Source organism: Cryobacterium algoricola, from assembly GCF_004402485.1.
Taxonomy (GTDB): Bacteria; Actinomycetota; Actinomycetes; order Actinomycetales; family Microbacteriaceae; genus Cryobacterium; species Cryobacterium algoricola.
Genome location: NZ_SOFG01000009.1, coordinates 113,701 through 228,671, shown reverse-complemented (window position 1 = coordinate 228,671; position 114,971 = coordinate 113,701). Strand labels below are relative to the sequence as shown.

At 64.5% G+C, this 114,971-nt stretch carries 106 protein-coding genes, 2 tRNA genes and 2 pseudogenes (1 of these 110 running past the window's edge); 44 read left to right on the top strand and 66 right to left on the bottom strand.

Features of this window, described 5'->3' with window-relative positions; translation table 11 throughout:
- Positions 1–63, bottom strand: partial view of a multicopper oxidase domain-containing protein gene (locus E3O44_RS06325; protein ID WP_134533597.1) — the start only. Its footprint begins 2,613 nt before the window's first position; 63 of the gene's 2,676 nt are visible here — the first part of the coding sequence; it begins with the start codon at positions 61–63; the stop codon falls past the left edge of the window.
- Entirely contained in the window at positions 60–1,244 is a 1,185-nt protein-coding gene (locus E3O44_RS06320) for a hypothetical protein (RefSeq protein ID WP_198415878.1), read from the bottom strand. Before E3O44_RS06320 ends, E3O44_RS06325 begins: the two co-directional genes overlap by 4 nt.
- A gap of 823 nt (positions 1,245–2,067) precedes the next feature.
- Here E3O44_RS06320 and E3O44_RS19165 point away from each other — a divergent pair.
- Together E3O44_RS19165 and E3O44_RS06315 are read left to right on the top strand one after the other, a co-directional pair.
- Positions 2,068–2,229 carry a hypothetical protein gene (locus E3O44_RS19165; RefSeq protein WP_166792565.1) on the top strand — a complete coding sequence of 54 codons (162 nt, stop codon included), beginning with the start codon at positions 2,068–2,070 and terminating at the stop codon, positions 2,227–2,229.
- A gap of 269 nt (positions 2,230–2,498) precedes the next feature.
- Positions 2,499–2,978, top strand: a complete 480-nt coding sequence (locus tag E3O44_RS06315; protein ID WP_134533596.1) for a hypothetical protein — start codon at positions 2,499–2,501, stop codon at positions 2,976–2,978.
- A 167-nt stretch (positions 2,979–3,145) separates the two neighbouring features.
- On the opposite strand, the gene E3O44_RS06310 is transcribed toward E3O44_RS06315, so the two are convergent.
- Positions 3,146–6,529: an NACHT domain-containing protein gene (locus tag E3O44_RS06310; RefSeq protein ID WP_241976103.1), complete on the bottom strand. Its 3,384-nt coding sequence runs from the start codon at positions 6,527–6,529 to the stop codon at positions 3,146–3,148.
- A gap of 322 nt (positions 6,530–6,851) precedes the next feature.
- On the opposite strand from E3O44_RS06310, the gene E3O44_RS06305 reads away from it, so the two are divergent.
- The gene (locus E3O44_RS06305) at positions 6,852–7,511 is read left to right on the top strand and encodes a DUF4145 domain-containing protein (RefSeq protein WP_166792564.1); all 660 of its coding nucleotides are present in this window, start codon (positions 6,852–6,854) and stop codon (positions 7,509–7,511) included.
- A 32-nt stretch (positions 7,512–7,543) separates the two neighbouring features.
- Here the strand turns inward: E3O44_RS06305 and E3O44_RS19545 are convergent.
- Together E3O44_RS19545 and E3O44_RS19160 are read right to left on the bottom strand one after the other, a co-directional pair.
- Positions 7,544–7,756: pseudogene (locus E3O44_RS19545) on the bottom strand (recombinase family protein); the annotation flags it as partial.
- Entirely contained in the window at positions 7,722–7,889 is a 168-nt protein-coding gene (locus tag E3O44_RS19160) for a hypothetical protein (RefSeq protein ID WP_166792563.1), read from the bottom strand. The pseudogene E3O44_RS19545 and the gene E3O44_RS19160, both read right to left, overlap by 35 nt.
- Before the next feature lie 263 nt (positions 7,890–8,152).
- On the opposite strand from E3O44_RS19160, the gene E3O44_RS06295 reads away from it, so the two are divergent.
- Positions 8,153–9,070: a PDDEXK family nuclease gene (locus tag E3O44_RS06295; RefSeq protein ID WP_134533590.1), complete on the top strand. Its 918-nt coding sequence runs from the start codon at positions 8,153–8,155 to the stop codon at positions 9,068–9,070.
- 175 nt (positions 9,071–9,245) lie between these two features.
- Here E3O44_RS06295 and E3O44_RS06290 read toward each other — a convergent pair whose 3' ends face one another.
- The 9 genes from E3O44_RS06290 to E3O44_RS06255 form a co-directional block, all read right to left on the bottom strand.
- Positions 9,246–10,517, bottom strand: a complete 1,272-nt coding sequence (locus tag E3O44_RS06290; protein WP_134533588.1) for a hypothetical protein — start codon at positions 10,515–10,517, stop codon at positions 9,246–9,248.
- Between the two features lie 8 nt (positions 10,518–10,525).
- Positions 10,526–10,792, bottom strand: coding sequence for a hypothetical protein (locus tag E3O44_RS06285; RefSeq protein ID WP_134533586.1), 267 nt, complete (start codon positions 10,790–10,792; stop codon positions 10,526–10,528).
- A 122-nt stretch (positions 10,793–10,914) separates the two neighbouring features.
- On the bottom strand, positions 10,915–11,319 hold the full coding sequence (locus E3O44_RS06280; protein ID WP_174775049.1) for a sulfate permease: 405 nt from the start codon (positions 11,317–11,319) through the stop codon (positions 10,915–10,917).
- A gap of 112 nt (positions 11,320–11,431) precedes the next feature.
- A complete protein-coding gene (gene mobF / locus E3O44_RS06275) occupies positions 11,432–14,980 on the bottom strand; it encodes a MobF family relaxase (protein WP_134533757.1) in 3,549 nt (1,182 codons plus the stop codon).
- A 785-nt stretch (positions 14,981–15,765) separates the two neighbouring features.
- Entirely contained in the window at positions 15,766–16,071 is a 306-nt protein-coding gene (locus E3O44_RS19155) for a DUF302 domain-containing protein (protein ID WP_166792562.1), read from the bottom strand.
- Between the two features lie 11 nt (positions 16,072–16,082).
- Positions 16,083–16,400 carry a hypothetical protein gene (locus E3O44_RS19885; RefSeq protein WP_166792561.1) on the bottom strand — a complete coding sequence of 106 codons (318 nt, stop codon included), beginning with the start codon at positions 16,398–16,400 and terminating at the stop codon, positions 16,083–16,085.
- A 470-nt stretch (positions 16,401–16,870) separates the two neighbouring features.
- Entirely contained in the window at positions 16,871–17,311 is a 441-nt protein-coding gene (locus E3O44_RS06265; protein WP_338144725.1) for an SRPBCC family protein, read from the bottom strand.
- The gene (locus E3O44_RS06260) at positions 17,308–18,867 is read right to left on the bottom strand and encodes a phytoene desaturase family protein (protein ID WP_420897914.1); all 1,560 of its coding nucleotides are present in this window, start codon (positions 18,865–18,867) and stop codon (positions 17,308–17,310) included. Before E3O44_RS06260 ends, E3O44_RS06265 begins: the two co-directional genes overlap by 4 nt.
- 94 nt (positions 18,868–18,961) lie before the next feature.
- Complete coding sequence (locus tag E3O44_RS06255; RefSeq protein WP_134533578.1) at positions 18,962–19,192, bottom strand: hypothetical protein; 231 nt, start codon at positions 19,190–19,192, stop codon at positions 18,962–18,964.
- Positions 19,193–19,405: 213 nt separating this feature from the next.
- Between E3O44_RS06255 and E3O44_RS06250 the strand changes: the two genes are divergently transcribed.
- On the top strand, positions 19,406–20,443 hold the full coding sequence (locus E3O44_RS06250) for a thiamine pyrophosphate-binding protein (RefSeq protein WP_134533755.1): 1,038 nt from the start codon (positions 19,406–19,408) through the stop codon (positions 20,441–20,443).
- A complete protein-coding gene (locus tag E3O44_RS06245; protein ID WP_134533576.1) occupies positions 20,430–20,909 on the top strand; it encodes a hypothetical protein in 480 nt (159 codons plus the stop codon). Before E3O44_RS06250 ends, E3O44_RS06245 begins: the two co-directional genes overlap by 14 nt.
- A gap of 481 nt (positions 20,910–21,390) precedes the next feature.
- Here E3O44_RS06245 and E3O44_RS06240 read toward each other — a convergent pair whose 3' ends face one another.
- Complete coding sequence (locus tag E3O44_RS06240; RefSeq protein WP_134533574.1) at positions 21,391–21,687, bottom strand: glycosyltransferase; 297 nt, start codon at positions 21,685–21,687, stop codon at positions 21,391–21,393.
- A gap of 165 nt (positions 21,688–21,852) precedes the next feature.
- Between E3O44_RS06240 and glgX the strand changes: the two genes are divergently transcribed.
- Positions 21,853–23,895 (top strand): glycogen debranching protein GlgX, encoded by a 2,043-nt coding sequence (gene glgX / locus E3O44_RS06235; protein WP_174775048.1) that lies wholly within the window; start codon positions 21,853–21,855, stop codon positions 23,893–23,895.
- Between the two features lie 219 nt (positions 23,896–24,114).
- Here the strand turns inward: glgX and E3O44_RS06230 are convergent, their stop codons facing one another.
- Complete coding sequence (locus E3O44_RS06230) at positions 24,115–24,741, bottom strand: hypothetical protein (protein ID WP_134533572.1); 627 nt, start codon at positions 24,739–24,741, stop codon at positions 24,115–24,117.
- Positions 24,742–25,770: 1,029 nt separating this feature from the next.
- Here E3O44_RS06230 and E3O44_RS06225 point away from each other — a divergent pair.
- Entirely contained in the window at positions 25,771–26,199 is a 429-nt protein-coding gene (locus E3O44_RS06225) for a DUF6457 domain-containing protein (RefSeq protein WP_241976102.1), read from the top strand.
- A 14-nt stretch (positions 26,200–26,213) separates the two neighbouring features.
- Here the strand turns inward: E3O44_RS06225 and E3O44_RS06220 are convergent.
- Positions 26,214–26,534 (bottom strand): annotated as a pseudogene (locus tag E3O44_RS06220) (hypothetical protein); the annotation flags it as partial.
- A 360-nt stretch (positions 26,535–26,894) separates the two neighbouring features.
- Between E3O44_RS06220 and E3O44_RS06215 the strand changes: the two are divergent.
- The 3 genes from E3O44_RS06215 to E3O44_RS06205 are packed head-to-tail and all read left to right on the top strand — an operon-like array spanning position 26,895 to position 29,751.
- On the top strand, positions 26,895–27,401 hold the full coding sequence (locus E3O44_RS06215) for a hypothetical protein (RefSeq protein WP_134533570.1): 507 nt from the start codon (positions 26,895–26,897) through the stop codon (positions 27,399–27,401).
- A gap of 11 nt (positions 27,402–27,412) precedes the next feature.
- On the top strand, positions 27,413–28,942 hold the full coding sequence (locus E3O44_RS06210; RefSeq protein WP_134533568.1) for a DDE-type integrase/transposase/recombinase: 1,530 nt from the start codon (positions 27,413–27,415) through the stop codon (positions 28,940–28,942).
- Positions 28,939–29,751 (top strand): ExeA family protein, encoded by an 813-nt coding sequence (locus E3O44_RS06205; protein WP_134533566.1) that lies wholly within the window; start codon positions 28,939–28,941, stop codon positions 29,749–29,751. The genes E3O44_RS06210 and E3O44_RS06205 overlap by 4 nt, the downstream gene beginning before the upstream one ends.
- A 969-nt stretch (positions 29,752–30,720) precedes the next feature.
- Here the strand turns inward: E3O44_RS06205 and E3O44_RS06200 are convergent.
- Genes E3O44_RS06200 through E3O44_RS06190 form a run of 3 tightly spaced genes read right to left on the bottom strand, consistent with a single transcriptional unit; the run spans position 30,721 to position 34,186 of the window.
- Positions 30,721–31,257 carry an HPP family protein gene (locus E3O44_RS06200; protein ID WP_134533564.1) on the bottom strand — a complete coding sequence of 179 codons (537 nt, stop codon included), beginning with the start codon at positions 31,255–31,257 and terminating at the stop codon, positions 30,721–30,723.
- A complete protein-coding gene (locus tag E3O44_RS06195; RefSeq protein WP_134533562.1) occupies positions 31,257–31,712 on the bottom strand; it encodes a ferritin family protein in 456 nt (151 codons plus the stop codon). The genes E3O44_RS06200 and E3O44_RS06195 overlap by 1 nt, the downstream gene beginning before the upstream one ends.
- The gene (locus tag E3O44_RS06190) at positions 31,709–34,186 is read right to left on the bottom strand and encodes a molybdopterin oxidoreductase family protein (protein WP_134533560.1); all 2,478 of its coding nucleotides are present in this window, start codon (positions 34,184–34,186) and stop codon (positions 31,709–31,711) included. Before E3O44_RS06190 ends, E3O44_RS06195 begins: the two co-directional genes overlap by 4 nt.
- Positions 34,187–34,554: 368 nt before the next feature.
- Between E3O44_RS06190 and E3O44_RS19945 the strand changes: the two genes are divergently transcribed.
- A complete protein-coding gene (locus E3O44_RS19945; RefSeq protein ID WP_166792560.1) occupies positions 34,555–35,043 on the top strand; it encodes a CinA family protein in 489 nt (162 codons plus the stop codon).
- Positions 35,044–35,656: 613 nt separating this feature from the next.
- On the opposite strand, the gene E3O44_RS06180 is transcribed toward E3O44_RS19945, so the two are convergent.
- Positions 35,657–36,124 (bottom strand): DUF4383 domain-containing protein, encoded by a 468-nt coding sequence (locus tag E3O44_RS06180; RefSeq protein ID WP_174775047.1) that lies wholly within the window; start codon positions 36,122–36,124, stop codon positions 35,657–35,659.
- Positions 36,125–37,316: 1,192 nt separating this feature from the next.
- Here E3O44_RS06180 and E3O44_RS19940 point away from each other — a divergent pair.
- From E3O44_RS19940 to E3O44_RS06155, 5 genes are all read left to right on the top strand, one after another.
- Positions 37,317–37,565, top strand: coding sequence for a zinc-ribbon domain-containing protein (locus E3O44_RS19940; RefSeq protein WP_134533555.1), 249 nt, complete (start codon positions 37,317–37,319; stop codon positions 37,563–37,565).
- Positions 37,566–37,801: 236 nt separating this feature from the next.
- The gene (locus E3O44_RS06170) at positions 37,802–38,470 is read left to right on the top strand and encodes a hypothetical protein (protein WP_134533553.1); all 669 of its coding nucleotides are present in this window, start codon (positions 37,802–37,804) and stop codon (positions 38,468–38,470) included.
- Positions 38,467–38,883 (top strand): phage holin family protein, encoded by a 417-nt coding sequence (locus E3O44_RS06165; protein WP_134533551.1) that lies wholly within the window; start codon positions 38,467–38,469, stop codon positions 38,881–38,883. Before E3O44_RS06170 ends, E3O44_RS06165 begins: the two co-directional genes overlap by 4 nt.
- A 20-nt stretch (positions 38,884–38,903) precedes the next feature.
- The gene (locus E3O44_RS06160) at positions 38,904–39,473 is read left to right on the top strand and encodes a DUF3618 domain-containing protein (RefSeq protein WP_134533549.1); all 570 of its coding nucleotides are present in this window, start codon (positions 38,904–38,906) and stop codon (positions 39,471–39,473) included.
- Between the two features lie 754 nt (positions 39,474–40,227).
- A complete protein-coding gene (locus tag E3O44_RS06155) occupies positions 40,228–41,217 on the top strand; it encodes a sigma-70 family RNA polymerase sigma factor (protein WP_241976098.1) in 990 nt (329 codons plus the stop codon).
- 94 nt (positions 41,218–41,311) lie between these two features.
- Here the strand turns inward: E3O44_RS06155 and E3O44_RS19880 are convergent, their stop codons facing one another.
- Positions 41,312–43,000, bottom strand: a complete 1,689-nt coding sequence (locus E3O44_RS19880; RefSeq protein WP_134533547.1) for a DUF2127 domain-containing protein — start codon at positions 42,998–43,000, stop codon at positions 41,312–41,314.
- Positions 43,001–43,988: 988 nt separating this feature from the next.
- Here E3O44_RS19880 and E3O44_RS06145 point away from each other — a divergent pair.
- Positions 43,989–44,222 carry a hypothetical protein gene (locus E3O44_RS06145; protein WP_134533545.1) on the top strand — a complete coding sequence of 78 codons (234 nt, stop codon included), beginning with the start codon at positions 43,989–43,991 and terminating at the stop codon, positions 44,220–44,222.
- An 8-nt stretch (positions 44,223–44,230) separates the two neighbouring features.
- On the opposite strand, the gene E3O44_RS06140 is transcribed toward E3O44_RS06145, so the two are convergent.
- Positions 44,231–45,223 carry a diacylglycerol/lipid kinase family protein gene (locus E3O44_RS06140; RefSeq protein WP_134533543.1) on the bottom strand — a complete coding sequence of 331 codons (993 nt, stop codon included), beginning with the start codon at positions 45,221–45,223 and terminating at the stop codon, positions 44,231–44,233.
- Positions 45,224–45,227: 4 nt separating this feature from the next.
- Positions 45,228–46,514, bottom strand: a complete 1,287-nt coding sequence (locus E3O44_RS06135; protein WP_198415877.1) for a phosphatidylserine decarboxylase family protein — start codon at positions 46,512–46,514, stop codon at positions 45,228–45,230.
- Between the two features lie 685 nt (positions 46,515–47,199).
- On the opposite strand from E3O44_RS06135, the gene E3O44_RS06130 reads away from it, so the two are divergent.
- A complete protein-coding gene (locus E3O44_RS06130; RefSeq protein ID WP_134533541.1) occupies positions 47,200–47,430 on the top strand; it encodes a DUF6458 family protein in 231 nt (76 codons plus the stop codon).
- 336 nt (positions 47,431–47,766) lie between these two features.
- Here E3O44_RS06130 and E3O44_RS06125 read toward each other — a convergent pair whose 3' ends face one another.
- A complete protein-coding gene (locus E3O44_RS06125) occupies positions 47,767–47,937 on the bottom strand; it encodes a CsbD family protein (RefSeq protein WP_134533540.1) in 171 nt (56 codons plus the stop codon).
- A 192-nt stretch (positions 47,938–48,129) separates the two neighbouring features.
- Here E3O44_RS06125 and E3O44_RS19145 point away from each other — a divergent pair, with 192 nt between their 5' ends.
- Positions 48,130–48,294 (top strand): hypothetical protein, encoded by a 165-nt coding sequence (locus E3O44_RS19145; protein WP_166792559.1) that lies wholly within the window; start codon positions 48,130–48,132, stop codon positions 48,292–48,294.
- A gap of 188 nt (positions 48,295–48,482) precedes the next feature.
- Here E3O44_RS19145 and E3O44_RS06120 read toward each other — a convergent pair whose 3' ends face one another.
- From E3O44_RS06120 to E3O44_RS06090, 7 genes are all read right to left on the bottom strand, one after another.
- Positions 48,483–49,331 carry a serine/threonine-protein kinase gene (locus E3O44_RS06120; protein ID WP_166792558.1) on the bottom strand — a complete coding sequence of 283 codons (849 nt, stop codon included), beginning with the start codon at positions 49,329–49,331 and terminating at the stop codon, positions 48,483–48,485.
- Positions 49,332–50,137: 806 nt separating this feature from the next.
- Positions 50,138–51,847 (bottom strand): DUF4209 domain-containing protein, encoded by a 1,710-nt coding sequence (locus E3O44_RS06115; protein ID WP_134533536.1) that lies wholly within the window; start codon positions 51,845–51,847, stop codon positions 50,138–50,140.
- A 53-nt stretch (positions 51,848–51,900) separates the two neighbouring features.
- Positions 51,901–52,485 carry a recombinase family protein gene (locus E3O44_RS06110; protein WP_134533534.1) on the bottom strand — a complete coding sequence of 195 codons (585 nt, stop codon included), beginning with the start codon at positions 52,483–52,485 and terminating at the stop codon, positions 51,901–51,903.
- 145 nt (positions 52,486–52,630) lie between these two features.
- Positions 52,631–53,794, bottom strand: coding sequence for an alpha/beta hydrolase family protein (locus E3O44_RS06105; protein WP_134533532.1), 1,164 nt, complete (start codon positions 53,792–53,794; stop codon positions 52,631–52,633).
- 11 nt (positions 53,795–53,805) lie between these two features.
- Positions 53,806–54,810, bottom strand: a complete 1,005-nt coding sequence (locus tag E3O44_RS06100; protein WP_134533530.1) for a DUF6545 domain-containing protein — start codon at positions 54,808–54,810, stop codon at positions 53,806–53,808.
- Complete coding sequence (locus tag E3O44_RS06095) at positions 54,807–55,271, bottom strand: ImmA/IrrE family metallo-endopeptidase (RefSeq protein WP_134533528.1); 465 nt, start codon at positions 55,269–55,271, stop codon at positions 54,807–54,809. Before E3O44_RS06095 ends, E3O44_RS06100 begins: the two co-directional genes overlap by 4 nt.
- A 19-nt stretch (positions 55,272–55,290) precedes the next feature.
- Positions 55,291–55,761, bottom strand: a complete 471-nt coding sequence (locus tag E3O44_RS06090; protein WP_134533526.1) for a hypothetical protein — start codon at positions 55,759–55,761, stop codon at positions 55,291–55,293.
- 260 nt (positions 55,762–56,021) lie between these two features.
- On the opposite strand from E3O44_RS06090, the gene E3O44_RS06085 reads away from it, so the two are divergent.
- The 7 genes from E3O44_RS06085 to E3O44_RS06055 all read left to right on the top strand — a co-directional run bounded on the left by E3O44_RS06085 (position 56,022) and on the right by E3O44_RS06055 (position 61,506).
- Positions 56,022–56,939 (top strand): bifunctional DNA primase/polymerase, encoded by a 918-nt coding sequence (locus E3O44_RS06085; RefSeq protein WP_166792557.1) that lies wholly within the window; start codon positions 56,022–56,024, stop codon positions 56,937–56,939.
- A gap of 89 nt (positions 56,940–57,028) precedes the next feature.
- Positions 57,029–57,430, top strand: coding sequence for a hypothetical protein (locus E3O44_RS06080; RefSeq protein WP_134533522.1), 402 nt, complete (start codon positions 57,029–57,031; stop codon positions 57,428–57,430).
- Between the two features lie 186 nt (positions 57,431–57,616).
- The gene (locus E3O44_RS06075) at positions 57,617–58,315 is read left to right on the top strand and encodes a hypothetical protein (RefSeq protein WP_338144724.1); all 699 of its coding nucleotides are present in this window, start codon (positions 57,617–57,619) and stop codon (positions 58,313–58,315) included.
- Positions 58,312–59,358, top strand: a complete 1,047-nt coding sequence (locus E3O44_RS06070; protein WP_134533520.1) for a ParB N-terminal domain-containing protein — start codon at positions 58,312–58,314, stop codon at positions 59,356–59,358. Before E3O44_RS06075 ends, E3O44_RS06070 begins: the two co-directional genes overlap by 4 nt.
- A gap of 44 nt (positions 59,359–59,402) precedes the next feature.
- Entirely contained in the window at positions 59,403–60,062 is a 660-nt protein-coding gene (locus tag E3O44_RS06065; RefSeq protein WP_134533519.1) for a hypothetical protein, read from the top strand.
- Between the two features lie 9 nt (positions 60,063–60,071).
- Positions 60,072–61,220, top strand: coding sequence for a M23 family metallopeptidase (locus E3O44_RS06060; protein ID WP_134533517.1), 1,149 nt, complete (start codon positions 60,072–60,074; stop codon positions 61,218–61,220).
- A gap of 19 nt (positions 61,221–61,239) precedes the next feature.
- Positions 61,240–61,506, top strand: coding sequence for a DUF6112 family protein (locus tag E3O44_RS06055; RefSeq protein ID WP_134533515.1), 267 nt, complete (start codon positions 61,240–61,242; stop codon positions 61,504–61,506).
- A 199-nt stretch (positions 61,507–61,705) separates the two neighbouring features.
- Here the strand turns inward: E3O44_RS06055 and E3O44_RS06050 are convergent, their stop codons facing one another.
- Complete coding sequence (locus tag E3O44_RS06050) at positions 61,706–62,599, bottom strand: hypothetical protein (RefSeq protein ID WP_134533513.1); 894 nt, start codon at positions 62,597–62,599, stop codon at positions 61,706–61,708.
- Between the two features lie 301 nt (positions 62,600–62,900).
- Between E3O44_RS06050 and E3O44_RS06045 the strand changes: the two genes are divergently transcribed.
- From E3O44_RS06045 to E3O44_RS06035, 3 genes are all read left to right on the top strand, one after another.
- Positions 62,901–64,049 carry a hypothetical protein gene (locus E3O44_RS06045; RefSeq protein WP_134533511.1) on the top strand — a complete coding sequence of 383 codons (1,149 nt, stop codon included), beginning with the start codon at positions 62,901–62,903 and terminating at the stop codon, positions 64,047–64,049.
- A complete protein-coding gene (locus E3O44_RS06040; protein WP_134533509.1) occupies positions 64,046–64,456 on the top strand; it encodes a GntR family transcriptional regulator in 411 nt (136 codons plus the stop codon). The genes E3O44_RS06045 and E3O44_RS06040 overlap by 4 nt, the downstream gene beginning before the upstream one ends.
- Positions 64,457–65,014: 558 nt before the next feature.
- Positions 65,015–65,275: a PLDc N-terminal domain-containing protein gene (locus E3O44_RS06035; RefSeq protein WP_174775046.1), complete on the top strand. Its 261-nt coding sequence runs from the start codon at positions 65,015–65,017 to the stop codon at positions 65,273–65,275.
- A 182-nt stretch (positions 65,276–65,457) separates the two neighbouring features.
- On the opposite strand, the gene E3O44_RS06030 is transcribed toward E3O44_RS06035, so the two are convergent.
- On the bottom strand, positions 65,458–66,921 hold the full coding sequence (locus E3O44_RS06030; RefSeq protein ID WP_134533507.1) for a P-loop ATPase, Sll1717 family: 1,464 nt from the start codon (positions 66,919–66,921) through the stop codon (positions 65,458–65,460).
- 367 nt (positions 66,922–67,288) lie between these two features.
- On the opposite strand from E3O44_RS06030, the gene E3O44_RS06025 reads away from it, so the two are divergent.
- Complete coding sequence (locus tag E3O44_RS06025) at positions 67,289–67,999, top strand: AAA family ATPase (protein WP_134533505.1); 711 nt, start codon at positions 67,289–67,291, stop codon at positions 67,997–67,999.
- A 139-nt stretch (positions 68,000–68,138) separates the two neighbouring features.
- Here the strand turns inward: E3O44_RS06025 and E3O44_RS06020 are convergent, their stop codons facing one another.
- Positions 68,139–68,693, bottom strand: a complete 555-nt coding sequence (locus E3O44_RS06020) for an RNA polymerase sigma factor (RefSeq protein ID WP_134533503.1) — start codon at positions 68,691–68,693, stop codon at positions 68,139–68,141.
- Entirely contained in the window at positions 68,690–69,388 is a 699-nt protein-coding gene (locus tag E3O44_RS06015) for a hypothetical protein (protein WP_134533501.1), read from the bottom strand. The genes E3O44_RS06020 and E3O44_RS06015 overlap by 4 nt, the downstream gene beginning before the upstream one ends.
- Positions 69,389–69,988: 600 nt before the next feature.
- Here E3O44_RS06015 and E3O44_RS06010 point away from each other — a divergent pair.
- The 9 genes from E3O44_RS06010 (at position 69,989) to E3O44_RS05970 (ending at position 79,225) form a co-directional block, all read left to right on the top strand.
- Complete coding sequence (locus tag E3O44_RS06010; protein WP_134533739.1) at positions 69,989–70,258, top strand: DUF6112 family protein; 270 nt, start codon at positions 69,989–69,991, stop codon at positions 70,256–70,258.
- A gap of 30 nt (positions 70,259–70,288) precedes the next feature.
- Positions 70,289–71,653: a TrbL/VirB6 family protein gene (locus E3O44_RS06005; protein ID WP_134533499.1), complete on the top strand. Its 1,365-nt coding sequence runs from the start codon at positions 70,289–70,291 to the stop codon at positions 71,651–71,653.
- Positions 71,654–71,655: 2 nt separating this feature from the next.
- The gene (locus tag E3O44_RS06000) at positions 71,656–73,119 is read left to right on the top strand and encodes an SCO6880 family protein (RefSeq protein WP_134533497.1); all 1,464 of its coding nucleotides are present in this window, start codon (positions 71,656–71,658) and stop codon (positions 73,117–73,119) included.
- A gap of 43 nt (positions 73,120–73,162) precedes the next feature.
- Positions 73,163–73,606, top strand: a complete 444-nt coding sequence (locus E3O44_RS05995; protein ID WP_134533495.1) for a hypothetical protein — start codon at positions 73,163–73,165, stop codon at positions 73,604–73,606.
- On the top strand, positions 73,603–75,099 hold the full coding sequence (locus E3O44_RS05990) for an ATP-binding protein (RefSeq protein WP_134533493.1): 1,497 nt from the start codon (positions 73,603–73,605) through the stop codon (positions 75,097–75,099). The genes E3O44_RS05995 and E3O44_RS05990 overlap by 4 nt, the downstream gene beginning before the upstream one ends.
- Positions 75,100–75,161: 62 nt before the next feature.
- On the top strand, positions 75,162–76,154 hold the full coding sequence (gene dprA, locus E3O44_RS05985) for a DNA-processing protein DprA (RefSeq protein ID WP_134533491.1): 993 nt from the start codon (positions 75,162–75,164) through the stop codon (positions 76,152–76,154).
- 29 nt (positions 76,155–76,183) lie between these two features.
- The gene (locus tag E3O44_RS05980; RefSeq protein WP_134533489.1) at positions 76,184–78,010 is read left to right on the top strand and encodes a type IV secretory system conjugative DNA transfer family protein; all 1,827 of its coding nucleotides are present in this window, start codon (positions 76,184–76,186) and stop codon (positions 78,008–78,010) included.
- A gap of 170 nt (positions 78,011–78,180) precedes the next feature.
- Positions 78,181–78,639 carry a single-stranded DNA-binding protein gene (locus E3O44_RS05975; RefSeq protein WP_134533487.1) on the top strand — a complete coding sequence of 153 codons (459 nt, stop codon included), beginning with the start codon at positions 78,181–78,183 and terminating at the stop codon, positions 78,637–78,639.
- A gap of 7 nt (positions 78,640–78,646) precedes the next feature.
- Positions 78,647–79,225: a hypothetical protein gene (locus tag E3O44_RS05970; RefSeq protein ID WP_134533485.1), complete on the top strand. Its 579-nt coding sequence runs from the start codon at positions 78,647–78,649 to the stop codon at positions 79,223–79,225.
- Between the two features lie 450 nt (positions 79,226–79,675).
- On the opposite strand, the gene E3O44_RS05965 is transcribed toward E3O44_RS05970, so the two are convergent.
- A complete protein-coding gene (locus tag E3O44_RS05965) occupies positions 79,676–81,043 on the bottom strand; it encodes a S8/S53 family peptidase (protein WP_134533483.1) in 1,368 nt (455 codons plus the stop codon).
- Positions 81,044–81,353: 310 nt separating this feature from the next.
- Between E3O44_RS05965 and E3O44_RS05960 the strand changes: the two genes are divergently transcribed.
- On the top strand, positions 81,354–81,962 hold the full coding sequence (locus E3O44_RS05960; RefSeq protein WP_134533481.1) for a class I SAM-dependent methyltransferase: 609 nt from the start codon (positions 81,354–81,356) through the stop codon (positions 81,960–81,962).
- Positions 81,963–82,141: 179 nt separating this feature from the next.
- Here the strand turns inward: E3O44_RS05960 and E3O44_RS05955 are convergent, their stop codons facing one another.
- The 7 genes from E3O44_RS05955 to E3O44_RS05925 form a co-directional block, all read right to left on the bottom strand.
- Complete coding sequence (locus E3O44_RS05955) at positions 82,142–83,572, bottom strand: SIR2 family protein (RefSeq protein WP_134533479.1); 1,431 nt, start codon at positions 83,570–83,572, stop codon at positions 82,142–82,144.
- Positions 83,573–84,182: 610 nt separating this feature from the next.
- The gene (locus E3O44_RS05950) at positions 84,183–84,707 is read right to left on the bottom strand and encodes a hypothetical protein (protein ID WP_134533477.1); all 525 of its coding nucleotides are present in this window, start codon (positions 84,705–84,707) and stop codon (positions 84,183–84,185) included.
- A 475-nt stretch (positions 84,708–85,182) separates the two neighbouring features.
- The gene (locus tag E3O44_RS05945; RefSeq protein ID WP_166792556.1) at positions 85,183–86,361 is read right to left on the bottom strand and encodes a tyrosine-type recombinase/integrase; all 1,179 of its coding nucleotides are present in this window, start codon (positions 86,359–86,361) and stop codon (positions 85,183–85,185) included.
- 119 nt (positions 86,362–86,480) lie between these two features.
- Positions 86,481–86,834: a helix-turn-helix transcriptional regulator gene (locus E3O44_RS05940; RefSeq protein ID WP_241976109.1), complete on the bottom strand. Its 354-nt coding sequence runs from the start codon at positions 86,832–86,834 to the stop codon at positions 86,481–86,483.
- 54 nt (positions 86,835–86,888) lie between these two features.
- Positions 86,889–86,962 (bottom strand) — tRNA-Ile (locus tag E3O44_RS05935).
- A gap of 9 nt (positions 86,963–86,971) precedes the next feature.
- On the bottom strand, positions 86,972–88,189 hold the full coding sequence (locus tag E3O44_RS05930; protein WP_241976095.1) for a glycosyltransferase: 1,218 nt from the start codon (positions 88,187–88,189) through the stop codon (positions 86,972–86,974).
- 180 nt (positions 88,190–88,369) lie between these two features.
- Positions 88,370–89,296: a DMT family transporter gene (locus E3O44_RS05925; RefSeq protein WP_134533471.1), complete on the bottom strand. Its 927-nt coding sequence runs from the start codon at positions 89,294–89,296 to the stop codon at positions 88,370–88,372.
- Positions 89,297–89,336: 40 nt separating this feature from the next.
- Here E3O44_RS05925 and def point away from each other — a divergent pair, with 40 nt between their 5' ends.
- Positions 89,337–89,903 carry a peptide deformylase gene (def, locus tag E3O44_RS05920; protein WP_134533469.1) on the top strand — a complete coding sequence of 189 codons (567 nt, stop codon included), beginning with the start codon at positions 89,337–89,339 and terminating at the stop codon, positions 89,901–89,903.
- A gap of 75 nt (positions 89,904–89,978) precedes the next feature.
- On the opposite strand, the gene E3O44_RS05915 is transcribed toward def, so the two are convergent.
- The 17 genes from E3O44_RS05915 to recO form a co-directional block, all read right to left on the bottom strand.
- On the bottom strand, positions 89,979–90,284 hold the full coding sequence (locus tag E3O44_RS05915; RefSeq protein ID WP_134533467.1) for an AzlD domain-containing protein: 306 nt from the start codon (positions 90,282–90,284) through the stop codon (positions 89,979–89,981).
- Positions 90,281–91,114, bottom strand: a complete 834-nt coding sequence (locus E3O44_RS05910; RefSeq protein WP_134533465.1) for an AzlC family ABC transporter permease — start codon at positions 91,112–91,114, stop codon at positions 90,281–90,283. The genes E3O44_RS05915 and E3O44_RS05910 overlap by 4 nt, the downstream gene beginning before the upstream one ends.
- Before the next feature lie 3 nt (positions 91,115–91,117).
- Positions 91,118–91,993, bottom strand: coding sequence for a sensor histidine kinase (locus E3O44_RS05905; protein WP_134533463.1), 876 nt, complete (start codon positions 91,991–91,993; stop codon positions 91,118–91,120).
- A gap of 86 nt (positions 91,994–92,079) precedes the next feature.
- Positions 92,080–92,152, bottom strand: a tRNA-Asn gene (locus E3O44_RS05900).
- A gap of 110 nt (positions 92,153–92,262) precedes the next feature.
- A complete protein-coding gene (locus tag E3O44_RS05895) occupies positions 92,263–93,270 on the bottom strand; it encodes a D-isomer specific 2-hydroxyacid dehydrogenase family protein (protein WP_134533461.1) in 1,008 nt (335 codons plus the stop codon).
- A complete protein-coding gene (locus E3O44_RS05890) occupies positions 93,254–94,096 on the bottom strand; it encodes an ATP-binding cassette domain-containing protein (protein ID WP_198415876.1) in 843 nt (280 codons plus the stop codon). Before E3O44_RS05890 ends, E3O44_RS05895 begins: the two co-directional genes overlap by 17 nt.
- A gap of 5 nt (positions 94,097–94,101) precedes the next feature.
- Positions 94,102–95,850 carry an ABC transporter ATP-binding protein gene (locus E3O44_RS05885; RefSeq protein ID WP_134533460.1) on the bottom strand — a complete coding sequence of 583 codons (1,749 nt, stop codon included), beginning with the start codon at positions 95,848–95,850 and terminating at the stop codon, positions 94,102–94,104.
- On the bottom strand, positions 95,847–96,962 hold the full coding sequence (locus E3O44_RS05880) for an ABC transporter permease (RefSeq protein ID WP_134533459.1): 1,116 nt from the start codon (positions 96,960–96,962) through the stop codon (positions 95,847–95,849). The genes E3O44_RS05885 and E3O44_RS05880 overlap by 4 nt, the downstream gene beginning before the upstream one ends.
- A gap of 2 nt (positions 96,963–96,964) precedes the next feature.
- Positions 96,965–98,050: an ABC transporter permease gene (locus E3O44_RS05875; protein WP_134533458.1), complete on the bottom strand. Its 1,086-nt coding sequence runs from the start codon at positions 98,048–98,050 to the stop codon at positions 96,965–96,967.
- Between the two features lie 85 nt (positions 98,051–98,135).
- Positions 98,136–99,764: an ABC transporter substrate-binding protein gene (locus E3O44_RS05870; protein WP_134533457.1), complete on the bottom strand. Its 1,629-nt coding sequence runs from the start codon at positions 99,762–99,764 to the stop codon at positions 98,136–98,138.
- 156 nt (positions 99,765–99,920) lie between these two features.
- On the bottom strand, positions 99,921–101,789 hold the full coding sequence (gene dnaG, locus E3O44_RS05865) for a DNA primase (protein ID WP_134533456.1): 1,869 nt from the start codon (positions 101,787–101,789) through the stop codon (positions 99,921–99,923).
- Between the two features lie 58 nt (positions 101,790–101,847).
- Positions 101,848–103,095, bottom strand: coding sequence for a deoxyguanosinetriphosphate triphosphohydrolase (locus E3O44_RS05860; RefSeq protein ID WP_134533455.1), 1,248 nt, complete (start codon positions 103,093–103,095; stop codon positions 101,848–101,850).
- A complete protein-coding gene (dusB, locus tag E3O44_RS05855) occupies positions 103,088–104,275 on the bottom strand; it encodes a tRNA dihydrouridine synthase DusB (protein ID WP_134533454.1) in 1,188 nt (395 codons plus the stop codon). The genes E3O44_RS05860 and dusB overlap by 8 nt, the downstream gene beginning before the upstream one ends.
- Positions 104,276–104,341: 66 nt before the next feature.
- On the bottom strand, positions 104,342–104,473 hold the full coding sequence (locus E3O44_RS19740; RefSeq protein ID WP_255454343.1) for a hypothetical protein: 132 nt from the start codon (positions 104,471–104,473) through the stop codon (positions 104,342–104,344).
- Positions 104,473–105,156 (bottom strand): DsbA family oxidoreductase, encoded by a 684-nt coding sequence (locus tag E3O44_RS05850; RefSeq protein ID WP_134533453.1) that lies wholly within the window; start codon positions 105,154–105,156, stop codon positions 104,473–104,475. Before E3O44_RS05850 ends, E3O44_RS19740 begins: the two co-directional genes overlap by 1 nt.
- A gap of 103 nt (positions 105,157–105,259) precedes the next feature.
- A complete protein-coding gene (locus E3O44_RS05845; RefSeq protein ID WP_134533452.1) occupies positions 105,260–106,093 on the bottom strand; it encodes an isoprenyl transferase in 834 nt (277 codons plus the stop codon).
- The gene (gene recO / locus E3O44_RS05840; RefSeq protein ID WP_134533451.1) at positions 106,090–106,812 is read right to left on the bottom strand and encodes a DNA repair protein RecO; all 723 of its coding nucleotides are present in this window, start codon (positions 106,810–106,812) and stop codon (positions 106,090–106,092) included. The genes E3O44_RS05845 and recO overlap by 4 nt, the downstream gene beginning before the upstream one ends.
- 138 nt (positions 106,813–106,950) lie before the next feature.
- Between recO and E3O44_RS05835 the strand changes: the two genes are divergently transcribed.
- Together E3O44_RS05835 and E3O44_RS05830 are read left to right on the top strand one after the other, a co-directional pair.
- On the top strand, positions 106,951–107,649 hold the full coding sequence (locus E3O44_RS05835) for a trimeric intracellular cation channel family protein (protein ID WP_134533450.1): 699 nt from the start codon (positions 106,951–106,953) through the stop codon (positions 107,647–107,649).
- Positions 107,650–107,776: 127 nt separating this feature from the next.
- Positions 107,777–108,526, top strand: coding sequence for a hypothetical protein (locus E3O44_RS05830; RefSeq protein ID WP_134533449.1), 750 nt, complete (start codon positions 107,777–107,779; stop codon positions 108,524–108,526).
- A gap of 197 nt (positions 108,527–108,723) precedes the next feature.
- On the opposite strand, the gene leuA is transcribed toward E3O44_RS05830, so the two are convergent.
- The 5 genes from leuA to E3O44_RS05805 all read right to left on the bottom strand — a co-directional run bounded on the left by leuA (position 108,724) and on the right by E3O44_RS05805 (position 114,943).
- On the bottom strand, positions 108,724–110,496 hold the full coding sequence (gene leuA, locus E3O44_RS05825; protein ID WP_134533447.1) for a 2-isopropylmalate synthase: 1,773 nt from the start codon (positions 110,494–110,496) through the stop codon (positions 108,724–108,726).
- 223 nt (positions 110,497–110,719) lie between these two features.
- Complete coding sequence (locus tag E3O44_RS05820; RefSeq protein ID WP_134533445.1) at positions 110,720–112,129, bottom strand: ABC transporter permease; 1,410 nt, start codon at positions 112,127–112,129, stop codon at positions 110,720–110,722.
- Positions 112,126–112,887, bottom strand: coding sequence for an ABC transporter ATP-binding protein (locus E3O44_RS05815; protein ID WP_134533443.1), 762 nt, complete (start codon positions 112,885–112,887; stop codon positions 112,126–112,128). Before E3O44_RS05815 ends, E3O44_RS05820 begins: the two co-directional genes overlap by 4 nt.
- A 101-nt stretch (positions 112,888–112,988) precedes the next feature.
- Positions 112,989–113,681, bottom strand: coding sequence for a response regulator (locus E3O44_RS05810; RefSeq protein WP_134533441.1), 693 nt, complete (start codon positions 113,679–113,681; stop codon positions 112,989–112,991).
- On the bottom strand, positions 113,678–114,943 hold the full coding sequence (locus E3O44_RS05805; protein WP_134533439.1) for a sensor histidine kinase: 1,266 nt from the start codon (positions 114,941–114,943) through the stop codon (positions 113,678–113,680). Before E3O44_RS05805 ends, E3O44_RS05810 begins: the two co-directional genes overlap by 4 nt.
- Between the last annotated feature and the right edge of the window lie 28 nt (positions 114,944–114,971).

Below are 114,971 nucleotides of genomic sequence, written 5' to 3'. Positions count from 1 at the left end.
GGTGAGGAAAAGCCACGCCGGTACCAGGATTCCGGTGATGATGTGCCACAGCCGGCGGGTCATCGGCGCGTTTCCAGAGAGATCGTTGCGCGTCCGCGCGGAGAGGCCGTGCTCGACTCACGCCTGACGGGTTTCGGAGGCGCGCCCACACAGACGGAGACGACGGAAACACCCACGAAGAGCAGTACGGCGACAATATTCGCGAAACCGCCCCACTGCACCAGAACGTCTAACCCTCTGGCGTCTCCGCCGACGACACGCACAAGCAGTGAAGCGTGCATGAGGACAACCGGACCGTACATCAAGGGACGATAGGGCAGCGGCCGGCGCAGCACGGCAGGCAGGATTGTCGGCGCATGCGCCATGATCATGGAAATCACGAAGCCGAGGAAGACGGAGTGCACCACGGCGTCATAGGCCGGGCCGATGTATCCGGGTCCCCACAGGATCCAGACCAGGCCGACGACACCCAGCCAGCCGTAGCCTGCGAGCAGGCACAGGGCCATGTAACGCGGCAGTCCCTTCGACCTGACAAGCCGCGTCGCGACGTCGTATCGCACGAGCCACGAGACGAGACCGAGCAGCGCGAAGCCAAGCACCGGATATCCAAGGAGAGGCCACAGCAGTGCCAGCACGACGCCAGATGCCAGGACCAGGGCTACCGCGAGCAGCCACCGCTCGGCCCGCTCGTCAACGGTTGGTGAGATCCGGGCGAGTTCTAGACGTTCCCCTGCGATTGTCAGGACAAGGAAGAGTGTCATCGCCGGGATGAGTTGAGGCACCGGGACACCTCCCCACCAAAGAATTGTCGCGGCGAGGCCGAGCAACGCCCCGAGGGCCTGAACGGCACTGGAGGTCGAGGGCTGTCGCGCCCAGATAGCCCGATAGATCGCGAGCAGCACAATCGATCCGGCCACGAGGGCGAGCTGGCCGACAACGAGCGGAATCGGAGAGACAAGCGCAATTCCGCCGGCGCCGAGGAGACCGGGAGACAGGAACGCCCAATTCCGGCGGATGGCAACAGCGCGTTCAAGAACAACGACCGTTCCGACAAAGCCAAAGACCATGAGCGGGCCATGTACATCGGCGAGGCGGGCTGCGATCACCGGTGCCGGCAGGCCAAGCAGAATGAGTGCCCCATCGAGTCCCGCAAGCAAAGCGAAGCCACCGAGGAGGAGAAGTAACGTCCGGCCGCCGCTTCGCCGGCTTGGCCGCGTTGGCAGGTAGTGGGATTTGGGCGACATCGTGGCACTCCTCGAGCGTGGCCGCTCATCAATTAATCCGATTGGGTCGATCCCGCGCGGCGCAATACCGGGACCGCATCTGCCGTTCAGTAGTAAGGTCCTTCGACCAGGCACCTCGCTGCGGACGCTCCAACATTCCCGGAAACGGCATTGAGGCGTGAGAAGCAATCAGATCAAGGCAGAGTCCGGGCTGGATCACTCCGGAGGCGCCGAAGATGGTTGCGTGGCGGATGGCGTACGGGATGAGACGGCTATCAACACGATGCCCTCACTGTCGACGTGGTTGCAGTTACACGTGTGCGCTGGACCCTGCGCCTCGGCGGGATCGACGAGGGCGCCCTGGTCCCTGGGCGGTCAGGGTGATCGGTTCGACGGTCATATGGCTCTCCTGTGGACGGGACTCTGGTGATGATCCTATTTTAGGGCATTTCTGTCCGTTTTATTCGACGCCGATATGTATATGCAATTGTGCGCGTGAATCGTTCCGTGCGAGTCCGCTGAATATTGGCTTCGATGGGCACCACTTGTGGTGCGGGTGAGCCCCACTGTTCAGATACGTCATTCGTATCGTTCAGCCCCATTGCCGGCGTGGTTGAGCCCCACCTGAAAAGCTCCTCCCACCATGTGAGCGCCACGTGGTGGAAGGAGTACCGGTAATGGTACGGAAGATCAAAGCGAAGCAGCTCCTGAAACTGCGCAGTCAGGGTTCGTCACGAAGGGCGATCAACTCCGGCCAAGGGATGTCGAAGGTAACACCTTCCAAACCTGGGACCAGGGTCGGATTGAGGAATTGGCGGCACGGATCTGGAGGGCAACCATCTTGGTGACGGCCAAGATCATCGAGACCGTCTTCATCGACGAGGCCGGTTTCGACGCGGCGCTGGCAGTGTTCCGGCTGTCGAGCCAGTTTATCAATGGCCAATTGGAACTGGGCGTAGGCGGCCAGCAGATCTGCCCGATGGTGGCCACGAGACCTGCTCGGTGATTGCACAGGCGCGAGCACACAGCCCTCGCCACCGCGTAATCGTGACGGAGAGCGCCCGTGGTGCTGAGCCGCACCACCACTGGTGCTCTTGCGCACGATCGATGGGGCTTAAGCGCACGATCGAGTGGGGCTCAGGCGCTCGAATACTCAAGGTCGCCGATCTCCCCTCCTCAGACGCCCTTGCGGAAAGTCCTCGCCTATGACGACCGAGAAAAGAGCCGGCGACAAGAGGACGTAGTCGACCGCTTGACAGCGCAAGGCTTGCGATCATGACAGTACGGCTGACGCTCGGTTTGGCAATTCTTGCCCTCGGTTTCGGCCTAGCTGCCCTTGCCGGGATCCCTGCCATGATTGAGAACCGAAGCGTCGGTGACATTGCGGTTGTCAGCGGTCTGGCGTTGGCCGCCGCCGATTTCGTCGTTGGATTGACGGGCATTCCCGCAGAGATTCGAGCGTGGCGACGCCAGAGGGCTGACCGGGCCGCGGATATTGCGAATCTCAAAGTCAAACGTCGCCGAATTCAGCATACAAAGGCCGATGTACTCATCCGGCTCGAGGAGGCCCGCACGGACCTGGAAAAGTATCGGGCTGATCGGCACGCCCAGGCTCAAGCCCGTGAGCAGCAAAAGTACCTACGCGCCGTTGAGCTGGAGGACTTGATTATCGAGGCCAACCTCGACTTCAACTCCAACGATTTCATTCGACACGGCGTCGACATGGACGCATTCGACCGTGGGCGTGAGACCTAGAGCCAATATCGTGCAACCAGGACTGCTGTCGGACCCGGTGGGCAAAACGGGCAGCAATTAGTCCGTTGGCAACGGCGGTGGCTAGCGCTTCGCCAATGTTTGCGTGCGCTTTGCGGTGGACGGAATCGCCCTTGTTTTCCATCAGTGTCGTCGATCTATGCCAGTCTTCATCGATAGCTTGGGGTCCGGTCGACCTTGAGCCATTTGCTCTTGCGGGCAATCTCAGCGAGTGGCATCGACGACGACGGAGTTCTCTGGGCCGCTGCAGCTACCCCAGCTTCGGCGCTCTGTCTCGCGCGAAGCCGCACGAGGTCTTGGAAGATACCGGTCAGCCCGGTCGGGGCGGGTGAGAGTGGGGCGATCCAGCCCGATTCGGAGAGGCGCCGAGCCGCCGTCTCGAACGCACGCCTCGGGTTCGCAGGTAGGTGGTCGACGACCGTCCCGAGGTCGGCTGAGAGTTCATCAACCACAGGTCTGCTCGCCTTTGCCCATAGGGCCAGCGCCCATTCGGCCCGTGACAGATCGTCTTGGCAATCGGCGAGTCGATCCCGCCACCAGTCAACGTCGTTTGCTTTAGAACGCGTCTCCGTGATCAGGGTGGCAGGATGGCCCGCCGAGCCAAGGCCGGCGGTGCCCGGCGCTTTAGTCACGCCGAGGCCTAACGGCGAAGCGGCGCCAATCACAGCTATTTCCGACACTAGCCAGCATCTATTCTTTTGCTTGAGGAGTGCGGTGGCCGTATTTGCCCATGGGAATGTGCTCCCTTTCTCTCCTCTTCTAAATCGGCGAAGACGGGCGATGGCCGCGTATTCGGGACTCGACCTGCGGAGATGCTGCATTGCCAATGCGCGGCGATCATTCGACGCAGCATCCGGTTGATAGGTCGTAATCTCTGCACCGAACGCGTAGTACTCACTAGGGCTAAGCGCGACGGCAATTTGCGCGGGTCGCGAGCGAGTTGACGTCGTTTCTGAGCACTGGCCGTCGAGCACTGCGCGGATTAGCTGGGCCTCGAGCATCCCTCCGTCTTCGGGGATAAACCCGCAATTCAGGATGAGTTGGGCGCGGAGGCCGTCTTCCGCGGAGAGGCCTGGAATGTTCACTTTAGCGCCACCAAGGACTTCGCATTCTGCGCCGATCGCGAGCCAGGGCAGGTCTTTGCCGATTTCGATTGCTTCAGCAACACGTTCCAGCCACCAGTTCATGAATTCGCTGCGGAGGCCAAGAAGTTCCCGGATCACCCGGACCCTCCAGCAGTTGTGGGGGTCTGCTGGATTGGCGCGTATTTCGGACGTCAGTCGCGTCCATGCTTCCCTGGCATGGCTGCTTTCGGGGAGGGGGGAGATCGCCTTGCTGTCGAGTGCAGCAAGTAGCAGATGGCTTCCGTGTTCGTCTGTGAGCGCGTTGACGACCGACGCTGCTTCGTTCGGTCTGCTGTTGAAGACCCCGTCGGCCAGTAGACTCCAGGACGCGACCCTGACTTGCTTGGATTTGTTCGCTTGAAGTTCGTGTTCGATACCAGCTTTTAGGACGTAAAGATCCGACCCTTTTGCGTTCCCGCTGTAGAAGCGGGCGGTGTTGAGCCAGTAGGGCCGCCGAAGCAGTTCGCGGAAAACTTCGGTCCGGTCGAATGACTGGTTGCCTTCGCCCGCGTTGTAATAGAGAAACCTGGCCGCAAAATACTCGCGGAGGGACAAAACTTCGAACTCGAAGGTGCCCTCTTCCTTGCTTGTCAGCGCCCAAAGCCGATCTGATGCCGCGAGAAAAAGTTCATCAACAACTTCGGTCGGCTTTCCATACGTAGTTTGAAAGTGCTTCATGGCTGCATCGACTTCAGCAAATGCCATCCGCCCGCTGTGTCCCTGTTCTTCACCCCGCGACTGCAGGTACCAACCAAGGAACGGTACGATCTCGGTCAAGTCGTCTCGATATTTCCGGACCGACTCTGGCCGCTTGTTCGCCTCACGGGCGAGCAAGAGTGCCATGTAGGCGTCGTAGAGCTCAGTGCGCTGGTTCGGTGTTGCATCGCCGTGCTGTCGGAGCAAATACAGCAAGATGGTGAGCTGCATCGGGTTTCCAGCCAGCTCGCCAATGTATGGTTCCTTGACCTTCTCCGTGAAGTTGCGGCGCAGTACGCGGCTGTCGTTCCCCCGCACGTTGTGGACGACACACCACTTTTGTAGATATTCATCCCGAAGCGCAGCGTCAAGCGGGCTCAGAGAAATGACTTCGAAGAGCTCGCTACTCGGTTCGGGGAGCCCGGCGGAGTTCGGTCGAGTCGTGACGACAACCTTTGGCTGAACGGCGTATGACTTGCCACGGGCGCAGAACAAGTCGATCTCGCGCACCACGCTCGTGCGGTCGCTCAGGTTGCCGACCTCATCGAGGCCGTCTAGAAAAACAAGGCTTGGAACCCGATCGAAGATCTCCTGGACGTCCGCCGACGTCACCGAGCCTCGCCCGCTAGCATGGCCAATCAGCTCAGCCAAGAACGATTCCACCGATGCTTGAGCAGCTTTGCGCTTCGGCCCCTTGGTCAACCGCGCGTCATCGGATTTGTCGAATACGTCAAATCCCTGCATCCACGCCGCATAGTCCCCGAGGTCGAGCCGCAGGGGGAACCGTGGCTGAGTGATTTCGGGGAGACTCGTAGTGATTAACGACTGGCTCGGGACAAACGCCAGCCGATACGTCTGACAGACGTACTGGCTGAGAGTGGACTTTCCTTGACCGGGCGCACCGCGGATGAGCGTGAAAGGATATGGCGTCCTTGTCGCGACGTAGCTGGCCGCGCCGCCCACTGAGGTGGACTCGCGGCCTATTGTCGCGACACGTTTCGGGAGTCGAATGCGTTCTGCGGGCACGTCAACGAAAAGATCGGTGAGTCGCTCACGGTCAAGCTCCACTTGGCTGAACTTGATGCGCTCATCTTCGTCCCACTGCGCGGACGCGACCTTGCGCAGGATATCCCTAAGCTCGGAGTCCCTAGCAACCACGCCTTGCTCACTTACCAAATAGCGAATGAGGTCCCAGCCTGCGAGCATTTCGGCATACGCCCATTTGGTTTCGATAGGCGCCGAGTCGACGATTGAGTTGATTGCCTCCCGCCAAAGGCACGACATCTCGAGGCCGAACTCTGCCGAATACTGCCGGAGTTTCGCGTCAAGACGGTCAAAGGTGCCCTTGTTCGGCTTTCCTGTACTTTCGACATTAGTCACAAGGACGTATTTGCAAACTCCCTGAGCGGCGAACCTTTTGATTTTCTCGGCTTCACCTCTTACTTCAGCATCGAGCCAAGAAACCGGGTCTCGTTCGCGACCGCGCACAGACCATTTCGTCTGAAAGACGAGCCGGTCGGGGCCTACGACACCATCCCGTCCCCCATCGGATTGTCGAAGGGGTAAGGGTACATAGTCGGGGAACTGAAGGGCCAGCAGAGCCGACGCCAACTGTTGAAAGTCGTGGTCGCCCAACCTTTCGTACAGGTACTTATGTCGGCTCTCAGGCACATCAATCCTCTCGTCCTTGATCAGCGTGCCCGGTATTGCCAAACATGGACCCTCGACACACCCTCCGGCGCTCGAAGTCTCACGGAGATTGCAATCACAGGACTGCCAGGGCGGCGCGGCCACGCGTCCTGGCGTGGTAGCCGTCGATACACCAATCGGGCTCGGCGGAACTTGACATCAACAAGCCAAGGCGGGTCAGAGCTTCTAGCGCTGGCACCGTGCAGCTCTTGGGCCCCGATATGGTCAATAAATGCCAAGAAGCTTGAATGATCTCGACCGCTGGGTGACTGCTGCGACCTGGCCACGAACGACATGCCCGCAGTGCAAAACTGGCACAGTTGGATACGCGACTAGTCAATCGCAAATGGACTCTGTATCCAAAGCTTCGCTCACGGCCGCGCACCGCAACGAAGGGCCGTTCGAAGAGCTTTCTGGCACTTTTACCGGCACCCTGATCTGTGATGACACCAATTGCATGCGCGAACTTGCAATGGCCGGCGATTGGGGATACCACTACGATTTCGACGATTATGACGGTCGCGGTCAGCCACAGCTGGTCGATACCTACCGCTTACGATATGCGAATCCTGCATTGCCCCTCTTGGCGGTCCCGGAACGCACACCGCAGACCGTACAAGATGAGATCGTAGGCGCGTCCAACGTTCTTTTCGTGAGTCCCAGCGCAGCTGGCAATCGTCTCCGACGCGCCGCCGAGGAACTCATGAATGCGCAGCGCGTGAACAAGTCCAGGGTCGACAGAAAAACGGGGAAGCGTGTCCCTGCCACACTGCATGCCAGGATCGAAATGTTTGGTCTTAAACAACCCGACATCGCGCACACACTGCTTGCCGTGAAGTGGATCGGAAACGAGGCAAGTCACAGTCAGGAAATGACAGTGGCCGACGTCGTGCTGTGCGCTCGCGTCCTGAATGCTGCCCTGATAGCACTTTACGACCGGAGCGACGCCGAACTGAAACACCTGGTTAAGCTGATTAACCGGCGAAAAGGCCTCGGACGCCGCTGAAGTCCAGTCACGTCTCTCGGTCGGCTGCCAGTCGACCCCATCGGAGTTGCGGTACTCACGTCCGCTCCTCCGAGGTTTAGTACTCGTAACGCGGCGCCTCGAGCGCGCAAGTCATTTGCGAATGCATGCATGTTCTGCGTCGAGCGGCCCAGTCGGTCACGGGTCGTGATGACGAGGGTGTCGCCGGCATGGAGCGCATCGAGCACTTTGTCAGAGTTCGGTTTGGAGGCTCGAGCTCCCGAGACTTTCCTCCCTGCTCGGCGACACGTTCTGTCGTTTCAGCCATCGACAGGTAGGCATCGCGTACCTGGCCAGATGCTCGTTCCACGCCTCAAGGTGGGCCCGGTACTCGACCTCATCTTCCTCGTCTTCGGTCACGTCGAAAGCGTATCGTTCTTGAGGCGCAGACCGGGGCAGCGCGGCAATCCGGCCGAAATGAGGCTTCCAGATGAGAACCCCCTCGATCAGGCCGGATTCCATGACGCGCCCGACGGAGATTCTCTGCGGTGGCGTCGTCCTTGTCCGAGGAGCTGAACCCACAGCCTGTGACCGGGTTGTACGCGTTCGCCATAGGGCCCGGGCCGGCCTCAGCTTGCGGGTCGTTCCCGCCCTAACCCCGTTGGCGCGGATACTCTCTCATCATGACCACCACGTCCGAAGCGACCGAACAGGAACGGCCTCGCGGGCCTCGCCGCCGTGAGGAACAGATGTATGGTCTCGCGCTCAGTTTGGGCCGAGCGAATGGTGGCCAGTACCCATGGATTTGGGATTCGCCAGACGAGATCGCCGAGAACGTTTATGCCAGGACAAAACCGTCAATCCTTCAGATTGGTGGGGCCGTACCGACGCGTACCGTGTACCGAGTCGTCACTTGGGTTGCGTTTTTTCTACTCGTGGCTTCGATCGGCGGTTTGTGGATGTGGCTGTCCGGGATTCCCATGGACGCACGACCCGGTCATGTCGGCTGGCTGTTACTTCCGCTCGCTCTGGTGATCGTATGGGGTCTCACCTATTTCGTCGGACGAGGGATCTTGGATTCTGCGGTGCGCAACCGAGTCGCGCGGCTCGATTGGCTGGCGGACGTGGCCTGCCTAACTGCGTTCGAAGGCATCAAGGAACGACAGGCGACGGCATACGAGTACAAACCTGGGGCGTCCGGAGAGGCGTTTGAGCCCAAGGGACCGGCTCCGCTCCCCCAGCCATACGGTGCTTCAGACGCCGGAGCTGCAGAACTCGCCGCATCATGGATGCGATTCCTCGGAGCGGGTGACGCTCATAGCATTGACCCGAAGACAGGCACTAACGCTCAATCGACGCACTACGTGACGCGTGTCGACACCGCCGTTGACCTAACAGAGGTCCCCAGCGTTCGTGAGCTGGCGGGAGGGGCTGCAGTTGCGAAGCGCCGAGCCCTCTTCTTTTCTGCCGCCGGTTTCACCGACGAAGCACGGCAGTTCGCCGACCGGGCCGACATCGCCCTGTTTGTTTTTGATGCGACGGCCGGCAATCTGACCGGCGCCAATTTCCTCGGGGAGGCTGTGTTCCGGACGGGTCTGTGAGACCCACGAAGCTGGTGCCAGGCACGCGGAGTGCGCTGGAGTTTAGATGCGGTTCGTTACGGTGGGCCCTAATATCGGGCAGGTCCTTATCGGGTTTCGGATGACTGCACCTCCCTCGACCCGCTGCGGTGGCGCGCTGGTCGGTGGCGTCTGGGGCTGGCAGGCCAGCTGTTAACTAAACGTACGGCCGTCTTTGAATTCGATCCTCGGTGGCTCCCAGATTTGGTTCGAACACCATCTCCACTTGCAGCTTCGCGGCGCGGGCAGCGTTCCTAGCATCCTCGATCGTTAGCCTGTTCGTGGGCACGCGCTCCATGACCTCCTGCGTCGCGAGTCGCACGATAAGTGACTCGATGGGTACACGCGGCCTTCCCCGTTGAGCCCCTGCACGGTTCTCCATCTCCGCAGTAGAACTAAGGCGAGTACTGTTGCGGTGCACATGGGCCACGACCGTCTTCACCAGGCGGTCGAACTGCTGTTGCCGCTCTTCGCGTCGAACCACTGCCTTCGTGCTCCGCACGGCCGCCGCGACGTCGCGGCTGGTCAGGAGGTCGACGCGGCGCATCCGCTCGGTGACGAGTTCGACTGCCCGGGCGGAGACGATATTCTCGACCGGGACCGGCGGAAGCCCCATGCGCGCTCTGGTCTCCAGGTAGGCCTCCGAGAATTCCCGCATGCGGGCACCGTTCTTCAGCATGTGTTCCGTCAGCGATTCGGCGAAAACGGTGAACTGGCGCAGGTGCTCGGGCAACGCGTGATCGTTGAAGTAGGCATCCGCTTCGCGTGCATTGGTGCGGCGCTCGGCGGCGGTTACCGGGTGGATTTGTTTCGGCGGGAGGCCGGCCCGACTGAGCGTGCGTTTGAGACGTCTCGCCGCTGCATTGGCGGCGAGCTCGGCCTGGTAGGTCGCGGGGTCGGCGCGTCGGGTTCGCTGCGAGTCGGCGAGGCGTTCCTTGTTGCGCTCGGCCCACTGTTTGCGTGCCTGCTTGGTGCGCTCGGGGTCGGCATCCCGTCGGGCCGCGGCTCGGGCGTTCACCTCGTCGCGGTGCTTCGCGTAGTAGCGGCTGTAGTACTCCCTGACCTTGTCGCGGTTCTCCTCCACCCACCGGCGTTGGTACTCGTGCACCTGTTCGGGGTGCTGTTCCCGCCAGCGCTTCGCACGCTCTCGCCCGCGAGCACGGACCTCAGCCTCTCGCTTCTTGCGTGCCGCAGCTCGCCGCATCGAGTCGCGGTTGATCTCCCGGGCACGCTCGAGGTGCTCCGCCCGCCAGCGCCGATTCAGGTCGCGAACCCGGTCACGGTTGGCCTCCACCCACCTGCGCCTGTTTTCGGCCTGGCGATCAAGGTGGGTCTGTTGACTCGCCTCGGCCTTAGAGTCTGTGTTGGCACGCGGCTGGTTCGCCGACTTCTTCAGCGGCGAGGCGTTCTCAGCGGGGGGAACGTTCATGATCGCTGCTACTCGATCGGTGGCGGTGCCAACTCAATGACGAGGGCGAGGAGGTCGGAGCGATGCGCGGTCGGGTTCGTGATCACATGCCCGATGGCGGTACGGAGGCGTTCGGCGTCCTCATGCGAGATCGCGGAGACGGGCTCCATGCAATACGCGATGTCCTTCTGGAGGCTGTAGTCGTCGTCATCGACCACGATCTCGGGGTAGTAGAAGAGCGCGGCCAGCGCGGCGCGACTGAGCAGATCGTCGAGCTGTTCCTGCGGAATCATCACAGTGAAGCCTCCTACGGCAGACATGTTTGAGACCATCCTGCCGCGAATAAGAGGTGCGCCGGCGGTGACTGGCCGGACGGTCGTGTCCACGGCCGCCACTCGTGCTGTCGAACAGAGCGGACTCAGCCGCGCCTCGACGACAGCGCCGGTTCCTCGAGTCTCTCGAGCTCAATCCTGGGCTCGACGCTTTCGTCGACTCCGGCCAACATCGCGTGTCGCTGCGCCCGGGCTTCACCGCTGCGAACTCGAAGCAGCCCGATCAGCGTCACCGGTCCGGCGAAAAGGAACTTGAGCGCGTTCCACACGAAGAGCAGCGCGAGCACATTGAGCCAACCCGAGCCGCCGCCTTCGACCACCCCTGCGCAGAACATCGCAGCGAGCGCGTACGGGACCGCGAGCAGCATCGCCGGCACGCCCCACTTGAGACCGTGGCGAGAGTGGATCGCGTCGAGCACGATGTTGGTTGGCATGAAGCGTCGCAGCGCGTAGTGCATGCGGGCGGTGACTGCCCAGATGAGTCCGAACATGCTGCATCCTTTCAGGTGTTCGGCAACAAGAACCTGAGAGGACTGCCCGATAGACGGGAGTCATGCCATCGCGACGAGCGATGACGCGTTATAGGGATCGCCTAGAAAAAGTCTAGAACCGGATGCCGGCGGGCGGAAGCCCCGCAGCGACAGTAGATCTGGAGCCATCGTAGGCGTGGCGTTCTTCTGCGAGACGTTGGGTTTCGTCGAGTGCGGCACGAGCACGGGCGAAGTCGAGTCTCTGTGCCGTCGCTTCGGGTGCCAGACCGAGTGGCCTCCCGCCGACGATGCCGTAGCGGTCCCGATAGGCCGCAACGGTGCATCCGTGCAGTCGCCACGCGGCGGCCTCCGAGCCCCGTGGCGCAACGCCGAGGGCCCGGGTCCAGCTCTCCCCCGCGAGTAGCGCTTCGTCGAGTGCGGCGCTCGCTCGCGCTTCCATCAGGTCGCTGCGCTCGTCGAGGGCGCGGCGCGAAGCAGCATCCATCGGGCCGATCGCCTTGGGAATGAGCCCGGCGGCGAGGTACGGCATCCGGCGCGAGCGACCCGCCCCGGAATCTCGCGCGGTCGCCGATGCGACTCTGGTTCGAAGAACGGCGGCGATGTCCTGTGCGTCCTCGAATCCACGGGCCGCAACCGCACGTGCCAACACGTTCGCGACGTCGAAGTGGTGGGCCTCGGCTCGCCGGAGCTCCGCGGTCAACGGCCCGAACGCATCCGACTCGATGACCTCGTCAACGTGGCCAGGTGAGAGGCCGCTTGCGCGCACCAGCGACACCCACCGATCGTGCTGCGCGGCCGCCGCAAGGGTCTCGTACTCCGCCGCGAGTTGCGCGATCGATCCCCATGCATTCTGCTCTGCCGTGATCGTCTCGTGTGCGGACAGCTCGGCACCGACATGCTGCAAAACGCCGTAGAGGATGCTGCGCGCGCTCGTATCGTCATTGTCACCGGGGCGCGGCCCGACGTGGGCGACATCGGGTCGATCGACGGCGACGTAGGCGGAATTGGCCTCGCGACCTCGCGTCATAGCAACGTAGAGGTTCTCCCGCGTCATGCCGGGCGCGACAACGACGTGCGCCGTGTCGGTCGTGATGCCCTGCGCGCGGTGAGAGGTGATCGCGTAGCCCAATTCGACGTGGCGCGTGACGTACTCGGCTGGAAGCAGAACCGTACTCCCCCACCGTCGGCCGTGCCGTCGCACCTCGATAGAGCCGTTCCGGTCGACTCCGATCACGGCCCACCGGTCGCCGTTGCGTACCCAGGTGCGGCCCGCGCGAAGCGCGCGATCGTTACGGCGGGTGATGACCGTGTCCCCGACAGCCGCGCAGGTTCCGTCATGGAGGGCTACTTCGCGGAGCGCATCGACACGACCCTCGAGGATCAGTTCGGTGCGGGCGCGCACGTTGAGCGCCGCAACCGCCTCGGTCGAGTCGCTGATCAGAACCGTCGCTCGGCCGGCTCGGGCGTCTACGCGCCAGGCCTCATACGCCGCATCCGCCATCGTCTCGGTGTCGCCCTCGCGCACCCGGTCGTGCGCGAGGTACAGGTCGATCGACTCGGGGTTGCCCTGGCGAAGCCCTAGCGATGCCGTCTTCTCCCAGTCGTGGACGAAGCGGTGCACGTCGACGAGCTCGGGCGCATCCTCCCGATCATGAACGAGCAGCGACAACGCGCCGCCCGCGTCGACGGACTGGAGCTGGGCGTAGTCGCCGACCAGAAGAACCTTCGCGCCGGCATCCGCGGCGAGAGCACTGATACGGTCCAAGGACAAGGTGCCTGCCAAGGATGCCTCGTCGATGATCACGAGCTGACCGGCGCCGAACGTTGCTCCGTTGACGAGGTGGTTGTGCCACCACTTCGCCAGATTCTCAGTGGTGATGCCGAGGTCCTCGGACAACACCTGAGCGGCGGCGGCCGAGGGAGCGAGCCCGACGACGGAGCCCGAACCCTGCGCTGTCTCCCACGCCCGACGAAGCGCATTCATCGCGGTCGTCTTGCCAGTGCCGGCCGGACCAACCAGCACATCGAGCACTCGGCCTGAGCCGGTGATCGCGGACAGAGTCGCAAGCTGGTTCTCAGCAATCACTCCCCCACCCGGCAACCGCGTGCGCGCAGCCGATCGCAGCGTTGCCGCCGCGACACGAGGCCCGGTCAGATCGCCGGCGCGCTCGAGCAACCGAGACTCAGCGTCGAGCAGCTCGGTCGAGGTGAACACAGTGGAGTGCTTCGGCCGGAAGACCGACGTGCCGTCATCCCGTTGGAATACGACTGGGCTCGATGCAAGCTCGGATGGCGTGATCCGCAACGACGCGCGCTCGGCGACATCGACGACAAGCCCGATGACAGCCTCGCGATCGGAGGCCGACGCAAAACGGTGTTGCATCGTCTGGCGCGCGGCCTCGGCCGTCAGATTCCAGTGCCGCCAAGTTGCGCGCTTCTCGCTGACCGTCCTCATCACGCTCAGCCCGAGCGCGCCGATCGCCTCGAGCGGCACGTCCTCAGCGCACAGCACCGACACTGATCGGTTCGCGGATGCCGCGCTCACTAGAGTCGTGACGTTTCTCCCGAGGACCCGCGCGGCGCGCTCTCGCCACGATGCGGTGAGTTCTGCAAGCGAGCGCACGTGCTTCGCGGGCCGCGTGGAGAGCGTGGCCTGCGCGCGAAGCTTCACGATCATCACTGGATTCGGACGACGACCGTGCCGGCTTACGTAGGCCTCAATCAACCGGTCGGTCTCGACATCGATGTGCCTCGATCTCGACGAAAATTCCGCGACGAGCGCCTCGGGAACAATGCTGATCGCCCAGGCCGGGTGACGATCTCGCCCCCGCTCCCGCCTCTCCCACTGCACGCCGAGCGATCGCGTGAGCGCGTCGGCGAACAGGGTCTCGTGCAGTTCGGAGAGCGCCACCACGGCCTCGTGCATCGGCCTGCCGTCGAGTGAACGCCACTTTCCGTCAAGCACGGTCTGCACCTTGTTGCTGATCACCACATGCGTGTGGAGATGAGGGTCGCCGGCCCTGCTGTCGAAGTGATCGAACGCCGTCGCGATCAGGCCCGTCACATCCACCTGCGCGACGGCGCCGCCCTGCGCCGTTGACCCGGTCCTCGTCGCCGCAACCTCCCGCTCCATGTAGGCCAGCACCTCGGCAACCGCCGCATGGTGTGCCTCCGCGATGAGCGCTTGCGTGGGTGCGTCTGCAATGCCCCAGAGGATGCTCGCCGACTTCGGAATCGAGAACGTGAAGTCGTAGCCAGCGACGGCACGCCGCTGCCCCGCTCCCGACTGGTCGCCAGCGGACGCCGCCGCGACCGACGCTCGCACGGTGGGGCCGGCCTGGCGACCACTCCCACCTCGAGCGGCCGAAGGTCCGTCTGCGGCAGTCCCATAGACCGGGTAGGCGCGCCCAAGGGCCTCGCCGGTAACCGGGTCGCGGCCCAACCCGATCAGGAGCTGCAGCTGCGTCTCCGTGACAACGTCGCCCTCGACAATGAAACCCGCGCCGAGCCCCCGGAGGCCACCGCCCATCCACCGGCCGGGCGGCGTTCCCTCCGCGGTGTAGTAGCGAGTCAGCGGTGTCGACAGCGAGCGTTTCCCGTCACCAGCGGCGACCGTGCGCAGCAGGTACTTGTACCCATCCCCCGCACTCATCACCCGCATCGACACCGTCACCGCGCCCACCTCCGCCCTCGCAACGAAGGTGCGCCGCCTCGATCTGCAAGAGGCGTGGCAATTCCCAAGTTTGGAATTCGAGGCGGTCACTCGGGCGCGTTTTTTGGTGGAGCTGGCGCCGCCGGTGTGTCTGACTGCTGGCCGAGATCCGGAGAGGTCAAGGATTGATCGAGCCTCGGCCCGTGCCGTTGGGCATCCGCTTGCAGGGGGCACCCACTGAGGATTGCCTTCAAGGCGATTTCTTCAGCGCCTGGCAGCGCCCGCCAAACGTAGGCGTCCTGTTCCCAAGGACGTGGCGCGAGGATTTGGTCAACCTCGAGTTTCGGCAATGACGCCACTTCCCTCCGGGGTGGAATCTGTCCAATCCACGAAGCCCCGGACTTCGCTGTGCCCCTGTAGGGATTCGAACCCTAGTCACAGCCCAGTCTGGGCCTCGCACAGGGCCAACTGCCGCGTAGTTTCAACGTTTTGCGGTCACCCCGTCACCACTGAAGTCAGGGTGACTTCTAGCAAGTGTGGGCAAAATGTGGGCACGGAAGCTCGCAAGTGGACTTTGTGATGTATCAGGACATCGCTGACGTTTTTGCATCAGGACATGGCTGACACTCACAAAGTCCTGGGTGGGCGTCCCCTGCTTTTGCCGCTGCCGACGTACTTGGTGCCTGGCGCGGGCCATGGGCGCTCAATGAGCATCGTGCCCTCGTGATCGAAGACCAACATCGCGGCGTCTTCCTCGAGAGATAGTCGGTCATCTCGCCACTCGAATATGGACACTATTCGCCGCGTAGGTCGGAAATCAGTTGTGCCATGAATCCGCTCAGTTTGGCAGGCACGTCACGGTGGTCGACGAGGTCGAAGACGTCGGAGAGCTTCAGAGGATCACAGTAGCCGGCGTATGTCGTGCCGTTGGCGTCCCAGAGCAGCATTTGAAGCGGCAGATCGAATCCGGCTCTCGGGTCGTCCTGCATCATCCCAGTTCCTACGGCCGGGTTTCCGAAGAACACGACCACTTCATCGGCCAGTTCCAAACCGGCCGCCCGAGCCCCTTCGGCGTGGTCGACGCTCGCGAGCACAGTCACGCAGCGCCGCCTCAACAGCTCTCGGAGTCTGGCTGTCGCCTCAGCGACGCTGCTGGCACCGGGAGCGTTCCCAGTTCGTCGTCCATCGTCGCATTCTCCTCGGATTCCGTGTTGTGGGCACCACTGTCCCGCCGTCGAAGCGACAGCGGGACACTGGGCTGCAAGCTCGCTAGGAAGCGCAGCAGGTTTACATTGACCTCGGCGGCGTGGCTCCAGCCGAAGCCGTGTGGCCCGCCTTCGATCTCGACGTATTCGCTCTCAGGGAACGCGTTGTGGAAGGTGTGCCCGGTCGCGTCAATCGGCAGGATGCGGTCGAGAACGCCTTGCATGATCAGGCTGGGGATTTTGGTCGCGCGGATCTTCTCAATATCGGCGCGGCCTTCACGACCTCGGGGCTCACGGGAGTGCCGAGGTTCTCGTCGAGGTTGTAGAAGTCCGTGTAGAACGCCTACGGGTCGGCTTGTGCGCCCGCAGCGCCGGGACCGCCGTCAGTCATTCCCACGGTCGCCTCCCCGGAATGCTTGCTCATCTGCTAGCCCAGGACGCCCGAATGGACGGTTGTTCCCGCGGCCGCGCCGGTCGCGCCACAATCTGCATGCTGCTCAGCGCGAGTCCGCCAAACCACGCCTCGATTACCCGTGCATCATCGTACTCATCCTCGACGTGAGGAGTCCGGTGTTCTTCCACCACGTAAGGAAACTCTCCCCCTGATCGTGCGTTAGTCACCGGCGCTCGCCTTGGGACGCCTGCACCTGAACGACGGACTCCGGATCACTCGTGTCCGCCGACCAACCAGGCGCTACCGCGTAGTTCCTGCTCCTCCCTCGGCTAGGAAAGCCAGGCGGCGCAGCGTTTCCACATTGCGTATGCTGATCGCCGAGTCGCGCAGGAAGAGAGGGATGAACCGCGCGGGTCCGGCGGTGGCGTCCTCGGTGATGCGAACAACGCATCCGTCGCCTCTGGCCCGGGCGTCCAGGGCCACATTTGCCTCGCCGACCGGCCAGCCTCGGGCCTTGAGCAGCGCATGATGCGGCGGGTGCCACTCGAGAACAGACGTGGAGTCATCGATCAGCGCCGGCCAGACACCCACCGAGTGATGGAGGGCGCTTCCCGCCGTCGGCCACGACGCGTCGACACCGCGCATCCGGGAAGCTCCGACGACCCAGCTCGGGTACAGCCATCCATTGGCCAGGACGGCGAAGACGTTTTCGGGTGGGCAGCTCATGGTGCGGTAGTTCACGGCCACAGTGTCTCCTGTTCCTGGTTCGGTTCGTGCCGGGTGCGCTCATGTCGGTCGGTCCGCTCCTGGTCGGTCTGTCTCGGGGCGACCGGAGAGAGACCGGGGGCCGTGTGCACCCCGAGGTCATGTCGCAGAGCGCTCAGCGCCGCGTGCCAACCGGCCAGGCCGTGCACTCCCGGGCCAGGCGGCGTCGACGACGAGCACAGGTAGACGCCAGCAACGGGGGTGCGCCACGGGTCAGGGGAAAGCACTGGCCGACGCAGTAGTTGGCTCATGCTCACCTCGCCGGCCGAGATGTCCCCGCTGACATAGTTGGGATTGTGCTGTTCCAGCTCCGTCGCCGTGCGACTGGCTTTTGCCAGGATGGTGTCGCGGAAGCCCGGGGCGAAGCGCTCGATCTGACGCACGATCGCTTCGGTCTGGTCGATGTTCGAGCCACACGGTACATGGGTGTATGCCCAGAGCGTGTGCCGGCCGGCCGGGGCGCGGCTGGGGTCGATGCCGCTGGGCTGGGACACAAGAACATACGGTTCTTCGGCGTGCTGGCCGCGCGCGACAGTGTTTTCGGCTCGCCGGATCTGCGCGCGGGTGCCGCCGACGTGCACGGTGCCAGCGGCCCGCAACCCAGCGGCCCGCCAAGGCACCGGATCCGACAGCGCGAAGTCGACCTTGGCGACGCCGTTGCCGTACCGGAAGGCACGCAGCCGTCTCGCATATGCGGCCGGCAGCTCACCTTCGGCGAGCCGAAGCAGGGCCCGCGGCGTCAGGTCGAGCATCACCACTCTGGCGGTCGGCAGGTCGCTCAGGCGTCGAACCTCGGTCGACGTGACGATCTCACCACCGTGGGCCAGCAGGTCATCGACCAGCGCGGTCACGATCGCCCCACTGCCGCCGACCGGGATCGGCCAGCCGCCCGCATGCGCGTACGTGGCGAGGGTGAGGCCGGCCCCGGCGGTGGCGATGCTCGGCAGGGCCCGGATCGTGTGTGCACTGACGCCGGTGAGCAGGGCCGGCGCGGTCTCGCCAGAGAAGCGCAGGTTCCAGAGCGGGCTGCCTTGCTCGAGAGAACGCAGTCCGAACCGCAGTGCCGTTGCCGGATGCCGGGGAAGCCGCAGCAACTGGGCGCCCGTGAATTCCGCCACTCGATCGGCATGAGCGACGAGGGGTGCGAACAGGCGGTTCCAGGCCGGGCCGTCCTTGCCCAGTTCGGCGGCGGTGCGCGTCAGGCTGCGGTACGCGAGACCGGCGGTGCCGCCCGGCAGCGGATGTCCGTAGGACACCTCCGGGACCACCAGGTCGATTCGGTCGGCGAGCCCGAAGCGTTGGAAGAACTCCGACGCCAGCGCCAGCGGATGCACGGCGGAGCAGACATCGTGGTGGAATCCCGGCAACGTCAGTTCTGCGGTGGCGGCACCGCCACCGACACTGGCATTTTTCTCGTAGACGCGCACCGACAGTCCCGCCCTGGCGAGGGTGACCGCTGCGGCCAGGCCGTTGGGGCCCGAACCGACCACAATCGCGTCGACCTCAGGCGCTCCCCGCTGCGCACTCACCACGTCACTCTCCACCCGTCATGGGACCAGTCTGCCCTTCGGCGCTGACATGGTTCACACACACCGGGATGTCGACACATCTCGTGCCGGTGACCCGTCAATCCGCCTCTTCGACGTCGGTATACTCTCCCTCGTCGCCTCCGGGATTCGCGGGACCGTTGCTGTCAGACGCACTGTCCTCGTCGCTGTGACCGCGTGCCGGATCCGACGCAAACGCCGATTCCGCTTCCTCGTCCAAATCGGTGTATTCACCCTTTTCGTCCGGTTCCGACACCGCCTTGATCGTGACTCGTGGCTTTTCGGGCGGGAAATCAGCTGCAGAATTCATCGTGCTCCTCAGTGATACGGAGCCCGACGTCTCCGATAACGAAGCGACTCCGTTCGGCATCATTGTCGCCGGTCCAGCACGCCGCGACAAGCCCCGGCATTGACGAGATATCTGGCATTCCCTGAGCAGGCAAATTATGCTGTCGACCGGCTCGTCGCAGCACGCACCGCTAGGCACCCACCGAAATCACCATCGAGAGGATAATCCGTGGCCATGAATGTCAGCGAGTTCATCATCAAGCGCATGAAGGAGTGGGGCGTCAGTCGGGTTTTCGGGTTCCCCGGCGATGGTATCGGCGAAATGGACGGCATGCTCGGCAAGGCCGACCATGAGGGAACCGGCCTGGAGTACATTCGCCCCACACACGAGGAGATCTGCTCGTTGATGGCGACCGCGCACGCGAAGTTCACGGGCGAGGTCGGCGTCTGCATCGCCACGTCCAGCCCCGGAGCATTCCATATGCTGAACGGGCTGTATGACGCGCAGATGGACAACCAGCCGGTCGTCGCGATTGTCGGGCAGCAGGGACTGGCCGCGTTGGGCACGTTCGTTCAGCAGGAGAACAACGTCGAGCGGGTCTTCGCCGATGTCGCGTGCTACGTGCAGACAATCGTCTCCCCCGACCAGGCGCAAGCAGTCATCGACACCACGTTCCGCACCGCACGGCTGCGGCTGATGCCCGCCGTCGTGATCGTGCCCCACGACGTACAGGCGATGAAATGGAGCGAACCCGCACCCGAGAACTGGGTCTCGCGTTCCAGCGCCGTCGCCGCGTCGACCGCGATCTCACCGCCTCGGTCGGAGATCGTCAAGATGGCCGAGATCATCAACGCTGGATCGAAGGTCAGCTTCCTCGTCGGTCACGGCGCCAACGGTGCCACGGACGAGGTCCTCATGGCAGCAGACCTCGCCGGCGCGGGAATCATCACCTCCCTTCGCGCCAAGCAAGTCGTTCCCTCCGACGTCCCGTGGCATACCCAGCAGCTGGGACTGCTGGGGTCCAAGCCGAGCCTCAATCAGATGAAGGGCTGCGACACTCTCGTTCTCCTCGGCACCAACTATCCGTACAGCCAGTTCCTGCCCGCAACCGGGCAGGCCGGCGCTGTCCAGGTCGACCTCAAGCCCGAACAGCTCGGGATCCGGGGAGGCGTCTCATGCCGGAAATCTTGGGATACTGTTCGCTCCTGTGATACCGGGAGGTGTCTCCGAACGAATCATGGAAAGGAAAGAGTGAGGAATGTTGGAACGTGACAAGCCAGACTCGTCCCACCAGCGTCCAAGCGGGGTATCCGACAAGACGATTGAGGCCCTGGGGAAGTTGTCAGAGGCTTTAGAGGTCGTGGAGCACGCTAGAGGTTTGCTGTATGGCTTTCATCGACTGACCGGTGAGGCTGACTTTGCTTTGGGTGACGCCATCGCCCAATTGAGGGAGGCCGGGCATCCGGCATTGGCGGCGACGCTGCAGGAATCATTCCTCGGGCGAAACGTGATCGATGGGCGTTGGACGTTCCAAATCGTTGAAGAGTACGACGACAATTATTACGCCCCGCTCCGTGACGCCGAGCGAGAGGCGCGGCGCACTCTGGTCGAGGGCAAACGGCATATCTTCGAGGCGGAAATGAAGGAATCGCGACGCACGCGGGGTGCACCCCATCACGAAGCGCGCCCCCCGCGAAGTTGGACAGATGAACCGTCTGAGACAGCGCAAGGAACATAGAGAAAACGACCTGTCGAGTTGCCGTGCCGTCCGAACGGCTAGCTGACGCGATGCATCTGTAAGTAACACTTTTCCCGTCTGGGCGCCCTCGTCTCGCCGTGGTCTGCACCTGACAAACAATCGTTGCTAGTCGTGATCTTGGAAAATTGGGGCGCTTACGGCCCCGGGTTTCGGTCGGCGCGTCACCCGGTTGGGTGTGCGGCACCGCGGCAGTACGTGAGGACGTCGCCGAGTTTTCGGCCTGAGTGCGGAGGTAGTCTGCGAAGGCGTTCGGGGGGGCGCGGCGAGACGACCTGAGGTGAGGACAGGTATTCGTGCAGTCCGCATTTCGGTTACGTTCACCTCACGGAGCGCGCTGACGAGGTGTACGTCTTCGTGTTGACTGCTGGAATTCTCCGGCTGCGAGGTAGCGATCCGCTCGTACGCGCAGGTTTGCCCCGTGAATGTGCGGCTGTCCGACAACGAGTTGGTGGTGGTTATGTCAGTGATCGTGGGTTGGGGGGCTGAGAACGTCGTCGGGGTGAACCGTTCCCAAGACCAGATCGAAGTAGTTGTGGGCGAAGGTGAGGTGGGCGGTGATCCAATTCCGGGGCACAACGGAATCGGCATCCGTCGTGGCGATACACGTTGACGGAGTGACCTGATCGTCCGTGAGGAGCAGGTGTCGTACTCCGGTGCGGCGGGCTGCTCCAACATTGGCGTGCGTCGTGTGAATACGTGAGAACTGATGCCAGCTTTGGGCGACCGTGTCCGTTTTGTCGGTGTACTCGTCGAGCACGACGACGCCCGATCCTCAAGAATGCGCACGAGCGCGGATACCGGATTGTGATCCACTGGTGTAAATTATTTCGAGTTTCGGGGAGTTTGGCCGTGAATAGTAGCGCTCCACTCCTCGTCCCGAGCGCATCGTTGTGAGCGCGTCACTTCCTGCTGAAAGAGGCCCATGAACTCCATCGCAACCCGTTCGCTGCCCTACCCCTTGGGTGCCACCCTGGTTTCCGGGGGCATCAACATGGCGGTGTATTCCGAATCGGCCGACCTAGTCGAATTCTGCTCCTTCGATGACACGGGCGCGGAAACCCGCACCCCGCTTGCCGAGCGCACCGGCCACGTATTCCACGGTCTGATTCCCGGGGCGGGGATCGGTACGCGCTACGGCCTCCGCGTGCACGGACCCTGGGAACCGGCCAACGGGCTACGTCACAACGCCCACAAGCTACTGCTCGACCCCCACGCCCGCGCATTAGAGGGCGCTTACGCGTGGGGACAGGAAGTGTTCGGACACGACCAGGACAACCCCGAAGCCATGGACGAGAGCGACTCGGCCGGGTTCACGCCGCGCTGCGTGGTCACAGACCCGGATTTCGACTGGGCCGACGACAGCGCACCGCTGACACCGCTCAGCAACACCGTGATCTATGAGGTCCACGTGAAAGGCTTCACCCAGACCCACCCTGATGTCCCTGAAAATATTCGCGGCACGTACGCGGGCCTGGCAAGCCCCGCCGCCCTCGCACACTTCACCGAGCTAGGCGCGACGGCCGTGGAACTAATGCCGGTGCAGCAATTCGTGCAGGACAGCCACCTGGTCGAGAAAGGACTTCGCAACTACTGGGGCTACAACACCATCGGTTTCTTCGCCCCACACGGCGAGTACGCCGCCATCGGCGACGGAGGAGGCCAGGTGGCAGAGTTCAAGAAGATGGTCAAGGCACTGCACGCCGCCGGACTGGAGGTGATCCTTGACGTGGTCTACAACCACACCGCTGAAGGCAACCACCTGGGCCCGACATTCTCGTTCAAAGGCATCGACAACGAGGCCTACTACCGGCTCGTGGACGGCGACCGCGGCAACTACTTCGACACCACGGGGACGGGCAATAGTGTGAACGTGAGCCACCCGGCCGCCCTCGGATTGATAATGGACTCGCTGCGGTACTGGGTCACCGAGATGCACGTGGACGGCTTCCGCTTCGACCTGGCCACCACCCTCACCCGGCAAGGCGGCGATGCGGAACTGCACAGCGCGTTCCTCACCCTCATCCAGCAGGACCCCGTCCTCGCCCCGGTGAAGATGATCGCGGAGCCATGGGACACAGCTGGTTACCAAGTCGGCGGATTCCCGGCGGACTGGTCCGAATGGAACGGTAAGTTCCGAGACGATGTGCGCGGTTTCTGGCACGGAAACGAATCCTTGCTCAGCACTCTCTCCCAGCGCGTGCTGGGCAGCCCCGACGTGTACGAAGCAGACCGGCGCTCTCCTTTGTCCAGTGTGAACTTCGTGACCGCCCACGACGGGTTCACCCTGGACGACCTCACCTCCTTCGACGAGAAACACAACGACGCCAACGGCGAGGACAATGCCGATGGAGAAAGCGACAACCAATCCACGAACAACGGTGTGGAAGGACCTACCGACGACCCGGCAGTCAACGAACGTCGCACCCGGATGCGCCACAACCTGATGGCGACCGTGCTGCTCTCAGCGGGCGTGCCGATGATCCTCGGCGGCGATGAACTCGGGCGCAGCCAGCGCGGCAACAACAACGCTTATTGCCAGGACAACGAGATCTCTTGGTTCGACTGGGCGAACACCGACACCAGCATGCTCGGGTTCACTCGCACCCTGCTCCAGCTACGCCGAGACAACCCCGCCCTGCGCCCCACCTGGTTCCGCCAGGCACCCGAAACCGGCCACAGCGACACCGTGCGTGTTCTGCGAGCGGATGCGAAAGAGTTCACCGACGAAGACTGGGACGACGAGGACGCCCACGCGATCACGTTCATCCTCGAGCACGCCGGCGCGGACGCCTTCGCGCTCCTGCTGAACGCCGCCAGCAATGGGGTCGAATTTAGTCTCCCCTCCGCCCCGAACCAGGAATGGGAGCTCGCCGCGGGCAGCGACCCGGACCAGCACGTCTCTGCCCCAGTCACCACACTGATCGTGCGTGATGGGTCGTTCACCTTGCTGCGCTCCCGGATCTGACTACCCCCATAAAGTTCGCGGGAATGAACCCTTGGGTGATCAGGACGCCCGACCTTGATAAAAGTCTGGAACCGGTAATCTCAACAGCGCGAGACTCGTGCCGAATCCTGCAAACCAGCCATCGCCGTTTGCGACTTCGTCGTTTGTGAGGTCATGTTCACAGCACTTTCCGTGTCATGGCAGCCCCTCTGCCGCGCCTGGTCAATTTAGACAGGGCGTCTAGAAACCGGCCGATCGCCGCTGCCGTATCGGGAGGTCGTCGAGAAAATCCGGCGGATGCCGTACAAACTCCAGTGCTTCGTCGAGGGTGACGTTATTCGGGAAATTGTAGCGAGCGAATTTCCCCAAAGGGTCATGAATGGACACTGGTATCGCTATTTTTGAGAATCGGATCATCTCTTCCGCGAGCACAGCGACCTCGGGATCGAGCGTGCACCGTCGCGCATCCCGGATGAGAACGAGGGCGCGCAGACCGGTGTCAGTTTTCAGAAGCAGATTCAGCACGCGGCGTGTCTTCGAAACGCTCACGAGCAGCTGCGCAGACGTGATATTTGAGTACTGCGCGCTCCGCCGTCGGGCGCGGATCGTCGAACTCGCGGGGTTCAGAAATGAATACGGATAGACAAGCCAAATAATCGCCAACGGAAGAACAGAGACACCAACAGCGGCGCAGATCATGATCGCGATGGACCAGACCAGAGGAAGGCCGAGCCGGGGAGCAAGAGCAATCAAATTCAGCCCGTAGACCACCATGAGCGCCCGGAGGAACGGACTCATGACCACAAATGGCACCCACCTGTTTGGACCACGCAGACTCACCCATCGGTCGTCGGAATTGCGTGTCATGGCAAGATTTTGCCACCCGGAGGGCCGCACGAATATGCTGGTGAGCAGAAAAGATCATCCCCGACTTCCGCGCATGTTGAATGCGGCCGGGGAGGACCGGTTTGTGGCCGCAAATGCAGAGCACGGCGAGGACGATGAGCACGCCGCGGGATTTTTTGCTTGGGCGTTGCGGTGTGAAGAACGGCCCAGCGTAGAAGTCTTCGGTTACTGCGGGCCCCAGGTTTCCCTGAGCCCGCCCGGCCCTTCACTCCTCCGCGTCTCACAATTTCTTCACAGTCTGAGCGCCCGGGCTCAGAACAACCGCTCCGTGAAAGCGCGCAGGGGGCGGGCACCGGGTTGTGACCGACCCGGAAGCGTGGCGGCGGCCGACATCGATTCGGTCCCACGTACGTTCGCCACTGCAGACGTTCAGGGGCCTGTCGTCGTGGCGGACCCGATTGACGGCGCCTCGACACGCAGGCGCATGGATGTGTCCCGGCATATCCGGATCAGAATGTCGATACCTGACCTCATAGCGAGCGTGACCAAACCGTCGCACGACCAACGGGATAGGGAAAGCGAGGTGAGGAGGTTCCGTCGCAAGGAGACTGCACTCGTGGCCGTTCATTCAGCTGCGTGTCGCAAACGAAACAAGCGCCGCTGCACTCTGGCGTGTGCCTTACCCTGACGGATTTTCGACTGGGGCACCATGTTCGTTGGTACCGTCTTCCGGATCGATGTCATCGGGCTTCGTAGGAGGAGTCGATTGAGTCGCGGTTTCTTTGGGACCGTGCACGGTCTCCACTTCGGGCTGCGGCATGTCGTAACTCATGATGCTCCGTTCGCTCGTATCAGACGGGTGTCTGCATTGAGTATTGCGACCGCGGACGACCGATATCACTAGGCCGGCAATCGATCGGTGCCAGCGGGCGGGCTCGAATCCGGGGCGCAACCCGTCGGCACAGCTGAACAGAACGGCCGGTCCAGCCTCAACAGTGACGGCGTTGCTTGGTCAGGCCGCTGGCTGTTTTCCCGGAAGGTTACGACTGCATGATCGAGCATTGCAGCTCAATGATGGTGGTGCTACTTCTTGAGCGAAAGCGCCTGGCGCTCGCGTGGGCGCATGCCAGAATGACGAGAATTGGGGGAACCGTGATGCCGCTATCCAGCGCGGAAGACAATTCGCTAAGGGAATGGAACAATCACCTTGTCAAGGCCCTGCAGCTACTGGACCTGGACCTGGACGTGGACGTGGAAAGGATCGTCGAGTTGGCGAGGAAATCGGCGGAGTCTGTTTCCCCACATGCTGGCGCGGTGAGCGCATTCATTGTCGGGTATGCCGCAGGCACTGCATCTACGAACAGCCGAAAAGAGGTTGAGGACGCGATCGAAGCGGCCATCGATACGGCACGACGAGTGATAGACCGGGTGAAGCCGGGCGGTCCAGAATGTCCGGGCTGGCACAAGACAGCGCAGTAGCCGTTCGCCTACCGCTACTGGGAGGTCGTCTCAGCGGCGGCGACTGGAATTCTCGCGGTGTGACCAGGGCTAGGTTCGAGCCGCACGATGACGGCCTTCGAGATCGGGGTGTTACTCCCCTCGGCCACGTGATTCATCGGCACGAGCACATTAGCTTCTGGGTAGTACGCGGCCGCACACCCTCGTGACGTCGGGTAAGAGACCACCCGCAGACCCCGGAGCACCCGTTCCGTTTCGTCGTGGTAGTCGCTGCGGATATCGACGAGTTGGCCGTCGGTGAGATCTAGGTCCGCGATGTCCTCTGGATTCACGAATACAACGAGGCGTCCATTCTGTTGTGCGTCTCCCGGAGTGACGACGTGGGCGTCGGGCCCGGTGACGATGGGTTTTAGCGCGCCTGGATTTGGCGCCTGGTGGTCGGCGGCATCAGGCTGACGATGTCCGGATAGACGAATGGCCCGGCGTGCAATCTTGAAGGATCACGCCGGGCCGTTCTAACGCGTAAGGCCGCGCTGATGCTCACGGTAAGTCATGATCATGTTTCTGTCGAGTCGAACCTGTTGGTCGGGCGGGTGGCGTGCCCCGATTGCGGTGGCCGGTTGCGCCCGTGGGGCTGGGCCAGGCCCCGGGTGATTCGGGAGGGACTCGGCACGGATTGGACGTGGCGCGAGCTTCGCCCTCGCCGGTCGCGGTGCGTGGTCTGCCTGGGCACGCATGTGCTGCTGGAGGTGCGGTTGGCCGTCCGCCGGGCCGATGCGGCCGAGGTGATCGAGGCGAAGACGGTGCTGGGCTGGGGCCACCGGAAGATCGCGGCGGGCTGCGGGAGACCGGTCTCGACGGTTCGCGGTTGGCTCCGCGCCTTCGCGACCTCGGCCGTGGAAATCGGCGAGTGGTTCACGAGCTTGTTGGTGCGGGACGCTCCCGACGCCGTGGTGCTCTGGCCGAGACCTGCCGGCACGACCGGTGGTGAGGCGTTGTCGGTGTTGATGGCGTATGCCGAGGGGTTGGCTCGTCGGTTTGCCGCGACCGTCAGGGTGACGTGGATCCAGGCTGGCATTGCCACGACGAACGGGCGCTTGTTTTGCTTGAGCTGGTGGGCCGCGGGTCCCAACACCAACCGGCCCTTACGCGGGGCCCTGGTCGGCGGGAAGGGTGGCAGGAGCGCCTGCCATATCCCTGTGATCGGCGTGTTCACTGTTTGAGAGGACCTTTCATGCCCGCAACCCCGCCAACCCTCCTACCGCCCGGTGAGCCGGTGGCGCCCCGGGCGTCCCCGGTGAGCCCGGCGCTGTCGCTCCTGGTGCCGGCCGGGTCTTCGGCGGATTCGGCAGTGCGCCGCGCCCGGACGGAGAAGATCGCCCTGTTCAGGTATCAGCTGATTCGCGCCGCGGCGGACAGCGCGGTCACCACGCGGCAGCGCGGCCCGATGGTCAGGGACCTCGCTGCGATGATTCATCCGGGGCCGTTCGGCGGCACGGTGACGGTTTCCAAAGACACCATCGACCGGTGGATTCGGGCTTGGCGGGCCGGCGGGTTCGACGCGTTGAAGCCCCGCGGCCGCGCTCAGGGTGCCGTGACGCCGGCGCAGATCCTGGCGTTGGCCGCGACGCTGAAACGGGAGCGTCCCGCCCGGACCTCAGCGCAGGTGCGCCGGATCATGATGGACACCCTCGGCGACGCACCGAGCGAGTCGACGTTGCTGCGGCACTTCCGCACGCTGGAACTCCCGACCGGGGTGCGGGAGGTCTTCGGCCGGTTCGAAGCGGATTACCCCAACGAGATGTGGGTCGGTGACGGCCTCCACGGGCCGCGGATCAATGGGCGGAAAACGTATCTGTTCGCGTTCCTCGACGACCACACCCGCCTCGTCACGGCGGCCCGCTGGGCCTACGCCGAAGACTCCGTCCGGTTGACCGCGGCACTGCGCCCGGCGTTGGAAGCCCGCGGAATCCCGGGCACGATCTACGTCGATAACGGCAGCGCGTTCGTGGACGAATCGCTCTCTCGGACCTGCGCGCGCCTCGGAATCCGGTTGACGCACTCGAAACCGTATCGGCCGCAGGGACGCGGGAAGATCGAGCGGTTCTTCAACACCGTCAACTCCCAATTCCTGACCGAGATCACCACCGTCGACACGAAAACGGGCGTCGTTGATGTGGGGGTGGGCAGCATGGTGACGTCGTTGGATGAGTTGAATGCGTTGTTCACGTCGTGGGTGGAGATGGTTTACCACCAGGCCGTGCACTCCACGACCGGGCAGACCCCGCTGCAGCGCTGGGATGCCAGCTGGGTGGGCCGGAGGCCGGTCCGGAAAACGCGCGACGAGATCGCCGAGGCGTTCCGGTGGTCGGCGATCCGCACGGTGACGAAGTCCGCGACCGTCTCGTTGCAGTCCAACACCTATCAAGTCGATCAGCTCCTCGTCGGCAAACGCGTGGAGCTGGTCTATGACCCCTTCGACCTCGCTGGGCTGATCACCGTGACGGCCGGCCACGGCGTCCCGGCGGGCATCGCCGTGCTCAGCGAGATCCGGCGCCACGTCCACAAGAAGGCCGCCACGGCCGCAGCCGACACCGCCGAGAACGGCGCGAAAAACGCGGTCTCCGGCATTGACTACCTGCGCCTGGTCGAGACCCGTCACAAGGGCACCATGGCGGGCGAGCCGATCAGCTTCGTCAAAGCGTCCACCTCGAAACGACCCACGGTCGTCTTCGTGCCCAGCATCCAGGAGGCCGCCCGATGAGTATCGACACGCTGCAATCGCACTATGGCTTCACCCGCATGCCCTTCGCCCGCGATATCCCGCCGCAAGCGTTGCACCCGCACCCCTCGCATCGGGAAGCGATCGCGCGGATTGATTGGTGCGTCAGCCAACGCCAGCTCGGCGTGATCAGCGGCGAGGTCGGCGCCGGCAAAACCGTTGCCGTTCGCGCTGCTCTCGCCGGCCTCGAACCCTCCCGGCACCAGATCATCTATATCCCCGACCCGACGATCACGATGCGCGGAATCCATACCCGCATCGTCACCGCGCTCGGCGGCACCCCGGCGTTCTTCTCCGGCGTGCTCGCCTCGCAGACCGCGACGCTCCTCGCCGGGGAACTCGACGAACGCGCCCGCCTGCCCGTCGTCGTGATCGATGAAGCCCACCTGCTCACCAACACCGATCTCGAAGCGCTCCGCATGCTCACGAACAGTGACATGGACACCGGGTCGCACTTCGCGATGCTCCTCATCGGCCAGCCCACCCTGCGGCGCCGCCTCAAGCTCGCGGTGCTCTCAGCGCTGGATCAACGCATCTCGACGCGTTACACAATCACCGGGATGAATGCAGGCGACACGACCGATTACATCCGGCAACACCTCAAGTTCGCTGGTCGGTCTGATCCGCTGTTCTCCGACGACGCGATCCATGCCATCCACCTCGCCTCCCGTGGTTATCCGCGAGCGGTGAACAACCTCGCCGTCGCGAGCCTGATCGCGACTTACGCCGCCGACAAAGCGATCGTCGACCTGGCCGCGGCGCAATCGGCGATCACGGAGAACAGCGAATGACCCCGCGTCACCAGTGACGACCACCACGTCACCATCCTGACGAAAGCCCCGCCGGAATGCTCCGGCGGGGCTTTTTCATGACCGGGCATCGTCACCGACGATGACGCCGCCATCGTCAAATAACGCGACGGGCGACAATAGGCCAGCACGGGAACCCGGACGCGTCCTATATCGGTTCGGTCCTGAACACGTTCACCCTCACCCACGAGGGCCGCGCCCCCATTGTCGTCCTTGCGGACCAGCTCGGCGATCCGAGCGTTGATTCACTTTGCCTGGACACTTCCGCTCACGGGAATGTGAAGACCTACATTGAGCAGGACGTCGTCAACTGGGCACGCGCGAACCTTTACATTGAAACCGACCGCGTCGCTTGGACAATCGCCGGGTTCTCCAATGGGGGCCAATGCGCCATTTCCCTGGCTACCTAATTCCCGGATATCTGGGGAAACGTGATCAGCGAGTCCGGGACGACTTTCGCAAGCACGGAATCTGAGCCCACGGTTCTAGCCGATGTCTTCGCCGGAGACCAGGCCGCGTACGACGCGACGAAACCCGCGATCGTAATGTCGTCCGCGCACTATCCCGACACGGAGGCAGTGTTCACCGTCGGGACCGATGACTACGTCATCGGTCCACCCCAGAAGGCGTTGAGTGCCGTGGCCCTAAATGCTGGCATGCTGACCAGCTACTACGAAGTTCCCGGCGAAGGGCATACCGTCGGAGCGCTCCTCGGAGGACTCACGAAGGCCTTCAACGTATTGGCCCCACGCCTCGGATTTGGGCAAGCATCGCCACAGCCATAGACCGGAAGACCGCTATCCGGCAAGCCCTTGTCGGTGCACTCGAGAGAGCTTGATTCCATAGCACCGGCCCGATTCAGCGTCTTGAGCTCTGAAAGCGTCCCCACAATAACTCTCATACGGCGACACCAGCGGTGCCCAAAATAAAGGACTGATGGTCCAAAGATACCTATCGCTTCTGTCTCCCGATGAGGAGCCGGTTGGACGCCCATCCGACTGTCGTGATGAGGAGCACCGCGCCCACCATGGACAGTAGCTGAACGGGTGTGTGCAGAATACCCAATGCCACAATTAAGGTTGATGCGCCGGCCGGTGGGTGGGGCAGCCTCAGAAGACTCAACACGGCGGTGGTGATTCCCACGGCTACCGCCCCGGCCCATACGTAGGACACCGTGAGGCCGCCCGTAGGTGCCGAAGAGAGCCCGGATAGGCCGAATACCGTGTAGCACGTGAACCCTGCGGCGATCCCCACAACATGTCCGACGATCGTATTCAGGGGCCGGGAAGATTGTTCTCTCGGTGATTCGAAGAACAGCATCACCGTCGGACCGAGGCTCGGGAACAACCACGGCTGCCTGAGGAGGAGACCAACCACGCCGGTCATGGCCAAGGTCAAGATCGCCAAGACGGCGGCGTAGGCGGCACCGCCCCCGCGCTGCTGCTGAGCCGCATGAAGGGGACCGTATCCGGACGCGCGCTCGCTCATCACGCGATAATCAAGGCCTGAGGCGCCGCCTGCTTCATACGTGTCGTCAGCCAGCCCAGCTGCACCTTGATCTGCGCTTCGCACTCCCCCACGACTGCGATGAGCTGATCATCACGAAGTCCGAGGGCTGCCTGCTTGACCATCATCCATGTGACGTCTACCAAACTCGCCAAGAGGTAGAGGTCCTGGAGGTCACGGATCAGTCCCACCGGTCCCGTCCGAGTGGTGGAGATCCCCACGGCATGAAGCCGTTCGGGTTCGTCGTCCGGTCGTTCACCATACCGCTCGATAACGGGCGCCAATGCTCGTTCGTGATCGTCGCACTGCTTCGCGAGAGTCTGGCACAAGTGGTACACGTCGGGCTCAGCGCCGTGTCCGTCCGCGACCTGCCGATACGACGACGCCAGCACCTGCTCCGAGGTCCGCAGGAGCCCCAGATACACGGGGAGCATCATGATGTGGCCTCCGCCCGGTCGGCCGTCCAGGCGTCCCGGTCGATGACGCCGGATGCTTCCGCGTCCCGTCCTCCGACGGTCGGGGGGACCGCTCCCGGATCGGCGGGCCTGGAGGCGGTCGTGGTAGGCGCGTCGGATGGGCCGACAGCATCGGCGACTTTCTCAACGCGAACGGCTGCGTTCTTGAACAGAGGCTGCTTGGACACCGGATCCCACTCGGTGACGGTAAGCTCATTCGCCGCGGAAGTATGACCGTTCGCGACCTCCGCTGATGCGTCGAAGTACCCGTAGTGGAAGGGCGCGAACACTGTTCCCACAGAGACGTCCCCTACCCGGACAGGAACAACGATTTCGCCCCTCGCTGAGGTCACCCGCGCAATGTCGCCCTCCGACAGTCCCAAAGCTTCCGCGTCCGACCGTGATATCTCCACCCACGGGGTCGGTGCTGCCCGATTCAGCTGAGGCGACCTCGCCGTTTTCGTTCGAGTGTGGAAGTGGTAGGCGGTCCGTCCGGTCGTGTAGCGAAGCGGATACTCATCGTCAGGTTCCTCGTGCGACGGCGCGTACTGGGCGGACTTGATCACCGCCTTGCCATGTGTTTCCAACGCGCGAAACGCTTGCTCCCCCACGGTTGCCCCGGTCAGGAGGTCGTGCCCGAAACTCTCGCAGTAGTCGGGATCGGTCGGGAAGACCCCGTCGGCGTACAGCCTCGCCACCCCGTCAGGATTCTCCTCGTTGCACGGCCAGGGGACCCCTGATCCGCCGCGAAGCTTGTCGTAGCTGATGCCGGTGTAGTCGCACGGGCGCCCGCGGGTGCATTCCTGCCACGCCCGGTAGGCGTCCTCCGGGCCCTCCCAGTCGAGAAGGGGCGATCCGTCGTTCCGTGCGAAGCCCATCCTGGCGGCGTAGTCGAGGAAGATATCCAGGTCCGGGCGCGCTTCACCCGGCGGCTCTACCGCCTTATCCGACAAGTGCACCGTCCGGTTCACGTTCGTGAAGGTCCCCGTCTTTTCCCCCCATCCCGCCGCCGGCAACAGCACGTCGGCATATTGGGCGGTCTCGGTGAGGAACAAGTCCTGGACAACGAGGAACACGCTCTCCCTGTCCAGAATCCCGCGAATGCGTTCCAGTTGCGGCATCGACACCGCAGGGTTCGTCGCGGACACCCACAGGAACTCGATGCTGCCCTGTTCGACGTAGCGGAAGATTTGCATCGCATGTGTTGGGGGCGCCCAGTGCGGGATCACGTCGACGTCCACATCCCACAACGTGGCTAGTTGCTGCACGTGTTCCGGGTTGTCCCAGTTCCGGAACGCCGGCAGGTCGCCGTCCGCTCCGCATTCCCGATTGTTCTGCGCTGTGGGCTGTCCATTCATCTGGAGGATCCCGGCGCCGGTTCGGCCGATCATGCCTCGCAGCAGGTGCATGTTGTTGACCTGGCACGAGGCCGCTGTCGCTTGAGCGGACTGGTAAAACCCTTGCAGCACCGTCGAGAGAACCCGCTCCGATTCCCCGAAAATCCGGGCCGCTCGGCGGACGTCATCCGCATCGACACCGCACGTCTCGGCCACCTTCTCCGGCGTCCACGGGTCTACGACAGAACGGAGTGCGTCGACCCCCACCGTGTGCGCCTGCACCCACACGTCATCCACCCAGCCGTGCACGAACACTTCCCGGATGAGTCCGTTCATGAGTGCCTGATTCGTGCCCGGGCGCACCGGCAGGTGGACGTCCGCAACTCTTGCGACCTCGGTCTCTCGCGGGTCGACGCACACGATGAAGGGCCGATCCGGGCCGGCGATCCGGTCGAGTATCCGCGACCACAGCACAGTTTGCGTTTCGGCCATATTATGGCCGTAGAGGAAGACAGCATCGCAGTTGTCGATGTCGAGGTAGCTGCCGGGTTGGCCATCAGCCCCGAAGCTTTCCTTCATGGCCGTCGCCGCCGTCGCCGTACAGAGGCGAGTATTGCCGTCCATGTGCGGCGTCCCAATCCCCGCCTTCCCGATCATCGCCAACGCGTAGTATTCCTCGAGGAAAAGCTGCCCACTGGTATAAAACCCGTGACTGAGCGGTCCCTTCTCCGCGAGAAGCGCCTTGCTGCGCTCCACGATCCGGGACATTGCGGTGTCCCCGTCCGTCTCCACCAACGCTCCATCAACACGAATCATGGGACGAGTGAGTCGATCCCGGCTGCTGACCCCGGGAATACTCCCGAAAAGCCCCTTCGGGCCCAACCGCCCATGGTTGACCCGGTCGACGGCCCGTCCCCGGATCCCGACCATCCGTCCCCCCGTGACCGCAATGTCGCACGCGCAACCATTGCTGCACAAAACACATGCGGACTGAACCCAACGGTCGACATCCGTCTCGAGTACCCCCTCGGCGAGTTTCTGATCCACCCGGACGGGCCAATGCTCGCCTCGCGCGAACGGGCTCCGTTCACCCCAAATGTCGACAATTCTGTCCGTCATCAGACCACCCTGTCCGTGCGTTGAGCCAATGCACAAGACAGTACCCCCGGGCACCGCAAGAGTCACGCACTTGTGACCTCAAACCTTCGCTCCTTGCCGCTCAGCCCCGCACGGCGATCCATGGGTTGCGAAAAGATCAAGCTTGGTCGAATCCCGTCGCTCAGACTTCCGAGCCTCCATCAGGAGCCAGACAGCAACGGACGTCCAACCACATCATGCGCGGATTGCTCAGTTGCCCGTCGTCTAAAGTGGCCTAGTTCACAAGCGTCGCCGACGCGTCGGCCGGCCGGACGCTACGAAGCTAAGTGATGCTCGTTTTTTGAGGTCGCGGTAGCTAAGTTGAGTGGAAGCAATTGAAAGGGCGAACAGTGTTGTTTGCAGACGATCGAGAAATTCAGATCGCACAGCTGGCGGGGCGGATTGGACAACTCGCGCTTGCGAACCGAGTACGAGTAGCCGTAGCAGAGTCGCTCACGGCCGGTCGGATCGCCCAAGCGCTGGGCGCGGCGCAGGAGTCAGCGACGTGGTTTGCGGGCGGGGTGGTTGCGTATCAGCGGGAGACCCAGTACCGACTGCTGGGGGTCAGTCGAGGTCCGGTTATTTCCGCCGAGTGCTCAGAGCAAATGGCCCGGGGAGTGCTGGACACGGTTGGCGCGGACGTAAGCGTGTCGGTAACCGGCGTCGGAGGCCCAGGGCCGGAGGAGGGCGAGCGGTCGGGAACGGTCTTTATCAGCGTCAGTTCACACTGTGGGGTGCGCACCGTGCGAAACCAATTCCCAGGGTCGCAGTCCGAGGTGCTGGGCCTCACCACTGTGCACGCCCTCAGGCACCTTAAGAATTTGCTTCTTGAATCCTAAATGCGCCGGCCCTTGCCGCTGAGCGCCTATTCCTGAGAAGTGCAGGCTGGAAACCCGGTGCCGCCCTCTACGAAATAACTTCGCAGCTTCCCGTGCCGCAAGTAAAATTGAACGCGCTGATCGCGGAGACCGTGATCCGTGGCATCCTCGACCTAGGGGCGTCGGCGAGGAACTCACGAACAAGGTTACCGATCGATACTCCCGCGACATCGACGCCTTTTACCTCGTGGTGGCGCGGCCCACGCCACCCCCGTGGGCCTTGAAACTGTGGGATCCATCGGCGGCGCCCCAGCTGTCGAGTTCGAGCGCCGTCCGATACCCGCGCGCCAGCACCCGGCGCACTCTTGCTGATACGCAGCGTTTCTTCGGAGAGTCGCTAGCGGGCACCCGGGCTCTTCGCGTTGTGCGCTTTCACGGCCGAACAGTGGTCATGACGGTGACCAAGATCCCCATCAGCGTTAGCGCGAGCGCGAGGACGAATAGGACAGGTGGCCGTTTCAACGGGGCCTCCGCACGGTTTGCGACTTGTTCAGTCTCGGAGGTGGCGTTTGGTGGGGTTGGAGTTGGGTCAGCGCGCGTTTCAAAGACTCGGCAACGGAGCTTGGCCTGGATATCAGGGCGTCCCGGTCGGCGCGGTGCTGCGGCTTCTCCCCAGCGTGACACCGAGGACGATCATGCCGATTCCCAGGACCAGGTGCAGCCAGTTGTCCGCGTTGTTGAGAGGCACGAAGTTCGCGGAGGAGCTGGGGTCGACGAAGAGGCCATAGAGCCAGAGAAGAAGGTAGATGACACCGCCGCCGATGAGGTAGTTTCGGGCCCCTCGGGCACTGCGCGCAAAGGCGAGGCCCGCGATGCCGAACAGGAGATGCACTATGTTGTGCAGGATCGAAACCTGGAATACACCCAGCAGGAGCGCACCGGATTCGTGGCCGGCACCAGTCAACAATGCGATGTTGCTCGTGACCCCGGGAATGAAACCGAGGACCCCAACCAGAAGAAAGACAGCGCCCACCAGCATCGCGGCGCGACGCACAGGCGCGACGTGAGCGTCGTGCGCAGCGGCACCCGGAATAGATGACATGATCTGCCTCTCTCAAGCGGCGGGGCGGAGCTTCCCTCAGCGGTGAGCATACTCCAGAAGCACTCGAAAGGCAGACCCTGCTCCGCCGCTGAGGTTCGCCTCAAAAATCGCGATCTATCGGCCAGCCGAGATCACCACTCACGGCCCGACCGATCGGCGGGAATGCCGATCGGCTCCCCTGCGCACCGTGGCCGTGGCCGTGCACAATCCTGAAGTTGCGGTTCACCCCCGAAAACTGAAGGAACTCACGGTGGTGCACACGGCCCAAGCTCACCAAGCCTCTGTCCGGCGCCAAATTTTGTTTTGTCCGATTTCAGGGCCGACTTTCTTCCCTATAGGCCGTTTCACCATTCTGTAGGCCTCGTCGTTCTCGTCCTGAGAGCGGAAGTCCCGCACCAAGTCAGTGAGGACGCCGCGCTTTTGATCATTCTCGCCGGTGACCGCGCCGTCATCGTCGCGTCAAGTCCGGGCGCTCGCCCATTTGTCTGGTCGAACTCACCAATCGGCTCGTTCTCGCCCACATTACCCATCGTGTCTCACCTGTTACCTCAAGGTGTCTTACACCCGATCGCGATGAACGAGGACGCTGAAATTACTCTTCTGTTCGGAGGATGTCCACAGGTCGGACTCGGTTGTGCCCGCGGCGGCGCGCTACCGGTCAAGGATCCAGTTCGCGGCGGTGGCGCTGCGTCTCAGAGCGTTCAAGATGATTCGGTCCTGCGACTCTTTCCCAGCGCGACCCGAGAACGATCCTGCTGATTCCCAGGACAGGATGGAGCCTATTGTCCGCATTCTTGACTGGCATGAAGTTGGCGGAAGAACTTTGGCCCTCCCAGCGGTGACCGATGCTGAAGCCAGGAATCCCGGCACTAAAGCCTGTCCTCGTCCCCGGATATGCACAAGCGCACGGGAAAAATGTCTCCGGCCCTGTGAATACCCGCAAGCGATTTATCTTCTCCCGGGATGTCCCGGCACCCGGCCCCGGCCCCGGCCAGGATCAGTGAGCGGCGCGATCAAATCTGGTAGCGGCCATCTCGCTGGCATCAGGCCGCCTACCTGAATGCGTCTGGGCGTGACATTCCGCCGTCCGTTCACGTCCTAGAGGTAACCATTGGTGAAGGCGAAGCTCGGGCTCAACGGGGTGCCGCGGCCACGAACGCCCCGACAGTGGATCCTAAAAGGAGGACTTGTCATGCTTCTAATCTTCGGCAATCGCATAATCGAGAACATTGTGAATGTGGTCTCCTTCGTCTGCGGGTACTGCAATGTGCAGGCATCGCAAGACGTCGTCCGGCGTTCCAACCGTTTCACATTGTTCTTCATCCCATTGTTCGCGTTCTCGACAAAGTACGTGAACCGGTGCACCAACTGCGGAGCAGAAACGGTCCTTAGTGCGGGGCAGGCCCAGCATTCCATTGCTTGGGCCGAGAAGCAGCACTAAGAGCAACTGCCCGTTGCGTGGCACCAGTTGAAACATCATCTGAGGTTTTTTCAGAATGGTTGCTTTCGGCGCTCGAATCGAGTGAAAATATTGTTCATCTGGCAATGACGCTGGTTCGTGGGCGTCTCGTACCAGCGTCCGCACCGTGAAGGAGAACCATGTCCAGTACAGACCCAGTGGTGCCACCTGGTGGCTATGACCTCGGCTCTGGTGAGGTGCCGAGCGGGGGGCAGGCCGTGAAGGAGCAGGCCTCACATGTTGCCGAGGAGGGCGTCGCGGCAGGTCAGCATGTTGCTGCTGTGACGAAGGACGAGGTGGTGAAGGTCGCGGCGACCACGAAGAAGCAGGCCAAAGAGCTCCTCGAAGAGACCCGGGCGGAGTTGGCGGAGCAGGCGGGCAAGCAGCAGCAGCGCGTCGCGACCGGGTTGCATTCGCTCGGCGACGAGTTGCGTTCCATGGCCGAGTCTTCCGACGATGGCGGAGTGGCCGCCGACCTTGTTCAGCAGGCCGCGTCGCGCGCTGAAGGCATCGCGACCTGGTTGGAGGAGCGCGACCCCGGCTCGCTGCTGGTGGAGCTGCGTAACTATGCACGGCGACAGCCGGGCACTTTCATCGGACTCGCCGCCGCCGCCGGTGTCCTCGCGGGGCGGCTGACACGCTCCGTCGTTTCCGGGTCAGGTTCGGGGGCGGATTCCCCGGCCGCCGGCGCGCGTTTGGCGACCCCGGTTCCCCCGCCGGTGGTCGTCGATACCCCCGTGAACCCGTACACCCCGGCGCCGGTCGTCGGTGATCGTTTCGGTGTCGGCGGCGAGATCGGAGCGCCCGCGGGTGTGGTGCTGCCGCCCCCGCCTGTCGCTTCCCCCGTCGGGGACGGCTGGGAGAACGTCGGGGGTCAGCGGCCATGAGCGACGTCCCGACACCGTCCGAACGCAAAGCTGCCGATACCTCGCTGGGTGATCTGCTCGGAGAGGTGACCCGAGATATTTCCACGCTGATGCAGCAGGAAGTGGAGCTGGCCAAGGCGGAAATCCGCCAGTCCGCCAAACGGGCCGGTAAGGGCGCCGGCCTGCTGGGCGGCGCCGCATACACCGGCCACCTGACCGTGTTGTTCCTGTCCATCGCTGTGTGGTGGGGGTTGGGTCATGTCATCGACCTGGCCTGGGCGTCCCTGATCGTCGCTGTCGTGTGGGGCATTGTCGCAGCCGTGCTGTACGTGAACGGGAAGAAAGAAATGGCAACCATAAGCGGTGCACCCCGGACCGTGGATTCACTGAAGAAGATCCCGGACGCTTTGAAACGAAATGAGGAAAACCGATGAGTAACGACTCGACACCCAGGATGAGCGACGATCCGGACCAGCTTCGGGCGGACATCGAGCGCACCCGCCGCGAACTCGGCGGCAACGTGGACGCTCTGGCCGACAAGGTCAACCCGGACAAGATCGTGCAACGCCAAACCGACAAAGTGAAGAACATGTTCGGCACGGTCAAGGACTCTGTGATGGGCGCCGCTTCCGACGTCGGCGATTCGGTTTCCGAGGCCGCCGGTGAGGTATCCGGGTTGCCCCATGCGGCGGCGGCCAAGGCCAAGGGCAACCCGCTCGCCGTGGGCCTCATCGCTTTCGGCGTCGGCTGGCTGGCGGCCTCCCTGCTTCCGGCCAGTACCAAGGAAAAGGAGATCGCAGCAAAAATCAAGGATGCCGCTGAACCACTCATGCAGGAAGCGGGCGACGTCGCCCGGGAGGTCGCCGATGACCTGCGCGAACCAGCAGCCGACGCCGCATCCGCCGTCAGGGACTCCGCCTCCGAAGCGGTTGACACCGTCAAATCCGAAGCCACCATTGCCACGGAGGATGTGCGCCAGGAGGCGGAACAGGCCAAACACACCATTCAGGAAAGCCAAACCTAGCGTGTGCTCGCGGAGGGCCAGCGCTGGGGCTCTCCGCGGCACCGAAAGACATTCGAAGCCCTTTGCGGTACTTCCACACCACCTGAACACGCTTCCATGACACCCGAGACACAAGGCGCAGCACCCCACCGGCCAGAAGGACCAAGCAGAGCACAGGACATGTATTGCAAAATAGCTGACGCTTTTCGGTTGACCGGGGCAGGACAGTGATGTTGACCTATTTTGCCGATGAGGAGCTTCGCGGAGTCGTCATTGTTGACCCCGGCGACAACGTGATCCGTACGGTCGGCCGGTTTTTGGTCGACCGAGAGGGGGCGTTGCTTTGGGTGACAGTTTGCACAAGGATCGCTGGAAAAACTGAACCCTTTGTGCCCGATGACGGCGCGCACTGCTCGAGCGCGAATCCGCACGTGACGGTCAGCAAGTTTCTCGCCGTAGAAGCGCGCCCCGTGAATGCCACGAGCGAAGCCCCGCCAACGCTGGAAGAGGAAGCACAACTTCACGACTACTTCGACATTCCCGCTACGTCCCCTCAGACTTGGCGCCCAGACCCTATAACTTCCAGGGCTACACCCGGCTCTGTCTCACGCACTTCCACCACGACGAAGCAACTCCCGGGGATGTCTAAATTGGGTCCCGCGCCGACCATACGTGCCGTGCACGCGGCGAGGATCCAAGTTCCCCCAGTGGCGGATGGTCGAAGGTGCGGTGGGGAAAATCCGGCGGACTCGATTCTTCAAAGGCCGAGTTTGCGGTGAGCGCACCGATTTCCACTTCCGACGGAGCCTCAAAACGGAGCATCGGGTCAAAACCCGGCGCTGAGACTCCGGCGCGGCCGTGCGCTAGTGGGGCATCCGCGGATGCATTCGGCGACTACCTACACCGCATCGGGCGGGTACGGCTGCTCACCGCCGCCGACCAAGTCGATCTCGCCCGCAGGATCGAGGTTGGTTTATTGGCCGGCGAGGCCCTGACGGCCGGCGTGTCGGACCCGGAGCTCGCAGCTGACCTGGCTTGGCTGGCCCATGACGGCGCCCGGGCGAAGAAGATGTTCATCGAGTCCAACCTGCGTCTCGTGGTGAGTATCGCCAAGCGTTACGTCGGCCGCGGCACCCCGATCATGGACCTAGTTCAGGACGGTAACATCGGGCTCGTCCGGGCGGTGGAGAAGTTCGACTTCACGACTGGCTTCAAATTCTCGACTTACGCCACGTGGTGGATACGTCAAGTCATCTATCGGGGAATGGCCGACAAATCTCGTCTGATCCGGGTACCCGTCCACACCGCAGAGCGGCTCAACAAGGTCACGCGCGTCCGTCAAGACCTCACAAGCACTCTCGACCGTGAACCCACCCTGAACGAACTAGCCCAGAAAGTGGAGCTTCCCGCCGGTGAAGTCCAACGCCTGCTCAGCTACGACAGTGAGCCCCTATCCCTGTCAGTGCCCATCGGCGATGGCGCCACAGGTTTGGCAGAACTCATCGTCGACACCGATCATCCTCAACCAGAGGAATACGCGGTACTCACACTGCGCGCAGCGAACCTCGCGTACTTCTGCGCCGCGCTACCAGAGCGCGAATGCTTCATCATTGAAGCCCGATTCGGCCTCAACGGCAAAGACCCACAAACCCTCGACCAGATCGCCACCCGTGAGGGAGTCTCCCGGGAAAGGATTCGCCAGCTCGAAAAACGAGCGCTCGCACGGTTGCGCATACCTGCACTGGAGGGCTACCTCAACGATTAGGACATCGTCTCGACATCACCCTGACCCGCACCGGGGAATATTGAACGATTCGGCTGGTGGCCATGTCGCCGGCCGGATAGCCAGGCTCGGCGGGTTATTTCAGGGGCTCGCCGTCGGGCTCTGGGCTCTCGTCATCGTTGGGGCCCTGCTGGGGCTCGTGCCGGGCGCCAATACCCGCATCTCCGAGAACCTGGACAGCTTTCCCCGCATTCCGCTCACCGCGGGCGGGTTCACCCTGGTGAGCATCGTCACGGCGACCGTGGTGGTGGCGGTGGTCGGCCTTGCCGGTGCGCTGCTCGGGGGATCCGCCGGCATGTGCTAGCACCGCAGGATCGACCGCGCCGGACTCGGCGACCGACTTCACGCGCCGGGCGACAACGACAGGCCCTGGCGTGGCCGGGTCACGGTGGCGAGCCGTGAGGTAGAGCCGGTGCGCCGTGATGATCAAGGCAAGCCAGGCTGCTCCGATGAGCCAGCCGGCGAGGACATCCGTAAACCAGTGGTGGCCGAGGTAGACCCGGCTGAGCCCGATGGTCAGGGCGAATACTGCGGCACTGCTGCCCGTGATCGCCCTTGTCCGGAATGAGCGTTGGCGCAAGATCAGCAGGTACGCGATGACGCCAGCCACGACAACGGCGTTGAGGGTGTGCCCACTGGGAAAGGATGGTGAGAATTCGTAGGGTGCGACCGCATCCACCAGGGGCGGCCGGTGACGGCCGAGGAGGTCTTTGCCGGCAATCGTCAACAGCAGGGAGCCGACACCCGCCGCCGCGATCACGATGACGGGAGTCCACGATCGACGCGTGAGGGCCAGGATCAGCAGCGCAAGGACGGCCAGGATGGGCATGCCGATCGGGCCGGCGATATCGGTGTACCCCGTCACGAGACTGTTGAGCCCCGGGGAGCGAAGCGTGATCGCAAACGACAGCAACGGGGCGTCGAGGCCGGCAACACCATCGGATTCCGTGACCGAGTCGTAGATGAGAGCCGTGGTCACGCTCAGGGCCACGGCGATGATGAGTCCGACTCCCAGGGTGATGACCAGAGTCGCGTGCGGGCCGAGCCGGGCGCTCAGGGTTCGAGCCAGGCGGGCTGACACCTTTCCCAGCGGTGTATACCAATGAGTGAGGTCACGTCCACCGACAAACCGATCTTCGTTGAGTTCGCCGGCCACTCCGATGTGGTCCGGGTCGGCGATGGTCCCGGACGAAGGGGTTCCCGCGGTGGATCCGGGTCGAATCTGTCGGTATTCGCGGTAGACCAGGACGATGATCAGCGCGTCGAGCAGGGTCACAAAACCGACACCGATTGTCGGATGCGTGACGAACGCGTATCCCTGAACGATGAGAAATCCCGTCAGCACCGCCAGGGCGTAGGGATACACGCGGTGGAACCGCTTTAAGAGGCAATAGACCAGGACGAGCTTCACCACCCCATGAACGATCAGGAAGGCAATCAGGAAGGTCACGGAGCTGCCCACCAGCTGATCGTTCCAGCGCGCCACGGCATTGGCCACGAACCGAGAGGCCACGCCCGATCCTTCCCCGGCCTCCACACCGATGGACCGCAGAATGCCGTCGACGACCTGGGGAGCCCACCACAGCAGGAGGCCAGCCACGAGCTCGACGGCGCCGTCGATCCCCTTGACGACCACTCCGGCCACATAGAGCCGGTCAATCACCGTCGTCGCGCGTGACGGATTTTGATTTCGGGCTACGGTCACAACGTTGTCCTCGCTTGTTGATTGGTGAGACACCAGCTGACTTCGAATGCTGTCACTCATAGGACGCGAACGAAAGACGAAATATCACGCCGCAACCCAAACCCTCGAGTCCATCAGCCAGTCGGGCGCCGGTGCCCATACGTCCACACCTGACGCCTGCTCTGGTTTCGCGACGATTGGCTGCTTATAATGTTGTCATGAGTCAGAAAGAGACGGCAAGCCAGAAGCAGCCGGACGGGGCCCCGGACGGGTCCACCGAGAGCAGTGCTGAAGACAAAGCACGTGCGGATTCACTCCCGGACGGCTCGCAGAGTGACGGTTCAGCCGAGACCGCTGAAGATACCGCTTCCGGCGGCCCTGCGGAATAGTCCGGACCGGCAGGCGTGCCGTTTGCGCGTGCTCAGCGTTCTTCCGTTCCGATCCGCCCTAGTGCCCGCTAGAAGCCGCGACCGCCCGTTGCGGGTATCACGGCGCCGGACACAGACGAGGCCTCGAGGGAGGCCAGAACGTGCATGCGGGAGTGAACTCGACCGGCTGGCCCGCGCGACCAGCGATGTCTCCTGGCCGGGCAGCTTGCCGGCGACGACGTCGCAGGGATAACGGCGTCCAGATGGCACCGGATGCAATCACATTCCCACGCACCCCGCTTGAGCCCAGCTGCTGAGGGAGGCCGAGTGAACGCCACCAACGCGGCCTTGGTCCTCGCATAGTCGATGAGTTCTGGGAGGGACGGGACGTGTGGATCGACAATATCGAGATGATTGACGATCCGGTGCCAGGTGCGGTATGGCGGTTCGCGCGATCCGCAGGTTGGCGTAGAGATTGGTTCTGAGGACCCGATCGAACTCCTTTGTCGACAGGTTCTGCAGTCCGTCACGACCGATCCCTGAGTCACGGCCGGTGACGACGGCCCGTCTGTCGGTGAGCTTGTCGCTGACAGCCTGCACCTTTCCCTCCCGTGACCACTACCGGTGACATAAGCTCATGTTAGTCGGGGAGAGAACGGCTTCCCGATCCTCCCGGCCGGCACGTGATCGAAGGAGACTCCATGGCCGCTTCAGCAGAACACAGTGGCACGCCAGACACCCCGGGCCAGGACGAGCAACTGGGTCCGGCTTCGTCGCGCTCGGGTACACACCCGAGGAAGGACCCACCGGTAGACCGTCCGGACCCCGAGGATCCTCCCGTCGGACCGGCCGAAAAACTCGACCACGACTTCGATCCGGCCGCGGGACCGTCGAATCCCGATCTGGTCGGTTCGGATACCGACGAGTCGACCTAAAATCACTCTTACTCGGAGGACTCCGGGGTCGGCGCGGGGGCTCGCATCAGGAGGGCCCCGGGCTCGATCCAGGCCTTGAGGGCGGATGCTTTCCCGAAGCCGTCGCCGTCCAATTCGATCTCCTCCGGCTTGGAGAATCGGGCGGTGAACACGGCGGCCGTCTCGTAATGAAGATTCGCGTCGTTCTTGTGCTCGCCGATGAGGGCTCGTCCCGACTTCGTCCGACGCACGACCCCGTTGGTCCACGCGACCGTCAGCCAGAGTCGCAGCCAGCCGACGACACCCCGGGGACGCGTCATCATCAGGTCCAGCAGGCCGTCTTCGAGTTTCGCCTCGGGCATCAGGACAATGTTCGCCTGCAGGGAACCACAATTGCCGATAATGAGCGTGTGGACCGTGGCTCGCCTCGGCGCACCCTCGTCGAGGCGGAACCTGATGTGCAATTCACCCGGGTCTCGAAGGGACGTGATGATGGCCTTCACGTAGGCAACCCAACCTGCTTTGGCCTTCAGGTCCTCGTCGGTGTTGGCGATCATCTTCGCATCCAACCCGAGCCCCGCCATCACGACGAAGGCGTGCTCATCTCGACTTCCGTCCTCCCGCTCAATCCGGATGACCCCCACGTCAATTCTCCGCTCGTGGCCTGTGAACGCAGTTCGGATGCTTCCGGGCGTATCGGTGAGATCGATCTGCAGGTTTCGGGCGAACAGGTTCCCTGTTCCCGACGGCAGTAGCGCGACAGGAACGTCTCGGCCTCGCACCGCCTCGATAACCGCTCGTACCGTTCCATCCCCGCCGGCGACGATGACGAGGTCCACGTTCTGCTCGAGCGCGTGCGCTGTGACCCCCTGCCCGACGTCTTCGACCGAGGTTTCGAACCATTTCGTCTCGTCCCAGCCGGAAGCGGACGCTTCCGCGGTCACGGTGTCACGGAGTTTCGGCAGGTCGACCTTTGTGGGGTTATAGATGACTGCGGCGGTGGGGCGGGTGGCGTCGCTCATTGAGTCAGTGTAGGGCTAGAGGTGTCGCCGCCATCCTGGCGGTGGCAAGCTGTGACCGGACAAGAACCGGTCCGGCCGCGGGGTCATGTGGTTGGGGCAGGGCGGTGAGGCTGAACCCTTCGATCGCTCCCGGACGGAAGACTAGGCATTCTGTTGAGCCGCCGAATTGGAAGTAGCCGAGTTCTTCGCCCTTGTCGACGTGGTGACCCGCTGTCAGCTTCGGGTCGATGACGCACGAGGACACTTCCACCATCCCAACCGGAACGACGGCCATCAGCCCGATGACGGGATCGTCCGCTTGGATGAGAATGATCGCTCGCGCCGCCACGTGTGCCAGGTAGGCCTGGGAGTTCTTCGGCTCCACGGCGTCGGCGCCCTCCGAATCGGCCTCCGAGAAATACGTTCCGGGCTGGACGAAGGCTCGAACGATGGTTCCGGCAACGGGGCTGTGCCAGCGGTGGTAGTTGAGCGCACTGAGAAAAGCCTGGTATACGGTCCCGCCAACGAACTTTTCAACGGATTCGTCGTTGGCGAGCATGTCTTCGAGCGAATAGGGCTGACTCTTGATCCAGAAGCGGCTTCGCCTCTGCACGTTGGTGCTGATCCCGTATGGGGTGGACTCGCACGCTGAGACGATGACCTTGTCATCGTCGGGCGACGCGACGGGTCTCTGACCAGCCTTGAAACGTCGGGTGAAGAAATCGTTCCAGGACGCGAAACCCCAGAATTCTTCCTCGGGACGGTGTTCGTACTGGTTCATTCCCACGACCTCCTGAGCCCTCTCCGATTTCCATCCCGCTGGTGAATCGTTCAATACGTAGAGCGAGTCAGGGCCGCTGAGGAATTCACCCCACGCAGTGAGGATCTTCCCGAGCATCGCGTTGATCCGTGGGTCCCGATACGCGGCGAAGCCCGCAGGTGTCCCCATGGTCCAGTCCAGGATTCCCGCCAACGGCGTTGTCACCATGGAACCTTCACTGAATTCCGGCGCCATTGTCAGGACCTCATTGATGAGTCGCAACAACTGCTCGACGCTTTCCAGATGACGCTTCGTGTACGGTTTGGAGACGGGCACCTGAGCGATCATCTCGTTCATGTACATGCGCACCACAGGGTCAGAGTCAATCAGGATCTGAAACTCGATGATGACCGGATGCAGCGCGACATTGCCGCCCCGTGCCTCCACTCGGTCCCGGTGACCTGCCAGCCAGGACTCCAAATCGTCTTGCTCTTGCGGTAGCCACCCCGCTCGCCGGTTCACGTCGCCGCCACCCAAATAATCAGCCATCATGCACGACAACCTATCTCCACGCCTCCCGGTTTCTCAAGGTCTGCAGGGTGAATACCGCGCTTCGACGGCCCACCGTGCACAGAGCTCGCACGGGCTCGGAGTGTTTCATCGCTCGCCAACGGCGGCGAACTTTGGGCAAGGGTGGATGGGTTGGGCGTACCTCTTCGCCGTCCGTCGGATCCGTGAGTCTCCAGGTCGTCATCGATTCGCCCAGTACCTATCTGGACGGAAACACTGCCAGGGTCGCGACCGAATGCTACGGGTGCGTAAGTCCAAAACTGCTCGACGGAAGCGCCGGTGGACGCCCTCCGTCGCTAGTGTATGGCTCCGTCGCGGCACCGAGGACCTCTAATGCGCGTCGGCGTTCACTCTCGAAATCACCCTCTAAACCCGTGAACGCGTCAGCGCTCGTGTCCCGCGCGAATAGTGCCCAGAACCCCCGAACGCCCCGATGGGGGCGAGAATGCTTACCGCTCATGCGAGCAACATACCCCGCGGAGGCCTTTCGTCAATGGGCGCCCGCAACCCTCCGATGCCAGTGAGGGCCCGCGGCAGTCGGCCCGCGCCGCGCCCGGTCGCGCCTGAGTATTATCGTGCTGCTTGCTTTGACGCGTCGGCTCTGGCCACGGCGGTGCGGGATCTATGCTGATGTCATCCTGTCGAACTGGAGAGGAAGTGAGTCGCCATGAAACTGGTAATGGGAATTTTCCTCTACGTTGTCGGCATCCTGGCCGTATGGGTATTCCCCGCGGTTGGTGACGTCGACCTGCACATGATTGGTTACGTCACCATGAGCCTCGGCGCACTCGTCATCGTATTTGCACTGATCAAGCTCGTCGGCGGTCGTCGCTCCGCACGACGCCGTCTGGAGTCCGGCGACTCGGACATTCAAGCTGGTCGAGTCAACGACGCTTGATGTCGAGGTAAGACTTCACGCCCAGCGGCCGGGCAAATTGTTGTAGGTTGTCGTCGCGACCACGAATCACATCAGTTGCGTTGCCCCGCGTGATCGTGCTGGCTCAGCGAGACCGGTCGCGAAGGGACGCGCGCGGCTGTCAAGTGGGGCGCCCAATTGGCGCGAACGAACCAAGTGCCTTAGCCGCGCGTTGAGGCCACAGAATAGGCCGATGGGTCATCCTCGCCAATCCGACGGTGCGCAGGAGGTCGTCCCTCGGCCACAACGGCCTCCGTGCCCGGTACAGGCGGTGAGCGCCGCCTGCACCGGGTAACCGCCACAGGGCTCGAGACTCGCCTACTTCAAAGCGTCTTTCACATTCTCGCCAGCTTGCTTGACACTGCCCTTGGCGTGATCGGCCTTGCCTTCAGCCTCGAGCTTCGGGTTGTCTGTCGCCTTCCCCACGGCCTCCTTGCCCTTGCCGACCGCCTTCTCGGCGGCGTTCTTGATCTTGTCAGCACCACTCATCGTCGTTCCTTCCCACTTGGTCAGATCAGTTTGGCGACATACTAAACCCGTCCGAAACCGGCGTCACGGCCCATCCGACCCAAAAAAGACAGACAGACGCAGCCGCGTATACCGCATTGCGTGGGCAGACAAGCGGGAATAACATTCCTTCAATCGATCATCGAATCGATCACCGACGAAAGGGACGACACCATGAATCTCCTGCTTATCGTCATCGCCATCATCGCCGTCGTCATGCTCATCACTGGCGGACTCATCCAGTCCCTGCAGTTCCTGCTCTGGGTGGGCATCGTCCTAGCCATCATCGCCGTGATCCTTTTCCTGGTCCGCTCCATCTCCGGGCGCAAGAGCGTCTGAACCTTCACGCACCGGGCTTTCGACGAACTGGGCCAGAGTATTCCATCGGCAGGGTGCCTCGCCTTCCTTGACGACCGTGCCAAGGATGAGGAGCGCAACCAATGCAACGGTCGGCCGCCATGGCCATGCTGTGATCGAACCCTCACTTCGGCGCTTCGATGTACTTGGTTCCGATGCACTGCTCGAAGTCAGGCAACCTCGTTCGGCTTGATGAAGTCTCCGGCCGCTCGGTGCCGGCCCGTCTCCGCAACAATCATCTGGTGCAGTGCGAGGACAATCTCCTTGATCGACGGGCGATCCGACGCATCCTGTGCGGTCATCGCCGCAAGGAGTCCGCTCCACTCCGGGTCGAGACGGTGGGGAATCGACGGGTCGCTCTGCAGCCTGGCCAATGCGGACGCCACCGGCTGGCCAGGGAATGCCGTCACGCCGGTGAAACACTCCAGCAGAACAAGTCCCAGGGAGTAGATATCACTGGCCGAGTCGAGTTCCTGTCCCCTGACCTGCTCCGGACTCAGGTACGCAGCAGTGCCAGTCGTGAAATTCTCCGTGTCGGCGCGGTCGTTGCCACGGACGAGCGCGATCCCGAAATCAGTGAGCTTGGCGCGCTCCCTAATGCCGTCGATGCTGTAATCGGCAAGCAGGATATTGGCAGGCTTGATATCCCGGTGCACGACTCCCTTGTGGTGCAGGTACTCGACACCTTCGGCTACGTCGTAGCCGATTTGCGCAACATGCCGCGGCGACAGGGGACCGTGCTCGATCTTCTGCTTCAGATCGGCGCCCGCGGCGAGTTCCATGACGAAATAGACTCGAGGACGCTCGGTTTCCGCGCGATCCACGCCGGCGTCAAGCAGCGTGACCAGGCTGTGGTGATTGAGGCTGGCCAGCAGGTTCACCTCGTCTTGTTGACGTCGAATGTCTTTCTCACTCGTCGCCGACTCGTCAAATATTTTGACCGCGACATCCCGACCCAACGATTCGTCCCGCGCCCGGTAGACCGACGCAGCGCCGCCTCGGCCGAGCAGCTCCAGCATGCGGTATCGCCCGCTTCCGCTGCCAATTCGGGCGGGGCGGTCACCAGTCACGAGGCATCCGATACCGTGAGCTGCGCGGTTGGGTCGACGTCCCGTCATCAACGAATGTCATAGTCCTACCCGGGTCGACGTGAATGTGGCCATGCCAGGGTCCGGGGCAGCAATGTCAGACTATGCCAGCGGTCTACACTTGTCCACAACGCTCAGGCGCCAGCCCGTTGGCCCCCTGTTGGGCCCCTGTTGGGCCCTGCCAAGGTAACGCCCTTACATCTTTACTGGAACACGGCCGTCATCGATCCGATTTGTTCGACCTTATGTGCCGCCCGCATGGGTACTCAGTACGGCTGACATCTTTCACTGCGCCATTGCGCTCAGGCGGGCACACGATGCTTGCCCTGACGATGACTGATTACCCCCTCAGCTCGTTCCCAGCGATGACAGCAGTTCGGTCGCCGCCGCGTCGACCGGTTGCCTGCCCGATCAAAGTTCCCAAGACGATGCGCTCTCTGCGACGTGGCTTTCGTCTCGCAACCCTAGGGATATGAGACGTCTCACGCCCTCGCTCCGACGCATCGCAAGATCGGCAGAATCCCGCCACGCGACGAGTCTCAAAACAACGACGCATAACCTCTTTCCTCTGATGCCGGTGCTCACCGTTGGTTATGAGACACCCCACATGAGCAACGTGACGATGCTGATCGGCTACGCGTGCAAATCGACGCGCGAGTAGACACCGACCGGGAACAGGTCGACATCCTGCCTCTGCTCCCCTCCACCATTCAGTTGAGTCGCGCCGGATGTCGGGGCTAGGACCGCGCGTCCGGGCGCACCGGAGTAAGTGCGAGATGCAACGCCGCAACGATCGTGAGGGCAGCCTGATGCCCGCCCACCACGTCTACGAAACCGTGAGCAAGTTCATTGCGAAAGTTCGAGCCGAACTGACTCACGAGAAAAGTCCTTAGGAAGCGTGACCAGGACTCATCGAGGTGGGGCTGCAATGCTCGCAGCATGCTTCCGAGCTGCGGATATTGTCCGCGGTCGTGTCCTTGCTGAACCCTAAATTGCAGCTCGCCTAGCTCGACCAGTCGAGCCCGTGCCAAGGTCTCGATCCGCGGCATTGTCAACGTGACGGCCTCTTCATAGTTCGAAGCGTGAAAAGCCATAAGTGCCTTGGCGATAGTTGTGGCCGTCGCGACCGCTACGTGGTCGGCAGACCCGATAACCTCGATCAGTTCGTCCTCGGTAGGCGTGAAGTTCGACATCAACGAGTCCAAGATCCGGGCGAAACCATCCATCGCCAGCGTCATGTGCACCATCTCGGCACGGGCGAGCTTTTCGTCGACCCTTTCCTCGTTGGTCGTTGCTGTGTACCGAGATAACGCGTCGGCACCGATGTGCTTGACAGTGAACATGTCGATGAGCGGTGCTGACTTCGACGCATGCGCTGCCACCGCCCTGGTCGTCTCAATATCACCTGTCGGGGGCGCATCCCCTATGAGGAGGCTGAGGGCGTCACCTAAGGTGCTTTGCTGGGTGTAGCGCCGAACCTGTGCCTCGAGGACACCGGCGGTGAACGTCACTGTGTAACTCGTTTCCTTCAGACCAAGTTCCTCAAATGACATTGCCTGCATTCCAACCGTAGCCGTCTTCAACAGATCGGCCAGTCCGTAGGTCGTGGCAAGTTGAGCTGCATCCTCCAGATTCACCATGCGCATCAAACCTGTGAGTTGATCCGCTTGGGCGAGGTAGGTCAGAACATGTTCTCGATTCAATTTGGTGAGCCGCGAGTCTTCACCTCTCACGAGACTTCGCTGGATCCGAATGGTTTCGCCGGTCAAGCGAGCATCTGGATAGGCCACTCGAGCCCGGTCGAGAAGATCCGCAAGTTGCGGGTGTCGTGGGACGTCGCTGGCCAGCACCTCAATTGAATGAAGGGCAACGCCGGGTTCCGGGCTATCTACCTGCGCAAGGCTGTCCGATGCCAGAGCAACAAGCGGCGAGTGAACGAGTTCTGCGCCAGGGTTATCCTTGATACGGCGACTGAGATCGAGTGACCAATGCAGGCAATTGACACGCTGAATTCGCTCCCCCGTACCGGTGCCGATGGCTAGGTACGCGGCTGCAGCAGCTCGTGCGTGATGACCACGGTTGCCTTGTCGCAGTTCAAACAGCAGATGGTGCAGACGCGCCTGTGAAGCGTCTCCGGTGGAGCGCTCAGCGACGTCGCTCCACAACGCCACGACTTCCGCTGGCACTTGTCCAAGCGGCAGCGGGTATGCGAACTGGTCCGTCACAAAATTTGCGCCGAAAGGCGGAGCGTTCTTGGCGTAATCGCCGACACGCCTGGCAAGGGAATAGTCGAACGCCGTCATGAGCCATCCCGCCTGCAAGTCGTTCGCATCACTGGCACGCTGACGCAGCTTCTCGCCAATGACAAGCCATTCGGTCTCGTTGGCCTCGATTTCCGCAAGCTCGGCGATGAGTTCGTCAGAGGAATTGGGTTCGGGAAGCTCCATATCGACAGCCTATTTGCAGACCACCAATTTGAGAGTGCAAGCCTTGCTAGTCCTCAACCAGGTTCGGGGGAGCGCGTTCGGGCCTCGGAGCGGAGGTATGCGTAGACCGTTTCGCGGCTAATACCAAAGTCCCGCGCGAGAGCAGCTTTCGGCACGCCGGAGGCAGCCTTCTCGCGCAGCTCTGCGGCGCGAGCTGCATCGAGCGATGGGGTACGACCGCGGTACGCGCCACGCTTCTTGGCCAAGGCAATGCCCTCGCGTTGGCGTTCCCGGATCAGGGATCGTTCGAACTCAGCAAAGGCTCCCATGACGTTGAGAAGCAAGTTCGCGATCGCATTGTCGTCGCCAGTAAAGGAGAGTCGTTCTTTCACGAACTCGACCCGGACCTTCTTGACCGTGAGCCGGCGCACGATGGAGCGGAGATCATCCAGGTTGCGGGCAAGGCGATCCATCGAGTGCACAAGAACGGTGTCGCCATCTCTGACGAACTTGATCATCTCCTCGAGCTCGGGCCGATTCATGTCCCTCCCCGATGCCTTGTCCTCGAAGACGCGGTCGACGTCGACTCCATCAAGCTGACGAAAGGTGTTCTGATCGAGAGTGCTGACTCGCACGTAACCAACTCGTTGACCCGCCACTCGGCTCTCCTGCCTGTTATGTCGGGTTGAACTCTAAGACCCAGCATCGAGGACTGCCAACCAAAGCTAAAATAACCCTATTCGGACGGTGTTGAGACACTGTATCTGACGCCTAGTTAGGGTGTACTCCAAATTGGCGAGTCGATCAGCCAGTCGAAGATTCTGCAATCGAGATCGAGGCCAGCCAAGTGGTGACGACCGCACGCCAGCGGTGGCTATCCGAGTTCCATGTCATCGTGTGGTCCGCTTCGAATGCCTCGAGATCGACGAGGTCGGGACGCAGCGCCCTAAGGCGGGTTGAGAGCTCGAACGGCGCCGACGTGTCCTGGGTGCCGTGAAGGATGAGCGTCGGTACAGTCAACTCGTCGGCTCGCGCGATCCAGTCGAAGCGACGGAGGCCAATGGAGCTGGCTAGCCCAGTCATTCGAGTCAACGGCCGGCAGTCGAGCCAGGGTACGGCGAGCGCGCCGGTCCAGGCGGGCAGGCCCGACCGTGCGCAGTTCGCCTTGATCGTGGAGAACCAGTCGAGCACGGGCGACTCAAGCACGAGCCCGTTGACGACACCGCGAAACTCGGGCTCGGCGGCAAGCTGAAGAGCAATGGCCGCGCCCATCGACCACCCGAGGAGAATAACGCTCCGTGAACCGTTCTCGCGGGCGAAGCGCATGGCCTCGCGCACGTCGTCGACCTCGGCGGCGCCGAGCTCGGATCTCCCGGTGCCTACCGTGGGACCTTCACCGTCGTTCCGATAGGTCACGACGAGCGAGGTCAATCCGGCTTCTGAGGCGACTTGCACGCCGCGAAGCGTTCCGGCGCGCGTGCTTCCGAGTCCGTGAATATGAATGGCCCATGTGGTCGACGGGGAGTCTCCAGGGGTGATGAGCCAAGCAGGCGCACTGCCGACATCCGTCTGCACGCCGACCTCCGTGGCCTCAAGACCGGCATCCGCTGGGTTCGCGAATAGGATGCCGCTCCAGGACGCTCGTGCGCCGACCACCAAGCCTTGGGTGGGCTCCTGCAGCAACTCGCGGCCGACCAGACCAAGCCCACGGTCCTCTATTTCGTGTGACAGTCGAACCAAGCCGCCGTTTTCGAGAATGAGACAGTAAAGTCCGGGTGCAGCGGTGGCTGGCGTCCTATCGAGGACAACGACGGGCCGCTCCCCCGACTCATCCAGGTCTCGAATTGTGAGGTCGTACCTTCTCTCGCGAACCGGAGCCGTCAGGCGTCTAGCGATCACCAGTCCGAGTCCCCCATGGGCCACACCGGCGGCGGTCACCGTTCCAAGCACCGCCCACCCGGCTCTCATCGTTCGTGCTCTCATTCTGCGGCCGACGCCGACGGAGCCGTCGATGCCGAATCGGTCGACCTGGCTCCGAGCAAGTGACGTTCGGCTCGCTCGATCCTTTTTCGGTCCTGATCGCCCACGTCAAACGACACTCGTGTGTCGATCATCGCGTCGCGGATCTCGACAATCTGACGATGTAGCAGTGATTCAGGCTCGTGGGCGAGGAAGGGCGAGCGCTCGTCTTGGCTGATTCCCGGACGGAGCTTTGTCGCTTCGGCCCAGATCGGCGCGAGGTCATTGACGAGCATCCGGGTTTTCCGATCACGAGCGCGCGCCTGCAACATGCGGGCTGCGGGCTCGCCGGCGAATCCGAGGCAGAGGAAGGAGATGGTCAAGAGAAACACCGGTCCGTACGCAACGCCGACGGTTGCCATGACGCGCAGATTACCGATCACATGTGCGATGTCCATGATGAAGACGGTGACGCTCAGCACGACCCCGAAGCTGCTTCCAATGATCAGAAAGACCGGTGGTAGGCGCTGGGCACCTTTGCTGCTTCGAAGCTGCCGCACAGCGAGCGAGGCCATCGCGGTGAGGACGACTCCGTAGTAGAGAAATTGGACCATGGAGTAAGCGGCCGCGGCGGGTTGCGCACCGAGGTCCAGCATGAAGTTGGTGGTGGTGGTCCCACGCTCGATGAGGACGAAGGCGACGACCACGCCGACGAGTGCGGCCATGAGCGCGAACCGGCCGAGCGCGATCCGCTCTGCCCACGGTTGTTGCTCCGAAGCCTTCATCACTCCGCGACCGAGGAAGAACACACCGACCATCAACGCGACATCTGCCATGAGAGTCACGACGTTGCTGCCGCCAGCGTGTCCGTCGAGCGCCCGGTAGACCGGGTCGACGTTCAGCGTCATCGCGATCGCGATCGTCAGCGCGGCGTAGCTGATGTTGCGCTCGGCTCGACCTCGCCGCAGGATGAGCAGGCTCGCGACGAGCAGCCACATGAGGGCGGATACGAGGATGGCAGTCACCCGAAGATCTCCAGGTACCGGGAGCGGAGCATCGCCGATCCCCTGATTGCTGCGGCGAGATGATCGGCGAGCGTTTCTGCAACGACCTCTTCCACAGTGTCGAGATCTTGGCGTCTAAGCAGCCGTCTCCGGGTGTTCCTCGGGATGTCGGGCAGCAGGAAGTCGGGTGCTTCAGGATCATCGTCGAAATTGTGGCCGAGGATCATGTGCGCTAGTTCGTGCAGCACGAACTGCTGCCGATGCAGAGCCGAATCGCTGTGCGCGTGGAGTACGAGATCCTCGCCGTCCGTCATGAGCCAAACGGCACACAGGCCGTCGTGATCACCGAGGTCCACGAGCTCGACGATTCGAAGTCGACGACGCCGTCGTCGTTGCACGGCGCTGACGAGTTCGTCGAAGGTGAACGTCTCCCCAAGGTCAAGTGCGGCAACAGCCGCCGAAGCGCTTACGTCATTGTTCACGGCCTCGTCACTTCCCCTCCTACGTGTCAGTGGCTCCAACGTCCGCGATGTGGTCGCGCGCCCCGGGAGACGTCGGCGACATCTCCGCATCCAGGAATCTGCTGATTGCCTGGAGCGCGTTGGGAGAGATGTCTCCGAGGGTGCGAGCGGCATACGTCTTGACTCGCGCATTGCGCATTGCGCGCACGAGATCGAGTTGGGCGCTCACTTTTGCCGGGGTCTCCGCGCCGGCGTCGCCAGCCAGGAACCCGGGGTCAACGTCGAAGAACGCGGCGAGGCCCTCGAAGAGTGGCCGGTCTTGCACGTATCGGTGGCCGTTCACCATGTAGGTCCACCGCGACCTCGAGAGGTTCATGCCCCGCCCCTCAAGGAATCGAGCGATCTGGGTGAAGGTCGGCTCGGTGCCGGTCTCGGCGTCGACGACGTCGAGCAGCAGCCGGAGACGCTTCGCGAGGTCTTCCGCGGCGGTGTTGCTCTCGTCTTCGGTCATCTGCAAAACCTTTCGCCCCGAGCCGGGCAAGACGTACTCAAGAAGCGCATGCTCGGCCCGTTGAGAGTGCCCAATCTACTCGTTGAGCATGACCAACGCAAGGGTTGCGCATGCTCAAATCGGGTGGTAAACCGAATCGCGAATCACAAATTTGAGCATGCTCAATGCTCCCGCTTCCTCGCCGTGCGGCCTGGCACGACGAGCGCACCTCTGTGTCAGCCATCGCGATTGCGTGGCAGTCAGGCGGAAAGGTGATCGACGTGTCAACGAAGCCGCATTTGATGGGTATCGCTGGGGTGCTCCTGGCCACGAGCCGACTCCCGGCCCGGGACGCCGCGCTCGCCTTCGCCGAAGCGGGCATCCCGATCTTTCCGTGTGCACGGAACGGCAAGCGCCCGCTCACCGCGGCGGGCTTCCACGACTCGAGCTGTGATTTCGGCCAGGTGCGTGCGTGGTGGGAACGGTGGCCGGGCGCGAACCTCGGAATGCCGACGGGCAGCAGATCGGGCATCGACGTCGTCGACATCGACGTGACGAGCACGGATTCGGGATTCGCTGCGTTCGAGCGGGCCAGCGTCGCCGGGCTGGTTGACGGGGAGCTCGCTCGGGTGCGCACTCCGTCCGGGGGAATGCACGTCTACTTCCCGGCGAGCGAGACCCGGCCGCAACGCTGCTGGCAGGCCGCGGCCGCTCACATCGACTTCCGCGGGACCGGCGGCTACGTCGTCGTGCCTCCCTCGACCCTGTCGACCAACAACGAACGAACCAGCTATCGCCTGTTCTCGCTGTCTGCCGCCGATGCCAAGGCTGTTGACGCCGTCGCACTGCGCACCCTCATCGACCCTCGGGCGACGCGAACAGCGCGACCGGCCCCGGCCACTACGTCTGAGCCGAGTCGGCTCGCGCGCTGGGTGGGCAAGCTGCAGGAAGGCGAGCGGAACCGCGGGCTGTTCTGGGCGGCGTGCCGACTGACCGAGGCCGGCTTCGCGACGGCGGCCGTCGAAGCAGCACTCGCCCCGGCCGCGCAGACCGCCGGCCTCCCGGAATGGGAGATCACCGCGACCATCAGCTCCGCGAGCCGGAAGGTCGCCGCAGGCCACCCCAGCGGTCCAGGAGCGCCCGAATGCGGCCGAACAGCCTCAGGAAGCAGGCGAGGCGACGCGCCATGCCTGCCATAAATGAACATCCAGGGGTCGCGTGCCGTGAGTCCAGGAATGCGTTGTCGCTCCTGCTATTCACACGACCAAGGTGAAGGAGAGTGCACGCGATGGACGAAGAAGATTCCCACGAGTCACACCGGGCAGAGACCGTCGAAGCCGACGTCGAGAGGCGCTCACCGCATCCGCTGCTCATCGAGAAGGCGCCAATTTCGGCGCTGCCGCCGGACCGTGCCACGGATGCGCGGACGGGGGTCAGGATGCCGGGACAGCTTGTCTCCAGCCCCGGCATTGTCTGGGTTCGCGCCTCTGATCTGCTCAACAGCGGCAGCGGGCGCATTGCTGGGCGCGGCATCGATTTCGAGGCCGAGCTCTCGCGGCGGATGCGTCGGACACCTGCCACCACCCGTCGGGCGATCCGTGAACGCGCTGACCGGCTGCCTCCCCTCTCCGAATTCGGGTCGGTGGGCGACCATCCCCAGTTCTCGCGGTACGGACTCGGACGGAGCTGACCCATGAGCATCCTGTTGGACACGGCAACACACAGCTATTCGACGGGAGGTGCCGTGATGGAGACTACGCAGCGGGATACGGATTCGAGGACGTTCCACGATTCCGAGGGCCTACGGATGGTGCTTAACCGACTTCAAGCGGATGACGGGGTCCGGTGGCGAACGGACCCCGAGGCATGCGAACTAATGCAGTACACCGCCAGACGCTACGCGGCGCTGGCGCGCAAACATCGGTTGGATCCCTGGGAGGCCGCGGCGGCCGCGTTCGACGCGATGCGAGCTCCGTCGACGCTGCGTGCCAACGACCCCTGGGCGATCGTCACCCGAGCAGTGCAGGTGACCTGCATCGCGGAGGAACGTGCGCAGGGGCTGCTCTGCTCGGTGCACCAAGCGCGACGGCCCCGGGTCTCGAGCTACCATGACGCCGAACGCTTCAGTGATCGCGAACACGCGCTCCCCGACTACCACCCCGCGTTCAGCATCGCTCCCCTCGACGCGCAGACCGACGCGCGGCCGCAGGTCGAGGTGAAGTCGGCGGTCGAGGACGCGATCTCGTTGTTCACCCTGCTGGGTTGGCCGACAGACCGTGCTCGAGATGGCGTCGAGTACGTCTGCGGCCGGCTCGCGGATGCGCCGTCGCGGCCCTCGGCCTACGAGTCCCTGCGGCGCGACTATGCCGCCCGGGCGATGCTCGACGTTCCACAGCGTGCCTGGATGACGATGCTCCGGACGCTGTTGGGCTGCGGCAACCCGCTGCAGGCGCACACAGCCGCCGGTCGCGGCATCCTGCTTCGTCTGCTCGTCGGCGAGACGCTTCGCACTCTTCTCCGTGACGACGACCTGGTCGCCGACATCGTCGTCAACGCTCCGGGAGTGCGACCATGACGAGCACCCCAGGGCACATCGAACTGGAGCGGTCCATCGACTCCATCCGGATCGGTTCGCGGCATCGCACAGACCTGGGCGACATCGAAGCGCTCGCAGCCTCGATCGAGCGACAAGGGCTGCTTCAGCCGATCACGGTGACGCCCGACGGCACACTAGTTTGCGGTGCCCGTCGCCTGGCCGCACTTCGGCAGCTCGGGGTGCGCAAGCTCAACGTCTGGGTTCGATCCGGCATCTCAGAACGACTGACCCAGTTGCTCGCGGAGCAGGACGACAACGCGCTCCACAAGGCGCTGAGTCCGGTCGAAGCGGCCGCCTTGTATCGCGAAGTGAAGATGCTTCTGGCAGAGGACGCCCGGCGGCGTCAGGAAGCAACACGGTTCGGCTCGGAGCAAGGAAAGTCCAGGTCAGACGGTGCTGCCACGGTGGCAGCACCGTTGACATCGCTCGATGGCTATGCCCGTGCGCAAGCAGCACTCCTCGTGACCGGAAAACGCTCGTATACGACGCTCGAGCGAATCGGACACCTCCAGCGGATCGCGGCAGACGAAAGTCTCGACGAAACGCTGCGCAAGAGCGCGACGGCCGAGCTTGAGGCGATCCAGAGCGGAGGCTCGGTTGCGTCCGCGCACCGCCGCATGAACACTCAGCTCGCATTCTCCCAACTCGAGGCGCCGGCACCAGATGCCTCGTCAAACGACATCTCTTGGGCGCACGCCGCTGGAGGTACGACGAAGGAGGCCGAGCTCGAGCAACTGGCCCGAGCAGCGCTCGCCCGCGCGAAGACAGCGACTCGAGCCAAGAAGGCCAGACCAGCAGGCTCCCCTGACTCGAAGTTGCCTGTTCGGTCGTTCGTGTTCCTCTGGAATGACCTCGGCGAGTGGTGGCTCCGCTACGACTCCGCCGAGATCGCTGCCGAACTCAGCGACGCGCAATGGGATCAGTTTGAAGCGACCCTCGCGGGCACGATCGCCTTTGCCGAGCGGCTGCGATCGCTGCGCAACGACTCACTCGGCGCGGCTCCGGTGTCGGCAACCAGTTGAACTTCCGGATGACGAGCCTCATATCTGGACTTGAGGAGACCACGATGCGATTCGCACACCGGCGCCGCCTTGTCGTCGCGATCGTCGGCAGCGGCGTCGCCCTGATCCTGGTCGCAATCATCGGCGTATACGGACTGCTCAGGGGACCGGCTCAAGTAAGCCAGTCCGAGCGGCCGGTGCCCGCAGCATCCGTCTTGCCGACGCCGATGACTCGGTCCCAAGCCGGCCAGCCGCAACAGGTGCTCGTGACGTCAACCCCGGAGCTCTTTGCCCGCAGCGTCGCGCGTTCTCTGTTCACGTGGGACACGCGCGACCCCGGTGGCCTCTCCTCCTGGGTGCAGAAGTTGGTCGACGTCGCCGATGCGGACGAAGCGGCTGCTGTGGCAGCGGATGTTCGGGGCTACCTCCCTGGAGGCGAGTCGTGGAAGCAACTCAGCGCATATGGCACCCGGCAGTGGCTCGAACTCGAATCGGTATCCGTGCCCGCTGTCTGGTCGACCGCGCAAGCGCAGGCGACAGCAGGGCAGATTCCGCCCGGCGCGTCCGCATTCACAGTGGTCGGTACTCGTCATCGAGTAGGCACGTGGGACACCGAAGTCGTTCGCACAGAACGGAGAGTCACGTTCACGATCTTCATCGCGTGCCCAGACCAGAAGCCGTGCAGTCTCCTTCGTATCTCGCAGCTAGACCGGCCCCTCGAGTAAAGACACGCGATGAAAAGGCTCATCGCCCTGTTCTTGGCGCTTGTGCTCGCCGGCCCGCTGGCCGGCGTGGTAGGCGTGGCCGCTCTCATGATTCCTGGTGCGAACTCGTGCGGATCGGGATCGCTTGTTGTCGGCAGCATTCCCGACTCCTTCACGGCCCAAACTCGAGACGGCCGAACGATAGCCCTGGACAGGCAGCAGCTGACCCATGCTGGAACAATCATCGCGGTTGGCGCGCGGACGGTCGGCGTCGGTCGCGACGGAGTGCTCATCGCACTGATGGCCGCGCTCACCGAATCAACGCTGCGGATGCTCGCCAACCCGGGTGCGTATCCGGAGTCAACGGGCTACCCGAACGATGGGGTCGGTTCAGATCACGACTCCCTGGGGCTTTTCCAGATGCGTCCGGTCTCCGGATGGGGCACGGTCGCCGAGCTGATGGACCCGCAGTTCCAAGCGCGGGCGTTCTTCGGTGGGACCTCCGGCCCGAACGCAGGATCGCCCCGCGGGCTGCTCGATATCGCTGGTTGGCAGCTGCTAGACCCGGGCGCTGCGGCACAGGCCGTCGAAGTCAGTGCCTTCCCGGACCGGTACCAGAACTACCAGCCCGTCGCTGACTCGATTCTTGCAGCGCTGACAAGGGCGCAGCCGGCGAGCGCGGCCGGTACCGAACCGACCGTTCCCGAGACATCGCGCGTCGTGTTCCCGCTTCCTACAGGCACGTACACGAACACCGACAGCTTCGGATGGCGGACCGACCCCTACACGGGCGCTCGAGCGTTCCATGCGGGCAGCGACCTCGCCGCGCCAGCGGACACACCCATCCTCGCGATCGCCGACGGTGTCGTCAGCTTCGCCGCGCAACGGGGCACCTACGGCGGCCTGATCACCATCGAGCACACGGTCGGCGGCGAGCGAGTCACGTCGTACTACGCGCACATGTACGACAGTGGAATTCACGTCGCTGCGGGTGACAGCGTGGCCGCCGGCCAGCACATCGGTGACGTCGGCTCCGCAGGCAAGTCGACCGGACCACACCTCCACATCGAGATCCATCCGGGTGGGGCGGGCAATCCCGCCGTCAATGCAGTGGACTGGCTCACCGCGCACGGCGCCACCGACCTGACCCAAGCCGAGGCCGCCTCGGCCGAATGCTGACCTGAAAGGGCGGAATGAGATGAGCATCTTTCCCGACTTCGGCGCCGTCGGAGGCGCTGAGCAGTTGCAAAGCATCGTCGGCGCGCTGCTGACGTTCGTGCTCATCATCGCGGTGCTCATGATGATCATCAGCGGAGTCACCTGGGCGCTCGCCTCCGCCAACGGCAACTTTCAGACCGCCACGCGAGCCCGGCACGGGCTCTGGGCCGCCTGCGGCGCGGCGGCCCTCGCGGGCTCCGGCGTCGCCTGGGTCAATTTCCTGCTCGACGTGGGCTCCACGCTCTGACGAGCGAACTCCACGCGTACCTGCGAGGAGCCGAGAATCTTCGCCATTCCGTCATCCTGATGTGGAGTGTCTCAAAACTATTGGAGAGTACCGCCAATCAAGGAATGAGATTCGAGAAGCAGTTATGAGAATCGCCGCGCCGCGAGATTTCGGCTCTCTGGAAAACCGCAGGATGCTGGGCGCCGGACCTCCCGTATCTCTACGCTTTCGAGACACCAGGATCATCATGATCGTCGATCGGCAGTCCGGTCCGGTAGTCAGTTTGTGGTTCGCCCCGGTCGGCGCGCTTGATGTTATCCGACATGTGCGCGACCAGTTCCTCCCAGTCGTGACCGTCGGTCACCCCTCCGGACAGTAGGAGGTTTCGTTCTCTGGTGAGTTCGTCGCAGTCATCCAGAATCTTCGCATTGGCTCTGACAAGCGTAGGAAATATCCATCCGATGTGTTCGACCATCGCCGCGAGGTACGGAGCGATTAGGGGGGACAACTGAATGCTTTCGCCACTGCCTGCGATGAAGTGTTTCGCATCACGGGACCACGCTTTGTTGTCCTCAAGTAGCGACGCACAGTCGAGCGCCACCCGTGCAGTCGATGCCTCGCCGAAAGTACCGCTGAAGCTCCAGGGTGCTGCGACATTGTGGAGCACATAATTTCGGAGTTTCGCGAGAAAGGGGCCGCCGGGGTGCCCCTTCATGATCACGGAGGCACGCTGGACGTACTCGTCCTGGATCGCCTTGCTCTGCGCCTGTACGACTGCCCTGCTCTGGTCGATGACAGCACCAAGTCCCGCGGTATAGGCGATTGTGGCCTGATCAAGTGACAAAATGATCAATTGTCGCTTCGTGCGGTCGCCGACGTTCCTTATCAGCTCCGGCATGAACTCGTCGTCTTTCTCACACTTCTCCAGTAGCTCGCTGAAGGAGATGGAGAAGCCGGCCCACGCCTCGAACACCCGCTTGAGTTGTTCCAGGCGATTCCCCAAACGCCTCCCCGGGTGCTGGCTGATCCTCTTTTCAAGCTCGTCCATTTGACCGGCTGCCGGATTAGTCCAGTTCAGCGACCCTGGGTCAAGGTCTTCGTCGTCCGTGTGCACGGGGTAAGCATCTCAGTTCCGCGCTAGAGGCACCTGAGTGCGAAACTCTATCGGGCGGGTCATACGGACACCCCTTGCCCGCGCACGTCGTGAATGCCTCTGTTCGCGGGGCAGTGGCCGTCGGAGGTCCGGCTTGCGGCAGTTGGTTGGGTGCAGAGACCAACCGGGGCGTCGCAGTTGTTGCGCAATTGGTCGCGAGCGAGCCTTGGCACGCGAGCACCATCGCGCTTCGGCTGGGAAATTGATTCCGGCGATCCTCGCGGCTTGATTTCGAGCGTCCAGGTGCGTGGGGTGGCGACGGGTGCTCGAACATCAACTCAAATGTGAGCACCGGGACCGCTTGTACTCGCAAGTTGCTACAACTTGTGTTAGACATGTGGCACAACAAACGAAAGGGGTCACCATGTCGTGGGGCATCATCTCTTCTATCAGCCCGGCCGAGCTCGCGGCCGCTGCCTTCACACAGCCGTTGTTCTCTCTGGTCCTCGCTTCGCTCATCTTCGCGGGCACTCTCCTCGTACGCCGGCTGCGCAGCCGGCGCGGTCGTTCTATACCGCGCACCCCTGCTGTGAGGCCTTCGACCGCGATGCGATACGTGCTCGAGCGCCGCGCGCTCGGCGTCGGCGCAATTGCGATGATCGTCGTGTTCGCAATCGAGAACGTGGTGCGCGGATATCTGCTGAACCTTGTCGACGTCGTCGAGTGGTGGCAATACGCCACCCCGGTGTTCGCCGCGTTCCTCTGTCTCGCTTTCGTTCTGGGCCTCATCGTGTTGAGGGGCACCATTCAGCCCGAGCAGCCGGTAGCGCCGACCGCAAGGCGCACCTGGACAAGCTTCAGCCCGCGCGCTGGCCTCATCGGAGCGGGCGCCGCACTGGTCGCCCTCCTTGCGACGACCATTGCGGCCGGGATGGCATCGTCGGCCGATGATCGCGGTCGGTACATCTATCTCGAACTCCCCGTGCCCAATGTGCCGATGGACGCACTCCGCCCGTGGTTCTACGGCTGGGCGTACGGAGTGCCGGTGATCGTCTGCCTCGCAGGACTCATCGCCGTGACCTGGGCGACACTGCGAAGGAACGCGGCGCGCCCCTTCCTTCGGCCGGAGACCGTTGGCTCGGAGCAGAGTGCGCGCGTCGAGATCGCGTCCGGGGCTGTGCATATCGCGACCGCTGGGATGCTCCTCGCACTCGGCGGCGCCTTTCGATTCATCGGCCGATATGGCTCGATATCAAACGTGACGGCCGAGGTCGACGGTCGGCGCGAATCGTACGAAATGACCTGGCGGTACGCGGAGTTCGCGGCCGCGGCAGGCTGGCTGGCTCCCGTCCTCGAGATCACCGCGTTCGTGCTATTGCTGGTCGTTGCGAGCCGTTTGTTTCGCGTTCGGACACTCAGGCAGCCAAACGGGCGCATCGAGCGCAGCCCGGAACCGGAGACCGTGCGATGAGCACACAGCCGATCCTGTCGCCGACGGATGAGGCGAGTCCAGCGCTCGATATCTACCGCCAGTTCCGGGGCCTCATCGTCTCAGGCCAGCTCGGTGCCGGCGAACGATTGCCCACCGTGCGACAAACCGCGAGCGACCTCAATGTGGCTCCCGGCACTGCGGCGAAGGCCTACCGACTGCTCGAGCGAGACGGACTGGTCGTCACCCGCACTGCCGCTGGCACTCGCGTCGCCGATTCGGCGGCCGTGCTCCCTCGATCCGTCGTGCGACGCATTCGTGACCTCGTTGCCGAGGCCGAGGCGGTCGGTGCCAACTCCGACGACGTTATCGACGTGCTGCGCGTCGTCTGGCAGTCGGGATCAACTACATCCACCCAGCCGGAAGGTGAGCCCCCTCTCCCAGACTGAATCTGCGAGATCACATGTGAACCGCGCGCGAATTGCAACCATCGCGGCCCCTGAGTCGATACAGCGAGCATTTGACTGCGGGCCGCGATGACCACGGCAGGCACACGATCCAACCCGCGAATTCCGACACGAATGGAACGCTCCATGAACGCACAACCAATCGACCCGGCCGCGATCACACTGCCGCCTACCCAATCGATCGACATCACCGCGTATCTAGTCAACCTGGACGACAAACCCGCCGTATAACTCCGAAAAGGAACCGGTGTCTGGAACCAATGAGTGAGCTCTCGGTATGCCTGGCTACAAGCCGTGGTGGCTCACATGCGAGCATTGGCGGACTGTCGACTGGGAGCCGCGCTGAGCCGACCGATCGACTGACCGCCGCGCATCGTTGAGGCATTCCGCCGCCCCGAGTGAAGGTCACTGGAGTCCAAAATACTGTTGAGTATGCCCGCAAGCCGTTCGATTAACGGGTCGCCCACACAAGATAAATAGCTGGGTCCTTTGCTGGCGATGCCGTTTCCGTGCGCAGGACCTTCGCCCTAGGCTGACGATATGGGCGACACTATGAATCCAATCCTTCCCGCCGGGTATGACATCGTGTGGGCCACGGTCTCGTTTCTGCTCCTTGCTTTGGTCGTCGTGGCGCTTGTCTCGTTAGCTCGAGCTGCTTTATGCCTCACGTCAACGCAAGCCCTGATCTGGGCGCTCACGGCGATTTTCGTGCCGGTGGTCGGGCCTCTCGCATGGCTTCTGATTGGCCGTCGATCAGGTTTCGCCCATGTGCAGTCAGCAAAGACTCATAGCGGTTCCTAAGTAGCACGGCATCGGCGCGCACGTGCGCCGGGTGATTTGGTCCCAGAACTGTCGCAGTGGCTGTTCCCAAGTGAGACCCCAGCGATATTTCTGAAAGCGGATGACCCAGCGGCTAAATCCGTGTCCGTCAGGGTCCCTCTATCGGGCAGAGTCCATCGGGGCTGTGGCAACCAGTCTTGAAGTCACCAGTGCAAGTTCCATGCAACCACCAGCGAATTATGAAGTGTGTACTCCCGGAGGAATGAGAACCCGCCACCTGCCGTTCTCCGGTAGATGAAGTTGACATGGCGGGTCCCGTTGACGGTGGTGTTCACGCCCAACGCTCCGATTGTGTACAGCTGCTTAAGCAGCGCTCGGAGTTCGGTCTGATCGAGCATTCCCGCCAATTCCTCATTCAGATCCGTGGCTTGGAAATAGCGCGATTGGAGGGTTGTGAGGGATTCGATGAATGCCGCGACCTTGGTCGCACTGGCCCCTGGCAATACCCGTGCTAGGCCATTGCCCACCTCACGTATGAAGTATGTTTCGCTGTATCGGCGGACCGACTCCCGGGCATTTGCCTCGGTAAGTTGGCTGCTTCCCCCGTGAACGCCCTTGACTTCCGTCATGAGGGCAACAAGATCACGCGGAAGCAGTCTCGTGTGAGAAAGAAAATACGCGGGGATCGAGGAGTGCGGCCCGATGCCTATCGGACTTTCGAAGTAGGCAGTGCGTACATCTTTCAGCGGGCGGCCTTCGAACGAGGGATGCACCGATGCCTGCGCTTTAGCGTTCACAAGACTCCACAGCTCGTTGCCGTGACCGGTGCCCCCTCTCGACCAGTCAAGCTCCACCATGTGGTCACCGAGCTTGGCCGAGTCAGTGCTCGGTAATTGAGAGAACATGTCCGACCGAATTGCGAGAAGCACCGAACTTCGAGTCTTAGTTCCCTCCAGGAATGCATTGACGCCAGCAGCTGCTTCTACGAGAGCCGCCAAGGCGTCTAACTGTTGGTTTGATTGCGCGAAGAAGCCGTCCAACCCATCAATGGCGAGAACATGGCGGGAATCGGTCGCCATCGACGAAATTGCTACGCGCAGTATCTCGACTATCTGAATAGCCGTAGCGCCCGAGTCCTTACCTGAATCGACCCCTACGAATCCCACATTGAATTTGACTGTTGTTTGCGACCAGTCGAAGAATTTGGTTCGAAGATCTGGGCCTTGTATCAGGCCCGCGGCCGCAAGATCTTTGGTCAGCTGAACCACGTTTCCCTGGAAAGTGATTCCCATATCGCCAACCAAAGACTCGAATATTCGAAGAAGAATCAGAAATTCCCAGGCCGCTCGGGTGCTGGAGGGGCCAGGCTGCGTGCCAATTTGTAGCCCAGTAACGTCTGCCACTGGGAAGGAAGCCAAGTCCCACTTTTCGAGAAATTTCATCTCATCGGTGCGCCACATGAGGTCTAGATGCTCTATCGAGGCAGTTTTTCCCGCACCTTTCGGACCCACGACGACCCATGCGGTCCCACGAGCGATTCTGTATGCGGCCTGCTGAAAATCGTGGTACCCCGAAAGTAAGAGGTCGGGCGAAACTCGGGCCTCTTCTGAAGCGCTGAGCCGCCCGAAATCGAGATTCCTCAGCTGTGGGTATTTAAGTGTCGCCATAGGCGAAGACTACAGTTCACCCGCGCGGGGCCCGCGGCGTCGCCCACCGCGCCTGACTTAAACCTAGGGACCGGTTAGGCGACTCATCCAGCGTGAGTGCGTCGAGGGCCGCAGTCCACGGATACTGGCAAACCCTCCGATTTGCTTGCCAAGAGCACCGCGCTCATGCCGGTCGCTGGTTCGGTGAGAGAGTCTAGGTCCACGTGGTGGCCATCGGTCGTGCCGAAAACACCGCGCTAAACGGCCCGGTGGGCCTGGCCAGGTTGGTTACGAAATCGGCCCTGATGAGAGCCAATTCAGCGTTGACAAGGTGCACGAGAGGTTCGACTACCGGGCTTTCTCCGGAGGTCATGGGAGAGTGAGTTGCATGATTGTTGAGCGCATTTATGTGCCGGACGCGTTGGCCAGTGAGTTGACAACGTGGCCGTGGTCGATTCCGGCGGTGAGGGACTTAGTAGGTGACGGGGTGGCCCTGAGCGCGCCAGTGACATTCCTCGTCGGAGAGAACGGTACTGGCGAATCAACCATTGTCGAAGCCGTGGCGGAGGCCTGGGGAGTGGATGTGCGAGGCGGCCAGAGCGGTCGCAAATACTCGTCCGAGTTGCGGAAATCGGTGCTTGGCGAAGCCATGAGATTCGACCGTGGACTCGGAGGGTCGACAATGGTGAAGACCCAAGCCAAAGGATTCTTTCTCCGGTCGGAGACCGCGCTGGATGTGTTCCAACGCCTCGGGTATGGCGATAGCTACACGGCCGTTAGCCATGGCGAGAGTTACTTGCAGGTATTCGAGGATTGGTTCTCGGCCAAGGGGCTGTATCTCCTCGACGAGCCCGAAGCAGCGCTCTCTTTCACCGCGTGCCTGAGTCTGATTGCTTCGATGAACAGCGATGTCAGGGCTGGTGGCCAGGTTATCTGCGCCACCCACTCACCGCTGCTGGCGTCCATGCCTGGCGCCGACATTCTCGAACTCACCGAGGACGGCCTTGTTCGAACTGAGTGGGCCGATCTGGAGCTCGTGCAACATTGGAAACGTTATCTGGATGACCCGGGACGCTACCTCAGGCACGTCCTTGACTAAAGAGCATTTAGCTAGCGGTCAGTATCACCCACCGTGATCACTCACCGTCACGACCCTCATCCCCCTTGAGACAGCGAATAGCTCGCTCAGCTGCTGGGTCCGGCTCGGACAGCCTCGCAAAGCCTTCCGTCAGTCCCGTTCAACGTTCGCCTTTCGGACACGACTGAGGCTCTGTGGAGGATGTCGCCTTGACGCGGCGCTCGTCCGGCGTAATCGTGTCGTCGAGGCTGGAGCGGAGTTGTTCGCGGGCGCGCTGGTAGCGCCCTCTAGCCGTAGAAGCAGGGATGCCGAGAACTTCACTCGCCTCCGCGAGCGTGAGGCGCTCCCAGTGAACGAGCTGGACAATTTCAGCCAAATCGGCGTCGAGGCGTTCAACGGCATCTCTTACCTCATCGCCCGCATCAGCGGACGGGTATTCCGCGAGCCGCAACTCCCCACGAAGGCGGTCCGCTAAAGCCCATCGTCTCCGTTCTCCCCTGGCATGGTTTTGCAGGACACCGCGAGCGATCCCGAACAACCACATTCGTGCGCGCTCGGGTTGCTGTGGAAATTCACGCGCGCGTCTCCATGCAACGACCATTGTTTCCCCTAGTAGGTCGGCGGCGTCATCCGCTCCGACCCTCCGGGCGAGATATCTAAGGAGTGCCGGCGCGTTTGAGGTGAGTTCTGCCGCAATTGAGTCGGGGCGGGTCACTGGGATGGCTCGCACTGCATCTGGAGATTTGTGGACCAGTCGCTGGAAGCTCCGATCTTGACCGCCTCTTGTTGGAGCAGGCGGAGTAGAGCAGTGTCGATCGCGTTTGCGTAGAGATCATCGGAGGTTGGCCCTGGCACGGTTTTTGGGACGACCTCGAGCCCACCTGCCTCGCGCAGCACGATCATGATGGCGTTAGGCCCCGCCGGGTCCGGCTGGATCGCACCCGACTTCTTCAAGGCGATGGACAGTCCGTCGGCGGGGTCGAGGGCGGCTACCTCCGCCCGCACGTCTATGAGCGAGTCGAAATCGGCCGAATCTGCCCAGTCCTTCAGCGCCGCTCCCCCGGCGGAGGGAGTCCGGAGGCCGTCCCCGGCTGTGGTGTTGTCGTTCACGAGAATTCGTTCTTCACACTGCCGACCGCTTGGCAGCGTGAAGGAATAGGTGATGTCAGGATGGCTCGCCCAGCCACTCCAGGAGAACAGGCCTGCCGCCGCGGCCGCTGTTACGCCGCCCGCGAGGACCACCGTTAGCCCCGCACTTATGGCGAAGTGGGACCGCCGTCTTGGCCTTCGAACCTGCGCCCGCGCATCCTGCGCCATCGCCTGATAGACAGCCGTCACGGATTCCGACACAGCCTCTGGCGCGTACGGTGCGGAACGGTCCAGCAGCTCGTCGAGCGGATCTCTTGTCATGGCTCCTCCTCAGAAGGGTCTCACTAATGACCTGTCCGGCTATCGCCGTTTCGTCCGCCAGTAGGACAGGTTTCCCCGATGGGCCCGACTTACGGGCATGAGCGCACGCTTCTAAGCGCCTTTGTGTGGCTTCGGGGACCATTGAAACGCGCAACAGTCGTGGCCGCAGATGCCTTCCGTCTGCAGTCAAATCGAGTGAAATGGCTCATAACCTAAGTGTGTCGAAACACATGGGATGCGAGACGAAGGGCCGTTTGAAAGCGTGTCGCGGACTCGGCTCGATGCGCTACCAACAATCCCCTCCGAAGAGGGACAAGAATCACAGATTGAGGCCTTCCACGAATCGGCGCACCGCCCTCTGCGACCGCCCACAATGAGTCGCAATCCGCGAACCGCTGGCCGCCTCGCCGCTCAACGAGCTAAGGAAAAGCAGCACGAACTCGGCCACCTCCGTGTCCGAACGCAGATAGTTCCGCCGATATCTTCATGCTGACGGAGATGTTTCCCGTCGACTTGGAACGCTCGGTATCCATCTGTGTGATCTGGGAATGCCGTGCGCTCCTCCATGTCGTACGCATCAACCGACAGAGGGAGCTGATTGTGGTCGACATCAATCCAAACGCGACGGGCCTTCCGGGCATCGAGCAGCTGCGTGTCATCGTGGGCGCGGTGATGACGGTGGGGCTCATCCTGAGCGTGCTGGCCTTGATCATCTCGGCGATCGTATGGGGGTTTGGGGCTAACTCGTCCAACCCGAACCTGGCCTCGCGGGGCAAACTCGGTGTGCTCGCGTCGTGCGGTGCCGCGATCGTGTGCGGCGCATCCGTCACGCTCGTCAACTTCTTCTGGAACGTTGGCCAGGCCGTCTGACCCCGATCCCGACGCGAGCGGGGACAACAGATGAGCGTATGCGATGTGCCAGTGATCGCCGAAGTCTGTCAAACGGTCGGCGAGGGCGCCTCGTCGTTGGTCGCGGCGCCGTTCGACTGGCTTGCCAAGTCGATGGGGTCAGCCGCAGCGTGGCTCTTTGAATCCGTGTGGTCGGCCTTTGATTCGACCACGCTCGTCGACCTCACCGATCCGGCCTATGTCCACGTGTACAACGTGCTCTTCGGCGTTGCCGTGTTCGTGACCCTGGTGTTCTTCTGCCTACAACTCATCTCCGGGCTCGTGCATCGCGACCCTACGGCGCTATCCCGAGCCGCGATCGGCGTAGCCAAGTCGGTGCTCGGATCGTTCGTGATCATCACCATCACCGGCCTACTCCTGGAGATCACCGATCAGTTGGCGATCGGAGTCGTGACCGCGAGCGGCAACACGATGAAAGGGATGGGCGACCGCATCGCGCTACTCCCCGCCGGCCTGACCGCGATCAACGTCGGCTCCCCCGGAGTCGGTGCGATCGTGACGATCTTCCTATCCGCGCTCGCGATCAGCGCAGCGGCGATCGTCTGGTTCTCCCTGCTCATTCGCAAGGCACTACTGCTGGTGGCTATCGTGTTCGGCCCGATCGCGCTCGCCGGCGCGACCTGGGAAGCCGCCAAGGGATGGTTTTCGAAATGGGTCGCGTTCGTGATCGCCCTGATCTTGTCGAAGCTGGTGCTCGTCGTGATCTTCCTGGTCGCTGTCGCGCAGGTGTCGGCTCCGATCGATGCGGATCTGGCGTCCGTGAGTGATCCGATCGCCGGGATCGTGTTGATGTTCATCGCCGCCTTCGCGCCATACATCACGTATAAGTTCCTCAACTTCGTAGGGGTGGACATGTACCACGCGATGTCGAGTGAGCAGGAGGCGAAGTCCGCGCTGAATCGGCCCGTGCCGGTGCCCAGTTCACCGATGACCGAAGGCGCCAAGAAGATTCTGGGCCCGAGCGGCGACGGCGGGAACGGGAAGTCGGCGCGTGGCGGCTCGGCGCAGGCGGCCGTGTCGGGCGGCGGTGGAGCGGGCCCCGTTTCGTCGGGCGGTGCGAGCGCTGCTCCGGGCGCTGGTGTGGGCGGGTCTGCCCCGGCCGGCGCGGCCGCGGGTGCCGGGGCGGGAGTGGCCACAGCGGGTGTCGCCGTGGGCGCGGCGGTCGTCGGCGCCACCGCGCAGGCTGGCCCGAAGGCCGGCCGCGGGGTGGGTCAGACAGCGGATGAGCACTCGCAATCCGCTGGCGACACCGCCATACCCAGTACACCTCGGTCGACCTATCGGCCAGCGCGAGCATCCGCTTCACCAGGCGGACCGGCGTTGCCCGCAGGCGAACGAATTGGGAAGGGCGCGTAGTGATGGACACGGATAAGCACCCCGCGGAGTACCAGCTTGCGCCGGGGCAGTTCTCGCGACTGACCAAAAGAGGCATCTTGCTTGGGCTCTCGGTGCCACAACTGATCGCTCTGTCTGTCGGTACGTTCACCCTTGTCGCCGCGCTTTACACGGCGGGCACCTCCGGCATCGTGTGGACGAGCCCGGTGTGGGGCTCCGCGGCGTTGGTCGCCGGCATCCCGATCGGCGGCCGAAAGGTCGTCGAGTGGGCGCCGATCGGGTGCCGTTGGATGTGGCGTGCCGCCCACGATCAGCTCACGTACCGGCGCCGCATCGTCCGGCCGCGCCCAGTTGGTACCTTGTCGCTTCCGGGCGACGCGGCCGCGCTCCGAGAGTGGAACGATCCAGAGTCCGGGGCGGTCATGATCCACGACCCGCACGCGCGAACCTTGACCGCAGTCGTCGCGGTGTCGCACCCAGCGTTCGCCCTGCTTGACCCGGCAGAGCAATATCGGCGAGTGGTGGGGTGGGGGCGAGTACTGGCCGGGGCGTGCCGGTCGGGGCGAATCTCGCGGGTGCAGGTGTCGGAACGAACGCTGCCCGATTCCGGCACTGGACTGGCCGACTGGTGGGAGCGGCAGGGCATCAAGGACGAAGGTTGGGCCGCAACCACCTATCGCGATCTCATTGAGCGCGCAGGGCCCGCCGGTGAACGCCACGCGACGACGATCGCTCTCTCCCTGGATCTCACTGCGGCATCCCGTCAAGTGCGCACACAGGGCGGTGGCATGCGCGGCGCGGCCACTGTTCTCCGCCAGGAAATGACAGCGCTGACCGGGGCGCTGCGCTCAGCGGACCTCACTATCGGCGGCTGGCTCACCGCCGACGAGCTTGCGATGATATTGCGCACTGCCTACGACCCCGCCGTGGGCGTCGACCTGGAGCGGCATCCAGACATCGGGCGCTCGCTGGCCACCGCCGGGCCGGTTGCCGTGGCGGAGAGCTGGGATGGGCTCCGTACGGACAGTGCCTTCCATGCCGTGTTGTGGATCAGCGAATGGCCCAGGTCACAGGTGTTCCCCGGCTTCCTCTCCCCTCTGGTGTTCACTAATGGCATCCTCCGCACGGTATCCCTGCACTACCTGCCCGTGCGCGCGGATCAGGCAGCACGCGATCTGCGCAAGAAGAAGACCGAGCTAATCAGCGACGCCCACCAGCGCCGACGCATCGGCCAGATCGAGGATGCTGGTGCGACCGCAGAATACGACGACCTGCTCAACCAGGAGGCAGACCTGACCGCCGGCCACGGGGTGCTGCACACGACTGGTCTCGTCTGCGTGACCGCTCCCACGGTCGACGAGCTCGACGCCGCGGTGTCGTCGATCGAGCAGGCCGCCATCCAGGCATCCTGCGAAACACGCCGGCTCGTCGGCCAACAAGCACAAGCCTTCACCGCCGCGGCGCTCCCGCTGTGCCGCAGCGTGTGAGCTGTGCGCACCTATCCTGCGCAACTACCGGATTGGAGACGACATGTTCGACGAACCCATAACAACACCCGCATCCCGTTGGATCAGCGTGACCTTCCTGCAGGGAAAGCAAGCCACGGAGGCGCTCGGCCTCATCGACCGCAGCGGAGCCACCACCGCCTTCGAGTATTTGCAGCAATGGGACCACGGCGATGAAACGACGGATGCCGCACTCACGAACGGGTATGTCTACGACCGCATCCCGGCCGGATCGACCGACACGATCGTCGAGGACGACGGCTCGCCGTACGCGCTGACGTACAGCACTCGGTTCCGGTACGTCTCTCTCCTGCGGCGGCATCCGCTTGAATCTGAACTGGAGACCGTCCCGGCGGCACCCGGAGGCACAGCCAGGGAGGCTGTTCGAGCGCGCACGGACGTTTCCGACCCGTGGGTCGTCCGGCCGGGCCGATCAGCGAATTTGGCTGGACAGACGGTCTCGCTGTGAAAAGCGCAGGTGCGAACGAACGGCTGCACACGGCCACGCTGGTCGAACCGCACGGCGAGCTCCGCCGCGACCGTCGCGCCCGCAAGCTAGCAGCAGCGAAGATCGAAGCGGATGCCCGGAAAACTAAGCAGGTCGAGGCGCGCGCCCGTTGGCATGCTGAACGCGACGAGGCGCGCTCGGCGGCCTACCTTCCGGCCGCAGGCGAGTCGGGTCCCGCACAGCTACGGGTGCCTGGGCGACTCCGGCTCCCGAAGCACCAGGACACCTCGGCGACCCTCTCTGGCCACTACCCGTTTCTGGCCGAGGCCGGCCTCGGCTCGGCCGGCGTCTTCGTCGGACAGGACCTCTACTCCGGTGGCGCCTTCGTCTACGACCCCTGGGTGCTCTACCAACAGGGGATGCTCACCGCTCCGAACGTTGTCCTCGCCGGCATTGTCGGCTCCGGCAAGTCTTCGCTGGCGAAGTCGCTCTACACCCGCTCGCTCCCCTTCGGCCGGCGCGTCTACGTGCCCGGCGACCCGAAGGGCGAGCACACCGCCGTAGCCGAGGCCGTCGGCGGCAAAGCCATCATCCTCGGCCACGGACTCCGCAACAGGCTGAATCCGCTCGACGAGGGCCACCGGGCGGCATCCGCGTCGAACGCCGAGTGGGCGGCGCTGCTGGCCGCGAGGCGTCGCGACCTGATTGGAGCGCTCGCCGAGACCGTGCTCGATCGCCCCCTGAGCCCGCTTGAGCACACGGCCATCGACCTCGCCCTGACGGATGCGGTTCGCAGCGCCGAGGTGCCAATCCTGCCCATGGTGGTGGATCGCATCCTCGCTCCCAACCCCCACGACGACGAGGGTCGACTCGCGCAAGATGGGCGTCTCGTCGGCCATGCGCTGCGACGCCTGGTGGCCGGCGACCTCGCTGGGCTCTTCGACGGCCCATCCACCGTGCGCTTCGACCCGTCGCTACCGATGGTCTCGCTTGACCTGTCGCGGGTGGCCGAGAACTCGACCCTGATCTCGGTGCTGATGACGTGCTCCTCGGCGTGGATGGAGGCCGCGCTCGCCGATCCGGCCGGTGGCCAGCGGTGGGTGATCTACGACGAGGCCTGGCGGCTGATGGCGTATCCGGCCCTGCTGCGCCGGATGGATGCCCAGTGGCGCCTGGCCCGGCACTTCGGGATCGCGAACATGCTCATCTTCCACAAGCTTTCCGACCTCGACAATGTCGGCGACTCGGGGTCTGCGATGCGTGCGCTCGCCTCGTCACTGCTCGCGAACGCGGAGACTCGCATCGTCTATCGCCAGGAACCGGACCAGCTTGGATCGACCGCAACTGCCCTCGGGCTCAGCCGAACCGAGCAGAAGCTGCTCCCGGTTCTCGGCGTCGGCCAGGGCCTCTGGCGGGTGAAGGATCGCAGCTTCGTCGTGCAGCACCAACTGCACCCCGACGAACTTGCCCTCTTCGACACCACCGCCCGGATGACCTCAGGCCAGATGGCCTGAGAACAGTAACCGGGGTGCGGGACCCGCGGCGCACCTTCCACTCAGAACGAGGAGGCTTTGCCATGGCTGAAAGCCTGAACGAACAAGAAGCGAGGATGATGCTCGCCGCGCTGTCCGAGCCCGGGGACATCGTCACGGGAACACTCGTCGCCCGGCTCGGTGCCACGGAGACAGTGGAGCTGATCACCTCGGGCGTTCGACTGCCCAACGGCGTCGACCCCGCCGAGGGCGAGCTCTGGCGAAGACGGATGGCCCCCCGAATCAACCCGGGACAGATCGACCGGATCCGGGCGGACATGGATCGCCACGAACTACAGCTGCTGACCCCTGAGGACATCGACTGGCCCGGAGAGCTACAACAACTCGGTGCGAGCGCACCGATCGCGCTCTGGCTCAAGGGCGACCCCGGCCGGATCTCGACTCCGCTCCCCGGTCGAGTCACCATCGTCGGTGCCCGTGCCGCGACCGCGTATGGCAGCCAGGTGGCGACCGAGCTTGCCTCAGAACTCGCCTCCCAGGGCCGCGTCATCCTCTCCGGGGGCGCCTACGGCATCGACGGCGCAGCGCACCGGGCGGCCACCGTGGCCTATCCCGGCTCGACGGTCGCCGTGCTCGCCAGCGGGCTCGACCGGCTCTACCCGACCGGCCACGAGCAGCTCTTCGAACGCATCGAGCACAGCGGCGGCCTACTCGTCAGCGAGCTCCCGCCCGGTTCCGCGCCGACGCGGTGGCGTTTCCTCCAACGCAACCGCATCCTCGCCGCCCTCTCCGGCGCGACGGTCGTCGTCGAAGCGGGACATCGCTCCGGCTCCCTCAACGTCGCAGGACAGGCTCACTCTCTCGGTCGCCCGGTCGGCGCCGTTCCCGGCTCGGTCACGAGCGCGGCAAGTGCCGGATGCCATCGGCTGATCCAGGAAGGCATCGCAAGCCTGGTCGTCGACGCACAGGACGTGACGGACCTGCTGGACTCCACCGCCGGCTTCTCCGGCGACCGTACCTTCGCCTACTCCCCCACCAGACGATTTAGCCGGACCGGACCGGACCTGCGGTTCTAACGGACCTCCACCGAACGGAAGCAGCATTCATGAGCACACCGCGACCGCAAGGCACGCTCGGCGATGAACTCGCCAACGTCGGCATTGGACTCCTGATCGGCACGGCGTTGTTTGCTCTCCTGCTTCGAGTTGCGGGTGCCGTCGCTGCGTGGGCGACGGGCAGTGTGCAACCCGCGGGCGGGCCAGAAGCCGGGCTCGCCGTTCTGCTCGAGCCTGGGCATCCGTCGGCGGCCCTGCAGGCACCGGGCCTCAGCCCCGTCGCGTATTGGCTCACGGCGATCCTGCTGATCTGTCTGGCTGCGGCAGCAGCGCTCTGGTTGTGGCGGATGCTCAGCACCACGGCCCGCACCGCCAAGGCCGACCCGCACCGCATCCCCGGCCTCGCAACCCGCTCCGAGGTGGCACGCGCCGCCTCGCGGTCGGCACTGATGAAGCGCGCGCTGCACCTGCGGCCCTCCCTGACGCACGCCGGCCCCCGTGACGTCGGCTATCGGATCGGCCGATCCCGCGGCACCACGGTCTGGGCGAGCGTCGAGGACTCGATCCTGGTGATCGGCCCGCCCCGCTCCGGTAAGGGAGCCCACATCGTGATCAACGCCATCCTCGACGCCCCCGGCCCCGTCGTGACCACCTCCACCCGCCCCGACAACCTCACCACCACACTCCGCGCACGACAGCGGATCGGCCCCGTCGCGGTCTTCGATCCCCAACAACTGGCGCCGGGCATCCCAGTAGGACTGCGCTGGTCACCGATCCGCGGCTGCGAAGACCCTCTCACCGCGATGATCCGCGCGGCCGGGCTTGCAGCCGGAACCGGGCTGGCCGCCGGCGGTGTCGACGGCGGCGGATTCTGGGAGGCAAAAACCCGCACCGCCCTCCAATCGCTGCTCCACGCAGCAGCACTCGACCAGTGCCCACCCGCCGAACTGTTCCGCTGGACCCTCGACCCGGCCGCCGCCCACGACGCGGTCTCCATCCTGCTTAGCACTCCGGGCGCGGCCATAGGTTGGGGCGACTCCCTGCAAGCAATGCTCGAGGCCGACCCCCGCACCCGCGACTCCATCTGGCAGGGCGTCTCCCTCTCGCTGGGTGCACTGGCGGATCCACGAGTGCTGGATGCCGTCTCGCCGGGCGAGGGCGAAGGGTTCGACCCTGAAGCGTTCTTGCGAGGCAACGGCACCCTGTACCTCCTCGCCACCGGCGCAGGCTCCAACAATTCTGCCGCCCTGGTCTCCGCGCTCGTGGAAGACCTCGTCGAGACTGCCCGCCGCATCGCAGCACGCAGCGCGGGCGCACGCCTTGACCCGCCCCTGCTCCTGGCGCTCGACGAGATCGGAAACCTCGCCCCGCTTCCCTCGCTCCCTAATCTCATGGCCGAAGGCGGCGGCACCGGCATCACAACCATGCCCGTGCTGCAATCCCTCGCGCAGGCCCGCACGAAATGGAGCGACAACGCGGCCGGCACCATCTGGGACTCCTCGATCGTGAAGATCGTGCTCGGCGGAGGATCCAACTCCCGGGACCTCCAGGACCTCTCGACTCTCATTGGCGATCGCGACGAACCGACCGACTCTACGACGATCGGTGACCGCGGCTCACGCTCGTCTCAGCGCTCGATCCGGCGCGTCGCGATCATGCCGCCCGACACCATTCGCACCCTCCCTTTCGGCACCGGTCTGATCATGCTCCGCGCAGCTCCGCCGGTCGTCGCAAGCCTCCGAATGTGGACCGGACGCCCCGACGCCAAGGAGCTGCGCGCGAACCGGGAGGAGATCGAACAGTGGATGCGAGCGCCGATTCACGACGAGCTGACGCGGCCGACCGAGCAAGCGGAGACCGCGGAGCATCCGAGTTAGTGAGACGGCGTGGCCTTGCCGGCCCACAACCCGCGCTCCAACTCGTCATCGCGAACCGGTGAATGCGAGGCCGAAGCACTCGCCTCAGCACGTGCACCGTGGATCGCTCGGCGCACCTCGTAGTGAGCGCGGATCACGACGATCCGCCCGATCACAGGAGGTCAAGTCCCATGGCACTTCACACCCAACAGTCGCTGTCCGGCTTCATCGCCTCGGAACCGCAGCGTTCGGTCACCGAGAACGGCGACACCCGCCTCTACGTGCGCATCGGCCAGCCGCACTTCCGCCGCGAGGGCAACGGCGACTTCACCGTGCTCGAGCCGAGCTTCCACGACCTCGTCGCATACCGCGCCACCGCCGACCGCGCGCTCACCCGATTCGCGAAAGGCGACAGTTTCGTCGCCGAGGGCTACGTCCGCACCTTTCAAGTTGAGCGCGACGGAGAACTGATCGACCGCGAGGAGTTCGTTGCGAAGAAGATCGGCCACGACCTAGCGCGCACCGACTATCGCGTCGACCGAACCCACCGCTCAGTCGCGGGCGCCGAGCGAGATACACCAGGCGCGCAAAGAGTCACGGCTCAATTGGCCGGGCCCGCCCGCAGCGGTGCGGCCGTAATGGGAAGATGAAGCCGCGATGGCCGAGCCCCTAACCGGGTGGGAACCCGACGATCTCGACGCCCCCATCCACGAGAACGTATTCGATGAGAACTCATTCGACGATCTCGATCCACTCACACCTGAGCCGCCGCATCCAATCAACTGGAACCTGCTCACCGCTGAGGAAGCCGAGGTCGAATGGATCGAACTCAACAAGTGGGTGCACTGGCTCCGACGGACCTACGGACTTCCGGCATCCGTCGTGCCACCCTTCTGGCACCGCCACCCCGAACTCGTCTGGGAACTCTCCGCGTTACACCTGCACTGGCTCTGTGCCTACGACCCCGACCAACACGGTTCCGCCCCATTCGGCTGGCACCGCGACTTCGCCGACGCCCGCCAACGCCTCCACGACTGGGTGGCCACATCGGGCACACGGCTCGAGCGCGACCGACCGACCCGCCAAACCGCCTGGCCAGGCGAAACGCCCACGGACGCCGTCGAGGACATCGTCATCAGCGATCGTGAAGAGGACTTCGTGCAATTCGTCGTGGACGATGTCGCCAGGCGCCGCGAGGCCGAGGACGACTTCTACGCTCGAGCCGACTCGCCATGATCTGCGGTGGGAAGGGTCAGCGCTTGCCCACTACCAGGCTGGACCGGGTGAATGCATGCGTCGGCGGCTGGCAGTGTTGCATTTGACCCCCGGTCATCGGGCATAATCTCGGGCAGGGTAAACGCGACACCGAGGGCCTTTGACGGCGACGAACGCCGCAACAGCGCCGGAGTGCTCGTTCGGGGTCCGCCTACCGCACACCGACAGACCGGGGGTGACCCCCACGGTGCGACGGGCCGGCGCACTGACGATTTCTGCGGGCAAGGACGGGATGCACTCAGGCACGGCCACGATGCAGGCCTTGTCCATGAGCGGGCGCGGTGGTTGCCCTCGGTGCCCGGCTTGGCCGCTTCATAGCTGACCGAGCTGACGCTCGGCGTCTGAGCGTCCCTCGAACGAATCCCCCCGGCCTGGCGGCGGCTGACATGCAAGAGAAGGCAGTCAATCTGTTCAGTGCAGCGAGTGGTTGGCGGCCGGGTCGAGCCCGTACAGCCTCCTGATGATCTCGAGGGTTGGGCCGTATCGTGCCGAGTCTGACGGGTCCTCTTCCGGCCTCTGTTGCCGTTGTTCATGTTCGCCAGGCCAATCAATTACCGCGGCCAAATGTTGAACGATAGCGACGCAGTGTTCGATGAGGTCTTCGGTGAGCGGAACCGGGCGAAGCATCAAGCTCAGCTCTGGCAGGTCGTGTGCGATCCACGAGTCCTCACGTCCGAGTATCGCCGCCACTTCTCGCACCTTCTCCGCCGTGTCTTTGTCGACGGAGACGAGCTGCGCGGTGGTACGTCCGCGAGAGTCGCCTTCCCCTCCCCCGCCAAGGTCGAGGTGGTGGATGGTGTTCCGAATGCCGGCGACGAGGTCGATCAGCTTCAGATTCCTGGGGTCGAGCAGGATCGCGCGGGCCGCCAGAGGGATTCGTCGCGTGAATCGCTTGTTGCCGAGTGAGCAGTGGTTTGGTGCGGCACCCAGTTGTAGCGCAGTGTTCAGCGCGCGGGCCAGCGCGTCGAGCATCCCGCTGAGGTTCAACGCGATTTGTTCGACGAGGACCTCGGGTTCTCCGAAGAGATTCGACTTGGACGGGTGGATGCTTCCGAAGAGCAGTCGGTCCCTGAGGTCGAGGACGCGTTTGAGGCGGTCGCCGCATGCACGCACGAGATCTAGAAACTCGGGGCCCTCTTGATACGTCCTGTCGAACAGATCACGCAGGGCCGACATCATCGACCATGCTTGCGCGTGTTCCGCTTGTGATGTCTGAAGAACCCCGTCAAGGAAGGCATCACTCACGACCACTTGGCCCTGCAGCCGTTGGTGGAGTCCGATGACTGCCAGGGACTCAGCCGGCGTGGCGGCGAAGGGCGATCGGCGGTTTGGTTTGACCAGCTCATAGGCGTTGTCTGTGATCAGTACGTCCGCGCTGAGGGCGATGGCGACCTCGAGGAAGATCTGTCGCGCGCGCGCTTCCTCGGGGTTAAGCCCAAAGTGTGCGGCCCAGTTGTAGGCGGATTCGACGTTGTTCTCGAGCGAGAACAGCCCATGCATGCCGGTTCCGTGTTCCTGTCGGAGGACGACCACGCCGTCGCCGTTGTGGCGGTCCTCAGGGACGTGAAAGGTCTGGAACTCAGCGCTGTCGGGGGTTCCCTCTTGAAAGATGCGAACCCCGGTTGGGCGGCCCCTCAACGTTTGCATGTAGCGAGCGGTGACCTGATCCAGTTGAGTCGCCGGGTCAACGACAACACGAAGGTCAGGCCACTTGATCTGGGGATGGAAGGCGTGTCCCTCGCGACGGAGGTCACCGCTGACAACAAAGTTCGGCCACATCCTCCGATTGTCCATGTTCCCGCAGTCTTGAGTGCGACGGCCCGCAGCCGATGGAATTTTCGGTAGTGCGTCGCCGTGCGACGCGTTGCACGGAAGCTCAGGCAACCCCGGCGGCTTCTCGAGGCACCAGCGCTGTAACGGCGACTGCTTTGCGACACAGTGACGGAAGGTCGCCAGTTCTACGTCCCGCTAAGGGTTTCTAAGCGCCACTCTCCGGAGAGTTCGGAACTTCGGCGGGTTGGCGCCGAATCTGCGTCCATGGACGTGCGCCTTACGGGCACGTGGGTCCGCAATGCCTAGACTCGGTCGCATGGTCACCGAGGTCAGCACCGCCGCGTACTCGTGCCGGGCTAGGGAGTACACCGAGGTCTTGGGCTCAATGGCTGCCGTGCACCCATCCGATCTCCACCTCGTTTCCAAGTGGGCCGGCGATGTCGACGGGGAAATCGTCGATGCGGGCTGTGGTCCGGGCCATTGGACGAACTTCCTCGCTGAGCAAGGCCATGCTGCTCGCGGGGTCGATGTGGTGCCCGAGTTCGTCACGTACGCCACGAACACCTTTCCCGGTGTGAGCTACACACTCGGCAGTCTCGAATCGCTCGACGCCGACACAGGCTCAATTGGCGGGATCCTCTCCTGGTACTCCCTCATTCACTACGAGCCCGAGACGATACGGATTCCTCTCCAAGAGTTGAGCCGCGCGCTCAAATTCGGCGGTACGCTGCTTGTCGGATTCTTCGAAGGCCATGCGGTCGAGGAATTCGCCCACGCCGTCACGCCGGCATACCGATGGCCCGTGGATGTCCTCAGCGCCGAGTTGAATGCGACCGGTTTCGACGTCGTCGAATCGCACGTCCGGAAGACCGCCGGCCAGCGCCCGGTTGCAGCTATCGTCGCCCGACGCCGCGATTCCCGCTGAGGGATCCACGGCTCACGTCGGGCGCCCGGTCAAGGTTCCCGATGAGGTGGCTCCTATGCGCGACGGTGCCGCCGCCGTTCGTCCTTGTCGAATGTATGGGACGCAGCGGTCGCCCCACCTACACGACCTCGTCGTGAAGATGTCCCGGTCGCAGTCGAGAGGCGGCCTGCTCCTGGGGATCAGGCCGGGGCTCTTCCGACAGGACGCAACACGATCCAGTCGTCGTCGGCTTGATGTTGGTACGCCACGCGACTCGTCCCTAGCTCAACGTCATTGAGTTGAGCCACATAGCCGGCGAGCGTCCATGTCGTCTGCCCGTCGGTTGCACGGAGCGACTTTGTCGGGTCTGGTGACGGCAGGTCGCCGAGAGTCATCGCGACAGAAAATTCCTGTCCTTCGGGCAAGACGGCGCCTGGCCTTGCGAGGGTTCGGAGCGGGCCGAAACCCGCGACGCGAAAAGTCAGGCTATGTTCCCTAACTTCGTAGCCCTCGACGGCCGAGTAAGCGCCCGGATACGGCCAACCCACTGCTACCGGTGAATTGAGGCGCTGTTGATAGGACTCGGCGAGACTCGCCGCCAGGCGGCGACTAACTTCCTCGGATTCCTGCTCGACGAACTCTGCAACGCACGTTATACCGTCGAGAGTCATGATGCGTGACGAGTCAACGCCGAGAGCCTCCAGCCGCCGAGCGACTTCTGATGCTTCGGGGTTCACTATGAGGACTTCAGATTTGGATTCTGACAGAGTCCTCGCAAGCAAGCTCGCGAGATTCGTATCTGTCAGGGGAAGTGAGTAGCCAATCAGGACAACTCGATCGGCTTGTTCGAGTTCGCGGCGGGCTTCCCGCCAGATGAAGCGCGTCTTCGGATTGTCGAAGTAGCGGCTCTTCGAAGATGTAGGCGGCACAATGAATGGGGAGCGTCCGCCAATCACCGGAACGAGGTCCTCCATCGCTCGTCCGGGACCCACCTCGATACGATCCAGCGTCGCGCCGCTAGTGTCGCCGGGGAAGTAGTGCCAGTCGGTAGAGCCATGCAACTTGTAAACGCGAAGCGTTGGATGGCGGACAAAACCCTGCGGGACGGCCATGAACATGCCCCTCCCATTGGGAAATCCGACGACGGCATCCATGGGTTGGAGGAATTCGCGCTCGTCGCGATAGCCGCGCTGGTACAAACCTTGCTCGACTAACGTGTCGTAGTTGAGCGTGATAATGGGCGTTTGAGCATGGTGCGCGAGGTCAATGAATGCGTCAAACCAGGCCGCCAGATCGGTCGACGCAGAAGTCTCGCGTCGTCGCAGGACCTCCGCGATCGCGGCCTGGGTTGCGGTGAAGACTGCCAGCTGCGCGTATGCCTCCGGCTCGTCTTCATAGGGCTGGCGCTCGGCAAGCCATGTGAGCCAAGCTTCAAAGGTTAGGCCGGCAGCCGAAAACTGTGGTGCAGCGAAGCTTAGGTTCGGCCTTTGTCTCCGCAATTCTTCCAACGCCTCTCTGCCGAGTTCATCCGTAAGAGGCATGGCTGATGACGCTGCTCTCGAGAATCCAGCGCCCAGCAGCCACGCGTCCCGCTTCGGGCTCAGCGGAAACTCAGTGTTTCGTCCGCTCATGCCTGGCACAGTCCGTCCGTGGACGCTTTGGCAGTGTTCAGCGCCCCGCGGACCCTCTGTCCCAAAAGAGTCGGGTTAATTGCACGGTCCGCGGCGAGAACGATCCAGTCGAGTGCGAGCGATTCCCCGCGCGCGACTACGGTGTAGATGCCGGTCGGGAGGCCGACGCTGTATAAGTCCATGAGCCAAACGTACCGAGTGCGAGCTAGCGCGTCTGCCCAAGCTGCAAGCTGCAAGCGAAACCCTGGAATCGTTAGACGGCCACGACAACGAATAGGCAGCAGCCGCATCGCGAGCAGCGGATTGCGCGACCGGGATTGGGACCGCAAAGCGCCCGCAGGATGACGGTAGACGCGCCTCTGAAAACCTGGGGCCGAGGGTGTGGCGAGACGATTCGGAGCGGTATCCAGGCCGCTACTAACGCCGGGCGGCGAGCCAACCCGGATTTTTCATTCTATTCATGCCCTGACGCTGTCGACCGCGGGGAGTTCAATTCGTCCCGCAGAGGGTTCCCTTGTGACACAGCGTCAGCACTCGACGCCATTGGGTGGAATGGCCGCGGATCTGTCGCGCTGGTCGTCCGGCTTGCGGGCGCCCAGACACGACCCACCTACTTGAGTTTCAGCGGCGGTTTGAACTTAGGTTCTCGGTCTCGGACAGGCATCCTCGCCAAGCGAACAGCGGAATTCAGATATAGGAACGCCAGCGCGGCCTCAAGGACGATGTCGAATATCGTCTCGGGGATTGTCAGGCCGGCCAGTGTCTTCGCCGAACGATCAGCTCCGAGAGCGGCAGTTATGAAGAGGAGCAAGGTTGACGCCACAGCCAGCACAAAAATGATGCCGAGCACGCGACTGAGCAGCGGCCTGGCAGTCATCTTCCACCAAGGCCGGCGTGGCGCGACCGGTTCGCCTCGGCCACGGAACAACCTCGCCCCGACGAGGACGCTTGCGAACGTAATTGCCGCATTTAGCAAGCTGCCAACCAGCACGGGTGCGTTCACTGCGCTGAGGAGGGCTTGGACTGGGACTAGCCATACTCCGACGACATACAGGAGCTTGAAGTACCACTTGGTGATGCGGACATCAAAAATCCTCTGCATTGCATCCCCCGCTACCCGAGTGTCGTCGGCCAAGGCTACTGGACGCGAGGGGTCGGCGAAGCCGACTGCGTTACTTGAAAGGCAACACATCTCCGGGGCCCGGCAGACCGATCGATGGCAAGGTTTGACGTGGGCCTACTTGGCGTCGAGCCCTCGCTTCAAGGTTCAGGTGTCGGTCTTCGACTACTGGAAGAGGCGTCGACCCGCTTCCGCAATCTGGCTCTGACGTGCCGTCGTGCCGTTCTACGAGTCGCGCGGGTGGAAGGTGCTTCCCCACCAGGTGACTCGCATGAAATCAACAACGATCTGCAGCCCGAAAACTACACCGGCCCCGGTATGGCGCTTCCCGTGCTGGCATCGCTCTCAGGTTGGCCGTTGGGCCACACGGTCGTCCGCGATGTTCTCGAAGTGTGGGCGTCCCGTATGAGGTTCCCCTACTGCGACAAACCAAGGTCGGCGGTGCAGGTAGGGAAAGAGCATTGTGTGGCCGAGTCCGGTTTTCGCCGTATCAGTCCTGTCGGTCAGGGAGCCTACGTTTGGCACCTGCCCTGCCCGAAGCCGGGCCTACCACCGGGCCACCGGCCTCCGAGTTGGGCGTCTCTGAGAGAGTGGGGTCCCCCGACGGCGGCGGCGCCAGCCGTTGCAGTACCGTTGCGGCCTCCGATTTCACCGTCCGGTCGGGCTCGGCATAATGAGCCTTCGTCGTCGATGTCGACGTGTGTCCGAGCACGTCGGCCGCCGCCTGGATACCGAGTTCGTTGGCGAGCAGCGTCGCGCCGGTACGACGAAAGGAGTGTGGGCTGATTTCCATGTCCTCGAGGCCAGCGTTCCGGAGTATCCCCCGGAACGTGCGTCTGACGTTGTACGGCGTGAGCGGCGTGCCATTCCGTGAGTAGAAAAGTAAGTGTTCCGCGTCGTCCGGATCGATCAGCGCCAGGCGTTGGCGGATCACGTCGACCGCGAATTGCGGTACGGCAATGACGCGGTTCGACTCGTGCGTCTTGGGATGCGCCTGACGGAGCACACCGACGCCGTTGTGCACGACGAGCGTGCCACTGACGGTCACTCGCGGCGGATCGGCATCCAGATCCACGTCGCATTGCCGAAGCGCGAGCGCCTCCCCGATGCGTGTTGCTGTGCCGAGCATCACCTCGATGATGTCCCGCACCTGTCCGTCGGATCGTGGCCCCTTCGTGCCCTCCCCCGTACGCCATTCGCGGGCGGCGAGTCGGATTGCGGCGATCTGCTCCGTCGTGAGCGCCTTGGGGGTGTGAGGGGGCTTCTTCATCCGCGAGGTTTCCTTCACCGGATTGCGTGTGATGATCTCCCGGCGCACCGCGAAAGCCATGATCATGCTGAGGATCGTGCGAGAGTGTTTCGCTCGCGTGTAGGACTTCTCACGCTGCTTCTTCAGGAAGAGCTCGATGCGCCCGACGGTCACTTCGCGAATGGTGAAGTGCTCGAAGAAGGGCATGACGAGCACGCGCAGCTCCCGCTTGTAGGTGTCTTTGGTCCCTTGGGCACGGTCCACGTCGAGCATTACGTCCTCAAGCCAGGCGTCGGCCAGCATCGGGAACGGCGAGCCCGCGTTCAGCGCGTCACCGACCCCACCAGCACGCATGCGCCCGGCCAGTTCGACTTTCAACGCTGACTGCGCCGCGTTACGACTCGAACGGGTCACGCCCACTTGCCGCGACTGCCCGTCCCAGTCGCGGAATACAGTCGTTGCCCGGTACCGGTCTGGACCGATCTTGGTCGTCTTGATGGCACCGAACGTACTAATCGGAAGTCGTGGTCGTCCCGCCATCAGTGCTCGCCACCTCGACTACTCAAGGATGATTCGGGCTCGTGGAGGCCGTCCAGCCATCGGCGAACGTCGGAGACTCGATAGCGGATCTCCCGTCCAACTCGAATGCCAGAAGGACCGCGGCCGTCGGTGCGCAGGTCATAGATGGCCTGCACCTGCACGCCGAGATACTCGGCGAGTTCGCTTGTCGTCAGTACAGGCTCTAGACCGAGCCCGAAGAGTCGTTCAGTATCCATGACCAGTAGGTATTCGAGGTCACTCCAGCCCGATCGAACCGGGTCGTGCACCTTCATAGTGAGCGCCGGTGGCAGGCGATCACTTTCGAATAAACCATGGATAAACCATGTCTGCATCAAGTCTTGCCCCTTCTGTGAGGACAAGAAACCCTGATCAAACCATACTTCGAGTAGGGCGGCCGGGACTTGAACCCGGGACCGACGGATTATGAGTCCGCTGCTCTAACCAGCTGAGCTACCGCCCCCAACCGCGATCACTCCGTGGAGTGGGCGGCGGCCTCTGAGGTGATCGCATCGACCACCGGTTCCCCACGATACAGGCTCTCGAAAGTGTCGAGGGTGCGATTGATGTCGTGCGCGCCGATCAGCCTGAGCGACTCGTGCTTGAGAGCGTCGAGTGCCTCGGGCCCGGCCGTGAGCACGAGGGTCAGCTTGTCGGCAAGATCCTGGGCGCTTCCCGGTTCGAAGAGGTACCCGTTCTGCTCGTCGTGGACGAGGTGTGGCAACGCCATGGCGTTGGCGGCAACGATCGGCAGGCCTGAGGCCATCGCCTCCATGGTCGCGATGCTTTGCAGCTCTGCGATGGACGGCATCGCGAACAGGGTGGCGCGGGTGTACGCGTCCCGCAGTTCCTCATCGGTGACATAACCGCGGAAGACGACCCGCTTGCTGATTCCGAGGCTCTGGGCGAGGTGCTCGAGGTTGCGCTTCTGGTCGCCGCCGCCCACGATCTCGACCTGGGCATCCAGTTCGGGCGCGAGCAGCGTCACAGCGTGCAAGAGCACGTCGATCTGCTTCTCACTCGTCACACGGCCGACGAAGAGGATCCGGTTCTCGGTGCGCGGCTCGAAGGACGGCGAATAGTTGTGGGCGTCGATGCCGCATGAGATCGCGAGCACACCCTCGAGTCCGGTGTACTTCTCCAGGAACTCGGCGGCGCGCACGGTCGGGGTCGTGACGGCTTCCGCCCGGCCGAAGGTGCGGCGAGCGGCCTTCCAGGCCATTTTGATCAGTCGCTCGTGCATGCTCTTGGGAATGAGCGTGAATTCGAGCATGTTCTCGGGCATGAAGTGGTTCGTGCCGATGATGCGGATGCCGCGCTTCGCGGCCTCGATCGTGACGCCGCGCCCGATGTTGATGTGGGACTGGAAGTGCACGACGTCCGGCTTGAAGGTGTCGAGGATTCGGCGGCTCTCCGCATGGATCAGCGTCGGCACCGCGTAGCGGAGCCAGTCGTGCGGGTACCAGCGCCAGCTCTTGATCCGGTGCACGAGGAACGTCTGGCCCTCGTGCTCTTCCATCCAGGTACCGTGCTTGGCCGAGGCGGCCGGCGCGAAGACCTGCACCTCGTGGCCACGGGAGGTCAGGCCGGCGGCGAGACGCTCAGCGAACTTCGCCGCGCCGTTGACATCGGGGGCGAACGTGTCGCAGGCGATGAGGACCTTGATCGGCTTTTTCGAACCCGGAGCCACAGGGGTCGAACCTAGTGGCGAAGCGGTCGAGTCTGACAAAGTGGTGGTGTCCCAACGTGTGTGGGCCGGAGGTCGTCATCCGGCGGAAATTCGGGCATGGACGGCCAGAATGTGGCCGACTTCTCCTAGCACCCTATTCTAAATCCGCGTGTTCTCGCCCATCCTCGGCGACGGCGCGCCCTATTCCGATACGGTAACGGATGCCTGCGGGTGGTGCCGGGACAGCAGGATGACTCCGCAGATTGCGATCGCACCCGCGAGAGCGAAGGCGAACCCCGCCCAAAGAGGGGCCTGGGCGATCTCGCCGAGGACGACGATGCCGATTCCGACCGCGACCAGCGGATCTATCACGGTCAGGCCCGCGATGACGAGATCGGGCGGACCGGAAGAATAGGCATTCTGCACGAAGTAGGCGCCGAGCGACGCCGCGAGAAGGAGACCTGCGACGCAGCAGAGCGTAAGCCACTCGAAGTTGCCGTTCTGGGTGCGGTTGATGATCACCTTGGCGAGGGTCGCGACAAAACCGTAGAGCACGCCGGCTCCGGTGATATAGAAGATCGCCTTGAACTTGGTGTGCAGGAGCGCGAACGCGAGGATGAAGGCGAGGAGCACCACTCCGAGCACGATCAGGATGGTAACGAGGTTCTTGTCCGTGACCGGTTTGTCGACGGCGAAGAACGCGGCGACGGTCACGAAGAGTCCGATGCCGCCGACGCAGAACGCGATCGCGATCTTCGACGCCCGGTTGACCGGGGTTTTGGTCACCCGTGCGTTCACGACGGCGGTGATCACCAGGGCGACGGCGCCGAGGGGCTGCACGACAATAATCGGGGCGAAGGCCAGGCTGGAGAGCTGGAAGACGATGGCGAGAACGAGCATGAGCGTGCCGATCACCCAGGACGGCCGGCGCAGCAGGAGCAGCAACTGATGCGGGTCGAGCCCTCCCGTGACCGCGACGGTGTTGGCTTCGACCTTGTTGACACCTCGGTGCTGGAACTGGGCTCCGAGCGACAGGAAGACTCCGCCGATCAGGGCGAGCGGTATGCCGATCGCCTGGCGAGGGTCGACGGGGAGGTCGACGGTGAAGTCAATCAGGTCGAGGTGCACTCAATGACCCTACGACGGAACAGCCCGATATCCTTGCTGAATGGCCGTTCGCTCAATTGTTATTTTCGGGGACCCCGTCCTCCACACCCCCGCCAAGCCCGTCGAGACCTTCGACCAGGAGCTGCGCGATCTCGTTCAGGACATGTTCGAGACGATGGACGCGGCCCCCGGGGTCGGCCTCGCCGGCCCGCAAGTCGGCATCCCGCTGCGCCTGTTCACCTACGGCTATCTCGACGACGACAACCGGCAGTGGCGCGGAGTCGCGATCAACCCCGAGCTCTGGATCACGCCGGTCCCTGCCGGAGAGGCCGACGAGGACGAGGACGTCGAGGGATGCCTGTCGTACCCGGGCGAGCGCTTCCCGCTGCTCCGTTCCCCCCGGGCGATCCTCCGGGCCGTGGACCTCGACCAGAACCCGTTCGAAATCCATGCGGACGGCTGGCTCGCGCGGATCTTCCAGCATGAATACGACCACCTCGACGGCACGGTGTACGTCGATCGGCTCGAGCACTTCTACGCGAAGATCGCCACGAAGGTCACCCGCAAGCGCGGCTGGGGCGGTCCCGGCCTCGACTGGATGCCGGGCGTCGACAACCTCGACGAGTAGTACCGCTTCGCGGATCTTTCCGGTCGAGAGTGACCGGCGCAACGGCAACTCTCGACCGGAACGGTATCGGTCGATTCAGGTGAGGGCTCGAAGGCCTGCTGCGACGAGCGCGGCGGCGATCACGACGACGATGAAGGGCGCCCGGAGCGCGAACAGGACGACCGCGACGAGAACCGCGGGAACCCGGGCGTCCAGGGTGATCCCGTGTCCCGAGCCGAGCGTCTGCACCGCGATCAGTGCCGCGAGCAGGGCGACGGTGACGAGTTCGCTGATTCTCGCCGGAGCGGGCTTCGTGAGCACCGCAGCCGGGACGAGGTAGCCGGCGAGCTTGAGCACCACACAGGCGATGGATGCCACGATCACGATCTGCCAGAGCGTCACGTGCCACTCCCCCGCGTCGGAGTGCCGGGCAGCGTGCCGGGCTGCGTGCCGCGCTGTGCGCCGGCGCGAGGTCCTGCCCAGTCGAACCAGCCGACGACGACGGCGACGAGCGCCGCCGCAAGCACGGGCAGCCCCGGCGCGAGAACGGGCGTCAGGGCCGTGGCCACCACGAAGGCCGCCACGGCGACGACGAGGGCCTGCCGTCGCTTCAGGCGTGGCCAGAGCAGTCCGACGAAGGCGGCGGCCGCAGCGGCATCGAGACCGTACGCCCGGGTATCGCCGAGGGTGTTGCCGATCAGCCCGCCGACGAAGGTCGTCAGGTTCCAGCCGGCGAACACGATGAGGCCGGTCACCCAGAATCCGCGCCGACTCGACCGCGGTGTCGGCTGCGCGAGCGCGACCGCCGTCGACTCGTCGATCGTGATCCAGGCCGCCGCGATCCGGCGCAGCCAGCCCCGGCCGACGATGGGCGCCGTGCGGATCCCGTAGAGCCCGTTCCTGGTGCCGAGCAGCGCTGCGCCGGCGATCGCCGACGGGCCCGAAGCGACCCCGCCGGCCGCGAGCACGCCGATCAGGGCGAACTGGGATCCACCGGAGAACATCACGAGGCTGAGGAACGCCGTCTGCCAGAGCGTGAGGCCGGAGGCGACGGAGAGCGCCCCGAAGGAGAGCCCGTATGCGGCCGTCGCGACGCCGACGGCGATTCCCTCGCGAGTCGCGACCCGGTCGAGCGCCCGGGCGGCGGCTTCCTGAGCCGCGGCGTCCTGAGCCGCGGTGTCCTCGGCGTCGCCGCCGTCGCCGCCGTCAGGGGCAGGGACCTGGGCGGTCATCCGCTATCGGGAGAGGTTCACGCCGTGCACACCGTTGTGGTAGCGCAAGGACGGGAAGACGGCGGACACGGAGAAACCGACACCGGGAACGGTGCCCGCCGTGAAGGTGCCGCCGAAGAGCTGTGCGCGCTCGCGCATCTGGGTGATGCCCGCACCGGACACGCTCTCGCTGAGCGCGTGCAGGTCGTCGTCGATCGTGTACCGGGTGGCCGCGGCGATCTCGTCGGGGTCTGAACTCACCCGGCGGGCGGCCGCACGGATGCCGTCATCGTCGACGAGGAGCTGCAGGCCGTCCCTGGTCCAGGCGAAGGAGACGCTCGCGGACGTGCCGCGGCCGCCGTGCGTGAGGGCATTGGCGAGTGCACCCTGCAGGATCCGGAAGATCGCGAGTTCGGCACCCGGCTTGAGCGGGAAACGGTCCCCGGATTCGGCGAAACTCACCTCGAGGCCGGCGTCGCGCATCACCCGAAACAGGTTCCGCGCGGACTGCAGCCCCGGCTGGGGCGTGTCGACGGCCTCGCCCTCGCGCACGATCGTGAGCACCCTGCGCATGTCGGCGAGGGCGACCCTGCCGTCCTCGACGAGGGCCGTCGCGACCCGGACCGCGCTCGCAGGGTCGTTCTCCGCCGTGTACCGGGCGCCCTCTGCCTGGGTGATCAACCGGGAGACGTTCAGCACCGCGCCGTCCTGAAGCTCCCGGATGATGCCGAGGCGGCCGTTCTGTTCCGCGAGGGACAGTTCGAGGTCGATGCGCATCCGCTCGGCCGCCGTACGGTCGAAGGTGATGCGGCGTAGGCGTACCGCCGTGACGACCCAGAGGGTGAGCACGATCGCGGAGACGACGGCGAGCACGCCGGCTGCGAGAGGCCAGAACTCCACGGTGTCGCCCTTCCAGAACTTCCAGACGAAAAGAGAAAAGAAAAATAGAAAAGGCCACCCGGGGTGGAGCCCTGAGTGGCCTTTCGCTCCCCGACTTGGACTCGAACCAAGAACCGTCGCATTAACAGTGCGATGCTCTGCCAATTGAGCTATCGAGGAAAAGCTGGAACAGCGTTTCCGCTTGAACAGCGTTATTACTTTACCAAGAATCGGCCGTTCGCCAAATCGAGGCCGGGAAGCGGTCGCCTCCCGGCGTTCCGGCTACCGGCTCAGTACCCGCGCTGCGGGTCCACGACGCCAACGAAACGCCCGTCGCCGAGGAACGCGAGCACGTTGAGCCGGATCCGCTCGGCGAGGAGCGGCGCGGTCATCTCGGGCGTGTCCGCGGAGTGCGGCGTGATCAGGCAGCGCGGCTCCGTCCAGAGCGGATGCCCGTCCGGCAGTGGCTCTGGGTCCGTCACGTCGAGTGCCGCGCCGGCAATGCTCCCGGCGGCGAGGGCCGCGACGAGGGCATCGGTGTCGATGAGCGGGCCACGCCCGACGTTGACGAGGTTGGCGTTGCGGTTCATCAGGGCGAACTCCGGTGCCCCGATCAGATGCCGGGTGTCCGCGGTGAGCGCGGCGGCGACCACAACGACGTCGGCATCGGGAAGGACCTCGTGCAGGGCGCTCGTCTGCACGGTGCGCGCCGCCCCGGCCACCGGCTCGGCGGAGCGGCGCACGACCGTAACCGTGGTACCGAAGGGTTCGAGCAGCCGGATGAGTTCGAGGGCGATGCCTCCCGCGCCGATAATCACGACGTGGCGCCCGTAGAGGGACCGGCCTTCCGGCAGGGTGCTCCAGCTCACGGCCCGCGCCCGCTTGGGCAGCACACGCAGCAGCGCGAACGTAAGCGTGAAGGCGTGCTCGGCGACGGGCTGGGCGTATGCGCCCTTCGCGCTGGTCCAGAGCAGGCCGGGCCGGTCCTGCTCGGCGAGGAGGTCGCTGAACGCGTCGACGCCGGCCCAGGGCAACTGGACCCAGCCGATGCCGGGGTTGTCGTCGAGGGCGGCGCGCAGCTCCTCCGCCCGGCCGTAGGAGAGCCAGATGAGACCGCGGGTCGCCTCCGAGAGCGGTGCCAGGACTCCCCCGGCCGCCTGCACCGCCCAGGTCGCGGTGTCCGCGGGGTGCGGAAGGATGGCGATCGGCCCGCTCGGCGGCCGCTGTGCGACCGGAACGGGCGTGACCGTGCCGGCCAGGACGGCCTCGTGTTGGGCCGGCTCAGGAATCGCTGTCATGCTGTCCGTCCTTGGTGAGTGCCGCCGCAAGGTCTGCGACGTAGGGATGCCACGGGTCGGCGAAGACCTCATCGATCGTGCCGAGGCCTACGAGAACGCCCTGGTGCAGCACGGCGATCCGGTCGGCCACCCGCCGGAGAACGGCGAGGTCCGAGCTGATCACGACGGCCGCGAAGGCGCGTTCGCGCTGCAGCTCGCCGATCAGGTCGACAACGGCGTCCCGAACGGTGACGTCGACGCCGGCGAGCGGCTCGTCCGCGATCAGGAGGGCCGGGCCGAGCACGAGCGAGCGGGCGAGTGCGACGCGTTGCCGCTGCCCGCTGCTGAGCTCGTACGGGTATTTCGTGAGCAGGGTGAGCGGCAGGCGCACGGCATCCACCATGGTCGCCACGAGCGTACTGAGGGCCCCGGGCTGGTACCGGGCGTCGCGTTCGAGCACGGGCTCAGCGACGAGTTCGCCGACGGTGAGCGTCGCAGGAAGCGTCTGGCCGGCGTCCTGGGCCAGCATCCCGACCTCGAGGGTCAGCCGGGCGAGCTTGCGGCGGCTGATGCCCCGCAGCCGCAGCCCGAGCACGGTCGCCTCGCCGCCGGTGATCTGCGGCCGCACGTCGGTGCTGCCGGCCGACCCCCCGGTCCCGGAGAGCACCCTGGCGAGGGTGCTCTTGCCGGAACCGCTCTCGCCGAGCACCCCGAGCACCTCGCCCGGGTTGACCCGGAGGGTGATCCCGCGCAGGGCGGAGTAGGAGTCGCTCGCGCCATGGGCCGGATAGGAGACGGACAGGTCATCCATCGCGATGGGAAAGGTCCATGCCGCGCCGCGAGTCATACTTCCTATCCTGCCGTACGCAGCTCCCGCAGCTTCTCACGGCGTTCGGCCTGTTCCACCGGGTCAGGGACGGGCAGGGAGGCGAGCAGGCGCTGGGTGTACGGATCCTTCGGATCGCCGAGCACCTCCGCGCTCGTTCCTTCCTCGACGAGCTTGCCGTGGTAAAGCACCGCGATGCGGTCGGCGAGGATGTCCACGACGGCGAGGTCATGGCTGATGAAGAGCGCCGCGAAACCGAATTCCCGCTGGAGTTCTGCGAAGAGCTCCAGGACCCGGGCCTGTACGGAGACATCGAGCGCCGAGGTGGGCTCGTCGGCGATCAGCAGGCTGGGTTCGAGCGCGAGTGCCCGCGCGAGGCTCGCGCGCTGGCGCTGGCCGCCGCTCAACTCGTGCGGGTACCGGTCGCCGTAGCTGCGCGGCAGCTGCACGGCCTCGAGCAGCTCGTCGACCCTCGCCCGCGCCGCGGCCGGGTTCTTCGCCCGGCCGTGAACGATCAGGGGCTCAGCGACGCAGTCGGCGATGGTCAGCAGCGGGTTGAAGCTCGATGCCGGGTCCTGGAAGACGAAGCCGATGTCGCTGCGGAGCTTCTTGAAGGCGCGCTCCTTGAAGCCGTTCATCTGGTGACCGTGCACGGTCAGGGAACCGTCTGTCACCCGGGTGAGGCCGGCGATGGCGCGGCCGATCGTGGTCTTGCCGCTTCCGCTCTCGCCGACGAGGCCGAGGACTTCGCCAGGGCGGATGCTGAAACTCACGCCGTCGACGGCGGTGAAGCCGCCTCGGCCGAGTCGTCCGGGATATTCGATCCGCAGGTCCTCGGCGACGACGACGGGCGTCCCCGCTGCCCAGTCCGGCTTCCGTGCGGCCGCGCGGTCGGCGGCGTGCACGACACCCTGGCCGAGGTGTGGCACGGCGGCGAGGAGTTTCTTCGTGTAGTCGTTCTGGGGGGACGCGAAGAGGGTGCGCGCATCCGCTTCTTCGACGACCTTGCCCTGGTACATCACCGCGACCCGGTCTGCGAGGTCGGCGACGACACCCATGTTGTGGGTGATCAGCACGATGGCCGTGCCGAAGTCGTCGCGGCAGCGGCGGAGCAGGTCGAGGATCTCGGCCTGCACGGTGACGTCGAGCGCGGTGGTCGGCTCGTCGGCGACGATCAGGCCGGGGTCGAGGACGAGGGCCATGGCGATCACGACGCGCTGCTTCTGGCCCCCGGAGAACTGGTGCGGGAAGTAGTTGACCCGGATTTCGGGGTCGGGGATGCCGACCCTCCCGAGGATCTCGATGGCCTTCTTCTTCGCCTCGGCGCGGCCGACCTGGCCGTGGGCCCTGATGCCCTCCATAATCTGCCAGCCGACGGTGTAGACGGGGTTGAGCGCAGTCGACGGCTCCTGGAAGACCATGGAGACGTCGGTGCCGCGGAGCTGGCGGAGCTTCTGCTTGCCGACGGAGATCACGTTGTTCGTGCTCGAGCCGTCCTTGCTGCTCAGGAACACGGCCCCCGACGATGTCGCGGTCTCGGGAAGCAGGCCGAGGATGGTCTTGGCGGTGACGGTCTTGCCGCTGCCGCTCTCACCGACGATCGCGAGCACCTCGCCGGGAGCGACCCGGAGGCTGACGCCGGCGACGGCGCGCACCGCGCCGGCATCGGTCGCGAAGGTCACGCTGAGGTCGGTGATGCTGAGCACGTCGGAGCTGCGCGCGGTGCCGGACACCCGGCCGGCCGGCTCGGGGGCGGTCGTGAATGCCTCGGTCATGACCGGTCCTCGAATCCTTCGTCTGTGAAGCTGTCTATGTCAGCGTCGATCCCGTCGGCGCCGCCCTCGAGGCCGTCGAGGCCGCCAGGGCCGCCCGTCAGCGTGCCGCCCGGTACGACGGAGGTCGCGGCGACGACGGAGACGACCTTGCCGACCGAGCGGCGACCGCGGAGGCGCGGGTCGGCGAGGTCGTTGAGGCTCTCGCCGACGAGAGTGATGCCGAGCACGACGAGCACGATTGCGAGCCCGGGGAACAGCGAGGTCCACCAGATGCCGCTCGTGACGTCCGAGAGGGCCTTGTTCAGGTCGTAGCCCCACTCGGCCGCTGCGCTCGGTTCGATCCCGAAACCGAGGAAGCCGAGTCCGGCGAGGGTGAGGATCGCCTCGGAGGAATTCAGGGTGAAGATGAGCGGGAGGGTACGCGTGGCGTTCCGGAGCACGTGCCGGAACATGATCCGCCCGTTGCTCGCGCCGAGGACCCGGGCGGACTCGACGTAGGCCTCCGCCTTGATCCGAACGGTCTCCGCGCGGATCACCCGGAAGTATTGCGGGATGAACACGACGGTGATCGAGATGGCTGCCGCGAAGACGCCGCCGACCAGGTCGGACTTGCCGCCGGAGATCACGATCGACATCACGATCGCGAGCAGCAGCGAGGGAAATGCGTAGACGGCGTCACAGATGACGACGAGGATCCGGTCGAGCCAGCCGCCGAAGTAGCCGGAGACGAGGCCGAGGAACACTCCGGCGAAGATGGAGAGCAGGACCGCGACGACGATGACGAACAACGCGGTCTGGGCGCCCCAGAGTACGCGGGACAGCACGTCGTAGCCGCCGACGGTGGTTCCGAGGAGGTGGGCGCCGCCCGGGGGCACCTGCGCGCCGAACGGACCGTTCGCGTCTCGCAGCTGGCTGAAGCCGTACGGCGAGATCAGCGGGGCGAAAATGGCGGTGAGCACGAACAGGCCGGTGATGACGAGGCCGGTGACGAGCATCCCGCGCTGCAGGCCCATGCTCTGCTTCACCTGGTGCACGACGGGGAGCCGGTTCCAGAGTGCCGAGAGGCCGCCGCGACGGACGGGGGCGATGGTGGTGTCTGGTGCGTGGCTCATGGTCAGTACCTCACCCTCGGGTCGATGATCGCGGCGATGATGTCCACGATGAAGTTCGACAACGCCACGATCACGGCGAGCAGGGCGACGATGCCCTGCACGGCGACGAAGTCACGCGCCTTGAGGAATTCGGAGAGCATGAAGCCGAGGCCCTTCCATTCGAAGGTCGTCTCGGTCAGCACGGCGCCGCCGAGGAGGAGGGCGATCTGGAGGCCGATCACGGTGATGATCGGGATCAGGGCCGGACGGTATGCGTGCTTGGAGACGAGCCGGAACTCGCTCACCCCCCGCGACCGGGCGGCATCCACGTAGTCGGTGCCGAGGGTGCCGATGACGTTGGTGCGCACGAGCCGGAGGAAGACGCCGGCGGTGAGCAGGCCGAGGGCGATCGCCGGGAGCACGGCGTGGGCGAGCACGTCCATCAGCACGGCGGGGTTGCCCGTCATGATCGCGTCGATCGTGTAGATGCCGGTCTTGTTCGGCAGGAACTGCATCTGCAGCTCGGATCCGGTGGTCGCCCGACCTGCGACCGGCAGGACCTTGAACCAGACCGAGAAGACCAGTTTCAGCAGCAGGCCGGAGAAGAAGACCGGAGTGGCGTAGCAGAGGATCGCGAAGATGCGGAGGGAGGCGTCCTGGCCCTTGTCACGGAAGTACGCCGCGACCATCCCGAGTGGAATGCCCACGATGAAGGCGACCACGAGTGCGTAGAACGCGAGCTCGGCCGTGGCGACTCCATAAGTGAGGAGCACGTCGACGACCGGCTTGTTCGTGCTGATCGTGGTGCCGAAGTTGCCGGTGAAGATCTGACCGAGGTACTCGAAGTACTGGATCAGGATCGGCCGGTCGTAGCCGGCCGCGTGGATGCGTTCAGCGAGCTGGTCGGCGGTGAGGCGGCCGCCGAGGGCGGCCGTGATCGGGTCGCCGGTCGCGCGCATCAGCCAGAAGACCATGGAGACGAGGATGAAGATCGTCGGGAAGATGAGCAGGAAGCGGACCGCGATATAGCGACCGATCCCCCCGCCTGGGGAGGTCCGTTTGCGCCGGGTGACCTGGGGGGCCGTCGGGCGCGCTGCCACTGTTGTCATCACTGCCTATCGATCGAGAATGGGAAAGGGGCACCCAGCTTCACGGCTGAATGCCCCCGGTTACACCTGGTGAAACAAGCCGAACTTAGCCCTTCTTCAGCGCCGCGTAGCGGAACTTGAAGGATGCGTCGAGCGTATCTTTGGTGCCGGTGACGGTGCTACCGGTCACGGCGACCTGGGCGCCCTGGAGGAGGGGCAGGGTCGACAGCTGGGCGGCCACCTTGTCCTGGATCTCCTCAATGAGCTTGGTGCGGGCGGCCTTGTCCGTCGTGACGGCCTGGGTCTTGATCAGGTCGTTCACTGCGGCGTCGCTGTAGTGGTTTCCGACGAAGTTGCCATCGGCGAAGAACGGCGTCAGGTAGTTGTCGGCGTCCGAGTAGTCCGGGTACCAGCCGAGCTGGTAAGCGGGGTAGGCGTCCTTCACGCGCTCCTTGGAGTACGTGACGTACTCCGTCGAAGCCAGGTTGACCGTGAAGAGGCCGGATGCGTCCAGCTGGTCCTTGACGAGCGCGTATTCATCGCTCGAGCCGGGTCCGTAGTGGTCGGTGTTGTACTGCAGGTTGAGGGCGACGGGGCTCGTGATGCCTGCGGCCTCGAGGGTTGCCTTGGCCTTGGCCTTGTCTGGTCCTCCGTTGCCGTCGCCGTAGAGGCCCTTGAGGGACTCGGTGGCACCGGTCATGCCGGCCGGAACGTAGGAGTAGAGCGGCGTGTACGTGCCCTTGTAGACCTGCTTGGCGATCTCGGCACGGTCGACGAGGTCGGCGACGGCCTGGCGGACGGCGAGCGACTTGGCCGGGTCGGCCTCGGGCGTCTTGGCGCCGAACGGCTGGGTGTCGAAGTTGAAGACGATGTAGCGGATCTCTCCACCGGGTCCGTCGACGACCTTGACCTTGTCGTTGCCGCGCAGGTCATCGATGTCCGTCGAGGACAGGCTGCGGAAGGCGACGTCGATATTGCCTTCCTGCACGTCGAGCTTGAGGTTCGACGCGTCGGCGTAGTACTTGACATTGACGACATCCGTCTTCGCCGGGCCGAGGTTGCCCTTGTAGTCCTTGTTGGCCTTGTAGCCGATGAGGTTGTTGAAGTCGTAGCTCGTGATGACGTACTGGCCGGCGAAGGCGTTCGCCTTCACGATGTCGGCGTCGGGCGTGATCGCGGTCGCGGAGAAGGACTCCTCGTCGACGATGACACCGGCGGGGCTCGACAGGATCTGCGGGAAGACCTGGTCGTTCGCGGCCTTGAGGGTGAAGACAACGGTGGTGTCGTCGACGGCCTTGACGCTGTCGAGGTTGTAGAGCAGGGTCGACGGGCCGTTGGCGTCCTTGATTTTCAGCTGGCGGTCGAAGCTGAACTTCACGTCGGAGGACGTGAGCTTGTGGCCGTTCGCGAAGACGAGGTCGGGCTTGAGCGTGACCGTGTATTCGGTCGGGCTCGTGAACTCGGCCTTGCTCGCGATGTCCGGCGTCACGTCGGCGGTGCCGTATGCGCTGTTCATCAGGAACGGGAAGACCTGGTTCATCACGGCGAAGGAGCCGTTGTCGTACGAGCCGGCCGGGTCAAGGGTCGTGACCTTGTCGGTCGTGCCGATCAGGAGGGTGCCCCCGGCGGTCGCGGTGGTGCCGCCTGCCGAGCAGCCGGCGAGGACGAGCGCGGAAGCGGCGACGAGCGCCAGTCCCCCGATCAGCCTGGTGCGCCTGGTGGGTGAATATGCCATGTGCGTGAGCCTCTTTCTCTCGAAATGCGGCAGAGGCGGCATGCGAGGGAGCCGCACCTCTGCATTGCTGTATCGAAAGGAATATCACGAAAAACGCAGTTTGCCCGAATTCTCGCCAGAATATTTACCTACCTGCAACACGCGAGGTCTCCTCAGTTACTCGTCCCGCAGGTTGCGCCGCTCGAGTTCGACGCGCATGAGTTCGCGTTGCAGTGCCGTGTACGGCACCCGGTCGGTGGGGTCCGCGCGTTGCAGGCGGCCGAGCAACTCGGCCTTCTGGCGGAGGAAGTCCCGATCGATGAGGGCGATGGTGATGTCGCGCACGTATCGTTCGACCTCGCGTTCGGTGCGCTCGGGGAGCGGCGCCATCGCCAGGTCGGTGACCAGGTTCTGCAGGGGAAGCGGCACGTCCGCGACCACGCGCTCGATCCAGTCGGGTGCCGAGAGGGTGTCCAGGTTCGCGGCGATGGCGTCGCGAACGACGGCGAGGGACTGATGGGCGAAAGCGGTCTGCACGGCCCGTTGCAGCAGTTCGACGCCGACGAGGGCCGGACGCTGGAGCATGGCCATCAGCCCGTCGCGTTCCAGTCGGGTGATCGGGTCCGTGGGCAGTTCGACCATCGAGAAGGGGCGTTCGCGCACGGGCTCGTCGCTCTCGCCGCCTCGGCCGGTGGCGGATGTCCCCGGTGCGGTGCGTGAGCGGGTGAGCGCGGCCGAGACGGCCCGGCCGACCTCGCCGAGCTCCATGCCGAGCATGCGGGCTAGCTCGTGGGTATACCCGGGCCGGAGGGCGGGGTCGCGAATGTCGCTCACGAGCGGGGCTGCCGCCCGCAGGGCGGAGACACGTCCTTCGACGGTCTCGAGGTTGTACTGGGACAGGAGCTGCCGGATCATGAACTCGAACATCGGCTTCTTCGATTCGATCAGCCGTTGCACGGCCCCGTCGCCCTTGTGCAGGCGGAGGTCGCAGGGGTCGAAACCGTCTGGGGCGACGGCGACGAAGGTCTGCGCGGAGAAGCGCTGCTCCTCGCTGAACGCGCGGACGGCGGCCTTCTGGCCCGCGGCATCCGGGTCGAAGGTGAAGACGACCTCGCCCACGCCGCTGTCGTCGCCGAGGACCCGGCGGAGCACCTTGATGTGGTCGACGCCGAACGACGTGCCGCAGGTCGCGACCGCGGTCGTCACCCCGGCCAGATGGCACGCCATCACGTCGGTGTAGCCCTCGACGACGACGACCTGGTGGCTGCGGGAGATATCGCGCTTGGCGAGGTCGAGGCCGTAGAGCACCTGGGCCTTGTGGTAGATCGGGGTTTCCGGCGTGTTGAGGTACTTCGGGCCCTTGTCGTCGTCGAGGAGCTTGCGCGCCCCGAAGCCGATGGTCTGCCCGGTGATGTCGCGGATGGGCCAGACCAGCCGGCCGCGGAAGCGGTCGTAGATGCCGCTGGAACCTTCCCGGCTGGAGACCAGTCCGGCGAGGGTCAGCTCCTCGTCGGAGTAGCCGCGGCCACGCAGGTGTCTGGTGAGTTCGTCCCAGCTCTTCGGTGCGAAGCCGATCCCGAACCGGGTCGCGGCGTGCGCGTCGAAGCCGCGTTCGCCGAGGAACGTACGACCGACGGCGGCACCGGCACTGCCGAGTTGCTCGACGAAGAACTCGGCTGCGGCCTGGTTGGCCGCGTAGAGGCGGGCCCGGTTGGTGTGGTCCGGCGCATCGGCCCCGCCGCCCTCGTAGTGCAGTTCGAGGCCCACCCGGCCCGCGAGCCGTTCGACGGCCTCGCTGAAGGTGACGTGGTCCATCTTCTGCAGGAAGGAGTAGACGTCGCCGCTCTCGCCGCAGCCGAAGCAGTGGTAGAAGCCGACCTGCGGGCGCACGTGGAAGCTCGGGGTGCGTTCGTCGTGGAAGGGGCACAACCCCTTCAGGGAGCCGACGCCTGCCGACTTGAGGCTGACGTAGTCGCCGACGATATCGGCGATATTGGTTCGGGCCTTGACCTCTTCAATGTCGCTTTGTCGAATCAGGCCTGCCATAGCTGAATGTTATCCCGCCGCACGTCCGACTTCGGCACGGGCCGGGTTCTGCACAGGCTCAGTTCTGGATGAGGCGCTCGTACCAGGCGAGCGCGGACTGGTCGGTGAGGCTCGCGACCTGGTCGACGACGACCCGCTTGCGGGCGGCATCGTCCGCGGCGGCGTGGAAGTCTTCCTTCGAGCCGGCGTCGAGGTGTTCGTCTCCGGTGGCGAGCAGCCGGTCGGCGAGCAGGGTCAGCACCTGGCGCTGCTGCTGGTAGATCGGCTGCCGGGTGTTCTTCGACATGACGAAGGCCGCGACGACGCCCTTGAGCACGGCGATCTCGGCTGCGACATTCGGCGGCACCACGACGTGGGCGCCGAACCGCGCGATGCGGTCGGCCGGGTAGGCCTGGCGGGTGGCGTACACGGCCGCTCCGGAGAACCGGCCGATGAGCTGGCTCGTCAGGTTCTTCAGCCTGCCCTGGTCGCGGCGGCCTGCCGTCCAGCCGCGCAGCCACGAGTCGAGGGCGCCGAGGCGATCGTATGCCGCAGCGAGGTCAGCGTGGGAGACGGCTCCGCCGATCCAGGCGTGCATCGACGAGACGAGTTCGGTGCTCGCGCGGCCGTTCAGGGCGGCGAGGTCGAGGTAGCCGTTGACGACGGCGTCCTCGAAATCGTGCACGGAGTATGCGATGTCGTCGGAGAGGTCCATGACCTCGGCTTCGATGCACAGCATCCGGTCTGGCGCACCGGTGCGCATCCATTCGAAGGCGGGCAGGTCGTCCGGGTAGTAGCCGAACTTGGCGCGTCCGCTCGGGTCGGACACGGATTCCCCGGCGGGCCACGGGTACTTGCAGCTCGCGTCGAGGCTCGCCCGGGTGAGGTTGAGTCCGTAGCTGTGGCCATCCGGTCCGAAGACCTTCGGCTCGAGGCGGGTGAGCAGGCGCAACGTCTGGGCGTTGCCTTCGAACCCGCCGATGTCGAGGGACCAGGCGTTGAGTGCCTTCTCGCCGTTGTGACCGAAGGGAGGATGCCCGATGTCGTGGGCGAGGCAGGCCGTGTCGACGACGTCGGGGTCGAGGCCGAGACGCTGGGCGAGTTCACGACCGATCTGGGCGACCTCGAGGGAATGGGTGAGCCGGTTCCTGGCGAAGTCGAGCCCCGCGGTCGGACTCAGCACCTGGGTCTTGGCCGCCAGGCGGCGGAGGGCGCTCGAGTGCAGCAGCCGGGCGCGGTCGCGCGCGAAGTCGCTGCGCCGTGAGCTGTGTTCCTCCGGGAAGTAGCGTTCCTCGTCGAAGCTCGTGTACCCCGATTGGTTAGCCACCGCTGGTGTCCCCTTCGCCCTCGGTGAGCCTGGCGCGTTCGGAGCCGACGAGTTCCTGCGACTCGAGCCAATGCTCGGGCAGGCTGGTCTTCTTCGGGCTGCCTGCCCGGCCGCGCGGACCCTCCGCACCGATGCCCGGGTATTCCTGGGTCGGGTCGAGGGTGCCGAGCAGGTCGTCGAGCTGGGCGAGGGAGACGACGGAGGCGAGGCTCGCCCTCAGTTCGCCGCCGACCGAGTAGCCCTTGAAGTACCAGGCGACGTGCTTGCGCACGTCGCGGCACGCGCGTTCTTCGCTGTCGAAGAACTCGGTGAGCAGCTCCGTGTGCCGACGGAAGGTGTCGGCCACGACTCCGAGGTTCGGCTGGATGAGCGCGGCGCCGGTGCCCTCCGCGGGACCGAAGGCCGCGGCGAGGTCGCCGAACAGCCACGGTCGGCCGAGGCAGCCGCGGCCGACGACGACGCCGTCGCAGCCGGTCTCGGCGACCATCCGAACCGCGTCCTGCGCGGACCAGATGTCGCCGTTGCCGAGCACGGGGATGCTGGTGATCGCCTGCTTGAGGGTGGCGATGGCCGACCAGTCGGCCTGGCCGGAGTAGTAGTCGGAGGCCGTGCGCGCGTGCAGGGCGATGGCCGAGACGCCCGCGCCTTCCGCGGCCCTGGCCGCCTCGAGGTAGGTGAGGTGGTCGGAGTCGATGCCCTTGCGCATCTTGATCGTGACCGGAACGGCCCCTGCCGCGTTCACGGCGGCTTCGACGATGCTCCGGAACAGACCGAGCTTCCACGGCAGCGCCGCACCGCCGCCCTTGCGGGTCACCTTGGGGACCGGGCAGCCGAAGTTGAGGTCGATGTGGTCTGCACGATCCTCGGAGACGAGCATGGTGACGGCCTCGCCGATAGTTTTCGGGTCGACGCCGTACAGCTGGATGGAGCGGGTCGTCTCGCTCTCGTGGTGGTCGATCAGTCGCATCGAACCGGGAGTGCGCTCGACGAGGGCGCGTGAGGTGATCATCTCGCTGACATAGAGGCCGGCCCCGAATTCCCGGCAGAGCCTGCGGAACGCGGTGTTGGTGATGCCGGCCATCGGTGCGAGGACGACGGGCACGTCGAGTGTGAGCGGGCCGATCCGCAGCGCGGGGACCGCCGCAGGGTCCGTGCGCGAAGCCGTGAGTGCAGGAGTCATTGGGTCAATTCTCCCAGATGCGGGGGGCGGTGCTGACCCGTGCCAGCGTCCTGTGCCGATCGAGGCCTAGATTCCGCAGGAATCGCCCTCGCAGCTCCCGGCGCCCGTCTGGCCGAGGAGCTGAATGAAGGGGGTGACGCCGGGTGCCGGAACGGCTGTGGAAACGGAAGCAGCGGGGACGACGATGGGATCGGCCATCAGCGGTTCTCTGCCGATGCCGGGGTAGCCGCTCCGGCCTCGTCCTGGTCGGCCTGGGCCTGGCGGAGGGCACCGGCGAAGGCCTCGGGTTCCTGCGCCCCCGAGATGCCGTATTTTCCGTCGATCACGAAGAACGGGACGCCCTGGATGCCGTAGGCGTTCGCCTGGGCGACGTCGGCCTTCACGTCTGCGAGGTAGTCGTGCGCGGTCAACGCGCGGACGACATCCGCCCGGTCGAGCCCGATCTCGGCAGCGAGGTCCGCGAGGTCCTCGATGCGACCGACGTGCCTTCCATCGACGAAGTAGGCCTTGAGCAGGCGTTCCTTCATGTCGAGCTGGCGGCCGTGCGCCTTAGCGTAGTGCAGCAGCTCGTGGGAGATGACGGTGTTGGTCTGGTGCACGGAGTCGTAGTCGTAGTGCAGGCCGACGCTCTCGGCGATGCCGGTGACCCGGGCGAGCATCTCGGTGACCTGGGCGACGGGGAGACCCTTGCGCTCACTCAGGTAGTCGACCGGGCTGCCGGCGAAGTCAACCGGGGTATCGGGGGCCAGTTCGAAGCTGTGGTACTCGACCTCGACGTCCCCGTCGAAGAGGGCAGCCCCCGCCTCGAACTTGCGCTTGCCGATGTAGCACCAGGGGCACTGCACGTCTGACCAGATGTCGACCTTGATAGTTTCGCTCACACCCGATCCAAGCCGCGGCTCCCCCGGTCTATTCCCGCAGGTCCCGTGAGGTGGCGCATATCGACGATAAACGAACGTCGATTCGCGACACCTCAGGGAGGTGTCAGGCGCTCGGGGTGTCGACGGCCCCGCCGTAGCGGCGATTGCGGGCGGCGTAGAGCTCGATGGCGTGCCACAGTTCCGCCCTGCCGAAGTCCGGCCAGAGGGTATCGAGGAAGACCATCTCGGCGTACGCGCTCTGCCAGAGCAGGAAGTTGCTCGTGCGCTGCTCCCCCGAGCTCCGCACGAAGAGGTCGACGTCCGGGAGGTCTGCCGTGTAGAGCTGGCGCTGGATCGCCTTTTCGGTGATGCCGGAGGGCTTCAACCGGCCCGCGGCGACATCCTCGGCCAGCGCGCGGACGGCATCCGTGATCTCGGTGCGGCCGCCGTAGTTGACACACATCGTCAGGGTGAGCCCGGTGTTTCCCGCGGTGAGACGCTCGGCGTATTGCAGTTCGTTGATGACGGATGCCCACAGTCGCGGCTTGCGGCCCGCCCAGTGCACGCGCACGCCCCAGTCGTTGAGCTGGTCGCGGCGCCGGTGCAGCACGTCGCGGTTGAAGCCCATCAGGAAGCGGACCTCGTCAGGGGAACGTTTCCAGTTCTCGGTCGAGAAGGCGTACACGCTCAGGTGCTTGACGCCGATCTGGATGGCGCCGGCGACCACGTCGAGGAGCGCGGCCTCGCCGGCCTTGTGGCCTTCGACGCGCGGGAGCCCCCGGGCGTTCGCCCAGCGGCCGTTGCCGTCCATGACGATCGCGACGTGCTCGGGCACGACCTTCGCAGGGAGTGCCGGCGGGTACTGGCCGGTCCAGTCGAGCGGCCGGAACGGCACCGCGTCCTTGTGCGTGAACGGCTTCGGGGCGAACGGGTTCAGCGAGCTGGGCTTCGGGGTCATCGGCTGACGTGCTCCAAGGATCGGAGGCCCCGGCCGAGGTGCCACTGCGTATACGCGGCGACGACTCCGTTGGCCTGGTTCCTGGTCTGCTCTGGCATGGATTCGGCCTGGTCCCAGTCCCCGGCGAGCAGGGAGCCGAGGAGCAGGATGGTCGCCTTGTCGAGCCGGGGCGAACCGGGGGCGGCGCAGTCGTCGCAGACGATTCCGCCGACCTGGACGACGAGGGCGGAGTGCTCGCCGATCGCGCCGCAGCGCGCGCAGCCCTGGAAACTCGGCGCCCAGCCGGCCATCGACAGGGCACGCAGCAGGTAGGAGTCGAGCGTCAGGCTCGCGCCGTGTTCCTTCCGGGACAGCGAGCGCAGCGCCCCGACCAGGAGCAGGTACTGCTGTAGGGACCCTTCGGCCTCCGTGAGCTTGTCCGCGGTCTCGACCATGGCACTCGCCGCCGTATAGCTGGCGTAGTCACCGGAGATCAGGGCGCCGTACGAGCCGATCGACTCCGCCTGGGTGACGATGTCGAGACTGCGGCCCTCGTAGAGCTGCACGTCCGCGACCATGAACGGCTCGAGCCGGGCCCCGAACTTGGAGGCCGTGCGGCGGACGCCCTTGGCGACGGCACGCACCTTGCCGTGCTGGCGGGTGAGCATGGTGACGATCCGGTCGGCTTCACCCAGTTTGTGGGTGCGCAGCACGACGGCTTCATCACGGTAAACAGGCACGTCCTATTCTCCCACCCGAGCGGGCGTTGCGGGTCCGGTTCCGTCCGACTCGCCGGTCGTACCGTTTCCCGCCCGCACACGTCCGCACACGACGAGTCGACGGTCAGGAAACCCTGCGGCGGGTGGTTTCATTGGAGGGTGCCTCCCACCCTGTTCACGATCCCGCTCTGGATCGACCTGACTGCCGTTGCGATCGGCGCGATCCAGGGGGCGATGTTCGCCGGACGGTTCAAGGATCGCCGATTCGACCTGCTCGGCATCGCCATCATCGGCGTCACTGTCGGCCTCGGCGGAGGACTCCTGCGCGACATCCTGCTCGGCGGAGTGCCCGCTGCCCTGCAGAGCAACTGGTACCTTCCGATCGCGGGCGGATCCGCCCTTCTGGGCATGCTGCTGCAGAGCCTCTTCAACCGCCTCGGCCCGTTCATCGTCGGACTGGACGCCGTGACGATCGGCCTCTTCGCCGCCCTCGGGACGAGCAAGGCGCTCGCGCAAGGCCTCCCGGAGATTCCGTCCCTGTTCGTGGGGGTCATCACGGCGGTCGGCGGCTCGGCACTCCGCGACATGATGCTCAATGTCCCGATCGCGGTCATGCACGTCGGTTCGTTCTACGCCATGGCCGCCGGATTCGGCAGCGCCCTTCTCGTCGTGCTTTTCGAGCTGCACGTGGACATCACGATCGCCGCGATCACCTGTGTGATCGTGACCACGGTCATGCGGATCCTCGCGGCACGATACGGCTGGAGCCTGCCGGAACAGCGTGCGATCGGCAGCTGGCCGCGCTGGCGGCGTCGCGTGCGCCCCGCAACGCTCCGCCGCCGTCGCACCCACGACTGACACTCCCGCCCCTCCCGCCTCCCCTCGGCCTCCCCTCGGAGGGGCTGAAATCGGCGGGGATTCCCTCTCGCATTTGTGGGCGCGCGGGGCGACACTAGTGAGAAGAACTCACCTGTCTGGAGGATCCATGAATATGCTGAAGGGCAACTCGCCCGATCCGATGCCGGTACCCAGCCTGATGCCGGTCCTGTCCCGCGGCAAACACCGCACGCCGCGCTCCGGAGCCTGCTTCATGGAGTTCGCGTCCTACCTCGCAGGCGAGGCCTGGAGTGACCATCCGGCGTGCACGCACCCACTGGTCGCCTCGCTCGCCCGCATGGTCAACGACTGCACTTCGGACAGTTCACGTACCCGTCTGGTCCCCCTGATCCCGTCCGTCATCGGCCTCACGGGCGACAACCCCCGGGTTCGGCTGCTGATCGCGGTCAGGGCCGCGACCGCGGCGCTTCCGGTGAGCAGTGCGGATCACCAGCGCGCACTCGCGGTCGGGATCCTCAATTGTGAACGCCAGCTGGAAGGGCTCGACGGCGAGTTGCCCGACGGCCTCGCGGCACGCATCCGCACGGCGTTCGACACGGCGCCGGAGACGGAACGGTGGGCCCGCGAGTTCATCGCCTCGATGGGAGCGTGGTCGCGCACCAAGTTCACCGATCGCACCGCGGAGACGATCATCCGGGTATCGGTCCAAGGCATTGCGGAAGCATGCACCCCGAATCCCGATGACCGGCTGTTCGAGTTGCTCTCCGGGGTGATCGAGGACGCCACTCGAGTGCTCGCTCCGGTCGAGCCGGTCGAGACTCCGTCCGAGTCGGTCGTGCTCGCGGACGACGCGCGAGGAGCTGACGCCCGTCCCGCCCGGATGCGCGTGCGCGGTTGACCGCACGCCGTTCGCGGCTCGTGGCCTCTGCGAGCCGGCGCGGTCGGCACACCGGCGAGAGCCGCGCCTGACCGAAGCCCACGCATATTCGAGATCCACATCGGGGCGATCCGCCGTGCGGCGGATCGCCCCGATGTGTATCCCCGCGGATCGGCATCCTCAGGAAGGCGGTCGTCTTCCCCTGGTCGAGCCGGTTCCTAGGCCGGAACACCTGCCAGGGCGAGGTCGCCCGCCGCCGCACGGATGCCGCGGTTGACCGCAGAGACGACGGCCTTCAGCGAGGCCGTCGAGATGTCGGCATCAATGCCGACGCCCCAATAGCGTCGCCCGTTGACGTCGAGTTCGACGTAGGACGCGGCCAGGGCGTCGCCGCCGGCGGACATGGCGTGTTCGACGTAGTCGTAGAGGGTGATCGCGATGCCGCGCTCGGCCATGATGCCGAGGAACGCCGCGATCGGACCGTTGCCTGCGCCCTCGACGCGCGCGACCCCGTCGTCGTCCCGAAGGTCGACGGTGAGGTCGACGCGGCCGCCCAGGTCGCTCGAGGTCCGCGTGGAGAACAGTTCGAACCGGCCCCACTTGTCGTCGGGGTGCCCGCTGGAGCTCGGCAGGTACTCGTCGTTGAAGATGTCCCAGATCTGTTCGCTCGTGACCTCGCCGCCCTCGGCGTCCGTCTTGGACTGGACGACCCCGGAGAACTCGATCTGGAGTTTGCGGGGCAGGTCGAGGGAGTGGTCGGTCTTGAGCAGGTAGGCCACGCCGCCCTTGCCGGACTGCGAGTTGACCCGGATCACGGCTTCATAGCTGCGGCCGAGGTCCTTCGGGTCGACGGGCAGGTAGGGAACCGCCCACTGGAGTTCGTCGACGGACCGGCCCTGCTCTGCGGCATCGGCCGCCATGGCTTCGAAGCCCTTCTTGATGGCGTCCTGGTGCGAGCCGCTGAAGGCGGTGAAGACGAGGTCGCCTGCCCAGGGGCTGCGTTCGGGAACGGGCAACTGGTTGCAGTATTCGGCGGTGCGCTTGACCTCGTCGATGTTGCCGAAGTCGATCTGCGGGTCGATGCCCTGGGTGAACAGGTTGATGCCCAGGGCGACGAGGTCGACGTTGCCGGTCCGTTCGCCGTTGCCGAAGAGGCAGCCTTCGATCCGGTCTGCGCCGGCGAGGTAGCCGAGCTCCGCCGCCGCGATCGCGGTGCCGCGGTCGTTGTGCGGGTGCAGAGAGATCAGGAGGTTCTCACGCTGGTCGAGGTGCCGGGACATCCACTCGATCGAGTCCGCGTAGACGTTGGGGGTGGCCATTTCGACGGTCGCGGGAAGGTTGATGATGACCTTCCGCTCCGGGGTCGGCTCGAGGACAGCGATGACCTGGTTGCAGACATCCACGGCGAACTCGAGCTCGGTGCCGGTGTAGCTCTCCGGGGAGTACTCGTAGTAGATCGTCGTGCCGGGAACGGTCGCTTCGAGCGCGCGGCAGGTGCGTGCGCCGAAGAGGGCGATGTCGATGATGCCCTGCTTGTCCTCGCGGAACACCACCTCGCGCTGCAGCACGCTCGTCGAGTTGTAGAGGTGCACGATGGCCTGCTTGGCGCCGGAGATCGATTCGTAGGTGCGCCGGATCAGGTGTTCCCTGGCCTGGGTGAGCACCTGGATCGTGACGTCGTCCGGGATGGCGTCCTCGTCGATGAGGCTCCGCACGAAGTCGAAGTCGGTCTGGCTCGCCGAGGGGAAGCCGACCTCGATCTCCTTGTAGCCCATGCGCACGAGCATGTCGAACATGATGCGCTTGCGCTCCGGGCTCATCGGGTCGATCAGCGCCTGGTTGCCGTCGCGCAGGTCGACGGCGCACCAGCGCGGCGCGACCTCGATGTGCTTCGAGGGCCAGGTGCGATCGGGCAGGTCGACCGCGAACTGCTCGTGGTACGGACGGTACTTGTGGATCGGCATCGTCGATGCGGACTGGTTGTTTCTCATGGTCGTGAACTCCTCGCTGGGGTTGGGATAGCCAACAACAAACGCCGCGACGAGGGAGGCCTCAGATTAGGACTCGTCGCGGCAGCGAAGGAGGAGCTGACCGAACAACACAAGGGAATGCTAACACCGATTCCGGCCGGCATCCTGAAAGAAGCCTCAACCGACAGACGACGGATGCCGCACGCGCGACGCGCGCGCGACATCCGTCTCTGCAGCACCGGCCTCAAGCGGCGGCGAGGGCCGCGACCGGCGGTATGGACACCGCCCGACGGGTGGGGAGGATCGTCGCGCCGACGGCGAGAACGGCGGTGCCGGCCACGCACAGGGCGACAAGCACCCAGGGAATCGACGGCGCCACCAGGCCCGCATGCGTGACGGAGCCGAACAGCGATTGCGCCGCCGCCCAGCCGTATGCGACTCCGAGCACGAGGCCGAGCGCGACGGCCGCGACGGTCATCTGCACGCTCTCGGCGAGGATCATCCCGCGCACCTGTCTTCCGGTGAAGCCGAGGGCCCGGAGCAAGCCGATCTCGCGGGAGCGCTGCAGCACGCTCAGCGCCAGGTTATTGACCATGCCGATCGCGGCGATCAGGGCGCTGAAGCCGACGAGCACCGAGATCACGGCAAGGCTGGTCGACAGGGTCTCCGAGATGGCCGCGCGGTAAGCCGGGTCGTCCATCATCGGCTGCATCATCGTTTCGAAGGTCGAGCCTGCGACTGCGAACATGGTGATGAGCGTCACCCCGATGACAAGTCCGATGGTGGTGCGGGCGGAACGCTCCGGGTGCTGCCTGGCATTGGCGACGGCCAGTCTGGCCGACGCGCTGCCGCCCAGGATCGCACCGACCAGGCTCAGCATCGGGGGCATGATCAGGTGCGACCCGAGCACAAGGCCGGTGAACGAGAGCAGCCCGCCGACGAGTCCGAGCAGGACACCGTATTCGGTGACCTGCCCGACCCACACTCCCCCGGCGAGGAACAAAACGCCTGTGGCCATCAGCACGATCGCGAACACGTTGCGGACCGGGCGCCTGGTGGACTCCTCGAGCGAGCGCTCCTGTGCCGCGCCGACGGCCTGCATCGGGCTGACGGCGAGCACCCGGCGGGATCCGACCCACGCCGCACACCAGGTGGACAGCACGACGATCACGACGGGCAACGCGAGCAAGGGCTCGATGAGGCGGTAGCCGAGATCGGGGAGGAGCCCGGCGGCGAAGGCAAGCCGCACCCCGGCGAAGCTCAGCAGGATGCCGGCGGCGGCACCCGTGACGGCCCCGATGGACCCCACCCTGAGCCCGTCGAGGGCCACGGCGCGGCGCTGGTCGCCAGCACTCGACCCGATCAGACGCATGAGCGCGATCGTGCGGGTTCGACCGGCGATGACGGTCGCCACCGTGTTCGTGGTCACGATCGCACTCACGTAGACGGCGATCGTGATGAACAGGAATGCGACGATCGACAGTGCGGCCCGGACCGCGGACAGCCGGGACAGATCATTTCCGGTGATGACCGTGGCGAGCACGCTCGTCGCTTCCAGGAGCACGACCCCGAATGCCGAGGCGAGCGCAGCCACGAGCAGGCTTGCCCCACGGCCGGCGTGGCCGGTGGCGCTGGCGGTTTCGCTGCCGCTCATGCGTGCTGCTCCATGCCGAGCATGATGCCGGAGATCTCTTCCGCGGTGGACCGTTCCCGGTCCTCGACGACCTTGCCGTCCGCGAGAAACAGGATGCGGTCGGCGAAGCTGGCCGCGATGGGATCGTGGGTGACCATGGCGATGCTCTGGCCATAGCCGGTGCTCGCCGCCTTGAGCAGGGTGAGCACTTCGCGCCCACTCCGCGAGTCGAGGTTCCCCGTGGGTTCGTCGGCGAAGACCAGCTCAGGCCGGGTGGCCAGGGCGCGCGCGATGGCCACCCGCTGTTGCTGGCCACCGGATAATTCGTGCGGACGGTGCCGGAGCCGGTCGCCCAGACCGAGGGAGTCGGTGAGCTGGTCGATCCAGTCCTTCTCCGCCGTATCCGGCCGCCGTCCGTCGAGGGCGAACGGCAGAGTGATGTTGCCCCGCACGTCCAGGGTCGGGACGAGGTTGAACGACTGGAAGATGAAGCCGATCCGCCGGCAGCGCAGCACCGTCAGGTCAGAATCATTCAGGCCGGTGATCTCGGTGTCACCGAGCCATGCGCGTCCGGTGCTGGCCTCGTCCAGCCCGGCCATGATGTGCATCAGGGTGGACTTGCCGGAGCCGCTCGGCCCCATGATCGCCGTGAACTGGCCGCGACGGATGCCGATGGACACGTCGTCGAGCGCCGTCACCGAGGTGGTGGCCGACCCGTAGGTCTTGCTGAGGTGGGTGACTCTGGCCGCGAGGCCGAGTTCGGTCGATGTGATTTCCATGTCTCAACGGTAGGAATCGCGCTCCCCCCTCCGCGTCGGGCGGCAGGGGCATCCGGGACGCCCAGGGGATGATTACCGGCCGGACCGGGTCATCCTTCCGGCTACTCCGTGAGGCCGTGCTGGAAGGCGTACACGACGAGCTGCACCCGGTCGCGAAGGATGAGCTTCGACAGGATCCGGCTGATGTGCGTCTTGACGGTGGCCTCGCTGAGGAATTCCCGCGCCGCGATCTCGGCGTTGCTGAGGCCCAGCGCGGCGAGGGCGAAGATGTCGCGCTCGCGGCTGGTCAGGGCTCCGAAGGCTTCCGGCTCCACGGGGAGCGCGGGGGCGGGCGTGTCGAAGTGGGCGAAGAGTTCCCGGGTCGCCGACGCGGCGATGACGGCGTTGCCGGCGTGCACCGTCCGGATCGCGGCCAGCAGGAACTCCGGATCCGCATCCTTGAGCAGGAAACCGCTCGCCCCGCCGCGGATCGCCCGGCTCGCGCTCTCGTCGAGTTCGAAGGTCGTGAGGACGATGATGCGGGGAGGCGGTGACCCTGCCGACTCTGCCGCGGCGACGATGGCGATCGTGGCGTCGATGCCGTCCATTCCCGGCATCCGGATGTCCATCAGGATCACGTCCGGCCCGACCGCCGAGGCCATGGCGACGCCGGCGGAGCCGCTGCCCGCTTCTCCGACGAATTCGAGGTCCGGCTGCGAGGACACCAGCATCCGGATCCCGGCACGGAACAGCGCCTGGTCGTCGACGAGGGCGACGCGGATGCGCGGGGCATCCGCCGCCGCGACCTCGCTCATGCGCGCACGCCCGGTGCCCGTGCGGGGAGCACGGCCGCGTTGACCGTGATGGCCGGCAGGTGCGCCGCGACCCGGAAGTATCCGCCCAGGGGCTCGGCGGTCAGCGCACCGCCGGCGAGGAGCGCACGTTCCCGCATGCCGGGCAGGCCGTGGCCGGTTCCCGCCGCCGTGGCGGGCGTCACCGGGAACCTGAGGGCATTGTCGATCGTCACCGCGACCCAGTCAGCGGTCCAGTCCAGGCGGAGGGTCACCCCACGACCGGTGTCCCCGTGCCGGAGGGCGTTCGTGAGGGCCTCCTGCACGATCCGGTAGACCGCGAGCTGGGCGCCCGAGCCGAGGATCGCCGGCGCGCCGGTCGTCGTCCACTCGATGTCGAGTCCCGTGCCGCGCATCTGTTCCACGAGCCGGTCGAGGTCGGCGAGCACGGGTTGTGGTCCGGTGACCACGTCCTGGCGCAGCCGGGCGAGCAGGATCCGGACGTCTCCGAGGGCCTCGCGCGCCGTGGTGGAGATCGTGGTGAGGGCCTCGTCGACGGCTTCGGGGTTCTGTGCGCGCGCGTAGCGGGCTCCGTCGGCCTGGGCGATCACGACGGCGAGCGAGTGCGCGACGACGTCGTGCATGTCCCTGGCGATGCGGTTGCGCTCTTGCTCGACGACCACCTCGCGCTGGGCGGCGCGTTGTTCTTCAACGGCCCGGTATTGGGTGAACCTGCTGTCCCTGGCATTCCGCCGGCTGCGGGTCAGCAGGCCCAGGGTCCAGGACAGGCCGAGCACGGCGAGGCTGACGATGGACAGCATCGCCGTCGACCAGACGAGGGCGCCGATGTCCCCCTGGGCGATCGCCGTGCCGAGGTGGCCGACACCGCGTTGGCCGACTGCGAGGTAGACCCCCGCGACCAGGGCGCCGACGCCGACCGAGATCAGGCCGGCCCTGCGCGTGGCGGGTCCGGCATAGGCCGCCGTGACGTAGAGCACGGCCAGGATCGCAACGTCGCCGCCGAGCACGGGCTCGCCGGCCAGCATCTGCACGCTCGCGGCCAGCCACGCGAGGGTCAGGGCCAGGGCCGGCGAGAACCGGCGCACCGCGAGCGCCGCGGTGAGCACGACCAGGACGAGGACGGTCGCGGGGCTGCCCGCATCGACCAGCAGCAGCATGAGGAAGAAGAGGCCGGCGATGACGATGTCGAGGGCAAGCGACCGACGGGGGATGTCGCGGACCCAGCGGTACCGTGGGGAACGCGTGGACACTCCCGGCTCGACCATCCTCCCAGCGTACGGCCCCGCGGGCGTC

Excerpts from the sequence above, each read along its gene's own strand:
- E3O44_RS05940 (WP_241976109.1), bottom strand. The coding sequence starts at position 86,834 with ATGCAGACATGGTTTATCCATGGTTTATTCGAAAGTGATCGCCTGCCA.
- dnaG (WP_134533456.1), bottom strand. The coding sequence starts at position 101,789 with ATGGCAGGCCTGATTCGACAAAGCGACATTGAAGAGGTCAAGGCCCGA.
- E3O44_RS19145 (WP_166792559.1), top strand. The coding sequence starts at position 48,130 with ATGAATCTCCTGCTTATCGTCATCGCCATCATCGCCGTCGTCATGCTC.
- E3O44_RS06040 (WP_134533509.1), top strand. The coding sequence starts at position 64,046 with ATGAGCACACAGCCGATCCTGTCGCCGACGGATGAGGCGAGTCCAGCG.
- E3O44_RS05975 (WP_134533487.1), top strand. The coding sequence starts at position 78,181 with ATGGCACTTCACACCCAACAGTCGCTGTCCGGCTTCATCGCCTCGGAA.
- E3O44_RS05965 (WP_134533483.1), bottom strand. The coding sequence starts at position 81,043 with ATGTGGCCGAACTTTGTTGTCAGCGGTGACCTCCGTCGCGAGGGACAC.
- E3O44_RS06080 (WP_134533522.1), top strand. The coding sequence starts at position 57,029 with ATGGACGAAGAAGATTCCCACGAGTCACACCGGGCAGAGACCGTCGAA.
- dusB (WP_134533454.1), bottom strand. The coding sequence starts at position 104,275 with ATGACTCCTGCACTCACGGCTTCGCGCACGGACCCTGCGGCGGTCCCC.
- E3O44_RS05980 (WP_134533489.1), top strand. The coding sequence starts at position 76,184 with ATGAGCACACCGCGACCGCAAGGCACGCTCGGCGATGAACTCGCCAAC.
- E3O44_RS06145 (WP_134533545.1), top strand. The coding sequence starts at position 43,989 with ATGGCCGCTTCAGCAGAACACAGTGGCACGCCAGACACCCCGGGCCAG.
- E3O44_RS06140 (WP_134533543.1), bottom strand. The coding sequence starts at position 45,223 with ATGAGCGACGCCACCCGCCCCACCGCCGCAGTCATCTATAACCCCACA.
- E3O44_RS06055 (WP_134533515.1), top strand. The coding sequence starts at position 61,240 with ATGAGCATCTTTCCCGACTTCGGCGCCGTCGGAGGCGCTGAGCAGTTG.
- E3O44_RS06005 (WP_134533499.1), top strand. The coding sequence starts at position 70,289 with ATGAGCGTATGCGATGTGCCAGTGATCGCCGAAGTCTGTCAAACGGTC.
- E3O44_RS06225 (WP_241976102.1), top strand. The coding sequence starts at position 25,771 with ATGATCGAGCATTGCAGCTCAATGATGGTGGTGCTACTTCTTGAGCGA.
- E3O44_RS19880 (WP_134533547.1), bottom strand. The coding sequence starts at position 43,000 with ATGAGTGACAGCATTCGAAGTCAGCTGGTGTCTCACCAATCAACAAGC.
- E3O44_RS06090 (WP_134533526.1), bottom strand. The coding sequence starts at position 55,761 with ATGACCGAAGACGAGAGCAACACCGCCGCGGAAGACCTCGCGAAGCGT.
- E3O44_RS06035 (WP_174775046.1), top strand. The coding sequence starts at position 65,015 with ATGGGCGACACTATGAATCCAATCCTTCCCGCCGGGTATGACATCGTG.
- E3O44_RS06075 (WP_338144724.1), top strand. The coding sequence starts at position 57,617 with ATGCAGTACACCGCCAGACGCTACGCGGCGCTGGCGCGCAAACATCGG.
- E3O44_RS06025 (WP_134533505.1), top strand. The coding sequence starts at position 67,289 with ATGATTGTTGAGCGCATTTATGTGCCGGACGCGTTGGCCAGTGAGTTG.
- E3O44_RS06160 (WP_134533549.1), top strand. The coding sequence starts at position 38,904 with ATGAGCGACGATCCGGACCAGCTTCGGGCGGACATCGAGCGCACCCGC.
- E3O44_RS19940 (WP_134533555.1), top strand. The coding sequence starts at position 37,317 with ATGCTTCTAATCTTCGGCAATCGCATAATCGAGAACATTGTGAATGTG.
- E3O44_RS06205 (WP_134533566.1), top strand. The coding sequence starts at position 28,939 with ATGAGTATCGACACGCTGCAATCGCACTATGGCTTCACCCGCATGCCC.
- E3O44_RS05970 (WP_134533485.1), top strand. The coding sequence starts at position 78,647 with ATGGCCGAGCCCCTAACCGGGTGGGAACCCGACGATCTCGACGCCCCC.
- E3O44_RS05995 (WP_134533495.1), top strand. The coding sequence starts at position 73,163 with ATGTTCGACGAACCCATAACAACACCCGCATCCCGTTGGATCAGCGTG.
- E3O44_RS06290 (WP_134533588.1), bottom strand. The coding sequence starts at position 10,517 with ATGAACGTTCCCCCCGCTGAGAACGCCTCGCCGCTGAAGAAGTCGGCG.
- E3O44_RS06120 (WP_166792558.1), bottom strand. The coding sequence starts at position 49,331 with ATGCTGGAGCTGCTCGGCCGAGGCGGCGCTGCGTCGGTCTACCGGGCG.
- E3O44_RS06060 (WP_134533517.1), top strand. The coding sequence starts at position 60,072 with ATGAAAAGGCTCATCGCCCTGTTCTTGGCGCTTGTGCTCGCCGGCCCG.
- E3O44_RS06165 (WP_134533551.1), top strand. The coding sequence starts at position 38,467 with ATGAGCGACGTCCCGACACCGTCCGAACGCAAAGCTGCCGATACCTCG.
- E3O44_RS19885 (WP_166792561.1), bottom strand. The coding sequence starts at position 16,400 with ATGCAAGGCGTTCTCGACCGCATCCTGCCGATTGACGCGACCGGGCAC.
- dprA (WP_134533491.1), top strand. The coding sequence starts at position 75,162 with ATGGCTGAAAGCCTGAACGAACAAGAAGCGAGGATGATGCTCGCCGCG.
- def (WP_134533469.1), top strand. The coding sequence starts at position 89,337 with ATGGCCGTTCGCTCAATTGTTATTTTCGGGGACCCCGTCCTCCACACC.
- E3O44_RS06320 (WP_198415878.1), bottom strand. The coding sequence starts at position 1,244 with ATGTCGCCCAAATCCCACTACCTGCCAACGCGGCCAAGCCGGCGAAGC.
- E3O44_RS06230 (WP_134533572.1), bottom strand. The coding sequence starts at position 24,741 with ATGACACGCAATTCCGACGACCGATGGGTGAGTCTGCGTGGTCCAAAC.
- E3O44_RS06280 (WP_174775049.1), bottom strand. The coding sequence starts at position 11,319 with ATGTTCGGACTCATCTGGGCAGTCACCGCCCGCATGCACTACGCGCTG.
- mobF (WP_134533757.1), bottom strand. The coding sequence starts at position 14,980 with ATGCGGGTGATGAGTGCGGGGGATGGGTACAAGTACCTGCTGCGCACG.
- E3O44_RS05910 (WP_134533465.1), bottom strand. The coding sequence starts at position 91,114 with ATGACCGCCCAGGTCCCTGCCCCTGACGGCGGCGACGGCGGCGACGCC.
- E3O44_RS05960 (WP_134533481.1), top strand. The coding sequence starts at position 81,354 with ATGGTCACCGAGGTCAGCACCGCCGCGTACTCGTGCCGGGCTAGGGAG.
- E3O44_RS06180 (WP_174775047.1), bottom strand. The coding sequence starts at position 36,124 with ATGTCATCTATTCCGGGTGCCGCTGCGCACGACGCTCACGTCGCGCCT.
- E3O44_RS06250 (WP_134533755.1), top strand. The coding sequence starts at position 19,406 with ATGAATGTCAGCGAGTTCATCATCAAGCGCATGAAGGAGTGGGGCGTC.
- glgX (WP_174775048.1), top strand. The coding sequence starts at position 21,853 with ATGAACTCCATCGCAACCCGTTCGCTGCCCTACCCCTTGGGTGCCACC.
- E3O44_RS06065 (WP_134533519.1), top strand. The coding sequence starts at position 59,403 with ATGCGATTCGCACACCGGCGCCGCCTTGTCGTCGCGATCGTCGGCAGC.
- E3O44_RS06015 (WP_134533501.1), bottom strand. The coding sequence starts at position 69,388 with ATGACAAGAGATCCGCTCGACGAGCTGCTGGACCGTTCCGCACCGTAC.
- E3O44_RS06210 (WP_134533568.1), top strand. The coding sequence starts at position 27,413 with ATGCCCGCAACCCCGCCAACCCTCCTACCGCCCGGTGAGCCGGTGGCG.
- E3O44_RS05820 (WP_134533445.1), bottom strand. The coding sequence starts at position 112,129 with ATGAGCGGCAGCGAAACCGCCAGCGCCACCGGCCACGCCGGCCGTGGG.
- E3O44_RS06125 (WP_134533540.1), bottom strand. The coding sequence starts at position 47,937 with ATGAGTGGTGCTGACAAGATCAAGAACGCCGCCGAGAAGGCGGTCGGC.
- E3O44_RS06130 (WP_134533541.1), top strand. The coding sequence starts at position 47,200 with ATGAAACTGGTAATGGGAATTTTCCTCTACGTTGTCGGCATCCTGGCC.
- E3O44_RS06245 (WP_134533576.1), top strand. The coding sequence starts at position 20,430 with ATGTTGGAACGTGACAAGCCAGACTCGTCCCACCAGCGTCCAAGCGGG.
- E3O44_RS05885 (WP_134533460.1), bottom strand. The coding sequence starts at position 95,850 with ATGACCGAGGCATTCACGACCGCCCCCGAGCCGGCCGGCCGGGTGTCC.
- E3O44_RS06135 (WP_198415877.1), bottom strand. The coding sequence starts at position 46,514 with ATGATGGCTGATTATTTGGGTGGCGGCGACGTGAACCGGCGAGCGGGG.
- E3O44_RS05810 (WP_134533441.1), bottom strand. The coding sequence starts at position 113,681 with ATGAGCGAGGTCGCGGCGGCGGATGCCCCGCGCATCCGCGTCGCCCTC.
- E3O44_RS05955 (WP_134533479.1), bottom strand. The coding sequence starts at position 83,572 with ATGAGCGGACGAAACACTGAGTTTCCGCTGAGCCCGAAGCGGGACGCG.
- E3O44_RS06295 (WP_134533590.1), top strand. The coding sequence starts at position 8,153 with ATGACCACCACGTCCGAAGCGACCGAACAGGAACGGCCTCGCGGGCCT.
- E3O44_RS06105 (WP_134533532.1), bottom strand. The coding sequence starts at position 53,794 with ATGAGAGCCGGGTGGGCGGTGCTTGGAACGGTGACCGCCGCCGGTGTG.
- E3O44_RS05845 (WP_134533452.1), bottom strand. The coding sequence starts at position 106,093 with ATGACCCCGAAGCCCAGCTCGCTGAACCCGTTCGCCCCGAAGCCGTTC.
- E3O44_RS05895 (WP_134533461.1), bottom strand. The coding sequence starts at position 93,270 with ATGACAGCGATTCCTGAGCCGGCCCAACACGAGGCCGTCCTGGCCGGC.
- E3O44_RS06070 (WP_134533520.1), top strand. The coding sequence starts at position 58,312 with ATGACGAGCACCCCAGGGCACATCGAACTGGAGCGGTCCATCGACTCC.
- E3O44_RS06115 (WP_134533536.1), bottom strand. The coding sequence starts at position 51,847 with ATGGAGCTTCCCGAACCCAATTCCTCTGACGAACTCATCGCCGAGCTT.
- E3O44_RS05815 (WP_134533443.1), bottom strand. The coding sequence starts at position 112,887 with ATGGAAATCACATCGACCGAACTCGGCCTCGCGGCCAGAGTCACCCAC.
- E3O44_RS05870 (WP_134533457.1), bottom strand. The coding sequence starts at position 99,764 with ATGGCATATTCACCCACCAGGCGCACCAGGCTGATCGGGGGACTGGCG.
- E3O44_RS06315 (WP_134533596.1), top strand. The coding sequence starts at position 2,499 with ATGACAGTACGGCTGACGCTCGGTTTGGCAATTCTTGCCCTCGGTTTC.
- E3O44_RS06255 (WP_134533578.1), bottom strand. The coding sequence starts at position 19,192 with ATGAATTCTGCAGCTGATTTCCCGCCCGAAAAGCCACGAGTCACGATC.
- E3O44_RS06030 (WP_134533507.1), bottom strand. The coding sequence starts at position 66,921 with ATGGCGACACTTAAATACCCACAGCTGAGGAATCTCGATTTCGGGCGG.
- E3O44_RS05830 (WP_134533449.1), top strand. The coding sequence starts at position 107,777 with ATGAATATGCTGAAGGGCAACTCGCCCGATCCGATGCCGGTACCCAGC.
- E3O44_RS05890 (WP_198415876.1), bottom strand. The coding sequence starts at position 94,096 with ATGACTCGCGGCGCGGCATGGACCTTTCCCATCGCGATGGATGACCTG.
- E3O44_RS19740 (WP_255454343.1), bottom strand. The coding sequence starts at position 104,473 with ATGGCCGATCCCATCGTCGTCCCCGCTGCTTCCGTTTCCACAGCCGTT.
- E3O44_RS05880 (WP_134533459.1), bottom strand. The coding sequence starts at position 96,962 with ATGAGCCACGCACCAGACACCACCATCGCCCCCGTCCGTCGCGGCGGC.
- E3O44_RS05875 (WP_134533458.1), bottom strand. The coding sequence starts at position 98,050 with ATGACAACAGTGGCAGCGCGCCCGACGGCCCCCCAGGTCACCCGGCGC.
- E3O44_RS06195 (WP_134533562.1), bottom strand. The coding sequence starts at position 31,712 with ATGATGCTCCCCGTGTATCTGGGGCTCCTGCGGACCTCGGAGCAGGTG.
- leuA (WP_134533447.1), bottom strand. The coding sequence starts at position 110,496 with ATGAGAAACAACCAGTCCGCATCGACGATGCCGATCCACAAGTACCGT.
- E3O44_RS05805 (WP_134533439.1), bottom strand. The coding sequence starts at position 114,943 with ATGGTCGAGCCGGGAGTGTCCACGCGTTCCCCACGGTACCGCTGGGTC.
- E3O44_RS06305 (WP_166792564.1), top strand. The coding sequence starts at position 6,852 with ATGGACTCTGTATCCAAAGCTTCGCTCACGGCCGCGCACCGCAACGAA.
- E3O44_RS06200 (WP_134533564.1), bottom strand. The coding sequence starts at position 31,257 with ATGAGCGAGCGCGCGTCCGGATACGGTCCCCTTCATGCGGCTCAGCAG.
- E3O44_RS06000 (WP_134533497.1), top strand. The coding sequence starts at position 71,656 with ATGGACACGGATAAGCACCCCGCGGAGTACCAGCTTGCGCCGGGGCAG.
- E3O44_RS06190 (WP_134533560.1), bottom strand. The coding sequence starts at position 34,186 with ATGACGGACAGAATTGTCGACATTTGGGGTGAACGGAGCCCGTTCGCG.